We start from the raw sequence: 115,343 nt of genomic DNA on the forward strand, positions 1-115,343 counted from the left end.
TTCGTTACTCTGATTCATCTATTCACTTCCTTGTTTATTAATGGGGAATATGCTGATGATGAAAGCACACCATCCCAAACATATACTACCCAGCTTAAGTAGTTTTACTCACTATGTTGGTTCAAGATATACTTGTCTTATCGGCAGTCATTTTTTCTTGTTCAACCAAAGGGTGCTAGAGTTGAAGAACCATCTGCCAATTTGGTGGCTTTTTCTTCTTAAGCTAACGAAGCAGTTTAGTTGAACAATCGCCATTAGCTTTTATTCAACAATCGGGCCAGATTGTGGAGGAAGAGTTAGGGATATTATTGGTATTTCATTTAAGTTTGTTTTGGATTAATCGGAGTGAGCCATATCATAAATAGAGACGGTTTTTAAGTTAATGCCATCTTTTCTGTTGAAAAATCCTTGAAGAAGTACTTTTTTGTGATTTTAAAAGATAAATTTATAATTTATGACACAGTGTTGGAATCATTATTACGAAAAAATGGAGTAAACCAAATCAAAAATAAATTTAAACCGCACCTTTAGATGCGGTTTAAATTAACTATTTCCCTTAATGCTTAATTCATCTAGCTTTTTAAGTAATAGATTTATTTTTTTATAATGGATTTGGAGGAGTTTTAAGGGTTTTAGTCTTTTTTCGCTTCGATACTATTAAGCCGTTCACGAGCGGAATTTTGGCTTTTAGTAACCGGGATATGATTTAACGCTTTTCCAAGACCGTAAATTGGCATATTTCCATAAATTGATTCATAATTTCCGCTATTAATTTTATAAGTTTCATGATATATCCCCACTGCGTCGTTAGCGCCTACTTTTTTATTGAAGTTTTCCCATGCTTTCAAGTGTTTCTCATTTCTTGCATAAGAAAGAAGGTCTTCAGTTGAACGCCAATATTGAATCATGACCGTCGTTCTGAGGCCAAAATAGCTTTCCATCGATAAAAAGCCTAATGCATCTTTGTTCGTATACAGTTCTTTAATCATCCCCGGCATGGCGTTAAATACTGGAAGCCACTTATGCAGTGCTAAGCGCTTGTTTACCCTCATACCAATAATGAAGACGACGATGTCCTCTTGATTTTCAGTTGTGTAACGCCCAGTATAGATTTTTTTGACCATTTTTATTCCTCCTTTGAAATTTGTCCAAGAGTAAAGGTGCACCAGTCAATTGCAGCCTTTGTTACTCTTTTTCCATAATCTAATGTAAACAACCAATACAACGAATCCTCACCATTATCATTGTATTTGGAAATGGCCTGTGCAATACTTTCATACGTTTGGTAACGAGCATCTAATTTTTGCTTATAATTTTCGATGAGGAATACTGTGCTTTCCTTGGATTGATAGCGCCCAAAAAATAATTTAAGCAAAATTTCATTTCGTTCAATGGGAATTTGGTCAATTGGTCCTTCCAACCAGTTTTTTAACGTTTCGATTCCTTTTGAAGTGAGGAAATACTCATTTCGATCAGGCTTTCCTTTTTGTGAAGAAATATGGACTTCTGCTAATCCATCTTCGACAATTATTTTTAATGTCGGATATATTTGGCCATAACTAATTTTCCAAAAATGATTTAAGCTTCGATCGATTAGCTGCTTAATAGCATAACCAGACTTGCATTCCGTAGTTAAAATACCAAGAATGGCATATGTTGTATGAGTATAATTTTCCAAAGTAATCCATCCTAACTAAAAGATATATATCATTTAGATATATCGTACGAAATTTATTTGGGAAAAGATACTAAATTAATAAAAAAATTTGTAAGAAGACTTATTACCTAAAAAGTTTTTGGGATATTTCGGATATTAGATTGATAATGGACTGTCCCCGCAATACTGTGAAATTTTGTGGTGTTAGTGCGGCAAACAAAATGCCTTTAGTTCCCGTATAAGTTCTGTTTGTGAACTATTAAAAACCGCCGCTTAAATAGGTACGCTGAACCGTATCATAAATAATATTCAAAATTGTGTTATTCAACAATCGGGCGCATTTCTTGAGCAAGAAATGTGCCCTTATTCATGAATTTGGCCATATTGTGGAGCAATACCTTTAAAGAAAATTGATTGTAGGTTGAAATTTAGAAGGGATTGTGAAGAAATATACTGTGCGAAACGTTTCCTTATAAGTGCCAAAGCACGAAAAAGGAGGATTGCCGAAAGGCAATTACAACTGATTAATCGAAACTTGGAATGAAAGCCGTCATGTTGAGCTGAAACGAGTTATCTAATACTCCTACATGCACGGAATGGTAGTAGTCCAAACGTGTATGAAGCTAGGTGAAGTCGGCTGAAATGTACCTAAGTTCTTAAATAGAATATGGTTCATGATAGGTCGGGATGCTACAAAATATCTAAGGTGAGAATGTCCAGATGGACTGACGAACTTGCGAATGTACGGGTCTAGAATTTAATACGCTCGAAAGACGTATGCTGTAAATGCAGTGTCAAACACCGAAAAGTACGACTAGTATATAGGAACCTCGGAATATCTAACTAATGAGGATATAGAATTGACAGGCTTAAAGTAAGCACCTACGGATATATGTAAAGCTAGGTTAATCGGAACGTTGTAAGTAAGAAACATTCACTATTAAAAGACTACTATCTGGATGGTGTCTATAAGATAAATAAACATCGAAGTGACTTTATTCTTGCGAAAGTAGGGATATAGTACAAACGTGTAACGAACGTGGAGGGATGGTCCCAAGTCTTATTCTTTGAAGGCAAATCAATTTAATGAAACTCACAGGGTCGAGTAAGATGATGGGATTTTCCGCAAGGAAGGAGACACAATCCATCGGTGAGTACAGCTTTACGGCATGCAGAATATTACAGTATGCAAGACATATTTGATGACCTTTACGAGCGAAGTAAAAACAATGCTACAAAGGGTTTAAGGCTATATGAACATATCATATCGAAAGACAATATCTTATTAGCCTTTCGAAACATCAAAGCGAATACAGGTTCAAAAACAGCTGGAACTGGTGGCATCACGATTGATAAATATAAAATTGAAAACGTTGATGAATTTATTGAAGGAATTCGAAATGCATTAAAGAATTATAAACCTCAAACGGTACGAAGAGTTGAAATACCTAAACCGAATGGAAAGAAAAGACCATTAGGAATTCCAACTATGAGAGATAGATTAATACAACAGATGTTCAAACAAGTATTAGAACCAATTTGTGAAGCTAAGTTTTATCACCATTCATACGGTTTCAGACCAAATAGGTCAACCCATCATATAATGGCTAGATGTCAGTTCTTAGTCAATAATGTGAAGCTACATCATGTAGTAGACATTGATATAAAAGGTTTCTTTGACAATGTAAGCCATTCAAAATTAATTAAACAAATGTACAGTATAGGTATACGGGATAAAAGAGTATTAGCCATTGTTTCAAAAATGCTAAAGGCACCAATAAAAGGCATAGGTGTTCCAACTAAAGGAACTCCGCAAGGAGGTATCCTATCCCCCCTTCTATCGAACATTGTGTTAAATGATTTAGATTGGTGGATAGCTAACCAATGGGAATGCTTAAAACTAAAACATTCTTATACACCTAATAGTAAGATTAGAGCGTTAAAGAAAACGAATCTCAAACAAATGTATATCGTCAGATATGCGGATGACTTCAAGATTTTTACAAATTCTCATGAATCAGCTATTAGAATACATCACGCCACCAAAGAATATCTAAAAAATCAATTAAACCTTGATATATCTTCCGAGAAATCAGCGATTACTAATCTAAGAAAAAGAAAATCCGATTTTCTAGGTTTTTCTCTCAAAGCAGTATCCAAGCGTAATAAATACGTAGCCAATACACACATTTCAGATAAAAAGAAGAAAAGCATACTAGAAAAACCTAGATATTTAATTCGCGAAATTCAAAATAAGCCAACACCAATAACTGTTTTGGATTATAACGTTTATATTCTCGGAATTAAAAATTACTTTAAGATCGCAACTCATATCAATAAAGACTTTGGAAAAATAGCCTATCGTCTAATGAAAACTATGTATAATCGTCTAAAATCAATTGGGAAGTATGGAAAACCAATTAATCCATCGGAAACATACAAGAGACTTCATAAGAATAATTTCAAAACATATAAAATTGCTGGTTTATATTTATTTCTCTTAGGAGATACACAAACAAGTAATGCTATGAACTTCAGTCAAGATATATGTGACTATACAAAAGAAGGAAGGCTCAAACTTCATCAAAATCTCAGAGTGGACATTGCCATAGAAATAAACAAGATGTTACAAATACCTTACGGCAAAGACAACTTAGAATTTGCAGATAACAGAATCTCAAGGTACTCTATGCAATTAGGCAAATGTGCTGTAACAGGGGAATTTTTGACATCCGATAAGCTGCACTGTCATCATAAGTTGCCCCGACATATGGGTGGTACAGATGAATTTAGCAATCTTGTAATCGTACATGAAGATGTACATAGATTAATCTATGCTACAAATGAAAAGACGATTGAACGATATAGGAACATTCTTCAACTGGATGGAAAACAATTGAAGAAGCTAAACCAATTTCGTAAAGTTTGTAATTTAATTGCTTTAGTCTAAAAGATTAAGATGGAACGCCTAATGCGGTGAAAGTCGCACGTTGGGTGTGGAGCAGGGGAAAAGATGGAGATCACATCAAAGTCTTACCTATTGCTATTAAACTACCATGAAAATAAGTTTCTTCAAGAATAGAAAAATGACAATACTTAAGATGACCCTGCTCAATCGTTTAAAAAAAAGAGGAGAGAGTTAATTAATAAGTCTATGGAATAGGGTTGACTGGATTAAGGTCAGATCAGTATTGACACTTCCTACCCATTTTCATTCACTGTGGTGCAGCGCTGATTTTGTGCTGCAAGGATGGCTAACGGGTCCATTACTAGAACGACGGTAATGCTTCTTCTAATTGAAGTAACGGGATAGTTGATGAAGGTTTGGAAAACTTTGTGTGGTATAAAGAGACTAATTAAACTTGATAGTATGGTTTTTTCACGATAAAAAACAGCTCCGTTGAATCATTAACGAAACTGTTTTTTTATAAGGGATAGGGTCGGGAAAATGCGAATTTACAACAATAGGAAGAAGACCACTCACATTGTTTCAATTTCTTGAATATATATACTTTAAAGAAAAGGTGGGACAATAGTATGGACTTTATTGAAACTTTGGTTTTTGCAGCTCTGGTTAGGTCTGTAACCAACGATAAAATGACAAGATATCTTTTTATTTTATTAATAATTGTCCTGCGTATCATAAATTCAAGTGAGAATTTTATTGAAACAAATGAGCCAACTTCATAATGTCTTATAAGACTTTTATCAAACTGCTTAGCATTTTAAATCCGCAATTCCCTAACTCTTTTTCTAATAATAGAAAATTTTCTAGTAATAGTATGGGTACGGGTATGGGTGCGGATACCCTGGTGCACCAAAACCTAGACCTGGGTAAAAACCTAAACCTGAGCCTGGTCCGCCTAATCCAAGACCTGGAGCATATCCAACTCCTGAGCCTGGTCCCCCTAAACCAATGCCAGGATGAAAACCAGGTCCAATGCCTGGACCACCAAAACCAAGTCCTGGACCAAAACCAAGCCCTGAGCCTGGACCACCAAAACCAAGTCCTGGCGAAAAACCAAGCCCTGAGCCTGGTCCCCCTAAACCAATACCAGGGTGAATCCTTTCATCTGTTGAATGGGCAATATAATTTACATTATTATATGGAATCACTTTTATCCCCCTCATTTCATTATGCATTAGAGTATATTCTTTCTCTGAGGGAAGCTCTTGGGTGATTGACCTAAATAATAAATTATTTACCTGACATATGCGGATTAAATTAACATTAAATTTTTTATCCAACACCTTTCGGAAAGTCAATTCCTTATTATCAAGAAAAAGATTGTGAAAAAGTGCACTCAAACTAACGATGTGCTTTACTTGAACAACGGAAATGCTCCTTTCTTCTTCAAGTAAATGGCAGTTTTGCGCAACAATGTTGTCTTCAAAAAATTCAGATTTCAACTTGAACCTTACGTAATTTAATGATGTATAATGAACGTAACAGCAGGATGAAACGCGGGCCAACGGCCAAAAAAATCGAACAAAATAAATTCGAAATCGGAGGAGAAACGGACATGAGAAAACTCGTATTGTTCATGCATGTGTCGCTGGACGGGTATGCGTCGGATTCGAACGGAGGACTCGATTGGATTCCGTACAACGAGGAATTTGAGAAATACGCCGAGGAGGTCGTAGCCGAAGTCGGAGCTCCCGTTTATGGACGCACGACGTATCGCATGATGGAGAGCTACTGGCCCACGGTGCTGGACAATCCGAATGCGTCGAGGCACGATATGGAGCATGCCAAATGGCTGCAGGATGTTAAGAAGATCGTCATTTCCGGCACGATGGACAAGGTGGAATGGAACAATACGATGCTGATCAAGGACAATATCGCAGAGGAAATCAAGGTACTCAAAGAGCAGCCCGGCAAAAATCTCGTTATCTTCGGCAGCCCGGGAGCGGCGAAGACGCTGCTTAAGCTCGGCCTGATTGACGAATTCCTGCTTACAATTTGTCCGGTCGTCCTGGGCGGCGGAAAATCGGTATTCGACGGCGGCGGCGAGAAAATCAGGCTCAAGCTGCTATCCAGCCGAACGCTCAAGTCGGGCGTTATCGCGGCCCGCTATGAGTTGGAGAAATAGTCGTACAAGGTGTTCCGCTAACGAAGAACGATAGCTTAATAAACCGCCCTTTACGGGGCGGTTATAGTTTTGGCTGAAAATCAACATTGAGAATTAACATAGCCAAAAAAATAAAGTTTGAGGTGACTGTTCAATATGGGCAGTCGCGTTTTTTATTTTAACAGGATAGATTGTGAAGAATTACACTAAAAGTAAAGGGGGCGTTAATCGAAGAAGGCTTAACGCTTTTTTTGTTGAAGTTATTAAGATAACGGGCAGATTTGTTAAAGATTGAAATTAATTTTAAGTAGGAATTAGTAGAGATAATTAAAGGATTTTTCGAAACTAATATTGAAACATGTTTTTATGAACATTAATTTAATTTTCGACTACCAAGTAAAATAAAATGTTTCTCGTGAGAATATCATGACTTGAAAAGGAGGTTATAAAATGACAAATAAATTCTCGTCAATGAATTTTGAAATAATAACTGAACGGCTCTACTTGAGTATGTGGGAGGAATCAGATGCATCCTGGTATAGGGAACTTGTTGGGGAACGGGGCATTGCCAAGCCAACTCTTGTTGCTGCTCACAAAAAAGTTATCAGTTTTCGCGACAGAGCACTGGAAAGTGGTATAAGTCTACTCACGATCCGACGCAAAGATGAGGGAGATTTTATTGGATATTGCGGGTTAATTATCGGTCGTTCTACTCTAGAAGAGCCTGAAATCGCTTACGAACTGTTCCAAAGAGTCCACGGTAATGGCTATGCGACTGAAGCTGCATCGGCTATTATAGAAGCTGCGGTCGCAACTGGACGGCGACGTCTGTGGTCTACTGTGCGTTCTTGGAATAGTGCTTCCTTTCGAGTTCTTGAAAAGATTGGTTTCATTCGCCACCATAGTAAATGGGACGAGAATGGAGAACTTGTTTGGAACATGCGTGATTTTTAGATAAAAAAGGTTTGTTTTACAGATTTTCCGAACGAGAAAGCCCATGCAGGGCGTTAGCACGTCTTTAGACATGGGATGAGAGTGAGATCAAATGCGGAGTACCACTAGAAACCGCAAGGTTTGTGGTACTTCAAGCATTTGAAAATATCACTATCTTTATTTCCCTATAATTGTTTTAGAAATTTATAAAAATTGATACAATTAAGGTGATGGCGAATATATGTTCTTGTTTCGTATTCGCTGCTTGGAAATGTGTAGAGTACGATTAAGCGATACGTTGAAAATCAAAAAAGGCGTAACTAGAAAGGAGCTGAATCCTATGGCAAGAAAGAGTACACCAACTTATACAATTGAATTTCCGCTAAACATTCTCGTTTGGCAAAAACACCGATTAGAGAAGAAATTTAAGATTGCTCGTACAGTCTACAATTCTTGTCTAGGTGAAGCTCTCAAACGCCATAAACATGTAAAAGCTGATAAAGAATATCGCAGGCTGCTGAAAGAACCGAAGTCCAAAGGACGTGATCATCAACTTTCAGAGATACGTTTAGCCTGCGGCTTTTCTGAATATGGTTTGCACGATTTCGTGAAACAAGTTCAATATAAATTCAAGGAAAATATCGGCAGCTTTGAAGCACAAAAACTTGCGACAAGAGCGTTTCAATCAGTAGAGAAACTACATTTTGGCAAGGCTCGAAACGTCCACTTCAAAAAGTTAGATGATAATATTTCTGTTGAAAATAAATCAAACAAAACGGGCTTGAGATATGCAGACGGCAATATCCTATGGGGCGACAAGCCAACCAAGAAATGTCCAAACCCTAAGAATTGGTTGTGTATGCCGATTGAATCGAAAGCCAATGATGAATATTCTCACCTAGCCTTTATGGATAAGACAAAGTATGTGCGTATCTTGAAACGTGAAGTACGGGGGAAAGTTCGCTATTTTGTACAACTTATTCAAGAAGGTTATCCACCAACAAAACGTAATCGAAAAGTTGCGAATGATGAAATCAAACGTGTAGGGATTGACATTGGTTCCTCTACAATTGCATTTAGCAGCGAAAATACCGTTGAACTTCGTGAGCTTGCACCAGAATGCCATTTGGATCAAGCCGAATTAGGACGTATTCAACGTACAATGGATCGGTCGAAACGAGCGACTAATACGGACAACTTCAAGGAAGATGGCACGATTAAGAAGGGTCGCTTAGAATGGAAATACTCCAACCGATACAAGAAACTTCGTAAAATACGCAAAGAATGGTATCGGAAAATGGCTGTCCGGCGAAAAATATCGCATGAGAAGTTAGCGAATGATATTCTTGCACTAGGTTCTGATGTACGAGTAGAAACCATGAGGTTTCAGTCGCTTCAAAAGCGAACAAAGAAAACAACCCGCAACAAGAAGAATGGCAAGATTAACCGCAAGAAACGGTTTGGTAAATCAATCGCCAATCATGCCCCAGCCATGCTCCTCACAATTATTGACCGAAAACTAGGCTATCAAGGACGATCCATTAAGAAAATAGATACCTACGCTATAAAAGCGAGTCAATTTAATCATGTCACTGGCGAAGATAAGGGTATCGTTGAGAAGTGTACTAGGCAAGTTTGCCAATATACCCTAGAACCTCACTGCTTTAGCGGTGGGAGTTGTCAGGAATAAACACCATTCGACTATGAAGATTACATAGTTAGAATACTTAGTTCCAAAAGTGAAAGAAGACTGACTTCTTTACGTAATATCAGAAACGCTTGAATGAGTTAGCTTTTTTATTTTGAAAGAAATATGCACATAAATTAACAGATGCTGTCCTTAAATAATAAGGGTGGTCTTTTTTTGTACAAAAAGTTGCGTTCTTAAATAACGAGGAGATCTTTTTCTTATAATATAAACGGTCCAGCATTCCTGTAATAATTGAAGATGAATCTAAAGTTTGTGAACAAATGTACTTAAACTATTGGGTGCTTTAACATAGTAATCAATAAAATTAATATGCTATGCAAGTTTATATGCACAATTTGCATTTTTGGCTTTTTTTACATTCATAAAACATACTGCTATATACATCATTTTTTAATTGCCAAATACACCGAAAGGGACTCCAAGACAAGAACTTAAACGCTTATCTAGGAATACATATAAACAAAGATTAATGGCGCACCATTCGAAGGTTTTGTATCTGATACTGTATATAAAAAGCAGTTTAGTTTAATAAGGTACCTTCCGTCTGTTTAATTGAGTGCCATCTCATGTTATAATAAGTAACTTAGGATAATTTCTACTTTTACTTACAATTGAACGGATGCCAAGAAAAGCCTCCGCAAGCGATAAAATATGGAGGTGTAAGAGAATGAATAAACGATGGACGATTGGTAAAATTAATGAATTTGTTGAGAGCAATTCGGAAAGTAAGTTGCTAACGACGGAATATAACGGTTTTTCTCAAAAGTTACTATTTAAATGTGCATGTGGTAGCAACTTTGAAAAAACATTAACGAAATTTAAAAATAATAACCAACGTAAATGTGACGTGTGCCAACCGCCAAAAGCGACACGATAAAGTATAGGGAATAAACAAAGTGCCAATTTCTATTAAAGAGAAGTTGGCACTTTGTTTATTTTATGGGAGGATAAAAGTGGATTAAACTAAAGTGGAGGTTTAGTCGAATATTCTTTCTTAAACTAACTGGTGCGATGCTTCAATAACGAGGCATCGTTTATTCTAATTTAAGTAACGGACAGGTTTATTTAAACAACATTAGCGTTAAATAGAGGAGTTTTAGATTTCGTAAAGAAAGAGTAAATAATAATTAGTGAGGAGATGAAGAAAATTTGGAAGGAAGTAAACATATCATTAAGATAAAGCCTTGGGAAGATAATGACCTTGATTTACTTTTTCGTATAAATGCTCCAGAAATGATGCAACATCTTGGAGGTCCAGAGAGTAAAGAGCAGATTTTGAACCGACATAAACGTTATCTTGAGCTTGGTAATAGAGGACGTATGTACAGCATTGTATTGTTATCAGGATTAGAACCAGTAGGTTCTGTTGGTTACTGGCAAACTACTTGGAATATTGAAAGTGTATATGAAACTGGATGGAGCGTTCTACCCTCGTATCAAGGGAAAGGTATAGCTACAAAAGCAGTTAAGTTAGCAATAGAAGAAGCATCTAGTGATAACAAATATAGATACATTCACGCATTCCCATCGATTGATAATCCTGCTTCTAATGCAATTTGTCAAAAGCTTGATTTTCAGTGTATTTCCGAGTGCGAATTTGAATATCCCCCAGGAAGCTTTATGCAGTGCAATAATTGGCGTTATAACTTAATTGGACAATAGCTGATTTTTTTAGGTCATATTTTTTAAAAGGTTTGTGACGAAATGTACTTATGCTAACGGCGGCAAGAGTTAAAGAACCATCTGCCATTTTCGGAGACTTTTTCTTATTGTGCTATTGGGCAGATTTATTCAATAAGCAGTGCTTTTTTATTGAAGTAGGAACAGAAGAGTTAAATGAAAAAGAATATATTATTAATATGAGGAGATGATTTTTTGGTTCGTTTGTTGGAAAATATATTCCAATTATCAGCAATCATACTACTCCTATGTTCATTCTATTATTATCGACATTTTAAAAAAATTAAGAGAGAAAGAAGATTAACCTTATTTGAATTTTTAATTTATGTCATAACTCAAGTTGCACTTTACCTTTGTGCAGGTAGTTATTTACTTCTGTTTTTGGATAGGAATTTTGGATAGAAATAATTAAACAAACGGTTTGCTGCGGTGACCTTTTTTTTATTTCTCTAACCTGGCAGGTTGAAGAAGGATTTTTCCAATTTTTAACGAACTTCCTATAATAACCCTTATAAAGGATGGGTGGTATTTATAGGAGAGCAAATTAATTTTTATATTGATGTCCAAATTAAAAAAAGTATAATCGAGAAACTTCAGAACGCCGGTTGTGTTTTCGCAGAAGAAGAGGCTAATCTTCTTAAGTCTGAGGCGCGGACATTGGATGACCTCTTCACTTTGGTTAATCTTCGAATAACTGGTACCCCCCTTGAACATGTTCTTGGTTGGGCGGAGTTTTGCGGCATCAGGATAGCAGTAGACCCAGGGAGTTTTCGTCCCACGCCGCCGTACTGAGTTTCTCGTCCAAAAGGCTGTTGCCTTTTCTATTCCAGGAGCAAAAGTTGTTGACCTATGCTGTGGTACTGGAGCGGTGGGTGTCGCGATAGCCAAAGCTCTGGGGGGGATTGAGTTGTATGCAGTCGACATCGACCCAACTGCAGTGCACTGTGCCCGCCGCAATGTTACTAGCCAAAGTGGTTTCGTATATGAAGGAGACCTCTATGAACCACTACCAGCCAAGCTGCGTGGTAAAGTCGATATCCTAGTTGCAAACGCTCCTTACCTACCTACCAAGGCAAGCAAGCTGCTTCCTCAGGATGCACATCTACATGAACCGAAGGTGGCCCTTGACGGAGAGATGACGGACTTGATATTCAGCGAAGAGTGGCAGAAGAAGCATCTCTCTCGCTAACTTCGGGCGGGCATCTATTAGTAGAGACAAGCCAAATGCAGGCACATCAGACCTTTGAAATCTTTAGCCAATACGGACTAATACCTCAATTAGCACACAATGATGAGCTGGACGCTACGATCGTTATTGGAACCAAACCTACCCCTCTAGAGTAAATGCGGGAAGCTATTATTTTCGCAATAAACTTGATAATTGCTTGAATGAGGGCTAGTACTTAAATCTTTTCCTAACGCTTTTTGGATTGAAAAATAACATCCATACCTTTTAATGCTTTTTTCTGTTGTTTCTGTATCCATCATTACTTGGATATGGATAAATTACGCGAAGGAAGTAGCACAATTTCGGTATACAAATTATATGATGTTTGAGGAACTTTTTAAAAAAACAAGCAAAAGAATTAAAACGCGAGGAAATCGAAAATAGGTTAAATGCGATTATGAAAAAGTTTGAACCATAATTTTTGTTACTAAGAACTTATAGGTTCGGATCCCAGACACGCTAACGCTTTAGCTCACTGGGGGTCTGACCCTATTTACCATTTATTCCATCTAAAATAGCAAAAAAAATACTGCTATCCATTGGACAACAGTATTTTTAACAATTTACTTTATTTGATTTCTATGCCCAGCCTGGATTTCAAAGCAATAGTGATAGCCAGAAAACATGCTATATTCACCTGTTACGATACGAATTTTCCAATCCGGACTGATGTGTAATGAAGCATTTTCCGCTACTGCGACTAAGTTATTTAACATACTACTAGTTACAGTGAGCAAACGGATCTTGATAGAAAATTGTAACGTTTTATCTTCTTTTGTAGAAAACAACCAACTAGAACATTAATCATGCTAAAGTGAACAAAACATATCTGAGGAGGAGAGGTAATGCAGTATATTGATAGTTTCGGTTGGGGCCTAAATATAATTCTAATGATTTGTTTTGTTTTAGCATTATGGGCGCTAATGAGAAAACCGAAAGAAAACCGAAAGAACACAAAGAAGAATATGTGAAGTAATGTACTTAAACAAACGGGTGGCCAAGCAACGCTTAGAGGGCATAGCTATGTCTTTTTTGATATGGATTGCTTTGTTGAGGGAACTATCCATACAATATGACGTTCAACTTCCAAATTGTAATGCTTTGTATGCGATTATATTCGAGAATAAAAATGCAAAAGAAACATTAAAAGATTTATTTTTAAGACCCGTAAAATTTGAGTTTTAATGAAAGTAGCATCATAAGATATGGCATTTTTTTTATCAACCAAGGGTTCAGGCATTGAGTATGGAGTTGCTACGGCAGCTCTTTTTTATTTGTGAAAGCAAGATTGTGTTTAAACTTTGTTCAATAGTTCTTTTAAATTGACCAACTGTTTTGGGCTAAGTTCGCCCTGCACATAAGTACATTCCCATAAAATAGTGCATACGATAATTTATATAAATCTGTGAAGGGATTGAATAAGATGTACTATACCCCTTGGGTGTATCCATACCCATATCAACCTAATGTTCCAATGTATAATAATTATATAAGACAGCCTGATTACTGGAATATTTTTGATGACGCAAGAAATAAGGTAAAAGATTATGGGCGGAAACCATTTGTAGTCAATATTAATGAGGCTGCGAAGCATAACAATACCTATCGTACAGCTTTGTGGACAGGAAATCATTTGCAAGTTACATTGATGAGTCTTAATGTAGGTGAAGACATCGGTTTAGAAATTCATCCTAACGTTGACCAATTCTTACGGATTGAACAAGGTAAAGGGGTTGTGCAAATGGGCAAGAGAAAAGATCATTTAAACTTTGTTCAAAAAGTTTATGATGATTTTGCCATTATGATACCTGCTGGCACCTGGCATAATGTAACCAATACGGGCAATACCCATTTAAAACTTTATTCTATTTATGCTCCACCACAACATCCATCTGGTACGGTTCATTTAACTAAAGCACAGGCTATAGCGGCGGAATAATCGAATTCTACTACTCCTATGTTCATTCTATTATTATCGACATTTTAAAAAAATTAAGAGAGAACGAAAATTAACCTTATTTGAAGTTTTAATTTATGTCATAACTCAAGTTGCACTTTATCTTTGTGCAGGTAGTTATATACTTCTGTTTTTGTATAGAAATTATTAAACAAACCGTTGCTTATGTTCAACAAGAGGTGGCTGCCGCGACCTTTTTTTTATTTCTCTAACCTGGCAGGTTGAAGAAGGACTTTTCCAATTTTTAACGAACTTCCTATAATAACCGTTATAAGGAATGGGTGGTATTTATAGGAGAGCAAATTAATTTTGATATTGATGTCCAAATTAAAAAAAGTATAATCGAGAAACTTCAGAACGCCGGTTGTGTTTTCGCAGAAGAAGAGGCTAATCTTCTTATATCTGAGGCTCGGACATTGGATGACCTTTTCACTTTGGTTAATCTTCGAATAACTGGCAAACCCCTTGAACATGTTCTTGGTTGGGCGGAGTTCTGCGGCATCAGGATAGCAGTAGACCCAGGAGTTTTCGTCCCACGCCGCCGTACTGAGTTTCTGGTCCAAAAGGCTGCTGCCTTTTCTATTTCTGGAGCAATAATTGTTGACCTTTGCTGTGGTACTGGAGCGGTGGGTGTCGCGATAGCCAAAGCTCTGGGGGGGATTATTGAGTTGTATGCAGTCGACATCGACCCAACCGCAGTGCGTTGTGCCCGCCGCAATGTTACTAGCCAAGGTGGTCTCGTCTATGAAGGTGATCTTTATGAACCACTACCAGCCAAACTTCGTGGGAAAGTCAATGTCTTAGTAGCAAACGCACCTTACGTACCTACCAAGGCAATCAAGCTGCTTCCCCAGGACGCACGTCTACATGAACCGAAGGTGGCGCTTGACGGAGGAGATGACGGACTTGATATTCAGCGAAGAGTGGCAGAAGAAGCATCTCTCTGGCTGGATTCGGGCGGGCATCTATTAGTAGAGACAAGCCAAATGCAGGCACATCAGACCTTTGAAATCTTTAGCCAATACGGACTAATACCTCAGTTAGCACACAATGATGAGCTGGACGCTACGATCGTAATTGGAACCAAACCTACCCCTCTAGAATAATTGGGGAAGCTATTATTTTCCTTGCTTTAAAGAGGGGAGAACCACGACGTGCTACACTGAGGATCTGACTTTTATATTATGTTTATATAAAATTGATCGAATTAATGTGGGCTTATTGAACTTCTCTTAAGCCCTTTCCTTCATGAATCTCTCGAATTCCTTCCTCGCAAACCCCATAAGAACGCCAAGAACAAGTTTCGCAAACTACTTGAATATCGGAGGGAACGACATGCTTTCGAATACGGGACTCAATGTCGTCCCAAATCAGAATTTGGCCGATTCTAAGGTTCAATTTTTCTAAAATAACGGCATCTCGTTCATAGATCTGGTCGTTTTGGCAATGGTATTCGCCTGAGTTAGGGTACTTTTCGCACAACTCATCAGGTCCCTTTACGAGCTGAATCAGCGTTTTTGGGTTGTTTCTCAAGATTTGATGCAAGCGCGTCATATTTTCTACGTATTCTTGGGAATAGCCCATTCCCCGATAGCCTAGAAGGCAAAATAGATGATGTCCTCGCAGCTTATACATAAATTTCCCCCAGTGTGTTTACTCCCTTGGATTTAAAAGTAAACTTTAATTGTAAATTGGTTAACATCTTTATTAATTAACATAACATATGATTCTTTTTTTGGGGGAGCTTTTGACTCTAAGAGATACGAAATTTTTTTCGATTCTGAGGAAAGACATCAAAGACAAACCATTCCCTTCCAATGGGCGAATTTAGGAAAGAAACAATCATCAGGAAATAAGCATTAAAAAATACCCATTTATAGAAGGTTAAGATGAAATTTTGTTGAACTTGTAAAGAAGGAGAAAAATTTCATTTTTATGGGCGAGGTGTAAGGAATGGATGAGATCCAATATGCTTTTATAGATGAGGCTGGGGACTATCGTTTTGATTTTGAAACAGAGAATGTATCAAGCCACTTTATTATCGTTGCTATTCTTGTAAAAGAATCTAATAAAGTGTTGATTGAGACCGAAATGGAACAGATTAAACAAAGGTATTTTCAAGGCGACGTAATAAAATCCAACATATTCGACACGAACCCTACTCTAGGTATGCAAATTTTGCATGATGTAAGAGTGCTGCCATTTCGTGTCTATGCCTATGTCATCGATAAGAGAAAAAAACGTGAAGACAGTGGAATCCTATATAAAACGCCTTTTCTTAAGTTTTTAAATAGAGCGATCTATGATGACTTAAGCAGAACCTTCGAACAGCTTGATCTTGCAGCTGATGACCAGGAAACGAAATTATTTATATGCGAATTTAAAAATTATATCAGGACGAGAAGTATTCCCGACCTATTTAATTATTCCACATTTGGGTTCAATAATGGTCAGTCCGATCTGTTGCTTCAGTTGGCAAAGCTTATGACGGGGATCCTTGCAAAAGGATATGATAAAACACAGCTTTCTGACTATTACCGTTCCTTTTTCAACATCATAAAGAATAAATTCGCCGCCATTAATCTATTACCCCTAAATTATACAAACTTTCTTTTTGATTTTAAGTCAGAAAATCATCACTCAAAATATGACGAGGTTATTATCAAACAGGCAGTTAATCTAGCCTATAAATATATAGAAAAGCAGCGAAAGAGTGAGGAGGATGATGAAAAGCTCCGACTTGATTTTCTTAAGTTTCTGCTGTTTAATCTGAAGGAAAATCCTGATGAATATGTATATACAGAAGAAGTGTTAGATAACCTCAATGCCATCAGAGATGTAAAAATAAATCCTCATTATTTCCGCTCCAATATTGTTTCCAAGCTGCGTGATAGCGGTTTATTAATTGCCAGCAGCAAAAAGGGCTATAAATTACCGGTTTGCTTAAACGATTTATATGATTTTGTGAATCTATCGACTTTAACGATCCATCCCATGATCCAAAGAATATCCAAATGCAGAGATCAAATTCTCCTTGCAACAAATCATGAAGTAGATATTCTTGATCAAAAAGAATATGGATACTTGAAAAAAGTCATAGATATGGAGAAACTGGAGATATAAACAATCGTTATGGCTGCAATTAAAAATGGCGTATTTATGTTTTTTGAATATGAAGTTAAATATGATTGCATCTGTAAGTATTGCAGCAGCTGCTTTATCAGTAAGAAAAAATTATTAAAAGGAGTGATTAATTTTGGGTAGCACAATTCCGGAAATTACACTAAATGATGGGATTACAGTGCCGGTGATCGGTTTGGGTACATATAAACTAAAGGGAAATGAAGGTGTCAATTCTATTCTAAGTGCAATTGATATCGGCTATCGTCTTATCGATTCTGCATATAATTATGAAAATGAAGGAACGGTAGGGGAGGCCGTTAGACGAAGTTCTGTTCCAAGAGAAGATTTAAAAATTACATCCAAACTGCCAGGCCGCTATCAATCGTATGACCAAGCGGTTACGACCATTCAAGAATCATTATATAGAGCAAATCTAGAATATTATGATTTTTATTTGATACATTGGCCAAACCCTAAACAGGATACATATGTAGAAGCGTGGCAAGCATTAATTGACGCTAAAAAAGAGGGCCTTATCCGTTCCATCGGTGTTTGTAATTTCTTACCTGAGCATATAGAGCGCTTAGAAAACGAAACTGGGGTAAAACCCAGCATGAATCAAATCGAATTACACCCATTTTTCAATCAAGCACCACAAAGAAAATGGCATGAAGAGAATAACATACAGACTGAGTCTTGGAGTCCATTAGCGCGAGCAAGAGAGGTTTTACAAAATGACACGATTCAACAGATTGCCGAACAGCATAACAAGTCCATTTCACAAATCATTTTACGCTGGCATTATCAACTTGGGGCTATTTCTATTCCTAAATCTGCCTCTCCTGCACGACAACTCGAAAATATATCTATTTTTGACTTTTCCCTAGATGGAACAGAAATGAGCATGATTTCAGGATTAACTCGGGCGGATGGCAGAATTAACAATCAAGATCCTGCTGAATACGAAGAATTTTAAACCCATTGAGCATAGTAAAACTATAAAGCACATCACAAATATTAATAAGTGATGTGCTCTTTTAATATTATTCCATTATTCCTGTACTAAACGTACAAGCATATGAGACAGTTTGTGTTGTTCTTCCTCAGTCCCCACGTTCCAAAGCTCTTGTAACAACCGCTCTTCAGAATTTTTCGGTGACTGCTTATCGGCGAGATAATCGGCCACTTTTTGCGCCGAATTGGCTAATTGCTCCTCATCCAGCCCTAGTTTTTTACCTAAATCCACTTTTCCTCTCAAATATTCCCTGAAATCATCAAAACTTGTTAGGGAATCACCGTTTTTATAAATATGGTTTGCTATTTCTTGGTCATTCAATTGCTTATCCACGAATATCTCTCCTTTTATATTGTCCAACAGTGGTTTAATGTGTTTAAACTATATATTCCTTGTGTCCTACTAGATAAACATATTTTTGGCGCCAGCCAGTGTCCCTAAATGGGATAAGGAGCCTGTCCCTATGTCTTTCCCTTGGGGCAATGGGAGTTAAACGTGAAATTTTCAAATTAACTATTGAAATTATTTATCTATGTCGCAGTTATATTATACTAAGAAAAACTAGTTTTAAATTCAAGGAAGATTAACTGAAACCTAAATGAGGTGATGTTTATGTTATTTGAAAAAGAAGAAATCAAAGTGCGCCAATTGCAGCAAGAGGACAAGTATTTACTTGTTAAATGGCTTTCGAACCCTTCCGTTCTTGAATTTTATGAGGGGCGGGACAATCCGATTGATTTGGAAAAAGTAAATAAGAAGTTTTATAATCGGGAGAATGGAGTTTTTAGATATGTGGTCGAGTACGAAGGGATAAGTATCGGATACATACAGATTTATCATGTAAATGAGTCAACAAGTTCAATTGATGATTATGATGAGGAAGAAATAGTTTTTGGTATGGACCAGTTCATTGGCGAAACCGAATATTGGAACAGAGGAATTGGGACATTACTTGTAAAGTCGATGGTGGAGTATTTAATTGCGCAGAAACAAGCGACACGGGTGATTATGGACCCTCAACTAACAAATTTACGCGCATTATCATGTTACGAAAAGTGTGGTTTTAAGAAGATTCGATTACTCCCAAAACACGAATTCCACGAAGGAAAATATCGAGATTGTTGGTTAATTGAATATAAAAATTCTTCTTTATGAAACTATAATTACTTTTCTGGGAGAGTATTGGAAATGGTGAAAATTCGAAATGTAAAAATGGAAGATTTAGCTGAACTTATAGTCATAGAGCAGCTTTGCTTTACAAAAGAAGAGGCTGCGTCAAAGGAAGCGTTTGAAAAGCGGATTCAAGTCATTCCGGATAGTTTCTTTGTGGCTGAGGCAACGGGCGAGATTGTCGGTTTGGTTAATGGACCTGTCATTGAAAAAGCATATATTACCGATGACCTGTTTAGTGATTTAAAGGAAAATCCAGCATCTGGCGGTCATCAAAGTATTTTAGGATTAGCAGTGTCACCGCATTTTCAAAAACGTGGTGTGGCATCCGCGTTACTTTCACATATTGAAAAAGAAGCGAAGGCAAAGGGACGTGAAACGATTACACTAACTTGTAAGGCGGACTTAATTAAATTTTATGAAAATATTGGCTACCAAAACAGAGGTGTATCAACCTCTGTGCATGGTGGGGTCATTTGGTACAATATGATCAAGAGCTTGCAGGTATAAGGGGGAGATTCGATGATAGTGGAGGCCGTGATGCTTCAAGTTAAGCAAGGGATGGAAGAGGAATATGAGGATGCCTTTCGCCAGGCGTCAAAAATCATTTCTTCAATGGAAGGATACATATCCCACGAATTGCAGCGGTGTTTGGAAGTGAATGGGAAATATTTATTATTGGTGAAGTGGGAAACATTAGAAAATCATACAGTTGGTTTTAGACAATCCATTGAGTATCAAGAATGGAAAAAGCAATTACACCATTACTATGACCCATTTCCCACAGTTGAACATTTTGAGAAAGTTCATCTTTCATAAAGGATTTTATCGATTCGAACATGCGTTCTTCATATAATAGCTTTTTAAGGGAATCCTATTTTGGTTTCCATAAACCTGTAATTGCATTGTTAAAGATTCTTTGTTATAGTAAGAAAGAATTATTTTTGTTTATCGGTAGGATTATGAAGTGTTAAACTTTTTGTCTTGAAGATTTGAGCAAGGATAGTAACACAATGTGTGCAACGCACACGAGGAGGAAACAACAATGGAACAAGGTAAAGTGAAATGGTTTAATGCAGAAAAAGGATTCGGATTCATCGAACGCGAAGCAGGGGACGATGTATTCGTACACTTCTCAGCTATCCAAAGCGAAGGTTTCAAATCTTTAGACGAAGGTCAAGCAGTTACATTTGAAGTAGAACAAGGTCAACGTGGACCCCAAGCTACTAACGTTCGTAAAGCATAATATTAACCAATAGATAAAAAGACTCTCTTGCAGAGTCTTTTTTTTGTGGATATGGCCCGATAGGCATAAAAACACCCCACTCAGCAGATGAGCGGGGTGGTCATATGAAACGTAAAGCAAATGGTAGACAAAGTATAGCATAAATTCATAGGAATGACTAATCCTTTTTTATTTGGTAAATAAAGGGGAGAAGTTATTAAATTGGTTGTTAAACCTCTAGGGTAGAATCAAGACCATCGACACCTGTATATATGCAGCGATTAATTAGAAATAATGTGGCAGCAGCATTATTAATTAACCAACGAAAGCAGTTCCAGATGTAGTTAAAGAAAAGAAGGCAACATACCCTAGGACTGTAAAAAGTTGAATAATAATTCCAACAATACTACAAATTAAACCTGCGGTGGCTAATCCTCTACCATTTTCATTTGTTTTATTAATTTGTTTTACAGCTTTCCTTGAAAATACTATTCCAATTATCCCTAAGATTAAACCAATAATAGGTATTAATAATGATAGAATACCAACTGTTAAGGAAATTACTGAATTATTGTTTGTTTGACTTTTTTCAGACATTCTCTATCCTCCCCCTTATGATAATTTTACCATTATTTTTTTATCTTAGATAACAAACGAAATAACAATTGCAATAAGTGAGAAACCAAAACTTATTTTGATGCTAGTCCAGTAAATTTTATAGAGCTTATTATACTCCTCTGTGTAGTCCGCATATGCCGCATTGACCATTTTATCAACTACTGTTTCAGTTTCATCAACACTTTTCTCATCACTTTCATTAATAAACTGCTCAAGTTTGGGAAAAAGAACTTTGTTTATCTTTCGAGAATTCAAATATTGCCAGATACCTAGATAGAGTCCAAATCCCAAATTCCATGCAAATAACAAACTGATTAAAGCACCAACAAAATCTGATGCCAGTTTTCGTCCGAAATCGATAACTGCGCCATTAATTGTCATGAAGATGAAGGCAGTTACAATTAAAACGATTACCGTAGTTAATGGCTTAATTCGATAGGGTTTTTTTATCTCTTCCAAAACTTCTTTTTTGCTTTTCATTCCTTTGCCCCCTCAATAGGATTATCCCACCCAATGGTAATCATGACAAGGGAAGACGAACCTGGTCCCAATAGTTAGAAAAGAAAAAAATGATTCAATTATTTTAAACTAAGTGGGACAAGGAGCCCTATGTCTTCAACTCGGGCGGATGGCAGAATTAACAATTAAGATCCTTCTTCATACTAAAAATTTAAATCCCATTCAGATAGTAAAACTTTAAAGCCCATCACTAATATAAATAAGTGATGGGCTTTTTTAATACTATTCCATTATTCCTGTACTAAACGTACAAGCATATGTGCAAGTTTGTGTTGTTCATCTTCCTTACCTACATTTCAAATATTCCCTGAAATCATCAAAACTTGCTAGGGAATCTCCGTTTTTATAAATATGGTTTGCTATTTCTTGGTCATTCCATGAATACCACTCCTTTTTTGGTTGTAAATTGGTATAATGTGTCTTAATCATAAAATCCGAAAGATGATGGTGTTTATACTTTATTTGTCTTACCTGAAACTAATTTGAAAATGAACACCACGAGAGCCACCACTAATAGAATGTGAATAAGTCCTCCCGCAATATGGAATACAAGCCCAAGGATCCAAAATAATAGTAATAAACCAATAATTGTCCACATCATCATAACTCCTTCTTTCTAGGAAAAATATTTTTCTCTATGTGTTATACCCACTTTTAACAACTGTATATTAATTTTAATAACTTCCTTTTTTTTATTTAGCTGTTTGATAATCGTTTGTATTTTCAACTGGAGTTGTTAGCCCTAAAAAACGGTGACTGAAATTAGTCAGTCTCTGTTTTCTTATTATCTTGTTTATCATTTAAATAGCTGTCTCTCTTTTTATAGGGAATATCTCCAATTTTGGATTCAATTCCTTGTCTATCTAGCAGTTCTTTGTCTTCTTTCATCTTTCTGGACATCACAACGTTTTTTTTCTGACCAGTGATGTCTGTGGCAGAATAAGTTTCATAATCCTCAGCGTAAGATTCTTCATTTTTACCCTTGTTATACAGATCATTATAGCTTTTATAATCCCCAACGAGGTCGGCAGGAGTTTCCGAGGTTCCATACCTGGCCACTTCCTCAAAACTATCTTGAGTATCGACAACACCTTGTTCCGGATCATGCCTGAAGGAGTTAACCTTGGGTGGCTCTAGGATGTCTTCCTCAACTGGGCGATAATCGCCGCCTGATGTTTTTAGAGTGTGCTTTACACAATATAAGGTTGATGGAAGAGCTTCCAACCGCTCGAAAGGAATTTCTTCCCCGCAAACCTGGCACTTTCCATAGGTGCCTTTTTCAATGGCCTCCAATGCAGTATTTATTTTTTCAAGCTCTTTATCCTGGTGGTCCTCTAATGCAAAGTCACGTTCACGCTCAAATAATTCAGTACCCAGGTCAGCAGGATGATTGTCATAAGCCGATAATTCTCCGACTGTTTCCTGCATGCTTACATCCATATTCCTGTATTGACTGGTAGAATTTATTTGGTCTATAATTGCCTGTTTCTCTTCCTCAAGCCTCTTTTTTAATGTATCAAGTTGGTTTGTAGACAACATGATTATTCACTTCCCCTCATAATTGCTAGTAATCACTTAAAATAATACCCTTTCTGTGCATGATAAAAACCTGACACTATGATGCTTCAAGGGTCAGTTCCACTCGAACATAACAAGGTCTTTAACTTCTACATTAGGAGTTTTTTTATGTTTTATAGAACCTTTTTATTATATTTTTGGATTATTTATCAATGTTGCCCGAGGTTAGCAGGTCTACCCTTTTTTGATATTGACAAATATTCCGAAAAATGATAACGTAAGAAGTCCTGCCAATCAAACGTTGGCACTAAGGGGACTGTGAAAAGTTCATTCTTCTTTGAAAAGGATGGGTAATATGAACAAAGAGCAATTAATGGAAAGTGCACGTAAGATGAAGGAAAGAGCCTATGCACCTTATTCCAATTTTCCGGTTGGAGTAGCATTATTATTAAAAGATGGTACTGTTATTAATGGAGTAAACGTGGAAAATGTTTCATTTGGTGCAACAAATTGTGCTGAGAGAACAGCTATTTTCACTGCAATAGCAAATGGTTACAAAAAAGGTGATTTCCAGGCAATTGCTGTAGCAGGTGATACGGTAGATTTTCTTCCACCTTGTAGTATTTGCAGACAAGTTTTAGCAGAATTCTGTTCACCAGAAATGCCGGTTTATTTAACAAATGAGAAAAAAGATATATTAGAATTGACCTTAATTGAATTATTACCTTATGCATTCACAGATTTAGATATCTAAATTTAATACTTATTCAATTTATATAAAAGGGATATAGTTGAATAAGTAGCAAAAATAAATAAGAAAAAAAGCTCAGTTCGATATCATACCGGACTGAGCTTTTTGCAGCTGTCTTAGACTGGGTAGGAATTTGCCATAATGAAAGAGAATAATTGAAAATTAATCGACTGTTTTTGAAACAGATATAAAGATAACAACTTTTACAACTTGTGACGAGGTTTTCGGGGGAAGTTTTGGTAAAATGAAGGATGAAATAAAGGTACCCTGAAAGGACACTGCACATGACATTTTTAGAAAAGGTTAAACCCCACTTAATTAGCGATGATATTTTAATTCAAGAAACTGTTCTTCATGCACTACATGATTATCCTAATGTTCCTGAGGAATGGACAGTAGCGTTATTGAAGGAAGCTTTTAAACATAAAGAGAAGCAATCTTCCATTTTAATTTATGTGGAAAAACAAACCATCAATGAAGAAGCAGTACAGATTTTACTTGAAAATATACCTAAGATGGATCAGTCTGAGAACCATTTAGCGTTAAATTTATTTGCTTATTTGGAACCAGAGCTTGCTCTAAAATATAAGGAGCCATTGATAAGATATATTAACGATGATTCATGGGCGTTATACGAGTTAATCCAAAATGGGACTGAAGAAGAAGTTCACAAGGAATTTGCCAAAACGATCAATAGCCTTGACCGAGCAGATTCTTATCAGCACGACATATTCTTTAAAGCAAAAAAACTAGCGAAATGTTTGGTGCAAAACAATTGGATCACAGCAGAGGAAATTACTTTTGACATTGAGAATGAATTAAAGGAACAATGTTTTTCCTTTAGCGGCATCTTGTCAGTTTATATGATTGGATTATTAAAATTGTCGCAGTTTATCCCTATGCTGGCAAGCTTGTTAGTACGGGATGATGATATCTTATTAGAAGAGGCTGCTTTGGCGTTAATTAGTTTTCAAAATGATGATGTTGTAAAAGAAGTTGCACCTTATTTAAAGAAATCGGATTCGATTATTTTTGCCACTTCTGTTGTCGAAAATATCAAAACGGACCTTGCTGTAAAGGTTTTAAGAGAGGCTTACAGGGCTGCAAAAGAATTAGAGGATCAAGATTTACTGATCGAAGCACTCTGTCATCAGCTATCAAAATCGGCATTGCCGGAAATCTCTGCACATATGAATAACGAGTATTTATCAGGCATGGTTGATGTTGAACAGGTGGTCTATAGTTACTATTCCATACTTGACGAGCAACACCCTGAATTAGAGGAATGGAAGCATGCAGCATTTGAAAGTGAAATGGATTACAGGAACGCGGAGGGGCAATCGAATGTGCTGCAAAGTGTACCTGTTCGAAATGAAAATAATGTTGGTAGAAATGACCCATGTCCTTGCGGTAGTGGTAAGAAGTATAAAAAATGCTGCGGGAAATGATAAATAATACACTTTTGAGTTAATGGCCCAGTAGGCGCATTATTTAATTAGGTAATTATAAATGAATAGAAAAAATAACTCAGCACACCTGAGTTATTTTTTCTATCATTGATAGTTGCTGCGACTCTTGGAAGTGTTATAAGGGAAAATAACTACATCAAAAAAGTAATAAACCGCGTTGACAATATACCCTATATGGTATATTATGAACTTGTAAGTTGCTTCTTGCTAAAGAGTTGAATAGGGAAGAACATATCAAATGTTATTATTTATTATGGATAGTTAGTTTTTCAAAAAATATTCTAAGAAAAAAAGGTTATCGTTAAAGGGGGGAATGAAATTGGAATATAATGATCTAATGAAAAATAGAGTAAAGCGTATTGAGGGGCAACTTAGAGGTATTTTAAGAATGATGGAAGAAAATAAAGACTGTAAGGAAGTCATTACACAGTTGTCTGCAACGAGAACTGCAATTGATCGAACGATAGGGGTTGTGGTTAGTTCGAATTTAGTTGAATGCGTTCGAAATGCTGAAGAAACTGGAGAACGAAGTACAGAAGAATTGGTTAAAGAAGCAGTAAACTTACTTGTTAAGAGTCGATAAAAAAGGGTTGACACCCTCTTTTATTTAAATTAATATATACCCGCTGGGGTAATGGTGAATATGCAAGGGTAGCTGTATACCTTGCAGATGTAGAAGAAGGTCAAGTGAAATTATTTATCTAAAAAAACAAGGCAAGACAAACTAATTTTTTTTACAAATTAACATACCCGCATGGGTAAATGGAGGCGTTTTTAATGAACTTTATAAAAACAGATTTATTAGTCGATGCAAAAGAATTAGCGTGCCCAATGCCAATCGTGAGAACAAAAAAAGCAATGAATGAAATCGGATCAGGGCAGGTATTAGAGGTACAAGCAACGGATAAGGGCTCAAAAGCAGATATCCAAGCATGGGCGAAAAGTTCTGGTCATCAGTATCTTGGTACGCTTGAAGAAGGGGAGTTGCTTAAGCATTACTTACGTAAATCTTCAAATGATGAAACAATTGAAAGAAAACATCCGCAGGTTATAAGTAACGAAGAACTTGAGAAAAAAATAAATGCAAGAGAAAACATTGTTGTACTAGATGTAAGAGAATCAGCCGAATATGCATTTAATCATATTCCAAATGCAATTTCGATTCCATTAGGTGAATTGGAAGAGCGTGTAATTGAATTAGATAAAGATGACGAAATTTATGTGGTATGTCGAACAGGCAGCCGTAGTGATCTCGCAGCTCAAAAATTAGCTGAAAAGGGCTTTATTAAAGTAAATAATGTTGTACCGGGTATGAGTGTTTGGTCAGGTAAAACTTCCACTTTAAATAAGTAAGGAGAAAATAGATTGTTGGATATGATCCGAAACATCGTTTTAATAAAGAATTATTTTTTTAAACTTAAATATACCATAGGGGGTAAATAGAATGACTGTAAAAGCAATGCATTCAAAAGATGTGACAAGAAAAGTATTTCATAAAGAAGAGTTATTTATATTAGATGTTCGTAATGAAGGCGACTTTCAAGATTGGAGGATCGAAGGAGAGAATTTTGAGTATCTGAATATACCATACTTTGAATTACTTGATGGTGTTGAAGAAATTTTAGGAAAGATTCCTTCAGAAAAAGAAGTATTAGTTGTTTGTGCGAAAGAAGGTTCTTCTATTATGGTAGCGGAAATGCTTTCTGAACAAGGTCTAAATGTTTCTTATTTAGAAGGTGGTATGAAGGCTTGGAGTGAGCACTTAGAGCCAGTGAAAATTGGCGATTTAAGAGGCGAAGGTGAAATTTATCAGTTTGTCCGAATTGGAAAAGGTTGTTTATCCTATATGATTGTGTCAAATGGAGAAGCAGCAATTATTGATGCAACTCGTATGACAAATACCTATCTAAACTTTGCAAAAGAGATTGGTGCGAAGATTACTCATGTATTTGATACTCACCTTCACGCTGATCATATTTCAGGTGGCAGGGAGATTACAGCTAGTACAGGGGCAACATATTGGTTACCTCCAAAAGATGCAACAGAGGTAACGTTTGATTATAGTCCACTAGAAGGTGGCATTACAGTAAAAATTGGAAATACTGCAATTGATATTCATGCATTATATTCACCAGGTCATACAATTGGCTCAACCTCATTTGTTGTGGACTCATCTTATTTGCTGTCAGGGGATATTCTTTTTATTGATTCAATTGGAAGACCAGATTTAGCAGGAATGGCTGAAGATTGGGTAGCAGATTTAAGAGAGAGTCTATATTCACGTTATAGAGGACTTTCAGAGGAATTAATTGTTTTACCAGCTCATTTTATGATCATTGATGAGTTGAATGATGATGGAAGTGTAGCAAAAGAATTAGGTACTTTATTTGCAGAAAATCATGGTTTAAATATCGAGGACGAAAATGAATTTAGAAAGATGGTAACAGAAAATCTACCACCACAACCAAATGCATATCAAGAAATTCGTGAAACAAATATGGGGAAAATCACTCCAGATGAAGAAAAACGACGTGAAATGGAAATCGGACCAAACCGTTGTGCGATTCGTTAATCTAAAATTAAAAAAATTAGGAGGCAACAAGGTATGGAAGCAACAAAAGTATTAGACGCAAAAGGGTTAGCATGCCCAATGCCAATCGTAAAGACAAAAAAGGCAATAAATGCTTTAGCATCAGGAGAAATTCTAGAAATCCATGTAACAGATAAGGGAGCAAAAAATGATCTTCATGCTTGGTCGAAATCTGGTGGTCATGAGGTAATTAAGCAAGAAGAAGATAGTGATGTACTAAAATTTTGGATAAAAAAGGGCTGAAAATAAAGGGAACCTAAAAAAGGTTCCCTTTCCTAAACTGGAGGTAATAAACATGGAATTAGGGTTTATAGTTACAATATTTTTAATCGGATTTATAGGTTCATATATTTCAGGAATGCTTGGAATTGGCGGTTCTATCATAAAATATCCAATGTTACTATATATTCCGCCATTATTTGGTTTAGCAGCATTTAGTGCACACGAAGTTTCTGGAATCAGTGCTGTCCAAGTGTTTTTTGCTACAATAGGTGGAGTTTGGGCGTATCGAAAGGGTGGGTACTTAAATAAAACGTTAATCATCTACATGGGTGCAAGCATATTAATAGGTAGTTTTATTGGTGGATATGGATCGAAATTAATGTCTGAAGGAGGCATTAATCTAATTTATGGAATTTTAGCCTTAATTGCTGCTGTTATGATGTTTATCCCTAAAAAAGGGATCGATGACATTCCACTAAATCAGGTGAAATTTAACAAGTGGCTCGCAGCTATTCTAGCATTAATCGTTGGTGTAGGTGCAGGGATTGTAGGAGCAGCAGGAGCCTTTTTATTAGTACCAATTATGTTAGTTGTACTTAAAATACCAACACGGATGACGATTGCTTCATCCCTAGCTATCACTTTTATTTCTTCGATTGGAGCAACTGTAGGGAAAATTACAACAGGACAAGTTGATTACGGTCCAGCAGCAATTATGGTTATTGCGAGTTTGATTGCATCTCCACTTGGTGCGATGGCTGGGAAAAAGATGAATACAAAAATTTTACAAGTTATTCTGGCTTTATTAATTTTTGCAACAGCTTTGAAAATTTGGCTTGATATCATATAGAAATAGTATTATACATCAGGTATAGCTTATTTTAGAGCCACTACTTGAGAAGGTCATTGAAAAACACGGGAACCCTTAAGTTGTTGCAGTTGAGACTGGATTCAATTAAAGTGTTAGAAAATTTCAAAAACACACTTGACACGTCGGAAAAGTCAGAATAAAATAATGATAAATTAAAAGATTTACAAAACGTTTGACACAATTAAAAATAGAAAGCTGATTGGAAAACCAAAGGCTTATACTCATTTACTGGGTATAAGTCTTTTTTAATGAGAAGGGAGAGTCATCTTCATGATGTTACCGATTAGTAAAGGGAGTCCTCATTGTTACAAATCATCAGGTATTTTTTACTTGTAAATCCAAGTAAACTTATAAGAAATAAAGAGATTAAAGGAGGTTAAGCAAATGGCATTTGTGGATCAAGCAAAAGCAAATTTTATTCTTTCTACATTAAAAAATATCGAATATGGCACAGTCATTATAACTGTTCATGATGGTGCCATTACCCAAATTGATAAAACAGAGAAAACACGTTTTACATCAAAAAATTCATCGGACAAAAACAAAAAGTGATGATGGATGCTGCCGAACAGACCACTGAAGGCTGCTTATTTTTAGAAAGTGTGTAAGAAATTTGTTGTCTGCACAAACCACGGACCAATTTCTTTATGCATTAATCTATAGAATAGGCAGTCATTTTTATTAGATAAAGGAGGAATTAACTTGTTGATAAATAAACATATCGCTTTTAAATTCACACCGTTTCTCATTATTCTTGCCCTGTTTCTAGCAGGATGCGGCTCTGAGGCAAGCAGTAATCAAGGGACTAAAAAAACGAGTGCAGCGAAAGAGGAAACAGCCAAAAAGAAAGACCCCGTTCAATTATTAAATGTATCGTATGATCCGACCCGTGAGCTTTATGAAGAGTTTAACAAGGAATTCGCGAAGGATTGGGAACAAAAAACGGGACAACAGGTTACCATCCAGCAGTCACATGGTGGATCAGGTAAACAGGGACGCGCTGTTATCGATGGGCTAGAAGCAGACGTCGTCACGCTTGCGCTAGCCTATGATATCGATGAAATTGCCGAAAAGGGTGACTTGCTTTCGAAGGATTGGCAAAAGAAGTTAGAGGATAACTCTACACCTTATACATCCACCATTGTCTTTCTTGTGAGAAAAGGAAATCCAAAGGGGATTAAGGATTGGGATGATCTAACGAAAAAAGGGGTATCGATCATCACTCCTAACCCGAAGACATCTGGCGGGGCGCGGTGGAATTATTTAGCAGTCTGGGCCTATGCGAAGGAACAATATAACGGTGATGAAGCGAAAATAAAAGATTTTGTCGGTAAACTATATAAAAATGTGGAAGTGTTAGATTCCGGTGCACGCGGGGCAACGACAACATTTGTTGAGCGGGGAATTGGCGATGTCCTGTTGGCTTGGGAGAACGAGGCCTTCCTAACGCTTAATGAATTAGGCAAGGATAAGTTTGAAATTGTCGTTCCTTCCATCAGTATTCTTGCGGAACCTCCTGTTGCGGTGGTCGATAAAATAGTCGACAAAAAAGGAACACGAGAGGTAGCTGAGGCCTATTTGAAATTTTTATACACAGAAAAAGGACAGGAGATTGTCGTGAAAAATTATTATCGTCCGCGCAATCAAGAAATACTCGCTAAATATGCTGATGTTTTTCCAAAAATCAATTTAGTAACAATTGATGATGACTATGGCGGTTGGAAAAAGGCGCAGGAAAAGCACTTTAATGATGGAGGAACATTTGATCAAATATATCAGCCGAAGTAAGTATAATTTAGGGTGCTCCGAGTAGGAGCATCCCTTGTATCTTTAGCGGAAGGGGTCAACCTCATGGCTCGTTTACAAACAATAAAAAGAAATAGTGTGCTCCCTGGATTTGGCCTTTCACTAGGGTTTACGATGTTTTACATTAGCATGCTTGTCATTTTACCAATATCGATGATTTTTATTAACTCCATGGCCGCACCATGGTCAAAAGTATGGCAGACCATTACTGAGCCTAGGGTGGTTGCATCCTATCAGCTTAGCATTGGGGCTTCATTGTTGGCGGCAGTGATTAATGTTGTTTTCGGGGTGTTAATCGCCTGGGTGTTGGTTCGCTATCAATTTCCTGGCAGAAAAATTATCGATGGTCTCGTCGATTTACCCTTCGCTCTGCCGACAGCGATTGCCGGTATTGCCTTAACAACGTTGTATACGGAAAATGGCTGGATCGGACAATTCTTGGGATTCAAAGTGGCTTTCACACCGCTGGGCATTACTCTCGCTTTGACCTTTATCGGGTTACCGTTTGTTGTTCGAACTGTTCAGCCTGTGTTGCAAAACCTTGAGAAAGAAATCGAAGAAGCTTCTGCAAGTTTGGGAGCCAATCGGCTGCAAACCTTTATGAAAGTGATTTTTCCTGAGTTGCTCCCAGCAGCGCTGACAGGTTTCGCACTAGCATTTGCGCGCGCCTTGGGTGAGTATGGATCAGTCGTCTTTATTGCCGGAAATATGCCGATGAAGACAGAAATTACCCCGCTATTAATTATGACGAAGCTAGAACAATATGATTATGCGGGTGCCACCGCGCTTGCAGCAGTTATGCTCATCTTTTCTTTTATTCTATTATTCGTGATTAATGTATTGCAATGGTGGACAAATCGGAAATTTATTTAACAAAAGGCTGGGTTAAAAGTGAATGTTGATCTCCGTTCCAGGCGCTTCGCTTTCCGCGGGGCGGGCGGTGAGCCTCCTCGGCGCTAAAGCGTCTGCGGGGTCTCACCTGTCCCGCTGCTCCCGCAGAAGTCTCGCGCCTTCCACTCCAATCAACATTGTGCTCAATATCAACAATGTACTTTAACACAGCCTAACAAAAAGGAGGTATCACGATGGCCGGACAGGTTTCTTTGCAATATTCGAAAACACCGCTGCAGAATTCTATAAATGATGCCGAACCTCGGTGGGTTCGCTGGATACTTATTTCAGCTGCATTAGGTTTCTTATGTTTATTTTTGGTGCTGCCACTTGCAGCCATTTTTATTAAAGCTTTTGAAAAAGGCAGTGATGTTTTCTTGGCTGCAATTAGCAGCCCTGACGCTTTATCGGCGATTAAATTAACGTTTTTAATTGCATTGATTACGGTACCTCTGAATGCCATCTTTGGGGTGGCAGCGGCATGGGCTGTGACCAAGTTTAATTTTAAAGGGAAAAGTCTCCTGATCACGATAATTGATCTTCCTTTTGCCATTTCACCTGTCATTGCCGGCTTGGTGTTTGTCCTCTTATTTAGTGCACACGGCTTGTTTGGCCAGTGGCTGATGAATCATAATATCAAAATTCTCTTCGCGGTGCCGGGGATCACACTAGCCACATTATTGGTAACATTACCGTTTGTCGCCAGGGAACTCATTCCTTTAATGCAAACCCAAGGAACGGCCGATGAGGAAGCATCCTTAACCTTAGGGGCGAGCGGATGGAAGACCTTCTGGCTAGTAACATTGCCGAATATCAAATGGGGCTTGCTGTATGGCGTAATTTTGTGTACGGCTCGAGCGATTGGAGAATTTGGTGCGGTATCGGTCGTTTCCGGTCATATACGGGGGATGACGAATACAATGCCGCTCCATATAGAAATTTTATACAATGAATATCAGTTTTCTGCAGCTTTTGCGGTTGCTTCCTTAATGTCGTTGTTTGCCATCCTCACATTAGTGGTGAAAAATGTGATTGAATGGAAGGCAAATAAATTATTCATTCCAGAAAAAGGAGAATCCTAGGATGAGCATTCAAATACAAAACATTTCTAAATCGTTTGGATCCTTTAACGCCCTGGAAAATATAAATATAGATATTCAAACAGGTGAACTAATTGCACTCCTTGGCCCATCCGGATCAGGGAAAACTTCCTTGCTGCGAATAATTGCCGGTTTAGAAAACGCCAATCAAGGAACGATACTATTTGGAAACGAAGATATGACCCATATCAGTACAAAAGAGCGGAAAGTAGGATTTGTTTTTCAACATTATGCGCTGTTTCGTCATATGACGGTATTTGAAAATATCGCCTATGGATTAAAGGTGCGTTCAAGAAAAATTCGCCCCTCCAAACAGGAGATAAAGGAGAAAGTATATGAGTTACTCGGGCTCGTGAAACTAGAAGCCTTTGCTGATCGCTATCCAGCCCATTTATCAGGAGGACAGCGGCAGCGTGTTGCATTGGCAAGGGCATTGGCTGTTGAGCCCAAGGTCCTTTTGTTGGATGAACCCTTTGGGGCACTTGATGCAAAAGTGCGGAAGGATCTCCGCAGATGGTTAAGGAAGCTTCATGACAATTACCAAATTACGAGTATTTTTGTGACACATGATCAGGAGGAGGCCCTCGATGTTGCCGACAGGATTGTCGTCATGAATGAAGGGAGGATTGAGCAGATTGGGACTCCGGACGAAGTCTATGAACACCCGAATAACCCATTTGTCTACGACTTTTTAGGAAATGTTAATTTGTTTAAAGGGCGCCTGGATAAAGGTAAGCTTCGGCATGGTAGTTATGAAGTGGATGCCCCGCCCGAGTTTGCTGGAAAAATAAATACGGAAGCAGTAGGCTATGTCCGGCCGCATGATATTCATATCGAACGTGATGCAAGCAATGATTCAGTCACTGCTAAAATCAGCTACATCCATTTAGTGGGTGCCGTTGTTCAAGTTGAACTGGTTCGACAAGATAATGGTGAGTTCGTCGAAGCGGAAATACCGAAGGATTACTATCGCAGCCTGGAGCTGAAAACAGGTGAAGAAGTATTCATCAAACCAAAACAACTGAAGGTATTTATACCCGAGGATTATTCGATTTAAGATCATTAAAGCGTCTGGAAACCCCTGGAATGTTGTTATATCAACTTTTTCGGGGGTTTTTGAATGTAAAGAATAAGATAGAAAAAAGGACCTATAGAACCATCCCTATGGCTATCTGTATAATTGTAACTATCTTAATATAACATCAAGGGAGAAGAAATTATGAATTACATCAATAACCAGCTTTTAAAATTTGAAATAGATCCCACCTTTGCTGGGTATCTTTCTATTATTATTATGATTCTTTTTATAGCGGTCATCTGTATTGTAGCGAATTTTATCACGAAAAAAGTAGTGATCAGGGTTATTACCCATATTGTAAAAAATAACAAATTCACATGGGATACAGTGCTTTTGGAAAGAAGGGTATTTCATAAGCTATCACATTTTGTTCCTGCAATTATTATTTATTATTTTGCATCAACCTTTCCAAGCTATCAGAAATTGATAGAAAAGAGTGCCATTGCCTATTTAATCATAATGGGATTAATGGTGATGAACAGCTTATTAAATGCAATTAATGATATTTATCAAACCTATGATATATCTAAGGTTAAGCCAATAAAAGGGTATATCCAGGTAATAAATATTATTGTCATTACACTTGGAGTAATATTGGTGATTGCGAACCTGGTTGGAAAGAGTCCACTTGTTTTTCTAAGCGGGATTGGTGCTCTCTCTGCCGTACTTATGTTGGTTTTCAAAGATTCATTGTTAGGACTTGTTGCAGGGATTCAATTGGCTTCCAATGACATGGTTCGGGTTGGTGACTGGATTGAAATGCCGAAATACGGGGCAAATGGAGATATAATTGATATTTCTTTAAATACAGTAAAGGTACAAAATTTTGACAAAACGATTACAATGATTCCAAGCTATGTGATGATATCCGATTCCTTTATAAATTGGAGAGGCATGCAAACCTCTGGAGGGCGACGGATCAAGCGATCATTATTTATAGATATAAATAGTATTTCATTTTGTACCGAGGAGATGATTAAGAAATTTAGCACAATCGACATTCTCTCGGACCATATTATCGAGAGGGAACGTGAAATTGCAGAGTACAATACGAAGAACGATATTAACCGAAGCAATCCAGTGAATGGAAGGGCACTTACTAATATTGGTGTATTTAGGGCGTATATCAGCAATTACATTCAACATCATCCAGGAATCAATCAAGAAATGAGCTTAATGGTTAGACAGTTAGAACCAACAGAACACGGGCTGCCACTAGAAATATATGCATTTTCAAATGATATCAGATGGGCAGTATACGAATCAGTACAAGCGGATATCTTTGACCATCTTTTCGCCGTAGCACAGGAGTTTGGAATTCGTTTATTCCAGAATCCATCCGGGCATGATTTGAAAATGATCGTGGATGAACCAAAAAGGGAAGTCATGAAATATAGGGACTAACCCTCAGGAGGGACCCTTTTATTGCTGGACTGGACATGCTGCTGCATGTTCGGTCTTTTTTACTTTATGAATTTCCTAATTCTATTTGTTTCTTCCACTCAAAGACCGATTGACGTTTTGGTCATGTCAGATTCGCCATCACTCATCATATCTCTAAAAGACAAAAAGGATGAAAAATCTTGAAAACCTCATAATAATGGAAAAAGGAAACCGGGTGTGAGCATTTGAAAAACGAAGAGATTGTGGTTGAGGAATTAAATACATTATTAAGAGGTACATATATGGGGATTCATGCCTTTGAACATCATATTCAAAAACTGGATGATCCACAATTAAAGCAGATGTTTCAATCCATGCAGCAAGAGGCTAAACAGAATGCACAGAAGCTCTCCGAAAGGATTCAAAATTTAAAAGGTGTTCCCTGTGATAGCGAAGGGGTTTCAGGCAAGATGCATAGCTTTATGCATAAGGTTAAGCTTCCCGACGATACAACAGAAATAATGAAGGATGCATTAAAAGGACTGGATCAATACGGTGTTGAATATTCAGAGGAACTTGTAAGAGGAGACCTCGATCCGGAAAGTAAAAAATAGTCGAAGACAGGTGAAGAAGTATTCATCAAACCAAAACAGTTGAAGGTATATATACCCGAGGATTATTCAATTTAAAAACCGGTTATGCAATTAGGTGGCATACGTGACCGGTATGGTGATTGAATGAAGAAAACGGTCATATAATCCACCTGTTAAAACCTTTTATTGCAAAAGTATCAATTTTTTTCCTTTCTGAACAAAACTACAGCTATTAACACGCTTTTATTGGTCTGGAATTTTGTATAAAATAGTTTTAAAATGCCAAAGCTGATTCCTGAATGATGCCGGAATCAGCTTTTTTGCATAACAATATAAATTTCCGTGGAAAAACATAGAAGAAAAAGATTCTCCGTTTCACTTGATAATTTATCGATGAACTACATCTTCGTCACGTAAATCCCTATACTCGCCAAGTTCCAATGTTACTTCAAGCACAAGCATGCCCATCGAAATCAATTACAAGTTTCATAGTAAATTATTAAATTTTCAAAAATTTTTAAAATAAGTTATCTGAAAGTATTGACTATTCTATTAACAGAAAATATAATAAACTCAGAAATGTTCAAAGTAAACATTATGGTTTAAATTTTGTTCATTTCGAATATTTAAATTTGAATTTCATATAATTTAAGAAAGTTGGAATTTACATTTTTATTTAAGGAGTACAGATGGAACAGATAAAACTAAAAAATGTCGATGAAACGGTTAGTAGGATGGCTCTTGGAACGATGTACTTTCATACTCTCGTAGAATCTAAGAAATCCAAAGAGATTTTGGATTTCTACGTTGATCAGGGTGGGAACTTTATTGATACAGCAAATATGTACGTTTCTTGGATTAAAGGATTCGAAGGCGGAGAATCGGAGAGATTAATCGGGGAATGGATGGCTGATCGAAAAATAAGAGACCAGATGTTTCTATCAACGAAGGTAGGATTACCTATGAAAGATGTACCTGCTGGTTTGAAAAAGGATCTTATTATTCGAGAGTGCGAGAATAGTTTAAGAAGGCTAAAAGTGGATACGATTGACTTATATTTTGCCCACCGAGAGGACAACGAGACCGATTTAGAAGAAACGCTGGAGGCTTTTGATATATTGCAACGCCAAGGGAAAATTAAATATATCGGGGTAAGTAATCATAGGAGTTTTCGAGTTGCAGAGGCAAATACGATTAGTCATCTAAAAGGGTATCCGCGTTTTACTTTTGCCCAATATAGGTATAGCTATTTAAGGCCAAAACCAGGAACGCCTTTTGAAAGTTTAGATGATACAAGAATGCATGCAACAGAGGATTTACTTGACTATATCAACCAGAATGATATGAACTTTATGTGTTATCAGACGCTTTTGAGTGGGGCGTATTCCAATGGTGATCGATCATTCCCTCCCGAGTACATAGGGCCTGATTCTGATGAAAGGTTAAAGGTATTAAGGGAAGTAACAGAAGAAACAGGCGCTACTATTAACCAAGTCGTATTAGCCTGGAGCATGCAGAACAAAATGAAAGCGGTGCCATTAATCTCAGGAAGTTCCATCCAACAAATAAAGGAAAATATTGAAGCGTGCCAGATTGAACTTTCACCCGAGCAAATTCAACGTTTAAACCTTGCTGGGAATTAAAAGGAGGATAAAAGATGCCTGCAGATCTTAGTTTACTAAAAAAATTAAATGATATTTGTCTATTTGTTCCAAACGTAGAGGAAGCTGTTCAATTTTATACAGATAAAATGGGTTTTGAGTTGGTTAGGAGACAACCGGGCTATGTTCAATTTGATTTTCAAGGAACAAGTCTTACCCTATGGCAGGAAGACGGTGTGTATCGTGCCATTCAAAAAGAATATCTGGGCGGCGAGGGAAACCACTTCATGTTAGCGATTAAAGTCCCATCATTAGAAGATGTCGATCAGTTGTATGAGGAATTAGTGAATAGAGGGGTCGAATGCATTTCCCCGCCTGAAACCTACCAATGGGGTTCAAGGGCAGTATATTTTAGAGATTTAAATAAGAATATATGGGAAATCTTTGCCTGGGAAGAAGGTAACGGACCAGGGCTATTATAAGGTTCGATACTTGATAGAGGGATGAAATACGAGATTGCTAGAATTCATTTTTTAAAATAAAAATCAGGGAGGATGGAGAAAGATGGAGAAGGTCATTAAAGCAAGCAGACCGACGGAAGGGGAAGCATTATATCATATCCGTTTAAAAGAAGGGGATGTTCCGGGATATGTGTTACTGCCAGGTGCTCCGGAAAGAACAGTAAAGATTGCTGAAAATTGGGATCAGTATGAGGAAGTAGCGCATTACAGGGAGTATAAAACAGTAAGAGGTTTCTATAAGGATAGCCCAATTGCGGCCACTTCCACAGGTATTGGATGTCCAAGTGCTGAAATCGCGATTCATGAACTTAACGAAATCGGTGTTCATACTGCGATAAGAGTGGGTACCACTGGATGTATTGTGCCCGAATTTGACCTTGGTGACCTCATTATTCCCGTGGCTGCGATCAGAAAGGACGGGGCATCCCAATGGTATGTAGAGCCGGAATTTCCTGCCTTCGCAAATACAGATGTCGTATCGGCGCTTGCTGAAGCATGTGAACGACTAGGGTATCGGTATGGCTATGGTTTGGTTTACACCGTTGGCTCTTTCTATATCGGTCAAGGAAGACCCCTTTCAGAGGGCGGATATTGGCCTTCTTTTGCAGACAAAATTATCCCTGATTTACAGCAAGCAAAAGTAACGAACATTGACATGGATACGGCGGGTCAATATATCGTCGGTTACCTTCATGGAATGAGAATGGGCGCTATCTTATCGGTTATTTCCAATCGTGTATTAGATAAATGGGGTGATAACGGCGGAGAAGAAAAAGCATGCAGAGCAGCATCTGAAGCCATCAAAATATTAATGGAAAGAGATGCACAACAAACGAAAAGAATTCGATAAAGGGAGAATTTACATGATACAGGAAAAAAACCTGATTGATGGGGAATGGAGAAACTCTGCCGATGGTGCGGTCTTTGACGTCACTAGTCCTGCAACTGGAGAAACAATAGCAACGGTTCCCCGTTCTTCGCGAGACGATGTCGAGGAAGCGGTATTAGCTGCTGACCGCTCTTTTAAAGAGTGGTCCAGTCTGAATCCTTTTAAAAGAGGAGAATTTCTAAGAAGAGCAAGTGAAAATGTACAGCATGAGGCAAAGAAGATCGCCGAGCTTATGACGAGAGAAATGGGCAAGCCTTTTAAAGAAGCACTGGGAGAAGTGGAAAAAGGGGCACAGATCCTTCGATATTATGCGGAGGAAGGAGAGCGAGTGTACGGTCGAATTATTCCTAATCCAGAAGCAGGGTTTGAAAGCCGCGTCGTCTATCAACCTGTTGGTGTTACTGTAGCAATTTCGCCCTGGAACTATCCCATCGAATTGCTGGCATGGAAGGTAGGGGCTGCGTTGGCATCAGGTTGTACCATTGTCTGCAAGCTGCCTTCGGAAACCCCACTTTCACCGATTGCCTTTATAAAATGTATTCAAGAGGCTGGAGTGTACCCGGGAGTCGTGAATACGCTGACAGGTTCCGGGGCAGATATTGGCACCCTGTTGGTAAGACATCCATTAGCCAAAAAAGTTGCCTTTACCGGCTCAACAGAAGTAGGAAAGACGGTGTTAATGGAATCGGCTAAAACGTTAAAGAAGGTATCTCTGGAACTGGGTGGAAGTTTGCCGATGATTATTTGTGAAGATGCGGATCTTGACGCTGCGGTCAAAGGGGCTGTTAGGAGATCTTTCAGGAACATGGGGCAAATTTGTATTGCGATCAACCGCATTTATGTTGATCAGAAAATTTATTCCCGATTTGTTGAGAAGTTCACAGCGGAAACAGATAAGCTTAAAATTGCTAATGGTCTGACAGAGGATTGTGATCTTGGACCAATGTGTACAATAAAGGGTGTAAACAAAACCATGGAACACATTGAGGATGCTGTACTAAAAGGGGCCAAGGTCACCACAGGTGGAAAGCGGCCGGATGGACCGAAATTCGTAAAAGGGAATTATTTTCTCCCTACAATAATAGCGGATGCCAACCACGATATGTTGATTATGCAGGAGGAAACATTTGGTCCGGCAGTTGGGGTCATGCCATTTGATACCATTGAAGAGGCAATCAATTTAGCGAATGATTCACAATACGGCCTTGCTGCTATCGTTTATACCAACCATTTGGGACTTTCGGAACGTTTATCAAGAGAAATTCATGCAGGAAATGTAGCGATCAATAATGTGAATGCCGGTGTATTAAATGCCCCATATGGCGGCTGGAATGACAGCGGAATCGGGCACGAACATGGACCTGAGGGTCTTTATGAATATTTAAAAATTAAACATGTAAGGCATTGCTATTCCTTGTAGGCATTTAAAAATTTTAAAAAGGTAATGAAAAGCTATGAATAAAAAGAAGGTTCGGCAAAACGAAATTATCTCTAAACTAAAAATTAAAGATGTATTAAGTGTAGAAGAAATCGCTGCGACGTTTAATATTACGGAGGCTACGGTGAGACGGGATCTAGAGGAATTGGAACAAGAAGGACACATCGTTCGAATCCATGGCGGCGCACGTATCTCCCAGGAAGATCCTTCCTTAATTAAGACATTTAAAGAACGTACCCACAACATGATCAAGGAAAAGGAACGAATTGCCGATAAGGTTGCGGCGTTAATTCCGGATCACTCGATTATTACACTCGATAATGGCACTACGGCTTGGCTGGTAGCCAAGCGCCTGAAACAGAAAAAAGATCTGACCATTGTGACCAATTCACTATTAATTCTTGACGAACTCATTGATACGGAAGGAATTCATTTGTTGATGGCAGGGGGGACCTTTCGTAAGAGAAACTATGACTTTATCGGAGAAAAGGCTGTCCATTTTCTAAGTGATATTTATTCCGATATAGCTGTCTTAACCTGTGATTCCTTTCGACCTGGATTAGGCTTTTATAAGCTTAGTGAGGCTAGTGCCGAAATTGCAAAAGCAGCCGTCCATTCTAGCAAAAAAGTGATTGTGCTCGCCGATCACACAAAATTAAACGCTACCGGCTCTCATCGGTACTTAATTCCTGAAAAGGTAGACTCGCTTTTTACCGATTGTAATATGGCCCAGTCTGACAAAAATCTCTTACAGAGTGAATGTTATAAAACTATTTATTGTTGAGAACTTGGAGGGGTTTCATGAAAAAATGGAAGGTATTGATTACAGATTATGAATTTGATGATTTAGCGATCGAGGAAAACGTTCTTTCTAAACTTAGTCATGTTGAGTTTATTAAAGGTCAATGCCGCTCTGAGGATGAGGTGATCCGATTAGCAGCAGATGTCGATGGGATTATCAATCAATATGCACCCATCGGAGAAAATGTCATTCAAAAGCTTCAACGCTGTAAAGTAATTTCGCGCTATGGAGTCGGGGTAGATACCATCGATCTCCGTGCAGCAACTGAAAAGGGAATACGCATCACAAATGTCCCCGATTACGGAGTAGAAGAGGTATCTAACCATGCATTAGCTTTGCTATTAAGTTGGAGCAGAAAAATTGTTCAACTCCATAACCATATTAGACGGGGAAACTGGGATTTTAAATTAGGGATGCCAATCCAGCGCTATTCTTGTCAAACCCTTGGTGTTCTCGGCTTTGGCCGGATTCCGCGAAGCCTTGTAAAAAAGGCAAGAGCATTTGGATTCAACATTGTCGTCTATGATCCCTTCGTTCAAGACGAAGTGATTCGGGCGGAGGGGGCCCGCCCGGAAACATTGGAGGGAGTTCTTCAACAATCAGATTTTATTTCGGTTCATATCCCTCTAACGGACGAAACCAAACATTTACTTAATCGAGATACATTTAAAATGATGAAAAGGAATGCTGTGATTATTAACACGGCAAGAGGTGCCATCATCCATGAACAGGATCTTCTCGAAGCCTTATCGGCGGGTGAAATTGCCGGCGCTGCATTAGACGTCCTTGAGACAGAACCTATCGATCAAAATCATCCATTGTTATCATTAGATAATGTCATCCTCACCCCGCACAGTGCGTGGTATTCAGAAGAAGCCATGGTCGAGCTGCGGACGAAAACAGCTCAAAACATAGTGGATGTATTAGAAGGAAAACTGCCATCCTACTTAGTCAATCATGTAGTGGTGGAACTAGCCTAAATCATCCTGTTTATTTTTCAAAGGCTATCATCAATCAAAATAACATAGATAGGTGAGTGAAAATGAAAAATTATGATGGATATCTGATCGATTTAGATGGAACCGTTTACCGGGGAAAAGAAGGAATTTCCGAAGCCATCGATTTTATTAATGACCTAAAAGACAAAAATCGCAAATGCTTGTTTTTAACCAATAACTCTTCCAAGCGCACGGAGGAAATTGCCAGCAAGTTGCAAAAACTGGGCGTTTTTGTTTCAAGTGAAGAAGTCTTTACATCAGGTATTGCCACTGCCGCCTTTATCGCTGATTCATTTCCCAATGCAAGGGTTATGGTTATTGGGGAGGATGGGCTATACCGAGCCATCGAAGAGCAGGGTTTTTTGATTACTTCTAAAGAGCCAGATGTCGTGGTCATGGGGATTGATCGTCATATTACGTACGATAAATTAGCAAAAGCGAGTTTAGCCATTCAAAACGGAGCCCAATTTATTTCGACGAACTCGGACCTCGTTGTTCCTACCGATAGGGGTTTGCTGCCCGCTAATGGCTCCTTAACAGCGGTTTTGACGAAGTCTACTGGAGTGAAACCTATTTTCATCGGTAAGCCGGAGCAAACCATGATTGAACAGGCATTAAAACGTCTTGGAACAGACAAAGAAAAGACGTTAATTATCGGGGATAACTATGAAACGGATATTTTAACAGGCATTCGTGCAGGAATAGATAGCCTCCTGGTGCTAACTGGAGTGACTGGGAAGACGGAACTTAAAGACCTACCTATCTTGCCAACGTATACTTTAGATTCGCTAGAGCAATGGAAGGTATCGTAAGACCATAATAAATTTAATTGTAAAGGATGATAACGATGAACCTGATTCGGTATAAAAAAGCAGAGAAAGCGCAAATGGCAGTGATGACAGAGGATTTAGCGATTTATGATCTTTCATTTTCGGATTTTCAGGAAATAGACGCAAGGGCATCAGCAAGAGAAATGTCAATTCATTCCTTTATTAAGGAACAAATACAGGATCAATTACCTATCAATAAGAAAATTTCAGATCTAGAGCTGCTCATACCCATTGAGACGGAAGAAGTGTGGGCGGCTGGCGTGACCTATCAAAAAAGTCGCATGGCAAGAAACTATGAATCTAGTCATCAAGAGTTGAATAATGAAACCTGTTACGACAAAGTCTATCATGCCGAGCGGCCGGAAATTTTCCTCAAATCCACGAGAAAGCGTACGCTGGGACCTAATCAACAGTTGTACCTGCGAAACGATTCCAATTGGCAGGTGCCGGAGCCGGAACTGGGGCTTGTTATCAATCATCAGGCAAAAATTGTAGGCTATATTATTGGAAATGATCTAAGCTGCCGAGATATTGAAGGAGAAAATCCACTTTATCTACCACAGGCAAAAGTTTGGAAAGGCTCCTGTTCGATTGGTCCTTCCATCCGTTTAGTTGAAACCGTCGAAAACCCTTATGATTTAACCATTACCTGCCGGATTTACCGAAAGAATGAACTTGTCTTTAACCAATCCTCAAGTACTTCACAGTTAAAAAGAAAATTTGATGAATTAGTTTCTTATTTAGTAAAGAACAATGAACTATTCGATGGGGTTGTCCTATTATCAGGTACCGCCATCGTCCCTCCAGATGATTTTACACTCCAAGATGATGATCACATTGAGATTGAAATTCCTGAGATCGGAACACTAACCAATGCGGTAAAGATGATGGTTGAGCAAGCCGCTCATTGTTAATGAAAAGCAACGAATAACAGATTTTTTAGGTTTATTCTAAGTTTTAAAGAAGGTGAAAAGATGGGATTCGATTTGGTAGTGAGTGAAGGGATTATCGTGACCATGACCCCTGGGTCCAAACCTTTTATTGGCTCGCTTGGAATTACCAATGGAAAAATAGAGTTCATTAAAGAAGGGAGAATTCACCCTTCAGAAGGAAAAGAATGTTTGGATGCCAGGGGGAAGATTATTTCTCCCGGTCTGATCAATGGTCATTGTCATGGGGATATGACGGTTGTAAGAGGCTTAGCCGATCATCTAACACTAAAAGAGCAAAATGAAAAATTTGCTCCTTATCATTTTTTATATGACCTACTGAGTAATCAAGACCGGTATTATTCCAGACAGCTTACGTATATTGAAGCCTTAAGGTCTGGCACCACTTTTATCACGGAAAACATGTATTGGAGTCTGGGGCTTGACTCAATAAAAGCTATGGCGGAAACGGGAATAAGGGGGGCTTTGGTGGAAGATGTACGGTCAGACTTTACCAATCCTCATTCTCTTGTCTCTTTGGAATATTTGATGAATTTTAAAGAAAAATGTGAACAGAAAGACATCATTCCGATTCTTGGGAGTGTTTCAGAGGAAGATTTTGATGAAAATCTAATGGACCAAATCTTTAGGATGGCTGAGGCAAGCAATTTACTGGTCACGCAGCACCTTGCCGAGACTACCTGGAGAGTGAATATGTGTAAAGAGCGTTTTGGAAAAACGCCTGTTCAATTCCTTTCAGACAACCGTCTTCTTTCCCAAAATTTAATCGGCTCTCATTCTATTTATATTGATGAAGAAGAGATTAAATCTATGGCAGCGTCCGGTACAAAGGTCATCAATACCCCCGTATGTGAAATGAAAATTGCAGATGGGGTGGCCCCAATCCCTGAATTTTTACGAGAAGGGGTGATTACCGGACTAGGAACCGATGGGGCCCTATGGAATAACTCCAACGATATGTTTCGAGAAATCAAAGGTCTGATTTTATTGCAAACCATTAGCAAAGGAATTCGAAGCCTGCATGCTAAACAGGCATTAGAGATGGCAACGATTGACGGCGCAAAGATATTTGGAGTGGAGGATCGGATTGGATCACTGGCCATTGGAAAAGAAGCAGACTTTGTTGTCATTGATGCTTCTGCTCCCCACTTACGTCCATTAAGAATCGGGCCGCATGAAAATGTCTTCTCGACACTTGCGTATAATGTCACAGGCAGCGATGTGGAATCCGTCTATATTAGCGGCAATCCCGTCGTATACCATAAACAATTGCTCACATTGGATGAGAACGAAATTATACAGGAAGTGCAGGCGGCTAGTGAACGGGTGGTGAAAGAAATCCCAGAGGAAGCTTTTATCATGGAAACGACTAAAATCTATTAAAACAAATAGGAGGACCGTATGAAAAAAATAGGAATTAAGCATGATTTTAGTGTGTTAGCGATTACCCTTATTCCAATTGGTATCGCCCTAAATGTCACCATCGGGCAAATTGTGAGTATTTTAAAGCTTCCTTTATTCCTCGATACTGCTGGCACGATCGTCGTAGGGATGATTGCCGGTCCATGGGTCGGTTTAATCACTGGAGGACTTAGTAATTTAGTGAGAGGGATTGTCGATCCTGTTTTAATTGCTTTTGCCCCAGTCAGTATGGCAATGGGATTGCTTGCAGGTTTACTTTCATATAAAGGGATGGTGAATAATTTACTAAAAGCAATCATAGCTGGTGTGATGGCTGGAATTATATCGGTAGTAATTGCCACCCCGATAACGGTTATGGTTTTTGGCGGGATTTCTGGTACTGGGTCGGATGTGATTACCGCCTTCTTCCTGGCAGCGGGCTTCGATATGTGGCAGGCGGTTACGGTTCAGAAAATCATTATTGAAAGTATTGATCGAATCCTCTGTTTCTTTATTGCCTATTGGATAGTTAAAAAAATGTCAGCTAGATATTTAGTCAAACACAATTATGGTGCCTCCTATATCAAGAATTAAATGGAAGGGTGGGTGTTTATGGATTCAATCCGTAAATTAATTCTAGGCTTATATCCGACGACGAAATTAATCCTCTTTTGTTTTATTGTGTTATCCATGTTACTGGTCCAAAATTTAATTTTCTCCTATTTACTTGTACCATTATGCCTTGCGATTGCGATGCTTGGCGGCAAGGGGAAACCGTTTCTTAATCTTTTTATGAAAGCGCTCTTACCGATAGCGTTAATGATTTTCCTGCTGCAAATCTTTTTTTATCCTGGTGCAACAATTCTCTGGAGCTGGGGAATTTTCTCTATTACACAGGAAGGGATTATGTTCAGCCTGACTCTTATATCAAGATTGCTTACGATTGGAGCAGCGTTTTTACTCTTTTTCCAAATTACATCCATCAAAGACTTTATTTACTCCCTAGAAAAGCGTGGATTGCCACCAAAAGCGGCTTACGTTATTTTCTCTACCTTTCAAATCATTCCAGAAATAAAGAATATATCTAGTACGATTATGGATGCACAAAGGGCCAGAGGGGTAGAGACTGAGGGGAATATCCTTGTCAGAGCCAAGGCGTTTTTCCCAACTCTTGCCCCATTATTTCTAACATCTATTTCAAGTACAGAAGAGAGAGCTATGGCCCTGGAAGCACGTGCTTTTACTGTAAAAGGAAGCAAAACCAGACTCTATCAATTAGAAAAAACGGCCATGGATCTGTTTGTTCGAATCGTCTTATTGCTCTTGCTACTCATGATTATAGGCTGGAGGTATTTCCTATGAGCTATATTTCAATAAAAGATTTGTCCTATCAATACCCGATAGGAAAGAAACAGGCCTTAAAAACAATTAATCTAGAAATTGAAAAGGGAAAGCTTTATACCATTATAGGAGAAAATGGCAGTGGAAAAACCACTTTCTGTCATATTTTAAGAGGATTTATTCCCTATTTTCATAAGGGGGAATTGAAAGGGACCGTTTCGATTGATGGCAAGGACCTCTTTGACTATGAAATTGAAGAATTGGCCATAAAAGTTGGCTATGTCTTTCAAAATCCGTTTACCCAAATTAGCGGGATTAAAGACACGGTTTTTGAAGAAATCGCTTACGGATTAGAAAACCTTGGAGTGGAACGTGAAGAAATTACTGCCAGGGTCAATGAGGTCATGGACCTGCTCGGTATTCAATATTTAAGAGAAAAGCATCCTATTCATCTGTCAGGAGGACAGAAACAAAGGGTGGTATTTGCTTCAATAATTGTCATGGAGCCAGACATTCTAGTCATTGATGAACCGACTTCACAGCTGGATCCGCATGGAACAGAAGAAATCTTTAAAATCATCAACATTATGAAGCAAAAAGGTAAAACGATTATTTTAGTTGAACATAAAATGGAGCTGATTGCTGAATTTTCGGACTTCGTTATGGTTTTACAGGATGGAAATCTAGTAATGCAAGGCAAAACGGAAGAAATCCTAACTGATGAGCGTTTACTTTCTTATGTAGGTGCCCTGCCGCAATATGCTTTATTAGGGTTAGAAATGATTAAACATAATCTTTCCATAAAAAAGATACCAATAACAGAGAGACAATCGGAAGAAATCATAAATAATTGGCTTCGACAAAAGAACTTAGTTAGCTAGCGTTTTTAGTTCGAGAGCCGCTGAAATTTCTTTACGAATGGAGGGAATGACTTGAGTTATTTGACTTTAGAAGACGTTTCTTATTGCTATCCTGATGGCTTTAAAGCCATTGAAAATATCTCGATGAAATTTGACCTTGGCGAATCCGTTGCCATCATCGGACAAAACGGGGCGGGGAAAACAACTACAGTGAAATTAATGAATGGGCTTATAAAACCAACAGCAGGAAATGTGACTGTTGATGGCTGGAATACGAAAGAATTTACTACTGCTCAGTTATCCAAGAAGGTTGGCTATGTTTACCAAAATCCGGATGATCAGATTTTTCATAACAAGGTTTACAGTGAAATCGAATTCGGACCTAAAAAAATTGGGCTGTCCAAAAATAGGATCAAAGAAAATATTCTATCCGCCGCTGAGCTGACAGGAATTGAACCATATCTTGATGAACATCCCTATGACCTGCCCTATTCCTTAAGAAAGTTTATAACGATTGCTTCCGTTATTGCGATGAATCCAAAACTTATAATATTAGATGAGCCGACAGCGGGCCAAGATGGTAATTCGCTGAAGAGACTTTCCCATATCATCCATTCCCTCACACGGCAAGGAAAAACAGTGATTACGATTACTCACGATATGGAATTTGTAGCAGAAAATTTCAATCGGGTGATTGTGATGGCAAACAAAAGGAAAATTGCCGATTCCAATAAGAGAGAGATCTTTTGGAATTTAGATGTTCTAGAAGCGGGAAAAGTAAAGCAGCCTCATTTGAGCCAACTTAGCAGAAAATTAAACCTGCAAGATAAAATCATTCATATTGATGAAATGATACTATCGTTAAAAAAATAACGAATAAGCAGACGGATTGTGAGGTTTGCGGATTTGTTTAGAAATGAAAGGCGGAGATTGAATGCAAACGGTATTAAAAGAAAAAACCTTTAAAAATTATATTAATAACGAATGGGTAGAATCTACTTCCTATGAGGTAATTAGAAGTATTAGCCCTATGAATAAGGAAGAAATAGTTGGGTATGTCCAAAAGTCTTCCCGTGAAGATTTAGAAAAGGGAGTTCAAGCTGCATATAAAGCCAAAAAGAGCTGGAGGAAAATGGGTCAGGCCAAAAGAGGCGAGCTTCTATTTAGAGCAGCTGATATTTTAGAAGAGAATCTAGAAGATATTGCAGAAACGATGACTAGGGAAATGGGCAAAACGCTTCCTGAAGCAAAAGGGGAAACCGCAAGAGGTGTGGCGATTCTTCGGTATTATGCAGGGGAAGGGATGCGCAGCGACGGGGATGTAATCCCATCTTCCGACCAAGCAGCACTTTTGTTTACAAGACGGACACCTGTAGGGGTTGTAGGCGTTATCACACCATGGAATTTTCCTGTTGCGATCCCAATTTGGAAGATTGCACCTGCCCTTGTTTATGGAAATACGGTTGTATTTAAACCGGCAACAGAGGCAGCTGTGACGGCTGCGAAAGTGATAGAATGTTTCGCTGAAGCTGGATTCCCAGAAGGGGTAATAAACTTTATAACAGGTTCTGGTGCTGTCATTGGCCAAGGGATAATTGATCATCCGTTATTAAATGCCATCACATTTACTGGTTCTGAATCAGTAGGGGAAGTAGTAGCAAGGTCTGCATCGGCAAGAGGAATCAAGTATCAATTGGAAATGGGAGGAAAAAATCCGGTCATTGTGACTAAAGATGCTGACTTACATGCAGCTGTTGATGCGGTTATTAATGGGGCTTTTCGTTCCACTGGACAGAAATGTACTGCTACAAGTCGTGTGATTGTAGAATCCCCTATCTTTGATGAGTTTAGAGATAAGCTTGTTGAGGCAACTAGACGAATTAAAGTTGGAAACGGATTAGAAGAAGGAATTTGGATGGGACCATGTGCTAGTGAAAGTCAATTAAATACAGTTAGAAATTATATAGAAATAGGCAAAAGTGAAGGTGCTAAGCTTCTAATAGGTGGTGAGTTGTTAGAGGCAAAGAAATATGAAAAAGGCTTTTATATTACGCCCGCCATATTTGAAAATGTAAAATCAAATATGAGGATTGCACAGGAAGAAATTTTTGGACCAGTAATAGTCCTTATCAAATCAGAAGATTTAGAGGAAGCGATTGAAATAGCGAATTATACAAAATATGGATTAAGTGCATCTATTTTTACAACTAAAATTAGTAGCTTGCTTGAGTTTATTGATGAAATTGATGCTGGTCTCGTTCGTATAAATGCAGAAAGTGCTGGCGTAGAACTGCAAGCACCATTTGGAGGTATGAAAGCATCTAGTGTAGGTTCCAGAGAACAAGGTGAAGCGGCAAAGGAATTTTATACATCCATTAAGACCATCTTTATTAAGGGATAATGGAGCTCGGTTACCAATACGAAACATTCACAAATGTTGTTTTTTCAATGTTTGTGAGTGTTTTTTTGTTTGGGAAAAGAGTACATCATACTATTTTTTTATAACTAGCCAGGGGAGTGAGGGTGCTAAGGAATTAAATTTTCATCAAATATTAACATATATTGCCGTCGTTTGGATCAGTCGCCATGGTTAAGAAAAAACAATGGAGAAAAGTGAACAAATGAAAAAGAATGTAAAAAAAGGGAACAAGGTCAATTAAGAAACCTGTTGCCCTTTTTCATTTTACACGAACATTTTGTTATAAATGTCACGCAAGCCCGGTAGGTCTTAACATTTTTTTCATGCTGTTGTTAGGTCAGTTCCAATTCGACCATTTCGATATTTTGGTGCTGTTTGTATTCATCATAGACATCCATTGCCGCCTGCACACTTTCACCCTTATTTACGTTAAAACCTTTTCTAATTAGTGTTGCCTCCAAGGCGGCAAGAACATGGAGAATATTTTTCTTTCGACTACTATATCCCATTGTCCCTATCCTCCAGATCTTTCCATGAAGCGGCCCAAATGAACTAGCAATTTCTATTTCAAAATCTTCTAGCAGCATCGAGCGTACTTCATCACTATCAATCCCATTAGGAACCTCAATGCAGGTAACGACTGGAAGCTTATGCTTTTCATCACCAAATAATTGTAACCCCATAGCTTTAATACCCGCCACTAATGCTCTTTCGTTTAACTTATGACGCGCAAATCTATTTTCAAGACCTTCCTCTAGAACAATACGAAGCCCTTCTCTTAATGCATATTGCATACTAGTCGCTTCTGTATGATGATTGAGGCGTACTGGGCTCCAATAATCTTGGAGTTGCGCTAAGTCAAAATAATTGCTGATAATTCGATCGTTTGAAGGCTCACTTTGAAAGGACCTTAAACCTAGTTCAATACTTTTCCTTTTCAATAGGATTTCTTCAATTCGATGGTTATAAGTAATCGGAGCCAATCCGGACGGAATTGAAAGACATTTTTGCGTTCCACCAATAACAGCATCGAGTTTAAGTTCATCAACCTTAAGATCGACCCCTCCTAAAGATGCTACAGCATCGACGACTAAGTGAACATCTGCATTCCGACAAGCTTCGCCAATCTCCTTTAGTGGCTGTATACAGCCAGTGGATGTTTCAGCATGGACGATGGCGACAATTTTAGGAGAAACTTCATGAATCTTATTAATAATTACTTCCGGATCAAAGACCTCTCCCCATGGAGCTTCCATTGTAATAACTTCTGCACCATAGCGTTGGCAGATTTCAGTTAACAGGTATCCAAACCGACCGAAAATTGGGACTAATACGCGGTCCCCAGGTGAAATGATACTGCAAAGGACAGCTTCGATACCAGATCTGGAAGTCCCGTCAATCGGATATGCCCATTGGTTTTCCGTTTGAAAAAGAGAACGGAGCATCTCCATTGTTTCATTCATTATATTTGTAAATGCTGGGTCAAATTGACCTAATATGGGAGTCGCCATCGCTCTTAAAACACGGGGATCTACTTCTACTGGTCCAGGTGTCATAATTGTTCTATGAGGAACATTTAAATCTTTGTACTTGGTCATAAAATAAAGCCTCCTGATGTGAAAATATAAGTGAAAATTATTTAAAAAAATGAAAGCGTTCCCTATTCATCGACACTTTTTCAAAATAATAATAGAATTTTAACAAGATAAAGCACTTAAATCAACAAGATTCCAAATATTTAAAATGGAAATCATTTTACACATCCGACCGATTTTAAAGCAGAATGTGGTTTTTTATTTGCCGGGGGACAGTCATCGGTCTTCTTTTTTGAAAATTTCCAACCAATAAAAAATACCTTGCCAATTTTAAAGGGTTTTACTTTCACATTTAGAATATATACCTATAACATAGAAGGAGTGTGATTGGGATGTCTCACGTTAAAGATGTACTGGCAGATCAATTGTTAGCAAATGCAAATGACCTTAGCTGGTACGTTCCGTTTTCGGAATCAGTTGCCAACTTATCTGAGGAAGAAGCATTTTGGAAATCTAATGATGAAAGCAATAGTATTGCAGAAATTGTACAACATCTCCTTTACTGGAATGAAACTTGGCAAAAAAGATACAAAAAATCTCATGTGAATGCTGTTGCGCCCATTAGTGACAATAATGAAAGCTTTATTATTCCGGAAAATAAAACGTTTGTAGACTTAAAAAAGTGCCTCTTAGCGGTCCTGCTTCAATGGCAAGACCTACTGACTGAAGAAAAGGTAGAAAATGATGTGAATGGTTTCCCTGAGACCGCAAAGTGGTGGGCAGTTCTAGGAAATTTGTCCACGCATAACGCCTACCACATTGGACAAATCGTTTACATTCGGAAACTACAAAAAAGCTGGAAAACTAATATTAAAGGGGATTAAATGAGGCAAATTACATTTCTTTGTTAGTAGAGAACCGTCTATTGCTGGACAGGACATGTGGCTGCATGTTCGGTCTTTTTTATTTTATGAAATACTTAGTTTTAATATAGAATGTATGTTCTTGTTTCGAGGATAATGTTATAATAATTTTAAAAGTTGCAAGAAGTCTACTTGATAGTGGTATGTCGCTGTATGTAGTAGCCAAGCCGAGGAATTAGAACGATTGCTTAAAAGATCATTCCCATTCCAACAAATATTAAAGAACCACTTTCTTTTATTTTGACTCCTTTAACACCTAACACAAAACTTGTTATCCAAGTAGCGAGACCTGTGAATAAATAAGGATTGAAAACTCCATTACTTCCTTGAGAACTCATGTAAAATAGTAAAGTACCTACTATGGCTAAAATAGAAGATAACAATCCATATTTACCCTTCAAGGTATCATCATCCCTACCTGTTAAAATATTTAATAATTCAGAATATAATCAATTAATTTATAAAGTATAACATAAATCCCTTACTCGCAAAAACAACAAAGTTTGCGAAAAAGCCTTCAAATAATTCTTTTTCAGTTGTTGACATCTGATACTAGTCCCAAAGTAATGCAAAACATTTTTTATTTATACGAGGCTGAACATAAATGGATAAAAAATCCTGTTTTTACTTAAGAAATAAAGAAATTATTCACCAATTCAGATATCTATGTTATTATTTAGACAATTCTAAATATTGGAAAGGAGGGCTGAACATCTTGCACCGAGAGTTACATACCTGAAAAGTTAAATATGGATAGAAAAGGAGCATTTTAATGAAAAAATTGTTTACCTTCTTTACCGCTTTTTTCTTGTTAACTTTTTCTCTGAGTCCAGCCGCCGCGGAGGGTGGAAATGATAACTCAAGACATAAGGTATTAAAAAATCTCGTCAAGAATCAAAATTATAAGGCACGAATGCTGTGGTATGATTTGTCAGCCAACATTGAATATCTAAATACAAAAGAAAAGGTGAAAGATATTGTCGGCAAAACGGCCAAAGCAAATATTGACACTATCATTTTGGATATAAAAAATTCTACAGGATTTGTTGCCTACAAAAGTAATCTGGCGCCTCATGCAAGTACTTCAAAGAAAATAGCCAAATTTCAAGGATATCCAAAAGACTATGACCTCCTGCAAACTGTAATTGATGAGGCCCATAAGCATGGCATCAAGGTTCATGCTGCGATTAACGTTTTCTCTGAAGGGAGTACCTCCGACCAGGAAGGACCGGCATATGAACATCCTGAATGGCAATCCGTTATTTATGAAGGTTCAAGAATCGCAACTGCGGCCAATCGAAGTACGTTAAAAATTGACGGATCCAATGTTCTTCGCCAAACGGACTATCTCGTTGTGTACACACCAGACAAAAACAAAGTCTCTCCCGCCAATCGTTGGGGTGCAGAAGTACAGGTTGTAAATAACATCGTGACTCAGGTTTCGGACCGGAATACTTTCGATGGACCACCTGTGGAGGTTCCTGAAAACGGTTATGTACTTTCCGGACATGGAAATGCCCGTACATGGCTTCTTAATAATGTGAAAGTCGGCGACACGATTGACATTTCCCAAACAGAAACTAAACTGGTCCCAGCTTCAAAGGCTTCCGGCGGCGCCACATTCGTCAATCCAATCCGTGATGATGTTCAAGCCTATGAATTAGGGATCATTGAAGAATTAACAAGAAACTATGACGTGGATGGAATTGTATTAGACCGTGCAAGATATAATAGCATTTACGCAGATTTCAGTGATTTTAGCCGTCAAGAGTTTGAAAAGTATATCGGCCAAAAAGTTGCCAATTTCCCGAAGGATATTTTTGAAATCCAATTTGATAATAGCGGGCAAAAAATTGTTCAAGGCCCATTGTATCAAAAATGGATTGAGTGGAGAGCGGGGAACATCCAGTCCTTCTTTAAGAAAGCGGAAAAGCTGATTCATGATATTGATGAGGATGTATATTTCAGCACATATGTTGGCGCTTGGTATCAAGATTATTACAGTGAAGGTGTAAACTGGGCGAGCCGGACACATAAGCCGGCATACGACTGGACCAGCCCGGATTATCACAAAACCGGCTATGCAGAAACATTAGACTTTATCATGACCGGAACGTATTTTGTGGATGTAACAAAGGAAGAAGCAATCGCAAACGGAAGACCGGCGGAACATAGCGTTGAAGGGTCAGCCGAAGTTGCTATGGACGTGATTAACGAGTCAACGTTTGTATACGGCAGTTTGTATTTAAACCAGTACATCAATAATCCCGAGCAGTTCCGCAAAGCGTTGAGGAAGGATATTGAAAAAACTCACGGGGTGATGCTGTTTGACCTGGTTTACCTTGAGTGGTTCGATTGGTGGCACATTGTTGAGGAGGAGTTTGCAAAACCATCAAAAGCACCTCATCATAATCCAGGCTTCTTAAAAATGATTCGCAGTGATAAATAAAATGGCTTGGGGCAGGTTTATTTAAACCTGTCCCTTTATTGAATTGGACGTAAGACTCATTTTTTAAATGAGAGGATGATTTTAAATGAAAATACAAATTCTCGGTACATCAGCTGCAGAAGGGTTCCCAGGTATTTTTTGCAATTGCGGTCATTGTAAAAAAGCCAGAGCATTGGGCGGCAAAAATATAAGGACACGTTCTTCCGCCATTATTGATGATACGATTAAAATTGATTTCCCACCTGATACCTACCATCATGTTCTCACACATCATTTGGATTTATCATTAGTTGAACACTTATTATTTACACACACCCATATGGATCATTTTAATCCCAAGGATCTTGGCATGAGAACGCCCGGATTTGCCCATGAGTTCTCCTATCCGCTCGAAATATACGGCCATGACGCAGCTATTTTTAAATGCAAAGAGGTCCTGCTCCACGACGCGCAGTACTTTTCTTACACGCTGATGCAGCCATTTGTAACCTATCAAGTTGGCTCAGCCCGTGTTACACCGTTGCTTGCAGACCATAACCCGTATGAAACATGTCTGTTGTTTTTTATTGAAAAGGATGGAAAAACGGTCTTTTATGGCCACGACACCGGCTGGTTTCCGGATGCCACCTGGGAGTGGCTGATGAACAAAAAGATTGATGCAGCCATTCTGGATTGCACGAACGGGCTATTGCCGGAACGGCGCAACCACCTAAACATTGAGGCAGTACAGGAAATTCAAACTGTTTTTAATGAAAACAACATCATTGATGAAAACAGCCAAATCATCGTGACTCATTTTTCCCATAATATCGGGCTGATGCATAAAGATTTGGAGGAAATCTTTGCCCCTGATGGAATTCGAGTTGCATATGATGGAATCGTCATATCTGTCTGAGGCATCGGTTAAGGTGCTTGGTAAAGAATAAAACGGGAGGCAATCAAAATTGTATTCGATCGAAACGTTAATAAAAACAATCGAAACCTATAAACCGGAATTGACAAAAGAGGATGATTTCGATTCTTTTTGGAAAACAACACAGGAGGAATCTGCTCAAGTTCCGCTGCAGCCGATTCTCACTGAGATGGACTACCCAATTGATCAAGTAATTATTCAATCCGATAAGTCAATAATCGTTTATCCGTTTTCCGGTCATGATGCGCCGGGAATTATTTCACATGTAGATGGGACTATTTTGTATATTAAAGAGAATCTATAAAAACTTGTTAAATATTCTAAAAATTAGCGCAACTGTATTGACAAGGTAATTTTTCTTAAATAGAATTAATTATGAAGAATATTTCCTTCATTTTCCTTTAAAATTGGAGCAAATATTCAATTGGAGAAGAGGAATCATTCTATTTTTCTATTAAGGGGGAAGAAGAACTTGAAGAAAATGAAAAGGCTTACAGTACTATTGCTTGTCTTTGCTCTTTTCCTGGCGACTGCATGCTCTAAAAAAGAAAGTGCAGGCGGCGACGGAGAAGGGACGAAGAAAAAAGATGTTGAGATTAAGTTTTGGACGATTTCTCTAAGCCCTACATTTGACGATTACATCAATGGCCTTATTGATCAATTTGAAAAGGAAAATCAAGGTGTAAAGGTTGTTTGGGAGGATATTCCCTTTGACACAGTTGAACAAAAAACACTGACTGCAGCAGCATCCGGAAAACTCGCGGATGTCATGAACTTGAATACGGATTACTTGAAAAAACTTGCGGCTGTCGGAGCAGTAATGGATTTAACAGAAAAGACTGCCGATGTGAAAAATGATTATTTTGAAGGTGTTTGGGACGCTGGAAATTTAGGAGTTAAATCCTATGCCCTTCCATGGTATGTCACGACAGGGGGCATGCTTTACAACAAAGAACTGTTGGAAAAAGCAGGCTTTGATCACCCGCCAGCAACGGAAAAAGAAGCGTGGGAAATGACAGAAGTTCTCTATGAAAAATTAGGTGTGTATGGCAGTGTTCCGGACGAAATTCATAAATACCTGCCGCAAAATGGTGTAGAAATCGTTTCAAAAGACCTGAAGAGCGCTGCCATCAATACTCCGGAAGCACTGCAGATCTTTAAGGAATTTAAGGAGAGATTTAATAAAGGATTAATTCCGAAGGAACTCCTATTGGGACAAGCAAAAACAAATGAATGGTATGCCCAGGAAAAAGTTGCGTGGTGGTTAACCGGGCCTCAGCTCTTCCGCCAAGTAAAGGACTTGTCCCCAGAGGTGTATGAAAAGTCAGACGCAGCTCCGGCTATGGTTGGATCGTCAGGATTCTTGCATATGGCGATTATGAATATTGCCGTATCTGCAAAGACAAAGGCTCCCGAAGAGGCTGTAAAATTTGCTAAATTCGTTACAAATGCAGAAAGTCAATTAGCATTCTCCAAAATTGTTGCCATTATGCCTTCTGTCAAAGAAGCTGCAGCGGATGAATTCTTTACTCAAGGTGAAAATTCGGATGATCCGGCGGAAAAAGGGAAATTTTATGCAGCTAAACAATTGGAGGTTGGAAGAAATATTTTCCCTCCGGTTGAGAATATTTCAGAGATTAACAAGGTAGTAAATGAAGAATTTCAAAAAGTTTTACTAGAAAATAAAGATCCGCAAAAAGCATTGGATGATGCGGAAAAACGAATAAATGACCTCTTGAAAAAATAAGAAAGCTGCATTTCAAAAAGAACAATATCCAAGGATTGGAAAATCATTTCTCTTTGGCATTCACCTAGTGCTTAGTCATAGTGAATGCCTCATTTTTCTTGTTGTTAAGGAATTATATAATTGTAACCTGTGTATAACTTGGGAATCGTTGTCTGAATCCGGCTCCACAAGAAATACTTCGACAGCATAGGCATCGCCCTCCTAAAAGCATTAGCTTTTAGGAGGGGCGCCCAGCCCCTCTATGGTCTACAGCCAAGCCGTCATGAAGGTTAAAAAGCAACCTTCATGACGGCTCGTCTTATACTTGTCGGGGCTGACCGAGGCGCTTGCGCCTTTTGTTCTAACAGCTTTAGTGAATTAGTAGGAGTGGTTGTATGTATAAAGCAAAACACGCATGGTTCTTTTTACTGCCGGCGGGAATATTGTTAACAACGTTTACTTTGCTCCCGGCTCTTGCAGCACTTGGAATCAGCTTCACAAATTATAATGTATTCCAGCCGCTCGAGTGGGTGGGGCTGAACAACTTTATAAGAGCATTCAAAGATGAGGAGTTTTGGAATGCCCTACGGAATACCTTTTATTTTTGGATTTTAGTTACACCTGCACTAGTCGTATTACCCGTATTTCTGGCAATCCTGGTGAATCAAAAATTAACGGCTATTAAATTATACCGACTGGTTTACTATTTCCCCGCACTTGTCTCCGTTGTCATAACGGCTATTCTATGGAACTGGTTGTTTGCGAGTGATGGAATCTTTAATTATCTACTAAGTTTAGTGGGAATCAATCCGGTTGATTGGCTGACAAGTCGGAAATTTGTCATGCCGAGTCTGGCTATGGTGACCATTTGGCAAGGGCTCGGATATTATATGTTATTTTATTTGGCTGGATTACAGTCTGTTCCAACCGATTTATATGAAGCGGCGGAATTGGATGGTGCGAATTTTTGGCAGAAACATATCCATATTACATTTCCAATGCTTAAGCCAATTATCTTCTTTACTGCTGTTATTTCCACGATGTCGGCTTTTAAAGAGTTTACGTTAATGCTGACGATGACGGACGGCGGACCAATTGGGGCTTCAAAGACCGTTGTATTTATTGTATTTGAAAAGGCATTTAGGCAGTTGGAAATGGGATACGCAAGTGCCATCTCATTTATTTTATTTATTATTATATTGATTTTAACCTTGTTAAATAAACGAACCTTAGATCAAGAGTCCTAAAAGGAGGCAGTTCCATGCAACCTGCACAAACCAGCATAAAATCAGTCCCTAAAATTGATCAGAATAAACAAATACGCCATCTGCCGAATAAACGCAAAGCAGGCCGCTTGATTATTTCCTATTTCTTTTTGACCTTGGTAGCAGTTGTCATGATTGTTCCATTTTTGTGGTCATTTTCTACTGCTTTAAAAGGGAAAAATGAAGCAATCTTTTCATTTCCCCCAAAATTTATTCCCGAAAACATTACCCTTGAAAACTTTATTACTGTATGGAACACCCTGCCGATTCCGCTTTATTTATGGAATAGTATTATATTAGCTTTTTGGGGAGTCATTTTACCTTTATTGTTTTGCTCATTGGCAGCTTTTCCGTTGGCGCGGATGAATTTTAAGGGGAAAAATACGGTCTTTCTAATCATCCTTGCGACCATGATGATTCCCGGCGAGGTTACCATGATACCGATCTATTTAATTTTAGAGAAATTAAGTCTGATCGATTCATTTGCAGGGGTTATTCTTCCAGGGGCAGTATCGGCTTTTGGCATCTTTTTAATGAGGCAGGCTTTTATAGGGATACCGAAGGAAATTGATGAGTCAGCCATTATTGATGGCGCCAAACCTTGGCAAATCTGGTGGTATATCTTGATTCCAATGGTAAAGCCCATGCTTTCCACTTTAGCCATCTTAAGTTTCATAGGTTCCTGGAATAACTTCTTATGGCCGCTGCTTGTACTCCAGGATCCTAACTCTTATCCATTGACAGTGGGACTATATGATTTAAAAGGAACGTTTGTCACAGATACCAGATTAGTATCTGCAGGGGCTGTGATTGCCTTAATTCCTATTTTAATAGTGTTTATGGCGTTCCAAAATTATTTTATAAAGGGAGCATACAGCAGCGCGGTAAAAGGATAAATTTCCTTTCTAAAAGGAATCGGATTTTGACCGAAAAGAGGGAGAGACAATGGAAAAACATGAGTTTTTGAACAAAATTAAAGGACGATTAATCGTGTCATGCCAAGCGCTGGAGGATGAACCCCTGCATGGATCTGAAATTATGGCGAAAATGGGCCTTGCGGCAAAAATGGGAGGTGCCGCTGCCATCCGTGCAAATGGCAAAGAGGATATCATAGCTATCCGCAAAGCCACTGGCCTGCCCACAATCGGAATCATTAAAAGGGACTATCATGACAGCGACGTTTTTATAACTCCATCATTAAGGGAGGTAGTGGAATTAATCGAATCAGGCGCGGAGGTCATTACCCTTGATGCAACTGAGAGACCGCGGCCAAAGGGGGTTAAGTTCAGCGAATTGGTTTCTTATATTAGGCAAAACAGCAACAGCCTTATTATGGCAGATGTATCAACGGTCAAAGAAGGAATAGAGGCAGTGGATCAAGGGTGTGACCTGATTTCTACGACACTTTCCGGCTATACCCCTTACAGTCCTCAATTAACCGGACCGGATTTTTCATTAATTAAGGAGTTATCCTCCTTTGTTAATGTTCCTGTGATCGCCGAAGGAAGAATATCAACGCCTGATGAAGCAATTGAAGCGTTTAGAAACGGAGCGTATTCAGTTGTGGTGGGAACGGCCATCACCAGACCGCAAGAGATCACCAAACGTTTTGTTGAGGAACTTAAAAAAGAAGAATATCGATAATAGTCCTATAAGGATAAAAATCTGCATAAAGGAATCGGATGGAGGTGAACCAATAGCATGGAATACTCAATAGGCATTGATATAGGCGGGTCCAAGATTGCCGCAGGTATTATCGATCGAAATGGGGAACCCGCAACGAAAAAGGTATTTTCAACTCCGCAGGGAACGAGAGATTCGATATTGCTATTATTGGAAAATATTATTTTTTCATTAACGGAAACGGCAAACTTTGAAAATAAGCAGCTGATCGGCATCGGGATTGGGACTGCGGGACAAATTGATTTTTACAATGGTAAGGTACTATCCGGGACCCCGAACATCAGGGATTGGAATGATGTAGCGATTAAAGATATTTTATCTGAGAAAACAAATTTGCCCATTTTTTTAGATAACGATGTGAACGTTATTGCCCTTGCGGAGCAGCAGCTTGGCGCTGGGAAAAATATTGATGATTTAATCTGCCTGGCCTTGGGTACAGGTGTTGGCGGCGGCGTCATTTCCGGCGGGAATATGATGCGCGGGGCATGGGGCGGCGGTACGGAGCTTGGACATATTGTGGTGGATATGAATGGTCCGGCCTGCAATTGCGGCTTTAATGGCTGCCTTGAAACTTATGCGTCAGGAACCGGTATTGCAAGAATGATGAGGGAAAAAATTCTTGCCAATCATCGTGCTGAGTATAACGGCTTAGCCTATTTCAAACACCATCCTAATGAAATAACGAGTAAGCATGTATTCAATTTTATGCTGGCTGGAAATGAGGATGCGGCTGAGGTCGTAGACCAGGCTATTCGTGCCCTTTCTTACGCGATTGTTAGCTTGATACATACATTCAATCCATCAATTGTACTGCTGGCTGGCGGTGTATTACAGGATGGAGAATGGTTTATTGAGAAAGTACGTTCAAAAGTAGCGTCTCTTGGAATTCAATCTCTTGTGAAGCCTGTAGAAATAAGGGCAGCACAACTTGGAGTGGATGCAGGGCTTATAGGTGCGGCTATGCAGTCATGGGTATACCGAAATAACCAAAAATTTTCATTTGACCGATCCTAATGAGCAAACAAACTTGAGTGCTGAAAATAATGGTGCCATTCATTCAAAAACTTGGAGGTTTTGAAAATGAAGAAATTGAAAATTGGTGTTATTGGGGGTGGGAGTATCTCGGATCTCCATTTAGACTCCTACTCGAAAAATAAACAGGCTGAAATCATTGCCATATGTGATTTGAATATCGAACGGACAAAACAGAAGGCTGAAAAATATGGCGCAAAATATGTTTACAGCAGCTACAAAGAACTTTTAGAGAATCCCGAAGTGAATGCGGTCAGTATTTGCACATGGAATAATAGTCATGCGGAAATCAGTATTGCCGCTCTTAAAGCGGGAAAGAATGTGCTGGTTGAGAAACCGCTTTGTACGACAATGGAAGATGCCCTGCTTGTGGAACAAACGGTAAAGGAAACGGGGAAACTCCTGCAGGTTGGGTTTGTCAGAAGATACGGTAGCAACACAAATATTCTTAAACAGTTTATCGATCATGATGAACTGGGTGAAATTTATTATGCGAAAGCCTCGTGCCTACGCCGATTGGGCAATCCCGGCGGCTGGTTCTCTGATAAGGAGCGCTCAGGAGGTGGCCCGCTGATTGATTTAGGTGTTCATGTCATTGATCTATGCTGGTATTTAATGGGGCGCCCCAAGGTTAAGTCAGTCAGCGGAAATACTTACTATAAATTAGGAAATCGATCAAATGTGGAGAATCTCTCTTATTATAAGACAGCAGATTTTGATGCATCCAAAAATACAGTTGAAGACCTTGCCAATGCTTTGATTCGGTTTGAAAATGGAGCTTCTTTAATGGTTGATGTCAGTTTTACGCTTCATACGAAGAACGATGAAATATCGGTAAAGCTATATGGTGAAAAGGGCGGGGCGGAAATTGAACCCGAGTTGCTGATTGTTTCGGAAAAGTATGATACGATTTTGAATTTAACTCCACAAGTTGATAGTCTTACATTTGATTTTGTGAAAGGATTTCAGTCAGAGATTGATCATTTTGTAGAATGCTGTTTAACGGGAGGAGAAACATTAAGTCCTGTGGAAGATGGAGTGGAAATCATGAAAATTCTTTGTGGAATTTACGAATCTAGTCAAAAAGGGGTGGAAATCAAATTTTAAATAGTTATACTATTTACGAAATTAAATATTTAATTCCAGGAAGGATAGGGAAAGAAATGAGTACCACTTCGTCCAGCCCAATGATTCTGATTTCAAGTATTTACAAGTCCCTTACCAAGGCAGAACAAAAAGTTGCCGATTTTGTTATGGCTGACACAAAGGAAGCAGTTTATTCATCTGTAACCGATCTGGCAGAAAAGGCGGGTGTCGGTGAAACGACAGTCATCCGTTTTTGCCGCAAGCTCGGATACCGAGGTTATCAAGAATTCAAACTAGCAGTTGCACAAAATCTCGTAAGTCCTGATGTACAAGTCCATGGGGAAATTGAGGAATATGACAACCTGGAAGTAGTGTCTAAAAAGATTACGAACCAGAATACACACGCACTTGAAAATACACTTAATTTGCTGCAATCCCAAGTATTGGAAAAAGCTGTAAATGCTATCATTACTGCAAAACGGCTGTATTTCTTTGGGGTTGGGTCATCCGGTATAACTGCTTTAGATGCAAAGTACCGATTTATGCGTTTTGGTTTTAACGTGGAACATTCCTCCGATTCACATATCATGGCGATGAATGCAGCTCTTGTTGGAGAATGGGATGTTGTTTTTGGAATTTCAACTTCCGGCAGTACAAAGGATGTTGTCGATGCTATTCGGATTGCAAAAGAAAATAATGCCTTTGTTATTTGCATTACGAATCACGCAAAATCTCCGATAACACAATATGCGGATGTCATCTTACTGGCTGCTTCAAAAGAAACGCCGCTCCAAGGAGGGGCATTTGCTTCAAAAATTGCACAGCTTCATTTGTTGGATATTTTAACAACAGCTGTTGCTCTAAGACAGAAAGAGAACATTTTTCATTCTATTGAAAAGACTGCTAAAGCAGTTTTGGATAAGATGTATTAACCCCGTTCAAGAGGTGTTTGAGGATGCTTCGTTTAATAGGTGATTTTCCTTTAGAAAAATTAAAAACATATAAACCAACATTAACTGCCCAAGCTGATTTTGATTCATTCTGGGAAGAGATGAATTGCTTTATCCCGCAAACGATAGAGTCAGATATCACTTGGATTGATTATCCTGCAGCTTCGCTCAGGGTTGCCGATGTTTCTATTAAGTCTTGGGACGGTACTCCGATAAGGGCTTGGCTGATGATTCCAACCAATGGCGGGGGCCCTTTTCCTGCTCTGCTCCATTTTCATGGATATACTGGAAGCAGGGGACAAATCGGTGAATTCTTGAAATGGGCATTGCAAGGAATTGCGGTGGTCAGCTTTGAGGTGCGCGGGCAGGGCTTCACCCCCGATAATGCAAGATATCCGAATGGAAATCAGACTCCCGGCTGGATGACGCTGGGTATAGAGGAAAAAGAAAAATATTATTATGCAAATGTTTATCGGGATGTCCTGGCCTGTGTGGATTGGGCCTTTCAATTGGATGGCATTGATCCCGAAAGAGTTGGTGTCTACGGAGAGTCGCAAGGAGGAGCCTTAACCCTTATTGCGGCGGCGCTGCGCAGCAACTTATGTTTGGCAATGCCGGACTATCCTTTTATGTCCGATATCAGAAGGGCAGTTCAAGTGGCAGGAAGCGGCCCCTATCTTGAACTATTAAACTATGTAAAATTCCGCGATCCGCGGATGGAAAACTATGAACAGCTAATGACGAAACTTTCTTACTTTGATGTGATGAATTTCAGTTCAAGAATTAAGATACCAACATTAATGTCCATTGGATTGGAGGACATCGTAACACCTCCTTCTACGGTTTTTGCTGCCTACAACCATTTGGCAAACAAGGAAATAGAATTAAAGACTTATCCGGGAAACGGCCATGAGCCAAATCCGTTTAACGAGGAAGAAAGAATAAAATTTGTAGCAGAGTACTTGCTAAAATAGCGGTCTGAAGAGAATAAAAAATGAGGGGTGTTTACATGAAAACGAGCGTTAGTATGTACAGTTTACATAAATATACGGCTGCCGGGAAAATGTCTATTTTGGAGTTTATTGATTATGCCGCCTCCATTGGGGTTGAAGGTGTAGAATTATTGGATATCTATTGGACAAATGAAGAAGTTGAAATCCCCCTAGTATTATCATTGCTAAAAGAAAAGAATCTTCAGGTAAGTGCTTATGACATAACCAATAATTTTGTTAATGCAAGTAAAGAAGAAAGAGACCTTGAGGCAGCTAGGGTTCGAAAAAGTATTGATATCGCCAAGAAGCTGAATACAACAATGGTTCGTATTTTTAGCGGAGATGTTCAAGAAGGTGTTTCTTTCGAGCAAGGCAAACAATGGATTATCGAAGGCTTGAAAGAGAGTGCGAAATATGCTGAAGAGAATGGTGTCATATTAGGCATCGAAAATCACGGTTACTTTGCCGGCCACAGCGCACAGGTTGCGGAATTAATTGAAGCAGTTGATTCTCCTAATGTACAGAGCACGTTGGATACAGGGAACTTTCTGTTAGTTGATGAAGATCCAAAGGCAGCGGTCACTGCTCTGAGGCACTATGCCGTCCACGTGCATTTTAAGGATTTTGTGGCAGTGGACAATGATTACGATGGTCCCGCATTTAAGTCGATATCCGGAAATAAGTTTGTCGGAACAGCTGCTGGGGAAGGAAGCATCGACCTTAAACATGTCATTTCTGAACTTAATAGTGTTCATTATAAAGGGTGGTTGTCTGTAGAATTTGAAGGGGCTGGCGATGCCAAGATTGGAACGGAAAAATCCGTCGAAAACTTAAAAAACATTGTAAGAGCCGCCATATAGGTATCACTAACAATAGATAAAGACACCGCAAGAGAACTTGTGGTGTCTTGTTACATACAAGGATGGAGGTGTGGCAGATGTTTTCTCCGGAAGGAAAAGTATTCAAGGTACTGGAGTTAATCGGGAATTATTGTTATTTAAACATATTATGGCTGGTTTCATCCCTTCCACTTTTTACGATCTTTGCGTCAACAGCAGCCATGGCTGCTGTTGTTAAAGCGTGGTCAAATCGAGATGAACCGCCCATTACGAAAACCTTCTTTTCCAATTTTAAAAAATATTTTTTCAAAAGCAGTTTGATTGGAGTCTTACAAACAATTGTTGCCATTATATTGATTGGGGATTATTTCGTCGTTTGGAATATGGAAGGTGCAATAAAGTACGGGCTCTTCCCGATCTTTGTGCTATTGGGACTTATGTTTATATTCGTATCCTCCTATATTTACCCGCTGCTAATTGACCTTGACCTGCCAGTTATTCAAACTATTCGAAAAGCTGTTTATTTATCTGTCACAAGACCAACAACACCGACGATCACACTGATGTTCACCTGTTTCATCATTTTTATTTGCACTTTTGTCAAGTTTCTGCCGTTTCTATGCGCATTTAGCATTGTAAGCTTCGTAAACTATCAATTGGCAATGCGGACAATCCGTAAAGCCTATCAAATTGCCATATAAGATTGGAATATTTTAAAAGGGGCTGAGCTTATGAAAGTTGTCTACTTACCGCTTGATGAACGGCCATGTAATCTGAAATATCCACAGCAATTAGCCGCAATGACAGATCTTGAACTCCATGTCCCGGGAATGAAGTTGTTAGGGGCAAAGAAAAAGCCCGCAAATGTAGAGGGAATCCAAAACTGGTTGATGCATGAGGCAAAAGATGCCAACTATTTGATTCTCTCACTTGATATGCTGGTTTATGGAGGAATAATCCCTTCCAGGCTCCATTATTTAACGAAAGAAGAATGTATAAAAAGACTGGATGTCATAAAGGTATTAAAAAGACAAAACCAAGAGCTTAAAATCTATGCCTTTAATCTCATTATGCGGGTGCCAGGCTATAACAGCAGTGATGAAGAGCCGGATTATTATGAGTTTTATGGTGAGAGAATCTCCAACTATGGGAAGCTGATGGATAAAAAATCCCGCGGGGAATTAACAGATTCCGATGCTCATCTACTTCAGCTCCTTACCGAGGAAATTCCGCAGGATGTTATTGATGATTTTATAGGAAGACGGAAGGTAAACGCGTTTACTAATGAGTATGCAATTGATTTGGCTGATCAAGGGTTGATTGATTTTCTCATTATCCCGCTTGACGATAATGCCGAATACGGGTTTAGCTCACAGGAACAAAGCAACCTTTTGTGCAAGGTGGAAAAAATGAATCTTTGGGACCAGGCAGCAATTTATCCAGGTGCTGACGAAATTGGCTGCACCCTGTTGGCAAAAGTTTTCTGCGATGCCCGCCAATATACACCAGCCCTGTTTTTAAGATATTCTTCAACGAAAGGCCCTTTTATCATTCCAAAATATGAAGATCGCAGTTTACAAGAAAGCATAAAATCTCATATCACGGCAATGGGTGGTGTGATCGCCGATCAATCCGCTGATGCTGATGCCATTTTATTTACGCATTCGCCGGCTATCAGCCAATCAGGAGTTGCGGAACCATTTTTGGCATTTGGTGAAAGGCACCGATCGTATTTTTCCGAAATTAATTACAGAGAGTTTGTTCAGGCACTGAAGTATTACTTAGGTAATAATAAAGTGGTGGGGTTAGCGGATGTGGCAACCTGTAATGGAAGCGACCAAACATTAATGTTTATGCTGAAGAAACAAGGGTTGCTTGAGAAACTGGATGCCTATGCAGGATGGAATACATCAGGAAATACATTGGGAACGGTCATTGCCCATACTATTATTGAATCCTATTATAATCAGCGCTCAGAAGAAAACAGGCAGAGAAGGCGGAAAAGCCGGGAATTTTATTATTCAAGGCTCGTAGAAGATTGGGGGTATCAGACCATTGCCAGAAAAGCCGTGGCAAACAATGATGTTCCTCGTTTTGGAGGAACCTATTTTGATATATCGAGCCATCTTGAGGAAATTCAAGGAATTATCGCAAAATACTTGGAAGCATTTATCGAGGAAAATCTTGCGGGTTTAAAAGAAGGAAAAATTGAGCTTACACATGTTTATTCACCTTGGAAGCGGATGTTTGAGGTTGGTTTTGTTCTGAACTTTGCGTTTATTAAAGAATAGGAGGCATGTGCTGCAACAGCTTAATTGAAGCGAATGCAGGAAACAAAGCAGGGAGTGAACATGATGAATCGGGAAATGAATGCAGACATCATCATTATTGGCGGCGGGATTGGAGGATGCACGGCCGCTCTTGCTGCTGCAAAGATGGGGAAAAAGGTAATCATGACAGAGGAAACGGATTGGATCGGCGGACAGCTGACGAGTCAGGCCGTTCCACCGGATGAGCATCGTTGGATTGAAAAATTTGGCGCGACAAGGACCTATCGTGAATTTAGGGAACGTGTTCGCGATTATTACAGGCGGCACTACCCGTTAACAGAAGAAGCAAGAAAAAATATATTTTTAAATCCTGGCAATGCCTGGGTGAGCAGGATTGCCCATGAGCCCAGGGTTTCATTAGCAGTATTAAATGATCTGCTGGCACCCTATATCAGCAGTGGCAAGATTACAATTATGCTAAACTATAAAGTTCTATCTGCTGAAACTGAGCAAGATCGTGTCAAATCCGTTACTGTTAAGAATTTGCAGACATTTGAGCAGATTACCTTAACTGGTGTCTACTTTATCGATGCAACTGAATGCGGGGATGTTCTTCCACTTACGGGTACTGAATATGTAACAGGTGCTGAGTCCATATCGGAGACCGATGAGCCGCATGCCATTGATGGGGTGGCAATTCCACAGGATATGCAATCGATTACCCATTGTTTTATTGTTGATTATCTAGAAGACAGGGATTTCACGATTGAAAAACCTGAACAGTACGATTTCTGGCGGGAATATCAAGCAGATTTTATGAGTGATAAGCTGTTGAGTTGGTATGGTGTGGATGGGGTAACGGGTAAAACGAAAAAATTCGGGATGTTCCCCGGCGAAAATATTTCATTATGGGATTATCGCAGAATTATCGACCCATCCCTTTTTCAACCACATACTTATGAAGGGGAAATCTCCATTATCAATTGGCCGCAAAACGATTATTGGCTCGGGTCAATCATTGATGTAAATGATGAAGAAAAAGAAAAACATTTAAAAGGTGCAAAACAATTAAGTCTTTCGTTTCTGTATTGGCTGCAGACAGAAGCACCAAGACCGGATCGCGGTTGCGGGTATCGGGGGCTGCGCTTAAGAAAAGATTTGACTGGCACCGAGGACGGATTGGCCAAGTATCCTTATATCCGCGAATCTCGAAGGATAAAAGCTGAGTTCACCGTTGTGGAACAGCATGTCAGCGCCGAACTGCGCGGACGCAATGGAATTGCCCGATTTGAAGATTCAGTGGGAGTTGGCTGTTACTCGATTGATTTGCACCCAACTATTGTAACTAATACAACCTGTTATGTCCCTAGCTATCCGTTTCAAATTCCACTGGGCAGCCTGCTGCCAATAAGGATGAAAAATCTTCTTCCAGCATGTAAAAATATTGGGACAACCCATATTACAAACGGGTGCTACCGCTTGCATCCTGTTGAATGGAATATCGGTGAATCTGTTGGATATTTAGTGAGCTATTCCTTAGAAAAAGGAGTGTTCCCACGGGAGGTAAGAAATAAACCGGTCTTATTGGAAGATTTTCAACGTTTACTCGTAAATGAAGGTGTTGAATTGGATTGGCCGCGAATTGATGGAGCTTTAACAGAGTAGTTATGTAGAGGAAGGGGGTACATCGATATGGTGTAGTTGTACCGTTTGCTACCGGCTGCGACATCCAAAATACATCAGATTACCGTACGGAATTAGGACTGGCGTCCAATCTGTTAATATAGCTACAGAATGGACACTTATTTCATAGTTTATACAAAAGCATCATCTCTGAAATTTTTCTCATAGATTTTATTGTGTGCAAATTTACTTCCTTACATTTTCATTGTCGATAGTGGGTTTTCTCGATTTTTTTGTATAAAATAGAATAGAAAATAAAAATAGAAAAGGTGATAACATGAGCCAACTATCCGAGCTTTTATCCAGTAATTATGATAAAAATGTCGAGGAACTAAAAGAATTGCTTCGTATTCCAAGTATTAGCTCTTTATCTGAACATAAAGAGGACATTCAACATGCAGCGTCATGGATTTCCAACAAATTAAAAAGCATTGGAATGGAACATGTTGAAATCATCCAGACAAAAGGTCACCCTATTATATATGCCGACTGGATTCATCAGGAAAATGCTCCAACAGTCCTAGTGTACGGCCATTATGACGTACAGCCGGTTGACCCGATTGGTTTATGGGAAACTCCTCCGTTTGAACCAACGATCCGTGATGAAAAGATTTTTGCCAGAGGGGCAACAGATGACAAAGGACAGATGTTCCTCCATATCAAAGCAGTGGAAACTTTAATGGAAATGGATGGAAAGCTACCTGTAAACATTAAATTTTGTATTGAAGGGGAAGAAGAGATTGGCAGTCCCAATCTTCTGCACTTTTTATCCGAAAATAAAGAAAAACTATCCTGTGATGTGGTCCTTATTTCTGATACTGATATGTGGGACAAAGGAGTCCCAGCCATCACTTGTTCTTTAAGGGGGCTATGCGCATTGGAGGTTTCCCTTAAAACGGCTAATTCTGATTTGCATTCGGGCATGTTCGGAGGGGGAGTCCAGAACGCCAACCAGTTATTGATACAGCTGCTTTCTACCCTTCATGATGCAAACGGAAAAGTAAATGTTGATCATTTTTATGATGATGTCGTAGAACTGACAGAATTTGAAAAGGAACAGATGGCTGCATTGGGGTTTGATGAAGAAAAGCTAAAACAATCGTTAGGGTTAACGGATTTGACTGGAGGAGAACAAAATTATCCTTACCGCGAGAGAATCAGTTCCCGGCCGACATTAGAAATGAATGGCCTATGGGGCGGATTTCAGGGGGAAGGAACAAAAACCGTCATCCCTAACGAGGCACATGCCAAAATAACCTGCCGTCTAGTCAATAATCAAAATCCCGAAAAGATTCAGGAATTGATTGTAAAGCATTTGGAAGAACATGCACCAAAAGGATGCTCGGTAAAAGTGTCTCTTGGTAATGCGGGAAATCCACTTTTAATCCCGATTGACAGTCCGATGATTCAAAAAGCTGCCGAAGCTTATGAAAACGTGTATGGGAAATCACCTGTTTACAAAAGAGAAGGCGGCTCCATTCCGATTGTTTTGGATTTCAGCCAATCACTAAATGTTCCCGTTGTCTTAATGGGATTTGGTCTACCAGGGGAAAATCTTCATGCTCCGAATGAACATTTTCATTTGGAAAACTTTGATAAAGGAATCTTAACGATTTGCTCCTTTTTAGAACTGGTTCAAAAATAAAATAGTGCCTGTCACCGTCCGATAATTTTCGAATTAAATTCGACAAATTCCGGGTGGTGACAGGCTCTTTTTTTGCAATAAAACACTCCATAAGTAGCTATTAAATCAAATTTTCAATTGTTAAACTATTAATAACATCATGGGCTGGCTTAAATTTCTTTCTGCAAGTGGACATAAGAAATAGCTAAAGTTTGATTCTGATTCTAGTTCTTTAAAAACTATTTATCCCTAAAGAGGTGAGGTTATGATGAACCAGATGGAATTATTGGCTAAAGAACGGGAGAACTTAATCGCGGCCTATTTGGAAAACAGCAATAACCGCAGCTACTATGACGAACAAAAGGATTTGGAAATTCAACAAACATACTATAAAAATACTACATTTGACAAAAACAGTATTCATCATTTAGTAGAAAGAACCCACCAAAATAAGCTAAATTACGCTCCTCATCGTTATGTTTATCCGTGGGTTGATCTTCAGGAGAATGGGAAACTAAAAAGTATCTATTCCGGGAAAGGAATGGATCCGGTTGTTGCCATTGAGGAGGACATTCGTATTCTTGAACATATAGCAAGCGGGAACATCACAAGTTTATCTGATGAAATGACTTTAAATTGCGAACATGTGGTACCTCAATCATGGTTTAAGAAGCAAGAACCAATGAGAGGAGATTTGCATCATTTATTTTCCTGTGAACCCACATGTAACAGCCGACGTGGAAACAATCCTTATGATGATTTTCCTGAATATGTTCCGGAAAAACTTACTTTAGGAATTAAGGAAGGCTGTGGAAAGTCAGATGAAGGAAAGTTTGAACCAGAGTACGGAAAGGGAATTGTAGCAAGGGCCACATTATTTTTTTTAACCCGGTATCAAGGGATCATCAATAAAGATTATGTGAACCTCCGAGTTTTACTGAATTGGCATAAGCAATTTCCAGTTTCTCTATATGAAAAGCATAGGAACCTGGCCATCTTTGAACTGCAAGGAAACCGGAATCCGTTTATTGACTTTCCTGAAATGGCAGAGAGATTGATGAGCGAATAGGCAGTTTTTCAAAGAAAAATAGAATTTTCCACAATCCGCTTGCAAAAAACGGCGATAGGGTTCGGGGCATTGTAGAAGACGAAATGTTTACCCCCACTTTTCTCATATAGTTTCAGACTTTTGGATGAGAAAGATCAAACTTATGAAGGATTCCTGCATTCCATCAATAATATTATATTGTAGATAACTAGTTTTTTTACGAAGGCTATTCAGCCGTTTTAGAAGTGCCATTGAATATCATTTTCCGGGAGAGTGATACCATTGTCAGAACTGATTTATGCCGGATCATTAAAGACACTAGAAGATGAAGGTGCAAAGGTAATAAAAGCTGGAAGTCATGCAATTGCCGTATTCGTTCACGAAAAAAAAGTCTATGCGGTGGATAATCGTTGCCCGCATATGGGCTTTCCCCTCAATACAGGAAGCTTATGTGATGGAATTTTAACGTGTCACTGGCATCATGCACGCGGTGAAAAACTATTTGAAGATGAATGATTTTAAAAAAGTGAAACGGTATGTGCATCCCGCTTGATCAATTTCAAGCGGGATTGTCTTTTTAATAATGGGTGCTTAATATTTATGGCCCTATTCCCCGTCGTCCAAACAAAACGGAAAAAATTTGGGTGACACCTGGAGTTGGGTCAGCAGGACTATGACGAAAGATCTGTTTTGTTCAAAATTTTCGTTTTTCGAAATAAAAGGACAAAATAAGCCTATTTTCGTCAAAAATAGAAAAGTCTCGCCAAGAGGAATCGACATCTTTTCTATCAACCTCCTAATAGAATGGTAGTTGTATTGCAAAATAATAGAGGAGTGATGGAAGTGAAGAAGAAGAAGTTAATAACAGGACTGGGGATTGTGGCACTTTGTGCAAGCCTGGCGACACCGGCGCTGGCTACCAACTCTTCCAATGGCAATCTCACAAATCCTAACCAAGAGTATTCAATTAAAGGCTTTACCGATTATGCGGAAATGGTCAAGCGGCTGAAGCAAATTGAAAATAACAGCCAGGGCCGGGTTGCTTTGAAGGTGGTCGGCCAATCCAATCGCGGAAGGGATATTTACCAAGCCCGGGTTGGGAATGGCAAAAAAGTCGTCCTCATTGAAAGTGAGATTCACGGGAATGAAAAAACAGGGACAGAGGCCATCCTGAGCTTGCTTCAGTTTGTCGGTTCCAGCAATTCTCCGGAGGCCAAAAAAATTCGTGATGAAATGACAATCGTTGCACTGCCAAAAATGAATCCCGATGCATCGGAATTGGACCGCCGCGGCAATTCTATGACATGGGCGGAAGTTGTCGCCAAGTTCCCGCAGCTTGAAGGGACAAGGACAGCATGGAATTATTATACTGGTGTTATGCAACAAAGAGACTATACCCAGAATCCAGGGTTTGATGTAAACCGCGACTTTAATCCTGACTTAAATTATGTTCCAAAGGCTGCGGATTTTCCTGGAAATTCAGCTGGTTCGGGCTGGTACATAACACCGGAGTCGCAAACGGTCCGGGATGTTTATAAGGCCTTACAAAAAGAATTTGGCAAAGTCGATGTGTTTATTGATCTGCATCATCAGGGCCAATACTATGTAGAGGGTACCGATGATCTTGTAACAATGTCCATTTCTGCCAAGTTTGTCTCTGACCCGAGATTGCCGGGGGCGAAATTTGCCGAGTATGCTAAAAACTATAACTTGGAATTCTCGAAGCAAATCAATATGGCCGCCTATAATGCTCTGCAATCCATTGGTGAAAGTTCACCATTCAACAACATCACGCTGTATGACCAAACCATCAATCTCCCTGGGACGGCTCTGGGAAGCTTTGCTTTAAATGGAAGCGGTACTATTCTCTTTGAGGTAAGAGGCCAATCACACACACTGGGGCAAAAGAAACGAGGACAACTCGTCAAGACAGTCGAAACCGGACTGTACGGCATTCTTAATGGCGTCGCCGACGGATCTATTTATCAGCTCAATCCAGCCGACTACGACAAAATCCCAAAAACCTCATCCAGACCGTCACTCTAAGAAGCTGCAGGTTGTTTCTTTAACATAAATTAACAAAGAAAAAAAGCATCGGAATTGATCTGAACCCAAAAAGTTAGACATGAATTATTATGCTGCTGAAAGGGCATGAGTACGGTAATGAACCGGGCTCATGCCTTTTAATTTTAAAATAGTGCTTGTCACCACCCGATAATTGTCGATTTAAATTCGACAAATTCCGAGTAGTGGCAGTTTTATGGAATAAAACACTCCGTAAGTAGCTATTAAATCAAATTTTCAATTGTTAAACTATTAATAACATCATGGGCTGGCTTCAAATCCTAACTTCTGGGTCAGCCCCCAGTGTGCTAAAGTGTTAGCGCGTCGGAGGACTGTCCCTTTTTTCATTTTTTATGATTGTTTATGATAGCGGAGCGTTTTTTTAACTTGTTTATAGATTTCTCCTATATCCGTTTTAGTCAAGCTTTAAGTACTTATTTAGGAACCTGAGTACACGGCGTGTATACTCACTTTTATGCAAACGATACGAATGAATGTGTTCACAATCTTTCGTCAGCCACAATTCTTTATGGTTGTTAGATGAGATCGATTGAAATAATTTTTCGCTCTCGGCATAAGGAATAGCTTTATCTGTCTTACTATGGATGATGAAGAAGGATTTTCCTTTCGTGTTTTTCACATGATTGATGGGTGAAACTTCAGTGGGATCAATTTTGAGGAGCTTGCGCATGGAATGATAAACAATCGGTGTAAATGGTCGTTTTGGCAGCTTGGTCCAATGCGAAAGATTTTCTTTTAGAAAAGGTTCTAAATCACAAAAGGGACTATCGGCAATGATAACGGAAACAGCAGGGTGTTCGCATCCAGCTATAAGCGCAGTAGCAGCTCCCATACTCCAGCCAAGGAGAGCAACTTTATCCTGATGTTTTTCCTGAATCGCATAATCAATCGCTGAATACAAATCGTGTCTTTCAAAATATCCGATCCCCGTGGTTTTTCCCTTCGATTTCCCTGCATTGCGAAAATCAAACATCAGTACATTATAGCCCTGTTCTGATAGAACTTTAACGAGTCGCAGTCCTTCAATCCTTTCCATGGCACGTTCATTCATGTAACCGTGCGCTGTGATGACCGTTTTCTTGCTGTTCTTTGAAGCGGCTGGAATCCACCAGCCAGACAGCTTGACTTGATCTTTTCGGCTGAAAAATTCAATCTCTTCGAATGCAAGACCATATTCCCCTGGATTTTTTGTCGTCTTTGCCGGGAATGGATGAGTTAAATACAAACCGATCCCTATTGGGGCAAGAAAAAATAAAGCGGGTGCTGCCAAAAGCGGTTTCCACAGGGACTTCCCTGATTTACTGGTTTCTCCATTCTTTTCCTCACTCAACATGTACTCCTCCTTTCATTTGATGTCATCGGTACATTATCATATGTAAGTCAATACAAAAACGGAAAATTCTAGAGTCCCATTTTTTAAAAAAGTTTTATTAAAAGCGGACTCAGTAAGGGGAACAGAAATTTTGGTTGATTTAATGGATGATAGTGCCCTAAAGATATTATGAATAAATAACCATATTAACCAGAAAATAAATTTGTATGTCATTGGCTGGGCCTCATGTATGTAAGAATTACGAAGAACATCAAAAGTGAAAAATGAGGGTTATTGATGAAAAAATTTTTTGTGGCTATTGGTTGTTTGGTAATAGTATCGTCAAGCGGTGTGATAAACGGCAAGGCAACCACAACTAATTCCCAAACACTTGTGGTTGGGGATAAAAAAGCAGGCGTCTATCTTTACGCAACTCCAAACCCAAAAGAAGAACGATTTACTGATTTTCGGGTCAAGATTGGTAATGAAATAGTGGAAACAGAGGGATGGGCCGTTTCAATGAGTGAAACACGCCTGCCTGAATTGCATGTCATTGATTTAAACGGTGATGGCAAAAAAGAGATCGTAGTCATTTTCATAGTAGGTTACGGAACATGGGTAGTTAAGAAGGAAGCGCACATACTCCAGCAGGTAGAAACGCCAGATGGGCTAGCTTATGAGGAAATGGACATCGACAATCCCGTCCATACCATTGAACGAGATTTTATGATTACTGCAACGGATAAAACGATCCAGGTAAAAGGACGAGGTCATACATGGAGGGCAGCCAATCAATGCGGAAAAACCTATTATCGTCACCGCTTTCCGCTCTATCAGTCTGTAAATTGGAAAGTGGAGGGCAACACCCTTCTTGCTGATGTCGGTTTGACCATAACATACAACTGCGTACCAGCTGGATTTATCCTAAAATACAAACAAAAAGGCGAGATCTACATTGCTAAACAAATAAAGGTGAATTTGTAGATGAAAAAGGAGCAAGCACCAGCCAGTATTGAAAAAGTTAAAGGGCTAAAGTCTATTCGATATTTCCAGTAACATATGTTGGGTACCTTTCTATAAAAGTAAAATGCACCTCTCTTTAAGAAGGAAGGTGCTTTTTACTTTTGTAATAGTATTTATCGGTAAGGTTTAATGCTCTATAGAGCTCTATTTTGAGTTTCAAAGATGTTTTCGTGTGTATTTAATTTTTTTCTCATAGGGAAGTAATATAATCCAGCAGGGACAACTAATCCAATAACCCATGCAATATCGGCTCCATTAAATGCTTTTGCCACTGGTCCTACGTAGAATGATGTGTTAATAAAAGGGATTTCTACCAGGATGGAGACAAGAAAAGCGATACAAGTGATCCAATTTATTTTTCCATACTGGCCATTTAGATCAAAAATATCCTTAACATTATAACGACCATGGCGCAGTAAATAATAGTCAACAAGATTAATTGATGTCCATGGAATTAGAAAATAACTGATGAAAAAGATAAAGTTTAAGAAAAATGAAAGGAAATTACTTTGACCTAACAAGCATAGTATCGTCCCGATTACCGTTACACCAAAAATCATTCCGATGCGGACTTTTGCGGTCACTTTCAACTTCATGAATGGTTCAATTGTAGTAATCGTCGACATAAACGCTCCATACAAATTAAAAACATTAATAGCAAGCTGTCCAAAAATAATAATCAAATACATGATAATCGCAAATCCACCGAACAGATGAGCTAAATTACCTCCGGAGTGCTCAAGAAAATTTGGAATGGCAATTGTTAAGGCTGCACCTAATGCCATCATCCAGATCGTACCGATAGCAGTACCAAAATAACTATACCAAAATGTTTGCGCGGTTGGTGTCGTAACTGGAAGGTAGCGAGAATAGTCTGCAACATAGGGAGCATATGCTAATTGCCATGTCGCAACCATACTAACTGCTAATAAAAACACAGGCAGCTGAACTGACCCCATTTCTAAACTTCCTGCAGGAAATGGTAATTGCACAATAATCACGGTTGCCACTAAATAGACAAGCAAAGAGGTCCAAGACAATAACTTCTGCATTTTATGAATTAAGTTATATCCAAAAATTGTAACAATAAAGCACATAATATTGAGGATTAAGATGCTCCATGTTTGATCCATCGATGTTAAACTGCTTAACGTTTGGGCCGCAAGTAATCCACTGCTTGCAAAAAAGCCTAAATAAACAAACATAACGAGAAACAAGGGAAATATGGCACCAATGATTCCGAATTGTGCCCGGCTCTGAATCATTTGGGGGATTCCAAGTTGAGGACCTTGAGCAGAGTGAGAAGCCATAAAAATTGCCCCAAGGAGTGTCCCCACGATAATTGCGATGAGGCTCCAGAATAAATTAAGGCCTAATGCAATGGGTAATGCCCCTGTCACAAGTGTTGTGATATGCATATTGGCACCAAACCAAATTGGAAATAAATCGCGAGCTTTCCCATGCCTCTCTTCTGCCGGAATGTACTCAATACTGCGAGATTCAACTTTCATTTATACGCCCCCTTTTAAATTATATCTTGCATTCACCATGTACCATGCAAGTTGCTGTACAACAAAACTATAATTGTAAGCGGAATCATATGTCAATATATTCTGATAATTTTTTTAAATAAAAAATTTTAACTACATTTTTTTGCGATGCAATAGAGGAGAATTTATTTAACGAAAATAATTGTATTCACTATTTATAATTTTCTTAACTTTCTGTTGACGCTCGAAATTTAATCAACTATAATTCGATCTATAAACCTTGTATGGTACATGGTACGAACGAAAGGAGGAAGATGATCATATCTAGCATCTTGACTTTAGGCATTACGGCTCAAGTTACAAACGCCATTCGCGAAGCAATCGTGACGGCAAAATATGAACCAGGTCAAAAATTATCGGAAACGGTTTTATCAGAGTATTTCAAAGTAAGCAGGACACCTATTCGAGAGGCACTAAAACAACTAGAAAGAGAAGGATTAGTCGAAATCATACCAAGGGTAGGGACTTGTGTTTCAAAACCAACGGAAACTGAACTAAATGAGTTATTTACTTTAAAGGAAGTTTTGGAAGGGCTTGCAGCCGGATTGTTTGCGGAAAATGGAAAGGCTGAAGAAATCCAAAAAGTTCAGCAGGCAGTAACTGACATGGAGAGGGCTTTACAAACTTCCGATAATAAATTGTATGTAGAAGCAAATAGTGTTTTTCATGAAACGATTCTGGAAGGAGCCGCCAATTCTAAACTAAGCTTTACGTTAAATATGCTCCTTAACCAAATTCCTTATAACCGATATGTTTTTATTACGATTGAAGATCCTATTCGCCGCGAAAAATCACTACATGAACATCAGACAATCTTGTCAGCAATTATAAAGGGTGACAGTGAAGAAGCGGAGAAAGCCATGCGTGACCACGTAAGAGCAAGTGGAAAGCAGCTAAAAATGGATATAGAGAAGAAACTGAGACAATTTAAGGAGGAATAAGTAATATGAAATTTGGAATTTTCGCAAACCTAGCTGGCCCAGGGAGACAAGAGGAATACGATCAAGTACTTGATGAAGCACGCGAGCAGGCCGTCTATTGTGATGAAAATGGCTATGATTCGATTTGGTACACCGAGCACCATTTTGGCCATGAAGGGAATGAATTAATCTCTAACCCAATCTTAATGGGCGCAGATATTGCGGCGCGGACAAAAAATATCCGCATCGGGCAGGCAGCCAATGTTATCACGTTCTGGCATCCGCTCAGGCTCGCTGAAGATATCGCCATGCTTGATCAACTAAGCAAAGGCCGGGTAGAAGTCGGGTTAGCCCGCGGGTTATACGGCAGGGAAGCGGCCAACTTAAATACCTTGGCCGATCCGACGAACCAGGAACAAAACCGGGCGGTATTCGAAGAAACGGTAGAAATTTTACGAAAAGGGTGGTCAAACCGCTTCTTTTCCCACGAAGGCGACATTTATCAGTTCCCGCCGAAGGGATTGAAATGGAGCCATCCGATGAGCCCAGCCTCTCCTGACTTCATGGATATGGAAAATGGCGAGATTAATAAGATCTCGATTATGCCGGGTACGTATCAAAAACCATACCCTCCGCTATGGCAAGTAATTGATTCCCCACGTTCCATCGAGTGGGCAGCGGAAAATGATGTTAAAGGTATGTTCTGGATGCCGACCGTGAAAGAATTGAAGGGGCGTTTTGAGCTGTACCGTGAAAAAGCATCGAAGGCGCGCGGCTATGAACTTGAGCTGGGAGACGGCATTGCATTAGTAAGAGATGTATATGTTGCTGAAACAATGGAACAAGCCCGTCAAGATGCGGCAGAGGCTGTATTGAATAACTATCGCTGGATCTGTCATTGGCGAGGCCTTGGCAACCTAATGGATCCGGGCGAACAAGTAAAACCTGGGCAAGAGTTGAACTATGAATTCTTACATCCTCGGAATCTATTATTTGGTACTCCGGACTATGTGGCGGAGAAAATCCAAGAACTAAAAGATGAGCTTAATTTACAAGAATTATTGCTTTGGGTGAACCACAATTCTCTGCCTCATGACAAGATGATGAAGAGTTTGAAACTATTTACGGAAGAAGTTTTGCCAAGATTTACAAATGTGAAAGTGGGGGCAATGTAAATGTTAGAAATTCGTAAAGTATATACAGCGGTAGAAGAGACTCGGATTGAAGGCGGGAAAGAATTAGAGACACCTATTCGCATGATTACAACTATGCTTGTTATGAAAAACCCGTGGGCAGGCAGAGGATTTGTAGAGGATTTAATGCCGGAAATCAATGAATATGCACCGCAAATTGGTGAGGTATTAGTCAACGAGCTATTTAAACATATCGGTTCACCAGATGATGTGGAAGCATTCGGAAAAGCCGCTGTTGTCGGCGTTGATGGCGAGATTGAACATGCTTCTGCGTTTATCCATACATTAAAATTCGGTAATAAATTCAGGGATGCGGTTCAAGGAAAAAGCATCTTAAGCTTTACGAATAAGCGCGGCGGTGCCGGAACAGCGGTCGTGATTCCAATGGTTCATAAGAACGACGAATCACAGCGCTCCCACTTTCTTACATTCGAAGCATCGATTCCAGATGCACCGCGAGCAGATGAAATTGTAGTAGCGATCGGTGCAGCGACAGGCGGGCGTCCGCATCCACGAACAGGAAATCGTCATCAAGATATGGTAGAGATGGGGCTTGTTTAATGTCACTCGCAACGTATGATCAAGGATCCATTTATTATGAAGAAACAGGAAATGGGGAGCCATTAATTCTGATTCATGGTGTGGGCTTGGATCATCACATGTGGGAAAAACAAGTGAAGGGACTATCAAAACAGTATCGGGTTATTTGCTACGATACTCTCGGGCACGGGGGTTCTGACCATCCCCCTGGTCCTTATTCGCTTTCCCACTATGTCGCGCAATTAGCCGGGCTGCTGCTGCATTTACAAATCGACACATGCCATCTCATCGGATTTTCGATGGGCGGAATGGTGGCGCAGGCCTTTGCACTTGAATTTCCTGAAAAGATCAAAACCCTTACCATTCTGAATGCGGTTGCCAATCGAGCAGCAGAACAGAGAAAAGCGATTCTGTTGCGAGTAGAAGAGGTCAAACAATCAGGGGCCGGGTCCACCATTGAACCAGCCATCCAGCGTTGGTTTAATCCTGACTTTCTTGCAGCCAATGAATCATTCGTCAATGGAATACGTAAACGGCTTCAAACGAACAACCCTCACTCCTATTTGGCTGCCTATACTCTTTTTGCTACAGCCGACCAGGAGTTGTGGCCAAAGCTTTCAACTATTAAACTACCAACATTGATTATCACAGGGGAACAAGATGTTGGGTCAACTCCGGAAATGTCTAAGTGCATGCATCAGCAAATCGAACAATCAGAACTACTAATTTTTCCAAACATGAAACACATGTTACCGGCTGAGGACGCTAATTCTTTAAACCAAGAAATCGATCGGTTTATCAAAAAGAATGCAGTGCCGGCGGTGAGGTAAAGGGGAGTACGTGCATGTCAGAATTGAAAAAATACAAGATGTATATAAATGGGGAATGGATTGAATCAACGGACGGCGAATATTTTCCGAGCTATAACCCCGCTACAGGCGAGCCTTGGTGCTATGTCGCAAAAGGAACGGCGGAAGATGTGGACCGTGCCGTTCAAGCAGCTCATCACGCCTTTTTGCATACCAGCTGGGCAAACATGACGTTCACCGAAAGAGGGCGCCTTGTCAGACGATTAGGCGAGTTAATTTCAGAGCGCGTCGATGAACTGGCGAAATTCGAAACACTTGATAACGGAAAATTGATCCGTGAAATGAGAGGCCAGCTCTCTTATCTGCCGGAATTCTTCTATTATTATGCAGGCCTTGCGGATAAAATCCACGGGAAGACTTTGCCGATTGATAAAAAGGATATGTTTGTCTTTACATCGAGAGAGCCGCTTGGGGTGGTGGCAGCCATCACACCATGGAATTCTCCGCTATATTTAACGACATTGAAGCTGGCGCCGGCGCTCGTGGCAGGTAACACAATCGTTATCAAACCATCCGAAGTTACTTCGGCGTCGTTGCTTGAATTGATGAAGCTTGTAGATGAAGTAGGATTCCCGCCGGGCGTCATCAATGTTGTAACTGGCTTTGGAATGCCAGTCGGTGACACATTAACGAAGCATCCACTTGTTAGACGTATTGCCTTTACTGGCGGACCGGATTCAGCCCGTCATGTGGTGCGGAATTCTGGGGAAAATTTTGCTCAGGTGTCATTGGAACTTGGCGGAAAATCACCAAACATCGTCTTTGAAGATGCGAATCCCGATAATGCGGCAATGGGCATCATCGCCGGTATCTTTGGTGCATCAGGTCAAAGCTGTGTCGCAGGTTCGCGGGCATTTTTACACGTGGATATCTATGACAAGGTCATGCAAAAACTGGTCGACCGTGTCTCGCAAATTAAAATTGGCGATCCGTTGGAAAATGATACGGAGATGGGCCCACTCGCTACCCAGGCGCAATTAGAACGGGTAAAACAATACGTCGCTCTCGGGCATGAAGAGGGCGGAAAGGCTGTTTTCGGCGGTAAAGTTCCAGAACATTTAGAAAAGGGCTGGTACTATGAACCGACTATTTTTGAACATACCGACCATTCAGCGCGAATCACGAAGGAAGAAATCTTTGGTCCGGTGTTAAGTGTCATTCCATTTAAGGACGAAAAAGAAGTCATTCAACTTGCCAATAGTACCAACTATGGATTGGCAGCGGGCATTTGGGTAAGTGATGTCGCGAAAGCGCACCGCGTCGCAAAGGCCGTCAATGCCGGCATCGTTTGGGTCAACACCTATCGCAGCATCTCCCCAATCGCGCCAATCGGCGGTTCGGGCTTGAGCGGCTACGGCCGAGAAGGCGGATACGAAGCAATCCATGAATATACACAAAGTAAAGTTGTATGGGTGAATACATCATCGGAACCAATTCCGGATCCGTTTATTATGAGATAAACAGCGGAGGCGCTATCCGCTGATTACCAAACAGGAGGGGATAAAAAATGAAATTATTAGCGATTTCCGGTACGATTACTGGTTCGAAAACAAAAGTAGTGGTCCAAAAAGTGGCCGACGAGGTCAAGAAGAACCATCCAGAAATCGAAGTCGAAGTACTGGATTTAAAAGAATATGATCTTCAATTCTGCGATGGACGCGATCCTTCCACCTATACAGGGGACACGAAAAAAGTCATCGACATCGTTTCATCGGCTGATTTTTACATTATCGGCACGCCTATTTTTCAAGGGTCGATAACAGGCGCTTTGAAAAACTTATTTGATTTAATCCCTCCTAAGGAATTTAGAAATAAAGTGATGGGCTTTGTTGCAACAGGCGGCACCTATCAACATTACTTGGTCATTGAAAACCAGCTGAAACCAATCGCAAGCTATTTCCGTGCCTTTGTTGCACCAGCATCTGTGTATGCGACGAATGACCATTTCAATGCAAAAAATGAGATTGCCGATGCTGATGTGTTAAGCCGCATCTCCCAGTTGAGCAATGAGATTGTTCACATGCAAAAAGGTCTGAAACAAGAACTCCAAGTTCAAGCATAAAGTGGAGGTGTTCGAGATGCACGGTATTTCAATAGTAGAAAAAAGTGATTCCACACCGAAAACAAGTATCAGCGGAAAAGTCATCCATGGAAATCAAATTGGACGCACCATTGGTTTCCCCACGGCGAACCTGCTATTGCATGAGGAAGTTTTTTTACAAAAAGGGGTTTACGGCGTCCATGTGACCTATCAAAACCAGCTCTATTACGGCTTAATGAATGTAGGCGTCAGACCGACTGTCAATAAAGAAGAAATAATCATTCATTATGAAGTTCATATCTTTGACTTTGATCAGATGATTTACGATGAGGAATTGGACGTAGAGGTTTGTCATTTTGTCAGAGAAGAACAGCTGTTTAGTTCCATGAAGCATCTTGTTTTACAAATCAGGAAGGATGTAGAGACCGTCCAGCGCGTGTTTCACCTCGAGCAGCCTGCCATTTTAAAAAGAGAGTTTAAGCCCAGTTCCGAAGAGTATATCCATTTAACGGACCTGGCGTTTATTCAGCTGTGTGAGGGCAAGCACGGCATTAATCGCGGCGTCTATAACACGATTGATAATTGGATTTATAACCAAGGAATTAAAAACATATTAGAACGCAGAAGACTTTTATTAGCCTTTCTAGAGTCAATAAGGGATCACGAGAATTCCCGGAAAAAATTCGGGCCAGGCGGCCTAAGACCAAAGCTGGAGGAATTTTTTTTCGGAAAAGTTGAGGAAAAGACGGCCTCTAACCTTTAGTTAAAGACGGAAGGATTTGTATACGGATGTCATATGTCGAAAAAATTACAAAAAAGAATTTGCTTATTAATGGCGAGTGGATAGAAGCAAAGGCGTATAAGCCATTATACTCTCCTTATTCTGGTGACGTCCTTGCCGAAATTCCTGATGCAACGGAACAAGAGACGGCCTTGGCCATTGAAGCGGCTGATCGTGCCAAAAGAGTAATGGCCAAATTACCTGCCTATAAACGGGCGGAAATTCTCGAGAATTTGGTGCAATTATTGAAGGAACGGGCAGACGAAGCAGCAGAAATTATTGCTTTAGAGGCGTCTAAACCGATTACAGCGGCAAAGGGCGAAGTGGCGAGAACAATTGAAACGTATAAATTTGCCGCAGAAGAGGCGAAACGAATCCACGGAGACACCTTGCCATTAGATGCCGCAAGCGGTGGAGTCAATCGGCTGGCCTATACCGTACGCGAACCGCTTGGCGTGATTGGGGCGATTACCCCATTCAATTTTCCGATGAATCTAGTGGCACATAAAGTCGGCCCGGCGATTGCCAGTGGAAATACGATTGTTTTAAAACCAGCATCGCAAACCCCATTATCCGCCTTCTTTATTGCTGAACTCCTTCAAGAAGCGGGATTGCCGACAGGTGCGCTCAATGTCGTTACAGGTAGCGGCCGTGTGGTGGGAGAAAAGATCGTGAATGACGACAGAGTCAGCATGATTACATTTACCGGAAGTCCGGCGGTAGGGATTGCCATCCGCAACAAAGCGGGACTAAAGCGGGCAACATTGGAATTGGGATCAAACGCGGCGGTTATTATTGATCAGGGTGTGGACCTTGATAAGATAATCCCGCGTTGTGTAGAAGGTGCATTCTCCTTCCAAGGTCAGGTGTGCATTTCCTTACAACGGGTTTACATTCACGAGTCCTTATATGAAGAATTTATTGAAAAATTTGTTCCAGCAGTGCAGAAGTTAAAAAGTGGCGATCCGCTTGATCCTGAAACGAATGTATCTGCCTTAATTACGCCTGGTGATGTCGAACGGTCGTTAGAGTGGATTCATGAAGCTGCCAGCTCCGGGGCTACGATTGCAACAGGCGGCAAAGCCGAAGGGAATATTCTTCTGCCAACCGTCCTTGTTGATGCGGCCGCGGATATGAAAGTATCGTGCCAAGAGGTGTTTGCTCCTATTGCGATAGTCGATAAAGTAACTTCTGTTGAAGAAGCTATCCAAAAGGTCAATGATTCCCGTTACGGTCTGCAAGCAGGAATCTATACAAATGATATTCATACCGCATTGAACGCCATCGATGACCTGCATGTTGGCGGTGTCATGGTCAATGATATTCCGACGTTCCGCGTTGACAATATGCCATATGGCGGTGTAAAAGAAAGCGGAAATGGCCGCGAAGGCATCAAATACGCTGTTAAAGAAATGACCGAATTAAAACTTGTCGTTTGGAATCGGAATTAGGTGATAGCTGATGGCCTATTTCGCAGCAATTCTACACATGATTGATACTGAAAAAAATAAAGAAGTACTTCCCCGTCATATTCAGTATTTAGATGAACTGGATGTGCAAGGGAAAATTTTTGCAAGAGGCCCTTTTTTAGACGAATCTGGCGGGCTAGTGGTATATGTGGCTGATTCATTTGAAGAGGCTCACGCCTTAGCTGTTAAAGACCCTCATGTAGTCGAAGGATCCCGGAAGTTAGAACTAAAGCAATGGAAGATTCTTGTAAAAAGTTAGCGGGCTCTAAACCACTATCCTATCTTGCATGGTACATGGTAGTGGTTCGGATTTTTCAAAAGGAGTGAAGAGAATGGATTTGAAACAAACAGCCCTGTTGTTGATTGATCTCCAGAAGGAAAGTGGTACATCGGATGTTGTGGGGATGCGTGAAGTGGTTCAAAACGCCGAGCTTCTCATCCGCACCTGCCGTGAAAAGGGAATCCCGATTATTTATACGCGCCATATTGGCAGGGCAGATGGGATTGGGCTTGCGAATAAAGAACCGGTTAATGAACTGGGTGCACCGCTCTATTATCATGCCGAAACGGAAAACGTTGAAATTATCGACGAACTAAGACCCGGGAAAACCGACATCGTGGTGGATAAACACCGCTACAGCGGTTTTTACGAATCCAGCCTTGAGTTAATGCTGAAAAGTTTAAATGTGAAACATTTGATTGTTGGCGGCGTTCTGACTGATTGCTGTGTATTAGCCACCGTTTTAGATGCATATTATCGCGATTATCAAGTGAATCTTGTCAAAGATATGTGTGGAACCACAACCGAAGGTGCTCACATGGCTTCTATATTAATGATGGCTAACTGGATATATGATCTAAAAGTTTATGACGCCAAGCAAATGACGAAGAGAATAATCGGAGAAGACTATCACGTTTGGGAATCTTCTGGGCCGGACGAACTGCAATTCTCACCAGAAGATGTGCGTGGGATTTTTGCCAAGCTATCACATAAAGTAGGGATCTAGATTTTTTGCTGAAAAAATCAAATGGGGGAATGTATGTGAAGGTTGAAACGCGGAGTATTGAATATGTTCCAGAGAATGAAAGACACGGGAAGGCGAGAGATTTATTTCCAATCTGGTTTGGGGCGAATATGAATATTACAACCCTTGTGTCTGGGGCATTGCCAATTATGTTGGGACTTAACCTCTTCTGGAGTATCGTTGCGATTATTATCGGCGCCCTTATTGGTGCTATTTTCATGGCATCCCATTCTGTGCAGGGACCAAGGCTGGGAATCCCGCAAATGATTCAGAGCAGGGCGCAATTTGGAGTAATTGGGGCGATTATTCCTTTATTTCTCGTCATGTTTATCTACCTTGGCTTCTTTGCAAGCAATACTTTGCTGGCTGCCCAAACGATTGGCGATATTCTTCCGATTGGACAAACGTGGAACATTATCTTTATTGGGGCGATCTGTTTTGTTGTCGCTTTATATGGATACGACTTAATCCATAAAGTACAAAAGTGGTTCTCAGCGGCTTCATTGGTGCTATTTTTAATCATGACGGTTATCGTATTTCTATTACCAGTACCTGCCGAGCAATGGGTGCCTTCTGAATTTAACTTATCGGCGTTCCTGCTCTCCGTCAGTATCGCTGTAACGTGGCAATTATCGTATGCCCCCTATGTGGCCGACTATTCCCGCTATCTTCCTACCAATACACCACCAAAACAAACCTTTTGGTATAGCTATTCGGGCACAGTGATTGGCGCGGTATGGATGATGGCTTTAGGAGCTGTCTTAACTATTGCAATCCCCAATTTCGCTGACAATACCGGTGGAAATTTAGCCAGTCTATTTGGAAGCTTTGCAATTATCATGTTTGTCTTGATTATCTTTGGCCAGTTGGCAATCAACGTGTTTAACCTGTACGGCGCATTTATGTCTTCCATTACAACTATTGAACCGTTTTTTAAATTCAGAGTTACGCCAAAGGTTCGCTTTGCCTTTCTGCTTGTGATCACAATAGTTGCCACAGGGTTATGTATCCTTGGACAAGGGAATTTCTTAGACTTTTTCTTAACCTTTATATTCTTTATGAGCTATTTCTTAATCCCATGGACATCTATTAACCTAGTGGATTATTATGTCTTGCGTTCAGGCGAATACAGCGTCAAAGACATCTTTGACCTTAACGGCAAATATGGTAAGGTCAACTGGATCGCATCGTTTGCATTTGTTGCATCCATCGTTGCTGAAATCCCATTTGTAAACGCTTCATTTTATGTGGGCCCGATTGCCATTCTGCTTGATGGGGCAGACTTAGCCTGGGCTGTAGGGCTTTTCTTACCGGCTGCTCTTTATTACTTCCCCATGAAGCGTAAGTTGACTCGTTCCGATGCATCTCTGGAAGCAAATGTATTAGGGGGAATGAACGAGGTGGAAGAAGTTTAAAAAGAAAGAGTGCCAGGCACCAGCCAGTAATCTGGAAGGTGCCTGGCACTTTTTCTTGGTCGAAGGATCAAAGGAGTTAGAATTGAAGGAATGGAAGATTCTGCTGAAGGAATAATGGGGAATAAAAAACTCACTTTCCTTCCCCGTGGGCTAACCGACTACTTCACTCAAAAAAGCCTATAAAATCAACCAAATTGCAAAAAACGCCTTCAAAAATGATTTTTGAAGGCGTTTTTTGACGTTTTGCTCTAAAAATCCCCTCCAAAAATGAAAAATGGAGATTCGCTTTACCCGGCCATGCTCGCTATCGTAGAGGTACAGAGACGCGGGCTTTCAAAGGAGAAGGGGATGAATAGTGTCATAAAATATTCAGATTCAATTGAAAAACATATGACCATTTTCTTTATTTAACTATAAATAAGTAATGAAGGATTTTAATTAAAAGAAAGGCAGTGGTTGAAGATGGCAAAGTTTAGAATGGTACGTACAGATTTTTGGAAAAATCCGATTGTTTCAGAAGAGATGACCCCGGAGGATAAGTATTTTTACCTATATTTGCTTACAAATCCGCAAACTACTCAAATTGGAATCTACAAAATTACCAAAAAACAAATGGCTTTTGATTTGGGCTATTCGATTGAGAGTGTTCATTCGTTAATGGAACGATTTATCTCGCATCACAAGTTAATCCGTTACAATCCGGAAACGAGAGAGCTGGCGATGAAAAACTGGGGGAAGTACAACCTCGATAGAGGCGGGAAACCAATGCTGGATTGTATTTTTTCCGAGTTAAAAGATGTCGAGGATCTCTCACTTATTCTATATGTTTCCGAAGCGATTCAAAAACAGGAAATTCGCAGTCTATTTGAATCGTTTTGTCAACAAGAAGAAATGATTTACGGCAACGAAGTGAGTGGCCGTGAAGAAAAAAATACATATCGAGAACCTGAATGTGGAGAGCTTGACGACACGTTGACGCATCGTGATACGAAAGGGTGGCAAGAAGAAGAAAATAAAAATAAAAAAGAAAATAAAATACAACAACAAGAACAAAAAGCTTTCCATCCAATTAGTGATAGCGATCAAGATATCGAGAATCCATTACTGAAAAATCAAAAAGATGTGAAAGAAATTGTTGAGTTTTGGGACAACAATGGATTTGGTTTTTCGAACGTGAATGCTAAACAACAGTTATTATCTTGGTTGGATGATTCTAGCTTTTTACAGCCGAAAGACGTGATATTAAAAGCGATGAAAATTGCCTGCGCAAATAACAAGCGAAGGCTGAGTTATGTGGTTGGGATTCTGAAAAACTGGGTTAATGACTCCTTACTGACCGTAGAAGAAATCGATTCCTTTTATGAGAGTCAAAATTGCGCACCGAAGCATAGGCAATCAACCGAACCGTTTAAAGCGGGAAGAGATATTCCAAGTGGATTTGAACTCGACCTTACGGCAGGTGAAGAGGATTGAGTATTGCGGAAAAAGCGTTTTTAGGAAGCTTGATGAAGGCGGAGTACTTACTCAAGGACACAGTGGTTAAACCTGAGCAACTGGAAAGCACTCGGCATAAAGAAGTCATGAGAAGAATGGTGGAGTTAACACGAGCGGGCAAGAATATCGATTTGATCACATTGTCAACCCTATCCGACCTCGAGTCATTAGGGGGAATGTCGTACCTTGCTGAACTGTTATCGTTTGCGGATCCTGAGAAGTTTGACGGAATGGAGAAGCTCATTCTTGATCTGTGGAAGGAACGGGAAAAGAGAAATATCTTAACAGTTGCAGCCATGAATGATTGGGAAATTGCCAAAGTCATTGCCGAATTGGATAAAATAAACCAAATGAAGATGGATGATCACACGCCATTACAACAGGCGTTGGCAGATATCTATGAGGCACCCTGGGAAGATCAAATACGCCAGAAATTTGCAACAACAGGTATCAAAAAGCTCGATGATATGACGGGTGGCTTTCAGGGCGGAGAAGTGACGATTCTAGCGGCAAGACCATCGATGGGAAAAACCGACGTGATGCTTCATTTTGCCAAAATGTCAGGTTGGGCAGGGTTTCTGCCACTTGTGTTTTCCTTAGAAATGCCTGAAAAGTTGATTACTTCACGATTAATGGCTTCAACCGGGGGATTTAACCGCGCCAAAATGCGGGATCCAAAACGAATGCTAACTCAAAATCAAAAGAATAAATGGTCGGATGTGATTGGTGACCTTAGTGAAACCCATATGCAAATTTTTGATGGGGCCGGACAAACGATTGCCGAAATGAGAGCGAAAACGCGAAAAATGATGAGCCAATTTCCATACAAGAAGCCGATTATTTTTATCGATTACTTAACACTGATCCGTTCAGGCGAATTTTATGGGGGAAATTCCCATTTGCAAGTAACGGAAATATCCAGATCACTCAAAACGATGGCGAAGGATTTTGATTGCCCCGTCATTTGTTTGGCGCAGCTCAATCGATCGGTGGAATCACGTGCCAATAAACGACCAATGATGTCTGATATTCGGGAATCGGGAAGTGTTGAACAGGATGCCGATGTCATTTTGTTCTTGTATCGTGAAGCTTATTATGACAAGGAATCTGAAGACCATTCCCTTGAAATCATTGTCTCGAAAAACCGAAATGGTCCAGTTGGAACCATCGCAGTGAATTACAACGAGCATACAGGGTTGATTGAGGATAAAAAGGAACAGAACCTTGCACAAGTATAACCTTCAATTGGCACTTTAAGAACGAAGTCCACGGATGATAAAAAAATCTAATATCGAGGTGTTATCAAATGTTAGTGGAAGATGTTTACCGGGATAGTTTAAAATATGAAGAATCTGCATTGGCACATTACCTCTACTATCTATTAGCAGAAAAGAAAATTTCATTAGATGACGACATATCTAAAATAGACTTAAACCAAGTAGATCATCAGAAAGTTGCAAAAATGATTCAAACCAATGTGTTAGGATTTCAAAAGATTTACATCTACTCATTGAAGATGGACCAGAAGAATTTTGTCTTTATCTTTGCTGGCAGTGAGCATGAGGCAATACAATTCTATATCAAAACATTTCAGCAAGTCCCACTGAACTGTCACGAATATTCGCTAGATTACCAGCTCTCTAGAGGGAATGATGTGATTTCGTTCCGGGACATGAGGAAGGAATTCACTACTATTCCAGCAATAGCTGGGTATTTTAAGAGGGAGAGATGACACTCCACAGGCATAAATGCGGTGGCTCTAGCGCCTATCGGGTCAGACTCCCATAGTACTCGATGGATGTGAAGAAAAAAGTTGAAATAATAAAAACGAAGTGCCAGGAATCAGTGGGTTTGGAAGATGCTGTTTTATGGATATATACAAAATACAATATGAGCTTTCAGTAAAAAGAGCATATTTCCAAAAATGAAGGAGACATTAAAGGAGACCAAATATCCCAAAATAGATCAAAAAATATAGAAAAAACTGACCCAATAGAGTCGTCATTCAACGATCTTTTGAGTCAGTTTTTTTATGATTCATTTTGCTTATTGACCAGAATTGCTATCTTCTTCAGTTTGTGACCCATCATTTTGGGTGCTGTCGTCTGTTTCTTCTGTGTTGGGATCATCTGTTTTTGAAGCATTTGAACACGCAGTTGCAGCTCCGAGTAACATGAATGCGGACATCAAAGCAAATAACCATTTTTTGAAAGACTTCATTTTTATTCCTCCTTGAATGTTGCATTTTGTAGTACAGTCTCATCATACAGGCTATCAAGGATAAAAGAAGGCAATTATCCATTTCTTAACACAACTTAAAGTTATCGAAATATTCCTTTAATAGTTCATATTCAAAATTTACATATATTTCATGATAACTACTTCTTTATACCTTTGACACGTTGCCACGCCTATTTAATGGTTGTCATTTTCATTATTTGTAGTGCAGACGTTTTAACAAACAAAAGAGCAGTTACTTATTATTTGCCTTGGATTTTTCCTTGGGTTTATTTTGCTCTTCAATTATTATGAATTGAATATCATCACTTATTTTCTTCTCATGCTGGTTCTTCAATGTGAGTGCTGCCGCCTTCCCGTCACTGGGCGATCCATCCGAAAAATCCATAGGAAATAGCGAGAAAAACATCATATAAAATGAAAAATAGACAAACTGATACCAAAAAACTGAATTATCTAGAATTCCTTGAGAAATGAGGGTATTTACCAGAAATTACCTACCAGATTGAATAAAGACCCGCCAAGGAAAATTAAAGTGTTCGTAACACGGGTATCATGCCTTAACGATTTATACGCACAAGCTCCATTCCAAAAGTAGTATCTTCTTACTTCAATATTCCAAAAGGAAAATAGCCTTTTCCCGCTTCCGATTGTAATTTTTTTCTCGGATCCCCCGAAAAGCGTAACGAAAAAAATATGTCCGCTTAAATGGATAAGAGTAACAATAGGCAGGATCAAGAAAAAAGAGATTAGAAATTTTATAATGTCAGCCAATCCAAACATGCAATCCCCCTAAAAATGTAGAATAGGTCAACTCGTTCGAGTGTGTAAAGCTTCATAAATTATGTACCCTGTAGACAAAGAACCTAACTGAAAAAAAATGACAGTATAAGAGGAAAGCTAGATACATAGATATTTCTTATCCTTCAAGCCAGATGAAAACCTCTGCCTGATGTATTAGCGGGACAAGTGGTAGCCAACGTTAAGACAAAAGGTTTTTAAAGTATACTTAGTCGAAACCCCTAACTTTAGTTAAGATTTACTAACGGGATTGAGAAGAGGTAAATCAGGATGATGATAGATAAAGACGACGAGTTTTTGGTAGCGATATCACCAGTCCATCTCATTGACAAATCACTCATAAGTTACGGATCAAGCATTAAAGGGGCACTCTATAGCTCCACTCAGCTGCTTGGTGAAAATCGTCGTATTTATCCAAATTAAATAGATGCTTCATTAGACATCTGGCTGTTTCCAACAAAGTCATACAAGAATGAAACTTGCATCTGGTTTGCACTTAATCATGTGAAGGGGTCACAACAACTTGGGCTTAAATTTACAAAAGTATTCCTAAGTTATGGACATACGACTGAAATTATCATGAGGGAATCAGCATTTCGGGAAAAACGCCTAAATGCAGAAATATAAAAAGAAAAGATCACAACCAACACTAAAAACTCAATGAGCTTTGAGGTCGAACCTAAGATTGGGTTTATAATTACGGAGGAAAAAGGCAGGTATAAATGTAGAGCTAGAAAAAAAGAGAAGGTTTAAATGAATTGTCAGACGAGAAGGGAATTGGCTAAAGGGAAATAAACTTTCCATTTAAAGAAAACTGATAAATCTTGTTCTAGGGTCAGACTCCTTGCCGGGAGTCTGACCCTATCAATAAAAGATTGGATAGGCAATTTTTTGAATTTAAAGGGTTAGTTCCGGACTTTAATCTTATCAATCCAGATTAATAATTTACTGCGACTTTTTTCATACCAATCATTTGTTAAGAGGTACTTTTGACCATTAATATAATAAACATGACTATAATATCTTCCATTTCCTTTGACAAGTCTTTGTTCTATTAGAGATTGCTCGTCATTATATCTTTTAAGCATTGGAAATCTTAGACCTAAAATTTCTTTAGAATATTTACTATCGCATAAATTATGAACAATTTCCTCTGTTAGTAAACCATTATCTATGAATTTTTTAAATTCTACACGGATTAATTTTCCGATTTTTGTGGTTGAATTATTTTTACTATCATTATCAACCTTCCGCTCAGTATTTATTGACGGTTCTTTAAGTAAAGATGGTTGGCACATTTGATCGCTTTGCATGAGAAGCTTAGAGGGATCAATAGTTGCCTTTGTTAACTCTTCTACTGGTTCAAAGACAAACTCTTTAAAATTATCATTTGTAATGAGTTCGAAAGTAAAATCATATCCCATTGATTCAAAAATATTAGTTAATCCTTTTAAAGCATTAACTATAGCTTCATATAAATTTTTATGTATTTTGGGTTCTGCAAATATGATCTTGGCATTGGAAGTATTGAAATATCCAATGGTTATTAATGCTGTTCTTATCATCTTTTTGATAATTTCTTCTAAGGGACCCAAAGCACTTCCAGAATCGAATGCACTCTTATCAACGGTTATTGAAACTCCATACATATTGGAAACATTTGAGTTTATTTTTAAACCAAGGACATCTATATTTCCCTGCTGTAAAAATAGGAGAGGGGTACTAGCATTTTCATAAAAATTCAAATTATAATTTTTCAAGAAGAACTTTCCTGTAATTTCCATCAACTTTATTATATTGTCCACACTTTGTAATTCCCAGGAATTAATTGCCGCATTCCAATTTGTTTGTGTGATTTGACAATTTTCAATATGTTTTAACCAAGAAACCATTAATGATTCAGTACTAGTCATCTCAATCCCTCATCTCCAAATAACTTATATTATTAATTTACCATATTATATAGTTTTTTCATTAGATGAGTTACCAAAGAACTAGAAACTGTACAGATTTAATATATTATTATGCATTATTTTGGTAAAATAAGATTATTAAGAAAACTTGAAGGTAGTGGGTATTTTTGCTACAACAGTTGGTAATTGGATATTTAAGTACATTGAAAGAAATACATACGTTAGGTAATGGTTCAATAAATAAAATAATTTCAGTTGGCAAAGATGGGTTCTACGTTGAAACCGAATCATCAAAAGCTAAATTTCAGGAAGGTGAGAAAAAGCACCCTTATGAATTGCTTCCTGAATCTTATCTTTTTGAGGTTTGGAAACTATTAAGTGAATTGAGAAAGATTCATCCTGCTGATCTAAAAATATCTAGGGGGCGTTCATCATTCTTGCTAGCGTTGTATTCAAAATTGCCCTTTGTTCAGGTGACGATCAAGGCTGGGAAATCAGCTATTGAATTGAAAGAGTACTATGTTAGTGAATTACCTGAATCAAATATACCTAACGTACTAGATTTCCTAGAAGAAGTAGCGCAAGGAAAGATACATCCGCAATCGTTAACACGACAAATCGAGGATAAAAACTTACAACGGGTGAAATCTAGTCAAAGACAAGGTTTGCGTCTCCTTGGATTTATAGATGACAGTTTCACTGTAAACACATGGTTCATCGATAAATACTGTCAATCTGAGGTTAAAAAGATCCTGCTAAAGAACCAAATGATGAAGCTTCCCTATTTCTCAATGGTTCAAACGCTTCTTTCAGCTCCTATTTCCTTAAACATGATTGAGAAAACAAAGGCCATCAATGAGCTAGGGCTGCTTGTTGTTCGCAATCCAATCGGGGGCAATTTAATGAAGGAATCCGTTGGAGAGAAGCTTTCAAGAAATACTATTTCGTGGCTGAAATATGTCAATACTCCCGATGGAGAGGTAAGGTCAAATTCGATTTCAATGGAAAAAGGAGTGATGGAAATGAAAATGATGAATAAGGATAGACCTGGAATATGTTACAGCAATATCAGTTTAATAAAAAAGGCTCTATTACAGAACACAGAAAATGTTTTGCCCTATCCTGAAGTCTTGCTTTATGTGAAAAAGAACTGGATGGACCTGAGCTCTACTTCTGATGAAATAAAAGAAATAGTAGATTTGGCACTTAATGCACCAAAATCGTATTTCTATGAAGTTGAAGACGGCTTATGGGGGATTAAAGATAAAACTGATGACAGGCTTAATCACATATATCAATATATGAACCCTCGAAAAATACCATTAAAAATATCAGACATGAAATATAGACTAAAAGTTTATGAGTCTGATGATATTGTGCGTCAAATGTTGTTAAGTGATATTAGATTTTCTCAAATTGAAAACACTCTTTACTGGGTACTATCCGAATGGGTCATTATAAATAACCTTGTCTATGATTATATTTTAAATAATGAACTTGTCGGTATTGAGAGGGAAACGGTGATGGAGAGGGTTGTCCACCTGAATAAACTGGACAAAGGAAAGGTAATTTTTCTTCCCCAATTTGATGACCGTTTTTCTGTTTACGGAAATAGGATTGAAATAAAACTAAAAGTGGAAATAAATCAGAATAATAAAGAAAATCAGGAATTGGAAATTCCTGTCGAAATAAATGAAGAGATTGGCAGATTAAGTTATAAGATTATTAATTATATAAAAGAAAGTCAGAAAGAAGTTACCACTAATCAGATTCTTTTACATGTTTTTTGTGTTACTCAGAACGAACTTTCTTTCTCCATTTATAGTGAAGCTATGAAAGATCTATTAGAAGTTATACCAGAAATAAAACAAATAGAAGACCATAAATGGAAGTATAGTGAAGAAGTTTCTGATTTACATTTAGAAAAAGAAAACAACGAAAATGTGTATTATGCAGTAAGGAACTCTTTACCAACGATCGAAAATGTTAAAGAATTAACGACATTCGCTAAACAATCTTCTAACCAAATATATAATTTAGCGGTTAGTCGTAATGAAGTACAAACTGATGGCAGAATGTACGCATACCACACCGTTTCCTACTTTGACCGGGTTAAGGGTTATTTTAATATCCCTAAGGTGCTTACAGAAATGTCCGTTTTATTTAGGCAAAATAACCATGGGAAAGTAATGATTCAGCACGACGATTTCCGTTACGAATGGTTTTGGGAAATGAAAGAAGATAAGTATTTCTTCTTTGGCGATGGCGTTATGGACTTTTTTGCTGACTATCTGATTGAGCCAGGTCATAAATTACGATTTGAAATCGATAAGCAGATTCTGTTTTTAATACGTGTCCATATTGTAGGATTTGATGAACGTTATGCTTTTGAGCAACAGAGATATTTAGATATCGGCCGGCTGGTGGAAGAAAGCAAATCCATAAACAAGTCAATTTTTAGTCTTATGTGTGAGACATTGGCCATTCATCCTTCAGGTATGCACTGGTCTGTATTACAAGATAAAATCTCTGAAAAGCGCTCTACTACCAAAAATACGATAACGAACCTGCTCAGCAGAAATGAATGTTTCGAGCAAGTTCAAGGTAAAAAGGGTTACTGGAGATTAAATATTAGTAAGTTATCAAGATATTATATTAATGATGAAAATCAAGAAATGATAGAACCAGTTGAATTAGGAATAGAGCTTGGATCAGTTGAAAAAGGCCTGAATGAAAGCTTGAAAATCGAGCCAAAAGAAGAACCGTGTGATAGTAATGATCAAGAAAAGGAAGCAGAACAGGAAAATATGATTGAATTAACTGACTTGCAACAACTAGATACACAAATATTAATACAACAAATTGAGAGCACCCTTCTAGAAGTGTCTCAAGAAGAAGTAAAATTTAAAGAGAGCATTTCTAAAAAGGTTCAGGAAAGCTTTGATCAAGGGAACATCACAGCTATAGAGGAGTTATACAAAAGGGTTGAGCCAAACATCATCTTCTTTAATAAAGTAAGAGAAGTAGTCAATCAACAGGAGAGGAAGAGTGAAGAATGAACCAAGAATCATCCTCCAATCAAGATTTTCAATGGAATGAAACCGTTCACAGGTACAAAGTAAAGTTAAGAAATTATCTAGAAGTATTGAACACCAAACAAAGTGATTGTGAATATGAACTTCATCAGTTAGTAACCAATATATCGATTAAATTTTCGGAACGTAAACATCGTACGCTGGAGCTGATGGAGGAGCAGGAAAAGATTAAACAGTTAAAAGATAATTTAGAAACAATCTTATTGGATAAAGGTGATACAGTATGACTGTACTAACGAGAAGGAACTTTCAAACTTCGGAAATAAAGAAAATGGTAAACCCAAATCCAACCATTCTTCGACAGTTAGAAGAATTGGAAATACTATTATCTGATTTAAATCTTTATGATGAAGTAAAAGAACTATTCGGCAGCCCTTATTGTCAGCTGGTTTACAAAAAAGATGGAGAAGAAATTTTTGTGATCGGTCTCAATAAATCAAACAGCTATTTCAAGCTTTCTGGTTACAAATGGGACCCTACGCCTTTTTTGAAGCTTCCGATCCAAAAGGAGTTTTCAATTGAAAAGACACTTTCTTGGAAACTATCGGATTTAGAGATGGTTGAGCCTTCAAAGTTAGAAAATGCTGTTAAAGAGTCGATTAATAACTCGAAGGATCTTGTACAGTTAATGAGATATATATTGGTTGTTATCAGTGCATATGTAAGCAAAGCTTCATTTTTAAATGAAGATGCCAATAAACTGAAATCCCTCGTGCTGGAACATTTTTGGAAAGGTGAAATAAACGTCATTTCGGAACTCTCTGAACAAAGCAAGCTATCAAAGAGGGATCATTTTAATGCTTTTATAATAAAGTGGCAGGAACAGTTACAGTATAAATGCACCATAGATACTCATTATTTTTCAAATGAGATGGATATAGACCGTTTACAATTAATGAATCTAATCAAAACCATTCAAGTTTATTTTAATCAGTCCGTGAATAAATATATACATTCAATAAAAAACTTGTGGTTTGATGCGGACCTGATTCAAGATGAAGAGAAGTTCTATGAAAAGGTTAAGGAAATTAGGTCAAAGATTCTTATTGCTCAAGAATACCTTAATGACATGGAAGTTCTTTTAAATGAAGAAGAGTCAGAGCGCGAGCGGCAGGTAGAAGGCAGTCGGTCAGCTGAAAGTCAAAATGATTCTGAGCCGAATACTCTTTCACAGTTTTTGTATGAACAAGCAGGCAATTCAACTCCGTTTTTAAATAAAGAGGATATATTTACGGGTAATCCTACTTTAGTTATAAATGAAGATATCCTTGATAAGCTGGCAGGCTCCATATCAAATGGGAACAAAAATAAGAAAGAATATAGTAATCTAATAAGAATTATTTTTAATAAAAGTCTTACAAAAGGCTTTACAGTACGAGAAATTGTCCGGACCTTTTTCATAAGCAAATATGATAACGAGAGTGAACGAAAAGACTTCGAGCAGCGATATGATGTGAAACGACTCTTCGTAAAATCGGTGCTGGAAAATGTCTTTGAAATATTAATGGACAAGCTGAAGGAATTAAATATTATTAAAGAAGAACTTTCCGTGATACAGTCAAAGCAGCAGAAAAAAATGAGCTTTAACCTTAACTTTCAGATCTATGATAAATATTAATCCTTTTTTTATAACATATTTTAAAGGAGCAGGCCATGAAACCAGGACCAAAGTCTGTTTATCATTTTCTACTAACAAAAGAAGAGAAAAAAGCTCCTGTAGCAGAAATTATTGAAAAACTGCCTATGCTTTATGTAAAAATAGATCAGCTTCAACGATGGCCAAAACAACTATGTTTGAGCATCAAGTAAAAAGAATTTAAGGTATGTCTTTAAAGATAGGTCTTTTTGCTGAAAAGTCTAATTTATTGTACCCAATTGGGATTGATAATTTAAAGAGTTTAATCGGTTTATACTCAACAAACATTTATAGAGAAATTTTTTAAAAAATGTTATAATATATATTCTATAAGTTTGTAGGAGAGAAGTCCTTATGATAGTAGTAGATTTATTTTCAGGTGCAGGTGGCTTAAGTGAGGGCTTTCACCAAGAAGGCTATAAAATTGTAGCTCAAGTTGAGAAAGAGAAATGGGCTTGTGAGACGTTGAAAACAAGAATGTCTTATCATTTCTTAAAAAATAATAATGACCTTGATCTATATGGAACATACTTACGATCGGTTAAAGACTATAAACATCTTGAACAATCAAGAGAAGTTATTTTTAAGAAATATCCGCATCTAAAAGAAAGATTTGGGTATGAAATATTAAATAAAAAATTTGGCAATCCACAAAATGATGAAAACGCCACATCATTAAAGGATATTCAAAAAATGATTGAGAATGCTCTTATTTATAATGGGGAGAATTCAGTAGATTTAATTATTGGTGGTCCACCATGCCAAGCATATTCGTTAGTAGGAAGAGGGAGAATGAAAGAGAGTGCTGAAAAAGATTCTCGCAATTATCTATTCTATTATTACTTAAACTTAGTAAAGGAATACAAACCAAAAGCATTTATTTTTGAAAATGTCCCTGGTATTTTAACGGCAAAAAAAGGAAAAGTGTTTGAAAAGATAAAGGAAGAGTTTGAGAATATTGGATATAAAATTGTTTCTGGTGAAACCGAAATAGACAAAGAAAACGTACTTGATTTTGCTGATTTTGGAACACCACAAAAAAGAAAACGAGTTATATTATTTGGATATAAGAATAACTTTAACTTAGTATATCCAGACTTTGGTAAGCATAAGTATGAGTGGGATCATCAATTAGTAACGAAAAATGTTATTAGTGACCTAAGAAATTTACAACCTGGTGAGGGAGACGATCACTTACTTGTTGACTATATCGAAAAGGACCAAAGTGAATTAAAGAGTTATCAAATGTTCATGAGAAAAAATAGCTTTGGTATTACTAATCATAAGTCCAGAACTATCCAACCAAGAGATAGAAAAATATATGAGCTTTCTATTAAATTAGCTCTAAACGGAGAACAATTAAAATATTCTGATCTACCACATGAGTTAAAGACGCATAAAAATGAAACTGCATTTTTAGATCGTTTTAAAGTACATGCGTGGGACAAGTTACCACATACTGTTGTCGCACATATTTCAAAAGACGGACACTATAATATACATCCTGATATTGAGCAAAGCCGATCTCTCACAGTTAGAGAAGCTGCCCGAATACAAAGTTTTCCTGATAACTATTATTTTGAAGGTCCTCGAACAGCACAATTTGTACAAGTGGGGAATGCTGTACCACCAATAATGTCTTCTGTAATAGCAAAATCATTAAAAGATATATTGTAAAAAACCAGAGTCGTTTGATTCTGGTTTTTAGCTTAGCTTGTACTTCACCATTGCTTCATTTTGTATCAATGATCGAAATTGTCTCCACATTATTTGGGATAGTTCATGATTCTCAACCAGTACTCCTGTCTCAATATTTTTTCGGAAACCGTGAAATGTGAAATTGGCAGAAGTAATTAACGTTTTTCGTTGATCAACCATTATCAATTTTGAATGTAAACTAGCCCATTCATTCTCATTTCCTTTCCAAGAATAAAGACTTGGTTTGAAAAGATCGTTGGGCCAAAGATTTAAAATACGATCTAAATTTTGTTCGTTTTTGTGGTAAATAATTTCAATTCGACAACCACGCCGTGCTGCTGCAATAACTTCATCAAAAATAACCTTAAGATATTCCGATTCCAAAGAGAATGTATAACCTACTATTAATATCTCATATTGTGCTGTTTGAAATAAACGTTGAACAGTTTCATATGTTCGGTGAACGATAGGACTCTCGTCAAAACTAGGACCAGTCCAGACGGGTAATACAACAGGTTCCGTTTTCTTTCTTCTTTTGAACATACCGATAGCTACTTTTGCTGAAAGTGCTAAATTAATGGCTGTAATAGATTGGCTTCTTGCAACATTCAGGATATCAAAACACAAATAAGCTAAATCATATGGATAGTCAAGCTGGTGAACAAGTAATTGGATATTATCAATTACTTGTTCACCATAGGATTCCAAAATGCTAATAAAATCTTCTATAGTACCTGTGTTTTTAGACATGAATGCGTCTACAAAACTAACGATTTTGACATCTAAATTAGACATTAAAGAATTCTCTCTTCAGTTCAGACACAGTTGAAACAAGTGTTGATCTGTCTAAATATCGATTTGATTTTTCACAAGATGTTTCTGAAATAAGAAGGCAACTATGACAAGCAGCGCCGTTGATGTCCTGTAATTGGTTTGGATCATGTTCCGAGCAAAGAGGGTCACCAGAGCAATATCCTGCAGCAGCAAGAGATCTAGCCAAAATGGATTCAAATTTTGTTGTTCCACCTAGTTCAACTAAACCTCCAAGACTTCCCTCTGAATCGACTGTTGAAGTATAAATTAAAATCCCAGCCATCCCTTTTTCTGCATTAGAATAAATTCTCTCTTTCAATGCAGAAGAAGAGTAGCCTGAATGAAGGCAAAGTTCTCTAATTAGGGCATGAGAAAGCGAGTGCAATAAAACATATCGTAATCCAGGAAATGGAGGTATTTCTTCTTCTGGTACTCTCCGATCCAAGAAAGATCTAATATGTGCTTGTTCGAGATTCTGTTCATATTTCTCATTTTTGCTAACCCATTTTTTAAGAGCAGCTTCATTAAGTGAAAGAAATATCCCTTCACCATAAGATTCGACTCCTGGTAACCAATCCAATTTTGTGTCACTTAATGGTGCAAGTTGAGAGGTCTCAGATGGTTCATCTTCACCATTTTCCCTAGATAATAGAGAAGTTGCATCAGGAAGAGGATTGATCCTTGTAAATCCTTTTAATACCATTACCTCTTTTAACCGTTTAACTCTAATAAGCTTAGAAAGTAATTGGTCAAATCGTGGGGGAGTAGATTGTATTTCAACTTCAAAATCAGGTTCACTAAAATCATTTACACCTGAAGTAATCGCGTCCCATTCAGGTGAAAGTAAGTCCTCATCAGTTGAATTATTATTTTTTATTCTCTGCGCTATATTCCAAAGGATCTCAGAATCATGATCTTTAAGATTAACATTCATTCCTGCAAAGAGAGTGAACATATCTTTATTATTCATTAATTTCTCATTGTTAATATCTATTTCTCTAAGAACTAATGCTTCTAGTACTTGAGAGGGGTTTGATCTACTTGGAATAACTATTGAACTATCAAGTATTGAAAAGTATAAATTTGAAGCGCCTCTAAGTAATAATTTAGTATCCTCATCACAAGGCTCATCATCCTTATTTTTTAAACCTAGCCAAGGTCGTCTACCTTTACATTTTCCAAGAAGTTTTTCATTTTTAAATGCATCTCCCATAGTACGTTCAATCTCACAAGTTTCACAGCTAACAACTAAATCAGAAATAGAACCACTTTTCCCGCGATCCTCTAAATATAGTTTACATTTTTTATAGTTAAACTCTTTTTTATGAGATGAATGTAGAAAAAATCCCCAAGGAAAGTCATCAATATGGCCATTTTTACAGGCTGTCAAGAATCTAACAGGGTGAACTTTGATCTTTTTACATGATTCATCTTGCCCTCTTTTTTGGTAATTCTGACAGTAGAGTACACCATCATCATCCGTAAAATCCAAGCTCCGACCAAGTTTTCGGCAATTTGGACAAACATAAAACTCTGGAAAAGGATAAGCAGGAAGTGTACCGATGCCATCACTTTCACTTGGCATCGGGATTGATTTAATTTTGTTAATTCTCAACTTCTTTTTTAAACGAGGTTCATCAATATCTTGGGAATAGCGTAACATCACATTCCGATCCCATTTATCGATTCCACCCATAATAACTGAAAAGTCAGGGAGATCGACAATGGCACCAGGTCCAAAGGTTGTAATAACTTGGCTTGGTCTGACTGTTCCTACTTGCTTATACATAGTTAATCTCTCCTTATATAAATGCCAGCAGCGGCTTCAACATCTCTCATTGAGTTAGGAATTTTAAATTTCCCTGATTCTTTTTGACCGAGTGGATAAAGAAGATTGTTCACATCGTCTTTTTTTCTACCATTATATTGCAATTTACTTTGTTCGATTGCTTCTTCCCACTTGTCAAAAAGCTTTTTTAAATCAGCAATTACATCAATATCAGCCCCGTCCATTTTACGAACCCGTTCCAAAAGGATATCTTGGAGGTCTTCTCTCAAATTAGAGACCTCATTATACATGCCAGGAGCAGAGTTTGGTGTTAAATCAGAAAAGCCTAATCTGGCCATTGATATCATGGCACCAGCAAGGCCTCTGTCTCTGGCACGTGAAGCAAATGGTGTTACACTAATTGGCTCTACATATCGATAAAGAGCAGCATGATAACCATAGAATTCTTCATAGTGTGAAATATCTCGTGGCCGTATCCAATTATAGACTGTCAAAACTAATCCGGGATGTGAACGCCCAACACGGCTTGTTGATTGAATGAATTCAGCTGTCGTTTTAGGTTGTCCCGTGACTACCATCAAGCCTAGTCTTGATACATCTACACCAACAGATATCATATTACTTGCTAGGAGAACATCGACAGGTTTTGTTGATCCTTTTTTATAGAACGGTTGCTCTAATTTCTTTAAAATCTTAGGAATCTCGGAAGAATCAATTCGACTAGTTAATTCTGGAACATCCCTATCGTAATCACGTTTCTTGTACGTGAATTTTGGATCTTCAGCTTCTTTACTAATATTCTCAAGTGTTTTCATACGGCTAGGAACGTCATCTTCGATTAAACGGACAGCACCTCCAAGCTCTCTAAGGGAGTTGTAATATCCAACTAAAGTTTGGTAAGGATCAAGTGATATAGCAGTATATTTATCTTCCATGGTTGTTGTACTAGCAAGTAGGTTTGCATAGGTTCTAAGCACAGCAGTCTTCATACTTCGGCCTGGAGCAAAAATTCCAACATAAATACGACCTGGATGTTCCTTAAGATTTCGCTGTTTTGCAAAGAACGAGTCCTTATGTGAAAGACCAGGGCTTGGGAAGATCTTCGCCTTGCGTGAAAATAAGCCTTTAATTTGTTGATCTGCATTTCGTATGGTTGCGGTTGAGGCAACAATCTTAGGCCCGATTTTTTTTTCATTGATATTAACTGAAGATAAATAATCAATTGCTGTTTCATAAAGGCCTACCATAGTTCCTAATGGACCAGAAATAAGGTGTAATTCATCTTGGATAATGAGATCAGGTGGATGAATTTGTTCCGTATTAGAAATAACTAAATTTCCAGAGACAGCCTTAACATTATCATTTTCTTCCTTACTTGAACCGTATGATATAAACCCCCAATTCGGAACTTCTCCTTTTACCTTACCAAATAGGTTCTGTGTTTCTGGTTTCCATGGCATGCGAGCAAATTTATCAACTGTTCCGATAATCATATCTGGTAACAATCGATATATTTCTTCATCAGTAAGTACGACAGGTATTCCTTCAAGAGAATTAGACATGTTGAATTCACAAGATTTATCTGGGCATGAGATAAATAAACGTCGCTTAACACTATTTGGTTTATATGCTTTTCTAAAGATGCTAGGATTATCTTCATCAACTAAAGTATGACCACACCATGGACATGTCACTAATTGAACAGGCGACCCTTTTGATGGATTTACGGGATTCTTCTTCCTTAGGGCATCGATTGTATCTGCTGCATCAGTATATTTGTTAGGGACACTTTTCTCACCTACCCACAATCCAATCCTAAATGGGGTATTTCCTAAAAGAGCTGTGTCTTTTTTGCGTAAAAATTCACATGCACAAATCATAGCTGCTGCACGTTGGAATTGTTGAATAGTAAGAAGTCGTAATGTATATCGCATGATGACTGATACTCCAACATCAGTTCTTAGTCCTTGGACTTTCTTCATTCGCCGTAATCCTAATGTGAAAGCAGCTAGTCCTAAATAAGCTTCTGTTTTACCACCGCCTGTTGGAAACCATAACAAATCCGCAATATCTCTATCTGATGATTCTGGATTAATCGTGCCCTCAATATTTTGCAAAACAAATGCAATCTGGAATGGGCGCCATTCTGTTTTAATATTATCGGGAGATACTCCTTCAATGGCTGATACAGTTTGGATTCGTTGCTTTGCCATAACTGAATTCATAAAAATAAAAGATTTAAAAGCCGTTTTATCATCACATATTATTTCCAAACCTTTAATAATTCGGGAATATGCTTCAGTACATCTTGCCATATGTTTTTCAGCGGTTTGTTTGTATCTTTCCTCGAAGTTAGGATGACTAATTTCTATTTTACGCTCGTTAATCCATTTAAGATATTCATTACATAATGGAAGAAGGGCTCCTTTTATAGCTTTACCCGAAGTCATTTTTGCAAGTTTTCCCATATCTAGTGTACCGCCTTTGTCCCAATCTGGTGGTATTACCATGGGAATCTCGTAGTATGGAATAACTTTTGTATATAATTTTCCAGCTCTTGTGGTATCTTTACTCACTTGATCCCAGTTAACAGATATACTGTGTCCAACTGCAAACACTGATTCAGTCCTATAAAGTAAATCATTTGATTCAGTATCAGAATCACGATATTCTTCAATCCCAGCAGAAAATGCATTTCTCTCTATGAATGGTTTCTCACCGTCTATTGCCTCAACTATTATTTCGGGTTGGAATACACATTTATGGTCAATTTCATGGTCATCAGGATGCTGTACATCACGGTTGACTAAAAATATACTCACAGCAATTTTTTCTCCATATGGTCTTGCAAGCCATTGGAGAAAAGCTTTTGGAGTTTTCGGTATTTGTTGTTTTGAGCTTTTTCCAAGGTTTTTTGAGAAGTTGATTTCATATTTTTCTAATGTGAAAGATTTTCGTTTCCAATCTCCTTTCTCATCACCAAGGTCCTCGTACATCCCTAGATTAACAGTAACATTTACATTAGGCTTATGACGGTCTATTAAGAAAGATAAACCAATAGCAGAAGGATTCATTGCTTTTGATAAGGGAGCAAGTGTTTCGATCTCCTCACGGTTCGTATCTCTGCCCTCTGAGGTATTGTTTTCATTTTCTTCATTAGCCAGATGTGAATTAATAGGCCAAAGAATGCCCGTTAAATATCTTTGAAGGGGTTTTTGTTTGATAATTTCTTCGGGGTATTCTGGTCCAACTAGTTCAGTAGTCAAACGTTCAAGTAGTTCTTTTCGTACATCAACCTTATCATTAATCATATTGTCGCCCCTTATTAAATTATTACCTATAATAATATCGTAAATTATTAATAAATTGAACTGAAGTATAAAAAATTTGTAATTAATATGGTAAAATAGTTGTACTATAGATTAGTATATAAGGGTGATTGACATAGACAACATCATGAAAAGTCTTAATGAAGAACAAAAAAAAGCTGTAGAGTCAGAATATAAATTTTTACAGGTAGCAGCCGGACCAGGGACTGGTAAGACGTCAACAATAGCTGCAAGAATTTTAAATTTGCAATTTTCTTATGGATTGCAAAAAAACGAAATATTAGCAATCTCCTTTTCTAAATCGGCAAAACAACAATTAATACGTAAAATGCAAGCGTATACAGAAAAGCTTGGATTTGGAAGCGTAATAGAAGTGTTGACGTTTCATAGTTTAGCTCATCGAATTATTCGATACGGTGTACACCACGGGGAATCAAAATTTAAAAAAGGGTTTCAAACTGTTGATACAATGAGTATTTTTCAAAATACCCCATATTTAATTAAAGATTTATGTAGAAAGTATAGGGATAGAGATTTAGTAGGGAAAGCTCTGGCAAAAGCACTAAACATTGTTAGACAAGGGGATCATGTGGATCATACTGTTTATCAGACTTGGATGGAACTAAGAACAAATAAGTTATTTAAAATTGATATAGATGCTTCAGAAAGAGTTATTATTAGTGCCGAAGATTTAATTGAATGTTGGAAACGGTTTGATCGGTTAGAGAAAGAAAAAAATTTGACAGATTTTCAAGGATTAATTAGTGAGTCTATTCAACTATTAAAGAAGCGTTCAGACACCTATGAGATGGTAACTAATGGATTGAGACATATTCTAGTTGATGAATACCAAGATACCTCACTTTCACAAGAGGATCTACTTTTTTCTCTAGCCGGTGATACGAAGGATATTACAGTTGTTGGAGATAAAAACCAGACTATTTATACATTTAATGGATCCAATGAAACTAATCTTGATCGTTTTATTGATCGTTGCAAAAATTTTGAACTTGGAAGCTCAGAAACGATCCAATTAAATAAAAACTATCGATCAACACCTGAAATCATTCAGTTATCGAACTACTTTATTGGAAACGAAGTTATTAAAGCAACTAAGGGGAAATCTTTAGTTAACCCTGTCATTGTTAATGCTCATTCTACTAGACTGGCTAGTTCATATATTGCATCGGAAATACAACTTTTGTGTCGTAAAGAACAATATGAGTATAAGGACGTTTGTATTTTATTTAGAAAAAATTCAGAACATGCTCCACAAGCGGATGACGTAATCAGTGCACTTGAGGAATATGATATACCATACCAATATGTTTTTGTCAAAGTAGAACAAAAATTTGATTTAGAGTCAAGTATCCAAGAGCTTAGCGATAATTATCCCGGGCTTCCACTAGATGAGATTTTATCAATGGTCCAAGCAAAAGGTGATGCCCATACTGATTTGGTAGAATATCTAAAAAACGGAGTTGAGCAAGGTGTTGATGATATTGAGGAGTTGTTAGATTTACTGTTTGAGATAAAAGATGTTTCAGCAGATTATTCAGAAAACAAAGTCACAATTCAGTCAGTTCATTCCTCCAAAGGGCAAGAGTATCCGATTGTATTTATAGTTTATTTAGGTGATCAACATTTTCCACATGGTAGTCATCCAAATATAGAAGAGGAGAAAAGGCTTCTATACGTAGGAATAACAAGATCGATGGAAAAGCTCTATATTCTTGGTCGACATGGTATTCATTTTAATGACTTTTTGGGGAAATGTAGAAATAAAGATACGGAGTATTTAGTTTATAATAGTGATAAAAAAGAAGTATTAGGATCAGAACTTTCTCAAAATGAAGTTATACTTATAAGAGAGACTGATAAGGCATTAAAAAAACAAGATGCAATTCAAAAGAAAAAACTAGAAGATATGATGGCCGATTGGTAGGGGGAAATTAAGTGAACCGTGATAAAGTAATTTTGACAGAAAAACAAGAACAGTGTGTTAGATTTAAACCAGAGGGTTCCTTATTGGTTAGAGGAATACCGGGTAGCGGAAAATCAACAATTCTTCTTGCTAGAGCTCAGTATTTAAGAAAAAATCATCCTAATGAATCGTTAGTAATTCTAACGTTTAGCCGGCCTTTAACAAACTATGTGAAACAGCTCTCTCTCAAAACTGGAGAGGAAGAAATTGAAGCTAAAACTTTTCATCAATGGGCCCAAACTCTTATAAAGGAAACCGATTATCCACATACTCGGTTAAAACTAGGTGCCGATCGAGAGGAAGTTGTTAGATTTGCAATAAATATTATAAAAAAAAATAGTGCAAATGCATTGTTTCCAAATATGAATGTGAAAAAGAATGAACAAGTTGCTCTTGTAAAGTTTCTTTCTGATGAAATTGAATGGATTAAAGGAAGCGATATAAAAAGTAGAACTGAATACATGGACATTAAGCGGTCTGGTCGAGGGACAAAAGTTCGTGTGACGAAACAACATCGAGACACAATATATGATGTATTAGAGAAATACAATGAGTTATTGAAAAATCATCGACTTCATCAGGGGATCGATAGTGAAGATTTAGCTAGAATTATTATTGAAAAAATTGATCAAATACCTCAAAGTGTATTAACTGATCATATACTAGTTGATGAGGCACAGGATTTACATTCGATTCAATTACGGTCTATTAATATAGTAGCTCAAAAAAGTTTAACAATTGGTGCGGATAAAGGTCAGCAAATTTTTCGACGTACCTTTACTTGGAAAAAAGCTGGGATTGAAGTTCTTGGAAATCGGAGTAGGTTTTTGGATGAAACATTTCGTTCTACTAAACAGATTGTGAGATTAGCTAATAATTTTCAAGAGAATGATCATCTTTTTACTATAGATGAAGAATACATTAAAGCGAAAGAGCCAGAAATAGAAGGGAAAATCCCTGAATTATTTCTTTGTGATAATAAGACTGAGGAAACTGAGTATATCCTATATCATATCAAAAACCTACGTGCTTCTTTTCCAGAAGATACAATTGGTGTTATTATCAATTTTAATTGGGAAATCGATAGTTTTAAAACAAAAATTACAGATGAAGGGATACCAGTTTTTAATTTACGGGATGGCGAATCCGATATGATTGCTCCAGGTGTGAAATTAATTACATATCAATCCTCTAAGGGACTTGAGTTTGATCACGTAATTGTAACTGGTCTAAAGGAAGGAAAAATTCCATATAAGAATATTCCTCCAGGTGAAGATGAAGAAGAGTTTCTTTCAAGAGAACGAAAAAAATTCTACGTTGCAATGACACGTGCCAAAAAGACACTATTAATGACAGCATCAAAGCCCTATTCACCATTTATTTTTGATTTGGATACCAATTTATATAAGATTGTTAGAAAATAAAAGTAAAAGTAGGACGTTCTTTAGTTTGTTACTTAAAACGTCCTTTATTCAGTATCAATCAACGATATAATTCAATTATAGGTGGAATTATTGTTCATGTATATTTAGATAGGACATACTGTCCTGGTTTCACCCCAGTTTACACTTGATGTTAATGCCTATCAATTGAAGAGAACCTTAGATACTTAATTCAAATAATGGAAGATTTGATTTATTCAACAAGCAATATGGACAGTTTGTAGAATTGAGAGAATGAAAAATTACTATTAAAACTGGTCTTTTAATATTTTTTAGGGATTACTATATGAACTTGCGATAAAAAAGAATAGAGTAAGTAAATAAATCTTCTACATAAAGGCAAATATCGGTTCCGATAATAGTTTTTATTTGGGAAATTTTAAAATTTATAAATATTTAACATTACATTCGGCTACCACTGGAGTGATATATGGAGGAATACACAAAAAGGAGTTTTAATTATTAACAGTCGTACTTAGTTTTATTTTACAAGGCTTGCTTTAACCGAAAATGCACTCGATCCTAGACCACAATATAATCAGTAGGGACTCCGAATGGAAAGATATACACATGGACATACAGTAGTTGCTGCTAACTGGGCGTTGGGGGGAAATCTCTGTTTTTGCCAATGCCTTAGCCAATAAGGGCTATTATACAATAGACCTTTGGAAAACCACTTCGAATAATTATTTAGATTTACACGGCTTCAATGTGTTCATCAGAGGAGGAGCAAATATTCCTTACAAGGCATCCGAGCATGCTACGGATGATCCAATAAGTACATAATGGAAGGAGTAGCTTATTTATTGTTATCATTATTATGCAGAACGCAACAAAATCGTTTGGACTCTATGGAGGTCTATATTGGCTAACGTGCGGTGCCTATTCCAATCATATTAAAGGGAATACAGAGGAGGCATCTTCTCAAGCCATCCATACTGTTACGGGCTGCTATAATTCAATCTTTCTCTGATAATTTTTTTTGCAAGGACCGAGGACAGCTATCTTTACACATTTACAGAATGCAGTTCTTCCATTGATGGTGAAGTTTTGAGAAAAAGATTAATAAGGTGTTAGACAATAATATTTTTGCAAATAGAACTATCCATTAGTAATAAAGAAGATGGCTTTTTAGCTTTTAGAAGTTTTACGGTGGAGAGCGATATAGCGAAAGCTAGTACGATTCGATCGGGGAATTTTATGAGTATAAATTCCCAGCAATATCTTATACTAAGAGGATTTTTAAAACATAAAATTTATTCTCATTGTAAAGTTTTTACTATAATATTAAGATATTAATATGCATTGTTGCGGAAAAACTGAGCTTTTTATCCTTTTTCCTGCTTGAAAATTCTATTTATTTTGAAAATTCGACAAAATATTCAGTAGGGGGTTCTATAATGTCAGGGGATCTTTACTTTAAACCTAAAGCAAGACTTATGAGTCAATTAGGAGATCAATTAATTAAAAATGAGAGCATTGCACTACTTGAGTTGGTGAAAAATGCTTATGATGCTGATGCTCGTACAGTAGAAGTGACTATGAATAATATTGATCAGCCGGAAATCGGTATTATAATAATTGAAGATTCTGGAGAAGGAATGGATTACTCGACAATTAAAAATGTATGGATGGAGTTGGGCACAGATAACAAGAAAAAGAAACTTGAAAAAATGATTAGTGAAAATAAAAGAAGTCCATTGGGTAGATTGCCAATGGGAGAAAAAGGCATTGGTAGGTTTGGAGTACATAAGCTTGGTCAAAAGATACATTTAATAAGTAGAAGAGAGAATTGTAATGAAGTGGTAGTAGACATAGACTGGTTAAAGTTTGACAACTATGACTATCTAGGAGACGTCCCAATAAATATTATAGAACGTATTCCGGAATATTTCGTTGGTGACAAGACTGGCACACGTATAGTTATAACAAATTTAAAATCACAATGGTCACGAGGAAAATTGAGAGAAGTTTATCGATCATTAAATACTTTAAATTCTCCGTTCGAAAGTCTGACTTCATTTGAGATTAAGTTTAATACTAATCATCAAGAGTGGTTAAAAGGATTACTTAAACACGAGGAGATTGCCAATTATGCATTGTTCGAAGCAAATATTAAACTTTCAAAAAGCCAAATTTTACGATATGACTATAGCTTTAATCCCTGGGATTCACTAACAAAACTTGATAATCGAGAAAGCCTCCGAGAAAATATTGAAATGGTGATAGGAGAGGGCCGAGGGAGAAATAAGAAACTAATACCAATCGATTTATCACAACACAATATTGGAGATGTAACTATTAAATTATTGATTTTTGATTTAGATAGTAAAGTATTATCATATGGTGTACCTGATAGAAAGGGTTTAAGAGAATATTTAAAAACTAACGGTGGTATTTTTGTATACAGAGACGGTATAAGGATCTATGAATATGGAGAAAAAGGAAATGATTGGTTAGGGTTGGAAGCAAAAAGGATTAATGCTCCAAGCATATCGTTGAGCAGCAGTATTGTGATTGGAGCGGTATACTTGGATAGAAAAACAAGTTCAGGCTTAGAAGAAAAAACAAATCGAGAAGGGTTTGTTGAAAATCAAGCATTTGAAACATTTAGAAATGCCATTGTTTTTGCTATTGAAAAAATTGAGAGAGAAAGAGCTATTGATAAGGAATTACTCAGGAAATTTTATGGGCATACCAATAAATCTGAGCCAGTAATGGCTGGAATCGAAGATATTAAAAAGAAAATTAGTAAGAAGATAACTGATGATGATCTTCAAAAAGAGTTATATAAATGCTTGGATAATATTGAAAATGATTATAAATATATAAGTGATGTCTATATTAGAAGTGCTACTTCAGGATTAAGTTTAAGTATTGTTGTACATGAATTGCAGAAAATAATAAGTGAATTAGAGCATGCAATAAAGCAAGAAGTAGCCTCTACTCATATTAAAGCGCTAATAAATGACTTAGCAAAAGTTACAGATGGATACGCATCAATAATTAGAAATCAAAAGAAAACCATTGGTGACTTAAAGGATGTATTACGTAATGCACTTTTTAATGTCAAATATAGACTCAGGGTTCATAAAATTGACATAATTGATGATTTTTCTAACTATCAAGGTAATACAAATGTTAAGTGTGTTGAGAATCTAATTCTTGGGACTTTAATGAATCTAATTGACAACTCAATATGGTGGACTGAGTATACAAAAATACCCCAAAAAAAGATTTATTTAGGTATATCTGATGATGCTTTAGAGGGGTATAAGTCAATAGTATTAGCTGATAATGGAAAGGGTTTCACCATACCAACAGAACAAGTAATTAAACCATTTATATCTGATAGACCAGGTGGAATGGGTTTGGGATTGCACTTGGCTAATGAGGTAATGAATTCACACGGTGGAAAATTAATTTTTCCGGACAATGGAGACTTGGAATTGCCTACTGAATTTCAAAATGGTGCGTTAGTAGTTCTTGCATTTAAGGAGGCAATTCAATAATGATTTTACCTAAAAATGGAAGCGTGGTTATTGTGGATGATATGTATAAGGAAGCTCTTCCACTAATCCAAGTACTTTCACAAAATGCTGTACCTGTGTATTATTTTGATGGGAAAAAGAATATGCCCAGTGAACCATTGAAAAATATTAGATTGTTGTTTTTAGACATGAGATATGCTGACGGGGTTGCAAATACTAAAGATACAATTAGTACTTTAATGTCAATAATTGAGTGTATCGTTCACAAGGATAACGGTCCTTATATTATTTTAGTGTGGAGTAAACATGATGGAGAAGATCTAGAGGTATTTAAAGAAGCAGTAAAGAACGATGATGGAATTATCGTTAAACCCCTTACTATTCTTAACTTAGAGAAAAAAGAATGTTTTGAAACTGTCCATAATGTAAATGAAAAAGTCCAAGAATTTTTGGAAGCATTAGATGAAATTGCAGTAACAAACGAAACCGTTGCTAGTAAACTAGAACAATCTACACTAAGGGACTTAAAAAGTTATGCAAGGGAAAGTAATAAAATTCTAAAAAAAGATGGACTTAATATTATACTAAACAAAATTAAAATAGAATTAGATACCTTAGGTTGCTTTAATTTGTTTTTTTTATGGGAGAACATTGTGAATGATGCGTCTGCTGGGATTATTAATAGTATATCTGGAAATTTTCAAATAGAAGAGAATTGGAATGATAATATCAATTCGATACTATATAAAATGGCTGAAGCCAATGCAGGTGCCCCAAACTTAATAGACCAAAAGGGAGAGTTAATTAATGAACTTGTAGTTAAAAATGTGTTATACAGCTTCAATGACATTCTACCAGATGAGATAGGTAATATTTTAAATGGATCTATGTATAACGTTGAAAATATTATAATTAAACAAGAAAAGACGCTATCTCAAATTAAAGAGGGTGGCCTTTTACATCATTTGGAGAAAGATAATAATAAATATGCATATTTCCAGGATGGACAGTTAAAAAAACAATTCAAATCAATATACGACCTTTTTAATAAAGAGCACGATGACAAAGACAGTTGTGTGAATTTAGGCAAAATACATATTGATAGAATTGCATTCATAAATAGTAAACTACTATTACAAACAGTTCTAT

General features: G+C 38.3%; 106 protein-coding genes and 2 pseudogenes (1 of these 108 running past the window's edge). 90 read left to right on the forward strand and 18 right to left on the reverse strand.

The features are described 5' to 3' along the window. Nucleotides 1–632: 632 nt before the first annotated feature. A complete protein-coding gene (locus tag ACFVSW_RS09680; protein ID WP_387315154.1) occupies nucleotides 633–1,124 on the reverse strand; it encodes a DUF4188 domain-containing protein in 492 nt (163 codons plus the stop codon). A gap of 2 nt (nucleotides 1,125–1,126) precedes the next feature. Continuing rightward, nucleotides 1,127–1,678: a PadR family transcriptional regulator gene (locus ACFVSW_RS09685; RefSeq protein WP_387315156.1), complete on the reverse strand. Its 552-nt coding sequence runs from the start codon at nucleotides 1,676–1,678 to the stop codon at nucleotides 1,127–1,129. A 1,129-nt stretch (nucleotides 1,679–2,807) separates the two neighbouring features. Between ACFVSW_RS09685 and ltrA the strand changes: the two genes are divergently transcribed. After that, nucleotides 2,808–4,607, forward strand: coding sequence for a group II intron reverse transcriptase/maturase (ltrA, locus tag ACFVSW_RS09690; protein WP_387315159.1), 1,800 nt, complete (start codon nucleotides 2,808–2,810; stop codon nucleotides 4,605–4,607). A 587-nt stretch (nucleotides 4,608–5,194) separates the two neighbouring features. After that, nucleotides 5,195–5,347 (forward strand): hypothetical protein, encoded by a 153-nt coding sequence (locus tag ACFVSW_RS09695; RefSeq protein ID WP_387315161.1) that lies wholly within the window; start codon nucleotides 5,195–5,197, stop codon nucleotides 5,345–5,347. A gap of 81 nt (nucleotides 5,348–5,428) precedes the next feature. Here the strand turns inward: ACFVSW_RS09695 and ACFVSW_RS09700 are convergent, their stop codons facing one another. Continuing rightward, on the reverse strand, nucleotides 5,429–5,773 hold the full coding sequence (locus ACFVSW_RS09700; protein WP_387315163.1) for a hypothetical protein: 345 nt from the start codon (nucleotides 5,771–5,773) through the stop codon (nucleotides 5,429–5,431). A gap of 407 nt (nucleotides 5,774–6,180) precedes the next feature. On the opposite strand from ACFVSW_RS09700, the gene ACFVSW_RS09705 reads away from it, so the two are divergent. From ACFVSW_RS09705 to ACFVSW_RS09740, 8 genes and pseudogenes are all read left to right on the forward strand, one after another. Next, entirely contained in the window at nucleotides 6,181–6,750 is a 570-nt protein-coding gene (locus ACFVSW_RS09705; RefSeq protein ID WP_387315165.1) for a dihydrofolate reductase family protein, read from the forward strand. Between the two features lie 429 nt (nucleotides 6,751–7,179). Continuing rightward, nucleotides 7,180–7,683: a GNAT family N-acetyltransferase gene (locus ACFVSW_RS09710; protein ID WP_387315168.1), complete on the forward strand. Its 504-nt coding sequence runs from the start codon at nucleotides 7,180–7,182 to the stop codon at nucleotides 7,681–7,683. 319 nt (nucleotides 7,684–8,002) lie between these two features. After that, nucleotides 8,003–9,352: an RNA-guided endonuclease TnpB family protein gene (locus ACFVSW_RS09715; RefSeq protein WP_387315170.1), complete on the forward strand. Its 1,350-nt coding sequence runs from the start codon at nucleotides 8,003–8,005 to the stop codon at nucleotides 9,350–9,352. Nucleotides 9,353–10,040: 688 nt separating this feature from the next. Continuing rightward, entirely contained in the window at nucleotides 10,041–10,250 is a 210-nt protein-coding gene (locus ACFVSW_RS09720; RefSeq protein WP_387315173.1) for a hypothetical protein, read from the forward strand. A gap of 272 nt (nucleotides 10,251–10,522) precedes the next feature. Further along, nucleotides 10,523–11,035 (forward strand): GNAT family N-acetyltransferase, encoded by a 513-nt coding sequence (locus ACFVSW_RS09725; RefSeq protein WP_387315175.1) that lies wholly within the window; start codon nucleotides 10,523–10,525, stop codon nucleotides 11,033–11,035. Between the two features lie 585 nt (nucleotides 11,036–11,620). Then, nucleotides 11,621–12,397 (forward strand): annotated as a pseudogene (locus ACFVSW_RS09730) (putative protein N(5)-glutamine methyltransferase). A gap of 1,307 nt (nucleotides 12,398–13,704) precedes the next feature. Then, nucleotides 13,705–14,220, forward strand: coding sequence for a cupin domain-containing protein (locus ACFVSW_RS09735; protein WP_387315178.1), 516 nt, complete (start codon nucleotides 13,705–13,707; stop codon nucleotides 14,218–14,220). 332 nt (nucleotides 14,221–14,552) lie between these two features. Next, on the forward strand, nucleotides 14,553–15,344 hold the full coding sequence (locus ACFVSW_RS09740) for a putative protein N(5)-glutamine methyltransferase (RefSeq protein ID WP_387315567.1): 792 nt from the start codon (nucleotides 14,553–14,555) through the stop codon (nucleotides 15,342–15,344). A gap of 112 nt (nucleotides 15,345–15,456) precedes the next feature. Here ACFVSW_RS09740 and ACFVSW_RS09745 read toward each other — a convergent pair whose 3' ends face one another. Beyond that, entirely contained in the window at nucleotides 15,457–15,873 is a 417-nt protein-coding gene (locus ACFVSW_RS09745; RefSeq protein ID WP_387315180.1) for a DUF1284 domain-containing protein, read from the reverse strand. A gap of 318 nt (nucleotides 15,874–16,191) precedes the next feature. On the opposite strand from ACFVSW_RS09745, the gene ACFVSW_RS09750 reads away from it, so the two are divergent. Then, nucleotides 16,192–17,361, forward strand: a complete 1,170-nt coding sequence (locus ACFVSW_RS09750) for a hypothetical protein (protein ID WP_387315183.1) — start codon at nucleotides 16,192–16,194, stop codon at nucleotides 17,359–17,361. 133 nt (nucleotides 17,362–17,494) lie between these two features. Beyond that, nucleotides 17,495–18,337 (forward strand): aldo/keto reductase, encoded by an 843-nt coding sequence (locus ACFVSW_RS09755; protein ID WP_387315186.1) that lies wholly within the window; start codon nucleotides 17,495–17,497, stop codon nucleotides 18,335–18,337. Nucleotides 18,338–18,412: 75 nt separating this feature from the next. Here ACFVSW_RS09755 and ACFVSW_RS09760 read toward each other — a convergent pair whose 3' ends face one another. After that, nucleotides 18,413–18,709: a DUF3243 domain-containing protein gene (locus ACFVSW_RS09760; protein WP_387315189.1), complete on the reverse strand. Its 297-nt coding sequence runs from the start codon at nucleotides 18,707–18,709 to the stop codon at nucleotides 18,413–18,415. A gap of 279 nt (nucleotides 18,710–18,988) precedes the next feature. On the opposite strand from ACFVSW_RS09760, the gene ACFVSW_RS09765 reads away from it, so the two are divergent. From ACFVSW_RS09765 to ACFVSW_RS09780, 4 genes are all read left to right on the forward strand, one after another. Next, the gene (locus ACFVSW_RS09765; protein ID WP_387315192.1) at nucleotides 18,989–19,531 is read left to right on the forward strand and encodes a GNAT family N-acetyltransferase; all 543 of its coding nucleotides are present in this window, start codon (nucleotides 18,989–18,991) and stop codon (nucleotides 19,529–19,531) included. Nucleotides 19,532–19,564: 33 nt separating this feature from the next. Continuing rightward, nucleotides 19,565–20,056: a GNAT family N-acetyltransferase gene (locus ACFVSW_RS09770; RefSeq protein WP_387315195.1), complete on the forward strand. Its 492-nt coding sequence runs from the start codon at nucleotides 19,565–19,567 to the stop codon at nucleotides 20,054–20,056. A gap of 12 nt (nucleotides 20,057–20,068) precedes the next feature. Then, nucleotides 20,069–20,365: an antibiotic biosynthesis monooxygenase family protein gene (locus tag ACFVSW_RS09775; RefSeq protein WP_387315197.1), complete on the forward strand. Its 297-nt coding sequence runs from the start codon at nucleotides 20,069–20,071 to the stop codon at nucleotides 20,363–20,365. Nucleotides 20,366–20,591: 226 nt separating this feature from the next. Then, nucleotides 20,592–20,792: a cold-shock protein gene (locus ACFVSW_RS09780; RefSeq protein ID WP_007083691.1), complete on the forward strand. Its 201-nt coding sequence runs from the start codon at nucleotides 20,592–20,594 to the stop codon at nucleotides 20,790–20,792. 294 nt (nucleotides 20,793–21,086) lie between these two features. Here the strand turns inward: ACFVSW_RS09780 and ACFVSW_RS09785 are convergent, their stop codons facing one another. The 4 genes from ACFVSW_RS09785 to ACFVSW_RS09800 all read right to left on the reverse strand — a co-directional run bounded on the left by ACFVSW_RS09785 (nucleotide 21,087) and on the right by ACFVSW_RS09800 (nucleotide 23,447). Next, nucleotides 21,087–21,368, reverse strand: coding sequence for a DUF4190 domain-containing protein (locus tag ACFVSW_RS09785; protein WP_387315201.1), 282 nt, complete (start codon nucleotides 21,366–21,368; stop codon nucleotides 21,087–21,089). 45 nt (nucleotides 21,369–21,413) lie between these two features. After that, nucleotides 21,414–21,869, reverse strand: a complete 456-nt coding sequence (locus ACFVSW_RS09790) for a hypothetical protein (protein WP_387315203.1) — start codon at nucleotides 21,867–21,869, stop codon at nucleotides 21,414–21,416. A 490-nt stretch (nucleotides 21,870–22,359) separates the two neighbouring features. Beyond that, nucleotides 22,360–22,509: a lmo0937 family membrane protein gene (locus ACFVSW_RS09795; protein WP_387315206.1), complete on the reverse strand. Its 150-nt coding sequence runs from the start codon at nucleotides 22,507–22,509 to the stop codon at nucleotides 22,360–22,362. Between the two features lie 161 nt (nucleotides 22,510–22,670). Continuing rightward, nucleotides 22,671–23,447, reverse strand: a complete 777-nt coding sequence (locus ACFVSW_RS09800; RefSeq protein WP_387315208.1) for a TraR/DksA C4-type zinc finger protein — start codon at nucleotides 23,445–23,447, stop codon at nucleotides 22,671–22,673. A gap of 334 nt (nucleotides 23,448–23,781) precedes the next feature. On the opposite strand from ACFVSW_RS09800, the gene ACFVSW_RS09805 reads away from it, so the two are divergent. The 28 genes from ACFVSW_RS09805 (at nucleotide 23,782) to gucD (ending at nucleotide 50,212) form a co-directional block, all read left to right on the forward strand. Further along, entirely contained in the window at nucleotides 23,782–24,180 is a 399-nt protein-coding gene (locus ACFVSW_RS09805) for a cytidine deaminase (protein WP_387315211.1), read from the forward strand. A 281-nt stretch (nucleotides 24,181–24,461) separates the two neighbouring features. Beyond that, the gene (locus ACFVSW_RS09810; protein WP_387315214.1) at nucleotides 24,462–25,625 is read left to right on the forward strand and encodes a YecA family protein; all 1,164 of its coding nucleotides are present in this window, start codon (nucleotides 24,462–24,464) and stop codon (nucleotides 25,623–25,625) included. Between the two features lie 340 nt (nucleotides 25,626–25,965). Continuing rightward, the gene (locus ACFVSW_RS09815) at nucleotides 25,966–26,229 is read left to right on the forward strand and encodes a metal-sensitive transcriptional regulator (RefSeq protein ID WP_387315216.1); all 264 of its coding nucleotides are present in this window, start codon (nucleotides 25,966–25,968) and stop codon (nucleotides 26,227–26,229) included. 194 nt (nucleotides 26,230–26,423) lie between these two features. After that, on the forward strand, nucleotides 26,424–26,999 hold the full coding sequence (locus ACFVSW_RS09820) for a sulfurtransferase TusA family protein (protein WP_387315219.1): 576 nt from the start codon (nucleotides 26,424–26,426) through the stop codon (nucleotides 26,997–26,999). 91 nt (nucleotides 27,000–27,090) lie between these two features. Then, the gene (locus ACFVSW_RS09825) at nucleotides 27,091–28,218 is read left to right on the forward strand and encodes an MBL fold metallo-hydrolase (RefSeq protein ID WP_387315222.1); all 1,128 of its coding nucleotides are present in this window, start codon (nucleotides 27,091–27,093) and stop codon (nucleotides 28,216–28,218) included. A gap of 33 nt (nucleotides 28,219–28,251) precedes the next feature. Further along, nucleotides 28,252–28,479, forward strand: coding sequence for a sulfurtransferase TusA family protein (locus ACFVSW_RS09830; RefSeq protein WP_387315225.1), 228 nt, complete (start codon nucleotides 28,252–28,254; stop codon nucleotides 28,477–28,479). A gap of 52 nt (nucleotides 28,480–28,531) precedes the next feature. Further along, complete coding sequence (locus ACFVSW_RS09835; RefSeq protein ID WP_387315228.1) at nucleotides 28,532–29,308, forward strand: sulfite exporter TauE/SafE family protein; 777 nt, start codon at nucleotides 28,532–28,534, stop codon at nucleotides 29,306–29,308. 405 nt (nucleotides 29,309–29,713) lie between these two features. Beyond that, nucleotides 29,714–29,881: a YezD family protein gene (locus ACFVSW_RS09840; RefSeq protein WP_387315231.1), complete on the forward strand. Its 168-nt coding sequence runs from the start codon at nucleotides 29,714–29,716 to the stop codon at nucleotides 29,879–29,881. A 150-nt stretch (nucleotides 29,882–30,031) separates the two neighbouring features. Beyond that, the gene (locus ACFVSW_RS09845; protein WP_387315234.1) at nucleotides 30,032–31,117 is read left to right on the forward strand and encodes a sulfate ABC transporter substrate-binding protein; all 1,086 of its coding nucleotides are present in this window, start codon (nucleotides 30,032–30,034) and stop codon (nucleotides 31,115–31,117) included. A 63-nt stretch (nucleotides 31,118–31,180) separates the two neighbouring features. Beyond that, on the forward strand, nucleotides 31,181–32,008 hold the full coding sequence (gene cysT / locus ACFVSW_RS09850; RefSeq protein WP_387315236.1) for a sulfate ABC transporter permease subunit CysT: 828 nt from the start codon (nucleotides 31,181–31,183) through the stop codon (nucleotides 32,006–32,008). 212 nt (nucleotides 32,009–32,220) lie between these two features. Further along, nucleotides 32,221–33,108 carry a sulfate ABC transporter permease subunit CysW gene (gene cysW / locus ACFVSW_RS09855; protein ID WP_387315239.1) on the forward strand — a complete coding sequence of 296 codons (888 nt, stop codon included), beginning with the start codon at nucleotides 32,221–32,223 and terminating at the stop codon, nucleotides 33,106–33,108. Nucleotide 33,109: 1 nt separating this feature from the next. Next, nucleotides 33,110–34,183, forward strand: a complete 1,074-nt coding sequence (locus ACFVSW_RS09860) for a sulfate/molybdate ABC transporter ATP-binding protein (protein ID WP_387315241.1) — start codon at nucleotides 33,110–33,112, stop codon at nucleotides 34,181–34,183. Between the two features lie 162 nt (nucleotides 34,184–34,345). Beyond that, nucleotides 34,346–35,608, forward strand: a complete 1,263-nt coding sequence (locus ACFVSW_RS09865) for a mechanosensitive ion channel family protein (RefSeq protein ID WP_387315244.1) — start codon at nucleotides 34,346–34,348, stop codon at nucleotides 35,606–35,608. Between the two features lie 224 nt (nucleotides 35,609–35,832). Then, nucleotides 35,833–36,201, forward strand: a complete 369-nt coding sequence (locus ACFVSW_RS09870; protein ID WP_387315247.1) for a DUF2383 domain-containing protein — start codon at nucleotides 35,833–35,835, stop codon at nucleotides 36,199–36,201. Between the two features lie 668 nt (nucleotides 36,202–36,869). Then, the gene (locus tag ACFVSW_RS09875; protein ID WP_387315249.1) at nucleotides 36,870–37,823 is read left to right on the forward strand and encodes an aldo/keto reductase; all 954 of its coding nucleotides are present in this window, start codon (nucleotides 36,870–36,872) and stop codon (nucleotides 37,821–37,823) included. A 14-nt stretch (nucleotides 37,824–37,837) separates the two neighbouring features. Then, entirely contained in the window at nucleotides 37,838–38,263 is a 426-nt protein-coding gene (locus ACFVSW_RS09880; RefSeq protein ID WP_387315251.1) for a VOC family protein, read from the forward strand. A gap of 82 nt (nucleotides 38,264–38,345) precedes the next feature. Then, on the forward strand, nucleotides 38,346–39,152 hold the full coding sequence (locus ACFVSW_RS09885; RefSeq protein ID WP_387315253.1) for a nucleoside phosphorylase: 807 nt from the start codon (nucleotides 38,346–38,348) through the stop codon (nucleotides 39,150–39,152). Between the two features lie 13 nt (nucleotides 39,153–39,165). After that, nucleotides 39,166–40,611: an NAD-dependent succinate-semialdehyde dehydrogenase gene (locus tag ACFVSW_RS09890; RefSeq protein WP_387315255.1), complete on the forward strand. Its 1,446-nt coding sequence runs from the start codon at nucleotides 39,166–39,168 to the stop codon at nucleotides 40,609–40,611. A 34-nt stretch (nucleotides 40,612–40,645) separates the two neighbouring features. Next, nucleotides 40,646–41,413 (forward strand): DeoR/GlpR family DNA-binding transcription regulator, encoded by a 768-nt coding sequence (locus ACFVSW_RS09895; protein ID WP_387315257.1) that lies wholly within the window; start codon nucleotides 40,646–40,648, stop codon nucleotides 41,411–41,413. Nucleotides 41,414–41,430: 17 nt separating this feature from the next. After that, nucleotides 41,431–42,411 (forward strand): C-terminal binding protein, encoded by a 981-nt coding sequence (locus ACFVSW_RS09900; RefSeq protein ID WP_387315259.1) that lies wholly within the window; start codon nucleotides 41,431–41,433, stop codon nucleotides 42,409–42,411. Between the two features lie 62 nt (nucleotides 42,412–42,473). Then, a complete protein-coding gene (locus ACFVSW_RS09905; protein ID WP_387315261.1) occupies nucleotides 42,474–43,241 on the forward strand; it encodes a TIGR01457 family HAD-type hydrolase in 768 nt (255 codons plus the stop codon). 35 nt (nucleotides 43,242–43,276) lie between these two features. Next, entirely contained in the window at nucleotides 43,277–44,173 is an 897-nt protein-coding gene (locus ACFVSW_RS09910) for a fumarylacetoacetate hydrolase family protein (RefSeq protein WP_387315263.1), read from the forward strand. Nucleotides 44,174–44,233: 60 nt separating this feature from the next. Continuing rightward, nucleotides 44,234–45,592 carry an amidohydrolase family protein gene (locus ACFVSW_RS09915; protein WP_387315265.1) on the forward strand — a complete coding sequence of 453 codons (1,359 nt, stop codon included), beginning with the start codon at nucleotides 44,234–44,236 and terminating at the stop codon, nucleotides 45,590–45,592. Nucleotides 45,593–45,610: 18 nt separating this feature from the next. Next, entirely contained in the window at nucleotides 45,611–46,204 is a 594-nt protein-coding gene (locus tag ACFVSW_RS09920; protein ID WP_387315267.1) for an ECF transporter S component, read from the forward strand. 18 nt (nucleotides 46,205–46,222) lie between these two features. Then, nucleotides 46,223–46,972: an energy-coupling factor transporter transmembrane component T gene (locus tag ACFVSW_RS09925; RefSeq protein ID WP_387315269.1), complete on the forward strand. Its 750-nt coding sequence runs from the start codon at nucleotides 46,223–46,225 to the stop codon at nucleotides 46,970–46,972. After that, nucleotides 46,969–47,832, forward strand: a complete 864-nt coding sequence (locus ACFVSW_RS09930; protein WP_387315271.1) for an energy-coupling factor ABC transporter ATP-binding protein — start codon at nucleotides 46,969–46,971, stop codon at nucleotides 47,830–47,832. The genes ACFVSW_RS09925 and ACFVSW_RS09930 overlap by 4 nt, the downstream gene beginning before the upstream one ends. A 51-nt stretch (nucleotides 47,833–47,883) precedes the next feature. Next, a complete protein-coding gene (locus ACFVSW_RS09935) occupies nucleotides 47,884–48,684 on the forward strand; it encodes an energy-coupling factor ABC transporter ATP-binding protein (RefSeq protein WP_387315273.1) in 801 nt (266 codons plus the stop codon). Nucleotides 48,685–48,745: 61 nt separating this feature from the next. After that, a complete protein-coding gene (gucD, locus tag ACFVSW_RS09940) occupies nucleotides 48,746–50,212 on the forward strand; it encodes an alpha-ketoglutaric semialdehyde dehydrogenase GucD (RefSeq protein ID WP_387315275.1) in 1,467 nt (488 codons plus the stop codon). A 350-nt stretch (nucleotides 50,213–50,562) separates the two neighbouring features. On the opposite strand, the gene ACFVSW_RS09945 is transcribed toward gucD, so the two are convergent. Next, nucleotides 50,563–51,828: a pyridoxal-phosphate-dependent aminotransferase family protein gene (locus ACFVSW_RS09945; protein ID WP_387315278.1), complete on the reverse strand. Its 1,266-nt coding sequence runs from the start codon at nucleotides 51,826–51,828 to the stop codon at nucleotides 50,563–50,565. Between the two features lie 329 nt (nucleotides 51,829–52,157). On the opposite strand from ACFVSW_RS09945, the gene ACFVSW_RS09950 reads away from it, so the two are divergent. After that, nucleotides 52,158–52,649 carry a DinB family protein gene (locus tag ACFVSW_RS09950; protein ID WP_387315279.1) on the forward strand — a complete coding sequence of 164 codons (492 nt, stop codon included), beginning with the start codon at nucleotides 52,158–52,160 and terminating at the stop codon, nucleotides 52,647–52,649. Nucleotides 52,650–52,876: 227 nt separating this feature from the next. On the opposite strand, the gene ACFVSW_RS09955 is transcribed toward ACFVSW_RS09950, so the two are convergent. Beyond that, entirely contained in the window at nucleotides 52,877–53,089 is a 213-nt protein-coding gene (locus tag ACFVSW_RS09955; RefSeq protein ID WP_387315282.1) for a hypothetical protein, read from the reverse strand. A 371-nt stretch (nucleotides 53,090–53,460) separates the two neighbouring features. Between ACFVSW_RS09955 and ACFVSW_RS09960 the strand changes: the two genes are divergently transcribed. The 19 genes and pseudogenes from ACFVSW_RS09960 to ACFVSW_RS10050 all read left to right on the forward strand — a co-directional run bounded on the left by ACFVSW_RS09960 (nucleotide 53,461) and on the right by ACFVSW_RS10050 (nucleotide 74,294). Next, on the forward strand, nucleotides 53,461–55,137 hold the full coding sequence (locus ACFVSW_RS09960) for an alpha amylase family protein (RefSeq protein ID WP_387315284.1): 1,677 nt from the start codon (nucleotides 53,461–53,463) through the stop codon (nucleotides 55,135–55,137). Between the two features lie 85 nt (nucleotides 55,138–55,222). After that, complete coding sequence (locus ACFVSW_RS09965) at nucleotides 55,223–56,032, forward strand: MBL fold metallo-hydrolase (protein WP_387315287.1); 810 nt, start codon at nucleotides 55,223–55,225, stop codon at nucleotides 56,030–56,032. Between the two features lie 49 nt (nucleotides 56,033–56,081). Then, entirely contained in the window at nucleotides 56,082–56,354 is a 273-nt protein-coding gene (locus tag ACFVSW_RS09970; protein ID WP_387315289.1) for an acetylxylan esterase, read from the forward strand. 177 nt (nucleotides 56,355–56,531) lie between these two features. Beyond that, complete coding sequence (locus tag ACFVSW_RS09975; RefSeq protein WP_387315569.1) at nucleotides 56,532–57,797, forward strand: ABC transporter substrate-binding protein; 1,266 nt, start codon at nucleotides 56,532–56,534, stop codon at nucleotides 57,795–57,797. Nucleotides 57,798–58,171: 374 nt separating this feature from the next. Then, a complete protein-coding gene (locus tag ACFVSW_RS09980) occupies nucleotides 58,172–59,023 on the forward strand; it encodes a carbohydrate ABC transporter permease (protein WP_387315291.1) in 852 nt (283 codons plus the stop codon). A gap of 14 nt (nucleotides 59,024–59,037) precedes the next feature. Continuing rightward, a complete protein-coding gene (locus tag ACFVSW_RS09985; protein ID WP_387315293.1) occupies nucleotides 59,038–59,937 on the forward strand; it encodes a carbohydrate ABC transporter permease in 900 nt (299 codons plus the stop codon). A 49-nt stretch (nucleotides 59,938–59,986) separates the two neighbouring features. After that, nucleotides 59,987–60,685, forward strand: coding sequence for an N-acetylmannosamine-6-phosphate 2-epimerase (locus tag ACFVSW_RS09990; RefSeq protein ID WP_387315295.1), 699 nt, complete (start codon nucleotides 59,987–59,989; stop codon nucleotides 60,683–60,685). Nucleotides 60,686–60,742: 57 nt separating this feature from the next. Further along, nucleotides 60,743–61,738 carry an ROK family protein gene (locus tag ACFVSW_RS09995; protein WP_387315297.1) on the forward strand — a complete coding sequence of 332 codons (996 nt, stop codon included), beginning with the start codon at nucleotides 60,743–60,745 and terminating at the stop codon, nucleotides 61,736–61,738. 66 nt (nucleotides 61,739–61,804) lie between these two features. After that, nucleotides 61,805–62,863, forward strand: coding sequence for a Gfo/Idh/MocA family protein (locus ACFVSW_RS10000; RefSeq protein ID WP_387315300.1), 1,059 nt, complete (start codon nucleotides 61,805–61,807; stop codon nucleotides 62,861–62,863). Between the two features lie 56 nt (nucleotides 62,864–62,919). Next, entirely contained in the window at nucleotides 62,920–63,774 is an 855-nt protein-coding gene (locus ACFVSW_RS10005; protein ID WP_387315303.1) for a MurR/RpiR family transcriptional regulator, read from the forward strand. A gap of 23 nt (nucleotides 63,775–63,797) precedes the next feature. Next, complete coding sequence (locus ACFVSW_RS10010) at nucleotides 63,798–64,766, forward strand: acetylxylan esterase (RefSeq protein ID WP_387315304.1); 969 nt, start codon at nucleotides 63,798–63,800, stop codon at nucleotides 64,764–64,766. A gap of 35 nt (nucleotides 64,767–64,801) precedes the next feature. Continuing rightward, a complete protein-coding gene (locus ACFVSW_RS10015) occupies nucleotides 64,802–65,644 on the forward strand; it encodes a sugar phosphate isomerase/epimerase family protein (RefSeq protein ID WP_387315306.1) in 843 nt (280 codons plus the stop codon). 77 nt (nucleotides 65,645–65,721) lie between these two features. Then, a complete protein-coding gene (locus ACFVSW_RS10020; protein WP_387315308.1) occupies nucleotides 65,722–66,324 on the forward strand; it encodes a YesL family protein in 603 nt (200 codons plus the stop codon). Between the two features lie 30 nt (nucleotides 66,325–66,354). Continuing rightward, nucleotides 66,355–67,914: a DUF4127 family protein gene (locus tag ACFVSW_RS10025; RefSeq protein WP_387315309.1), complete on the forward strand. Its 1,560-nt coding sequence runs from the start codon at nucleotides 66,355–66,357 to the stop codon at nucleotides 67,912–67,914. Nucleotides 67,915–67,977: 63 nt separating this feature from the next. Beyond that, nucleotides 67,978–69,558 carry an FAD-dependent oxidoreductase gene (locus tag ACFVSW_RS10030; RefSeq protein WP_387315311.1) on the forward strand — a complete coding sequence of 527 codons (1,581 nt, stop codon included), beginning with the start codon at nucleotides 67,978–67,980 and terminating at the stop codon, nucleotides 69,556–69,558. A 295-nt stretch (nucleotides 69,559–69,853) separates the two neighbouring features. After that, nucleotides 69,854–71,221: a dipeptidase gene (locus ACFVSW_RS10035; protein ID WP_387315313.1), complete on the forward strand. Its 1,368-nt coding sequence runs from the start codon at nucleotides 69,854–69,856 to the stop codon at nucleotides 71,219–71,221. Between the two features lie 244 nt (nucleotides 71,222–71,465). After that, complete coding sequence (locus ACFVSW_RS10040; protein ID WP_387315315.1) at nucleotides 71,466–72,269, forward strand: endonuclease I family protein; 804 nt, start codon at nucleotides 71,466–71,468, stop codon at nucleotides 72,267–72,269. Between the two features lie 261 nt (nucleotides 72,270–72,530). After that, nucleotides 72,531–72,737: pseudogene (locus ACFVSW_RS10045) on the forward strand (Rieske (2Fe-2S) protein); the annotation flags it as partial. A gap of 348 nt (nucleotides 72,738–73,085) precedes the next feature. Beyond that, entirely contained in the window at nucleotides 73,086–74,294 is a 1,209-nt protein-coding gene (locus ACFVSW_RS10050) for a M14 family zinc carboxypeptidase (protein ID WP_387315571.1), read from the forward strand. Between the two features lie 433 nt (nucleotides 74,295–74,727). Here the strand turns inward: ACFVSW_RS10050 and ACFVSW_RS10055 are convergent, their stop codons facing one another. Continuing rightward, nucleotides 74,728–75,663, reverse strand: coding sequence for an alpha/beta hydrolase (locus ACFVSW_RS10055; protein ID WP_387315317.1), 936 nt, complete (start codon nucleotides 75,661–75,663; stop codon nucleotides 74,728–74,730). Between the two features lie 279 nt (nucleotides 75,664–75,942). On the opposite strand from ACFVSW_RS10055, the gene ACFVSW_RS10060 reads away from it, so the two are divergent. Next, the gene (locus ACFVSW_RS10060; RefSeq protein ID WP_387315319.1) at nucleotides 75,943–76,629 is read left to right on the forward strand and encodes a hypothetical protein; all 687 of its coding nucleotides are present in this window, start codon (nucleotides 75,943–75,945) and stop codon (nucleotides 76,627–76,629) included. Between the two features lie 173 nt (nucleotides 76,630–76,802). On the opposite strand, the gene ACFVSW_RS10065 is transcribed toward ACFVSW_RS10060, so the two are convergent. Continuing rightward, entirely contained in the window at nucleotides 76,803–78,179 is a 1,377-nt protein-coding gene (locus ACFVSW_RS10065; protein WP_387315321.1) for a purine-cytosine permease family protein, read from the reverse strand. A 293-nt stretch (nucleotides 78,180–78,472) separates the two neighbouring features. On the opposite strand from ACFVSW_RS10065, the gene ACFVSW_RS10070 reads away from it, so the two are divergent. The 14 genes from ACFVSW_RS10070 to ACFVSW_RS10135 all read left to right on the forward strand — a co-directional run bounded on the left by ACFVSW_RS10070 (nucleotide 78,473) and on the right by ACFVSW_RS10135 (nucleotide 91,697). Then, the gene (locus ACFVSW_RS10070) at nucleotides 78,473–79,159 is read left to right on the forward strand and encodes a GntR family transcriptional regulator (RefSeq protein WP_387315323.1); all 687 of its coding nucleotides are present in this window, start codon (nucleotides 78,473–78,475) and stop codon (nucleotides 79,157–79,159) included. 5 nt (nucleotides 79,160–79,164) lie between these two features. After that, complete coding sequence (locus ACFVSW_RS10075) at nucleotides 79,165–80,313, forward strand: LLM class flavin-dependent oxidoreductase (RefSeq protein WP_387315325.1); 1,149 nt, start codon at nucleotides 79,165–79,167, stop codon at nucleotides 80,311–80,313. Then, complete coding sequence (locus tag ACFVSW_RS10080) at nucleotides 80,314–80,892, forward strand: amino acid synthesis family protein (protein ID WP_387315327.1); 579 nt, start codon at nucleotides 80,314–80,316, stop codon at nucleotides 80,890–80,892. Continuing rightward, nucleotides 80,892–81,701: an alpha/beta fold hydrolase gene (locus tag ACFVSW_RS10085; protein ID WP_387315329.1), complete on the forward strand. Its 810-nt coding sequence runs from the start codon at nucleotides 80,892–80,894 to the stop codon at nucleotides 81,699–81,701. Before ACFVSW_RS10080 ends, ACFVSW_RS10085 begins: the two co-directional genes overlap by 1 nt. A 14-nt stretch (nucleotides 81,702–81,715) precedes the next feature. Then, a complete protein-coding gene (locus ACFVSW_RS10090) occupies nucleotides 81,716–83,200 on the forward strand; it encodes an aldehyde dehydrogenase (RefSeq protein ID WP_387315332.1) in 1,485 nt (494 codons plus the stop codon). 47 nt (nucleotides 83,201–83,247) lie between these two features. Beyond that, nucleotides 83,248–83,802: an NADPH-dependent FMN reductase gene (locus ACFVSW_RS10095; RefSeq protein ID WP_387315334.1), complete on the forward strand. Its 555-nt coding sequence runs from the start codon at nucleotides 83,248–83,250 to the stop codon at nucleotides 83,800–83,802. Nucleotides 83,803–83,818: 16 nt separating this feature from the next. Next, nucleotides 83,819–84,544 (forward strand): riboflavin kinase, encoded by a 726-nt coding sequence (locus ACFVSW_RS10100; protein WP_387315336.1) that lies wholly within the window; start codon nucleotides 83,819–83,821, stop codon nucleotides 84,542–84,544. A gap of 26 nt (nucleotides 84,545–84,570) precedes the next feature. Then, nucleotides 84,571–86,013 carry an aldehyde dehydrogenase family protein gene (locus ACFVSW_RS10105; protein WP_387315338.1) on the forward strand — a complete coding sequence of 481 codons (1,443 nt, stop codon included), beginning with the start codon at nucleotides 84,571–84,573 and terminating at the stop codon, nucleotides 86,011–86,013. Between the two features lie 10 nt (nucleotides 86,014–86,023). After that, on the forward strand, nucleotides 86,024–86,290 hold the full coding sequence (locus ACFVSW_RS10110) for a YciI family protein (protein WP_387315339.1): 267 nt from the start codon (nucleotides 86,024–86,026) through the stop codon (nucleotides 86,288–86,290). A gap of 73 nt (nucleotides 86,291–86,363) precedes the next feature. After that, nucleotides 86,364–87,038, forward strand: a complete 675-nt coding sequence (locus tag ACFVSW_RS10115) for a cysteine hydrolase family protein (protein WP_387315574.1) — start codon at nucleotides 86,364–86,366, stop codon at nucleotides 87,036–87,038. A gap of 35 nt (nucleotides 87,039–87,073) precedes the next feature. Continuing rightward, entirely contained in the window at nucleotides 87,074–88,471 is a 1,398-nt protein-coding gene (locus tag ACFVSW_RS10120; protein ID WP_387315341.1) for a purine-cytosine permease family protein, read from the forward strand. A gap of 462 nt (nucleotides 88,472–88,933) precedes the next feature. After that, nucleotides 88,934–89,944 carry a DnaD domain protein gene (locus tag ACFVSW_RS10125; protein ID WP_387315343.1) on the forward strand — a complete coding sequence of 337 codons (1,011 nt, stop codon included), beginning with the start codon at nucleotides 88,934–88,936 and terminating at the stop codon, nucleotides 89,942–89,944. Next, complete coding sequence (locus ACFVSW_RS10130; RefSeq protein WP_387315345.1) at nucleotides 89,941–91,203, forward strand: replicative DNA helicase; 1,263 nt, start codon at nucleotides 89,941–89,943, stop codon at nucleotides 91,201–91,203. Before ACFVSW_RS10125 ends, ACFVSW_RS10130 begins: the two co-directional genes overlap by 4 nt. A gap of 68 nt (nucleotides 91,204–91,271) precedes the next feature. After that, complete coding sequence (locus ACFVSW_RS10135; RefSeq protein WP_387315347.1) at nucleotides 91,272–91,697, forward strand: hypothetical protein; 426 nt, start codon at nucleotides 91,272–91,274, stop codon at nucleotides 91,695–91,697. Nucleotides 91,698–92,011: 314 nt separating this feature from the next. Here ACFVSW_RS10135 and ACFVSW_RS10140 read toward each other — a convergent pair whose 3' ends face one another. Further along, entirely contained in the window at nucleotides 92,012–92,185 is a 174-nt protein-coding gene (locus ACFVSW_RS10140; RefSeq protein ID WP_387315349.1) for a hypothetical protein, read from the reverse strand. A gap of 1,242 nt (nucleotides 92,186–93,427) precedes the next feature. Between ACFVSW_RS10140 and ACFVSW_RS10145 the strand changes: the two genes are divergently transcribed. Next, entirely contained in the window at nucleotides 93,428–93,631 is a 204-nt protein-coding gene (locus tag ACFVSW_RS10145) for a competence protein ComK (RefSeq protein ID WP_387315576.1), read from the forward strand. Between the two features lie 278 nt (nucleotides 93,632–93,909). Here ACFVSW_RS10145 and ACFVSW_RS10150 read toward each other — a convergent pair whose 3' ends face one another. Further along, nucleotides 93,910–94,917 carry a hypothetical protein gene (locus ACFVSW_RS10150; RefSeq protein ID WP_387315351.1) on the reverse strand — a complete coding sequence of 336 codons (1,008 nt, stop codon included), beginning with the start codon at nucleotides 94,915–94,917 and terminating at the stop codon, nucleotides 93,910–93,912. Between the two features lie 167 nt (nucleotides 94,918–95,084). Here ACFVSW_RS10150 and ACFVSW_RS10155 point away from each other — a divergent pair, with 167 nt between their 5' ends. The 5 genes from ACFVSW_RS10155 (at nucleotide 95,085) to ACFVSW_RS10175 (ending at nucleotide 101,325) form a co-directional block, all read left to right on the forward strand. After that, nucleotides 95,085–97,976, forward strand: coding sequence for a hypothetical protein (locus ACFVSW_RS10155; protein ID WP_387315353.1), 2,892 nt, complete (start codon nucleotides 95,085–95,087; stop codon nucleotides 97,974–97,976). Next, nucleotides 97,973–98,239 (forward strand): hypothetical protein, encoded by a 267-nt coding sequence (locus ACFVSW_RS10160; protein WP_387315355.1) that lies wholly within the window; start codon nucleotides 97,973–97,975, stop codon nucleotides 98,237–98,239. The genes ACFVSW_RS10155 and ACFVSW_RS10160 overlap by 4 nt, the downstream gene beginning before the upstream one ends. Further along, a complete protein-coding gene (locus tag ACFVSW_RS10165; protein ID WP_387315357.1) occupies nucleotides 98,236–99,630 on the forward strand; it encodes a hypothetical protein in 1,395 nt (464 codons plus the stop codon). The genes ACFVSW_RS10160 and ACFVSW_RS10165 overlap by 4 nt, the downstream gene beginning before the upstream one ends. 35 nt (nucleotides 99,631–99,665) lie before the next feature. Beyond that, nucleotides 99,666–99,821: a hypothetical protein gene (locus ACFVSW_RS10170; protein ID WP_387315359.1), complete on the forward strand. Its 156-nt coding sequence runs from the start codon at nucleotides 99,666–99,668 to the stop codon at nucleotides 99,819–99,821. Between the two features lie 181 nt (nucleotides 99,822–100,002). After that, on the forward strand, nucleotides 100,003–101,325 hold the full coding sequence (locus ACFVSW_RS10175) for a DNA cytosine methyltransferase (RefSeq protein ID WP_387315361.1): 1,323 nt from the start codon (nucleotides 100,003–100,005) through the stop codon (nucleotides 101,323–101,325). A gap of 27 nt (nucleotides 101,326–101,352) precedes the next feature. Here the strand turns inward: ACFVSW_RS10175 and ACFVSW_RS10180 are convergent, their stop codons facing one another. From ACFVSW_RS10180 to drmA, 3 genes are read right to left on the reverse strand one after another with little or no spacing between them, the layout of a single operon-like run. After that, the gene (locus ACFVSW_RS10180; protein ID WP_387315364.1) at nucleotides 101,353–102,141 is read right to left on the reverse strand and encodes a phospholipase D-like domain-containing protein; all 789 of its coding nucleotides are present in this window, start codon (nucleotides 102,139–102,141) and stop codon (nucleotides 101,353–101,355) included. Then, nucleotides 102,134–103,948, reverse strand: coding sequence for a DrmB family protein (gene drmB / locus ACFVSW_RS10185; RefSeq protein WP_387315367.1), 1,815 nt, complete (start codon nucleotides 103,946–103,948; stop codon nucleotides 102,134–102,136). Before drmB ends, ACFVSW_RS10180 begins: the two co-directional genes overlap by 8 nt. A gap of 2 nt (nucleotides 103,949–103,950) precedes the next feature. Next, nucleotides 103,951–107,259, reverse strand: coding sequence for a DISARM system helicase DrmA (gene drmA / locus ACFVSW_RS10190; RefSeq protein WP_387315369.1), 3,309 nt, complete (start codon nucleotides 107,257–107,259; stop codon nucleotides 103,951–103,953). Nucleotides 107,260–107,404: 145 nt separating this feature from the next. Between drmA and ACFVSW_RS10195 the strand changes: the two genes are divergently transcribed. From ACFVSW_RS10195 to ACFVSW_RS10215, 5 genes are all read left to right on the forward strand, one after another. Then, nucleotides 107,405–109,222, forward strand: coding sequence for an ATP-dependent helicase (locus ACFVSW_RS10195; RefSeq protein WP_387315371.1), 1,818 nt, complete (start codon nucleotides 107,405–107,407; stop codon nucleotides 109,220–109,222). An 11-nt stretch (nucleotides 109,223–109,233) separates the two neighbouring features. Beyond that, nucleotides 109,234–110,685, forward strand: a complete 1,452-nt coding sequence (locus ACFVSW_RS10200; RefSeq protein ID WP_387315373.1) for a 3'-5' exonuclease — start codon at nucleotides 109,234–109,236, stop codon at nucleotides 110,683–110,685. Between the two features lie 603 nt (nucleotides 110,686–111,288). Continuing rightward, the gene (locus ACFVSW_RS10205; protein WP_387315376.1) at nucleotides 111,289–111,489 is read left to right on the forward strand and encodes a hypothetical protein; all 201 of its coding nucleotides are present in this window, start codon (nucleotides 111,289–111,291) and stop codon (nucleotides 111,487–111,489) included. A gap of 614 nt (nucleotides 111,490–112,103) precedes the next feature. Next, entirely contained in the window at nucleotides 112,104–114,215 is a 2,112-nt protein-coding gene (locus ACFVSW_RS10210; protein WP_387315377.1) for an ATP-binding protein, read from the forward strand. Beyond that, nucleotides 114,215–115,343: the 5' portion of a hypothetical protein gene (locus tag ACFVSW_RS10215; protein WP_387315380.1), read on the forward strand. 467 nt of this gene lie beyond the right edge of the window; the window shows 1,129 of its 1,596 coding nt (coding positions 1–1,129); it begins with the start codon at nucleotides 114,215–114,217; its stop codon lies beyond the right edge, outside the window. The genes ACFVSW_RS10210 and ACFVSW_RS10215 overlap by 1 nt, the downstream gene beginning before the upstream one ends.

Origin of the sequence: Neobacillus sp. NPDC058068, from assembly GCF_042885335.1 — a bacterium.
In the GTDB taxonomy this organism is placed as follows: Bacteria; Bacillota; Bacilli; order Bacillales; family Cytobacillaceae; genus Neobacillus.

Bases quoted from the DNA above. Each gene is read 5' to 3' on its own strand.
- ACFVSW_RS09680 (WP_387315154.1), bottom strand. From the start codon at position 1,124: ATGGTCAAAAAAATCTATACTGGGCGTTACACAACTGAAAATCAAGAG.
- ACFVSW_RS09695 (WP_387315161.1), top strand. From the start codon at position 5,195: ATGGACTTTATTGAAACTTTGGTTTTTGCAGCTCTGGTTAGGTCTGTA.
- ACFVSW_RS09705 (WP_387315165.1), top strand. From the start codon at position 6,181: ATGAGAAAACTCGTATTGTTCATGCATGTGTCGCTGGACGGGTATGCG.
- ACFVSW_RS09710 (WP_387315168.1), top strand. From the start codon at position 7,180: ATGACAAATAAATTCTCGTCAATGAATTTTGAAATAATAACTGAACGG.
- ACFVSW_RS09715 (WP_387315170.1), top strand. From the start codon at position 8,003: ATGGCAAGAAAGAGTACACCAACTTATACAATTGAATTTCCGCTAAAC.
- ACFVSW_RS09720 (WP_387315173.1), top strand. From the start codon at position 10,041: ATGAATAAACGATGGACGATTGGTAAAATTAATGAATTTGTTGAGAGC.
- ACFVSW_RS09735 (WP_387315178.1), top strand. From the start codon at position 13,705: ATGTACTATACCCCTTGGGTGTATCCATACCCATATCAACCTAATGTT.
- ACFVSW_RS09745 (WP_387315180.1), bottom strand. From the start codon at position 15,873: ATGTATAAGCTGCGAGGACATCATCTATTTTGCCTTCTAGGCTATCGG.
- ACFVSW_RS09750 (WP_387315183.1), top strand. From the start codon at position 16,192: ATGGATGAGATCCAATATGCTTTTATAGATGAGGCTGGGGACTATCGT.
- ACFVSW_RS09765 (WP_387315192.1), top strand. From the start codon at position 18,989: ATGTTATTTGAAAAAGAAGAAATCAAAGTGCGCCAATTGCAGCAAGAG.
- ACFVSW_RS09770 (WP_387315195.1), top strand. From the start codon at position 19,565: ATGGTGAAAATTCGAAATGTAAAAATGGAAGATTTAGCTGAACTTATA.
- ACFVSW_RS09775 (WP_387315197.1), top strand. From the start codon at position 20,069: ATGATAGTGGAGGCCGTGATGCTTCAAGTTAAGCAAGGGATGGAAGAG.
- ACFVSW_RS09780 (WP_007083691.1), top strand. From the start codon at position 20,592: ATGGAACAAGGTAAAGTGAAATGGTTTAATGCAGAAAAAGGATTCGGA.
- ACFVSW_RS09785 (WP_387315201.1), bottom strand. From the start codon at position 21,368: ATGTCTGAAAAAAGTCAAACAAACAATAATTCAGTAATTTCCTTAACA.
- ACFVSW_RS09790 (WP_387315203.1), bottom strand. From the start codon at position 21,869: ATGAAAAGCAAAAAAGAAGTTTTGGAAGAGATAAAAAAACCCTATCGA.
- ACFVSW_RS09795 (WP_387315206.1), bottom strand. From the start codon at position 22,509: ATGATGTGGACAATTATTGGTTTATTACTATTATTTTGGATCCTTGGG.
- ACFVSW_RS09800 (WP_387315208.1), bottom strand. From the start codon at position 23,447: ATGTTGTCTACAAACCAACTTGATACATTAAAAAAGAGGCTTGAGGAA.
- ACFVSW_RS09805 (WP_387315211.1), top strand. From the start codon at position 23,782: ATGAACAAAGAGCAATTAATGGAAAGTGCACGTAAGATGAAGGAAAGA.
- ACFVSW_RS09810 (WP_387315214.1), top strand. From the start codon at position 24,462: ATGACATTTTTAGAAAAGGTTAAACCCCACTTAATTAGCGATGATATT.
- ACFVSW_RS09820 (WP_387315219.1), top strand. From the start codon at position 26,424: ATGAACTTTATAAAAACAGATTTATTAGTCGATGCAAAAGAATTAGCG.
- ACFVSW_RS09825 (WP_387315222.1), top strand. From the start codon at position 27,091: ATGACTGTAAAAGCAATGCATTCAAAAGATGTGACAAGAAAAGTATTT.
- ACFVSW_RS09830 (WP_387315225.1), top strand. From the start codon at position 28,252: ATGGAAGCAACAAAAGTATTAGACGCAAAAGGGTTAGCATGCCCAATG.
- ACFVSW_RS09835 (WP_387315228.1), top strand. From the start codon at position 28,532: ATGGAATTAGGGTTTATAGTTACAATATTTTTAATCGGATTTATAGGT.
- ACFVSW_RS09840 (WP_387315231.1), top strand. From the start codon at position 29,714: ATGGCATTTGTGGATCAAGCAAAAGCAAATTTTATTCTTTCTACATTA.
- cysT (WP_387315236.1), top strand. From the start codon at position 31,181: ATGGCTCGTTTACAAACAATAAAAAGAAATAGTGTGCTCCCTGGATTT.
- cysW (WP_387315239.1), top strand. From the start codon at position 32,221: ATGGCCGGACAGGTTTCTTTGCAATATTCGAAAACACCGCTGCAGAAT.
- ACFVSW_RS09860 (WP_387315241.1), top strand. From the start codon at position 33,110: ATGAGCATTCAAATACAAAACATTTCTAAATCGTTTGGATCCTTTAAC.
- ACFVSW_RS09865 (WP_387315244.1), top strand. From the start codon at position 34,346: ATGAATTACATCAATAACCAGCTTTTAAAATTTGAAATAGATCCCACC.
- ACFVSW_RS09875 (WP_387315249.1), top strand. From the start codon at position 36,870: ATGGAACAGATAAAACTAAAAAATGTCGATGAAACGGTTAGTAGGATG.
- ACFVSW_RS09880 (WP_387315251.1), top strand. From the start codon at position 37,838: ATGCCTGCAGATCTTAGTTTACTAAAAAAATTAAATGATATTTGTCTA.
- ACFVSW_RS09885 (WP_387315253.1), top strand. From the start codon at position 38,346: ATGGAGAAGGTCATTAAAGCAAGCAGACCGACGGAAGGGGAAGCATTA.
- ACFVSW_RS09890 (WP_387315255.1), top strand. From the start codon at position 39,166: ATGATACAGGAAAAAAACCTGATTGATGGGGAATGGAGAAACTCTGCC.
- ACFVSW_RS09895 (WP_387315257.1), top strand. From the start codon at position 40,646: ATGAATAAAAAGAAGGTTCGGCAAAACGAAATTATCTCTAAACTAAAA.
- ACFVSW_RS09900 (WP_387315259.1), top strand. From the start codon at position 41,431: ATGAAAAAATGGAAGGTATTGATTACAGATTATGAATTTGATGATTTA.
- ACFVSW_RS09905 (WP_387315261.1), top strand. From the start codon at position 42,474: ATGAAAAATTATGATGGATATCTGATCGATTTAGATGGAACCGTTTAC.
- ACFVSW_RS09910 (WP_387315263.1), top strand. From the start codon at position 43,277: ATGAACCTGATTCGGTATAAAAAAGCAGAGAAAGCGCAAATGGCAGTG.
- ACFVSW_RS09915 (WP_387315265.1), top strand. From the start codon at position 44,234: ATGGGATTCGATTTGGTAGTGAGTGAAGGGATTATCGTGACCATGACC.
- ACFVSW_RS09920 (WP_387315267.1), top strand. From the start codon at position 45,611: ATGAAAAAAATAGGAATTAAGCATGATTTTAGTGTGTTAGCGATTACC.
- ACFVSW_RS09925 (WP_387315269.1), top strand. From the start codon at position 46,223: ATGGATTCAATCCGTAAATTAATTCTAGGCTTATATCCGACGACGAAA.
- ACFVSW_RS09930 (WP_387315271.1), top strand. From the start codon at position 46,969: ATGAGCTATATTTCAATAAAAGATTTGTCCTATCAATACCCGATAGGA.
- gucD (WP_387315275.1), top strand. From the start codon at position 48,746: ATGCAAACGGTATTAAAAGAAAAAACCTTTAAAAATTATATTAATAAC.
- ACFVSW_RS09945 (WP_387315278.1), bottom strand. From the start codon at position 51,828: ATGACCAAGTACAAAGATTTAAATGTTCCTCATAGAACAATTATGACA.
- ACFVSW_RS09950 (WP_387315279.1), top strand. From the start codon at position 52,158: ATGTCTCACGTTAAAGATGTACTGGCAGATCAATTGTTAGCAAATGCA.
- ACFVSW_RS09960 (WP_387315284.1), top strand. From the start codon at position 53,461: ATGAAAAAATTGTTTACCTTCTTTACCGCTTTTTTCTTGTTAACTTTT.
- ACFVSW_RS09965 (WP_387315287.1), top strand. From the start codon at position 55,223: ATGAAAATACAAATTCTCGGTACATCAGCTGCAGAAGGGTTCCCAGGT.
- ACFVSW_RS09975 (WP_387315569.1), top strand. From the start codon at position 56,532: ATGAAAAGGCTTACAGTACTATTGCTTGTCTTTGCTCTTTTCCTGGCG.
- ACFVSW_RS09980 (WP_387315291.1), top strand. From the start codon at position 58,172: ATGTATAAAGCAAAACACGCATGGTTCTTTTTACTGCCGGCGGGAATA.
- ACFVSW_RS09985 (WP_387315293.1), top strand. From the start codon at position 59,038: ATGCAACCTGCACAAACCAGCATAAAATCAGTCCCTAAAATTGATCAG.
- ACFVSW_RS09990 (WP_387315295.1), top strand. From the start codon at position 59,987: ATGGAAAAACATGAGTTTTTGAACAAAATTAAAGGACGATTAATCGTG.
- ACFVSW_RS09995 (WP_387315297.1), top strand. From the start codon at position 60,743: ATGGAATACTCAATAGGCATTGATATAGGCGGGTCCAAGATTGCCGCA.
- ACFVSW_RS10000 (WP_387315300.1), top strand. From the start codon at position 61,805: ATGAAGAAATTGAAAATTGGTGTTATTGGGGGTGGGAGTATCTCGGAT.
- ACFVSW_RS10005 (WP_387315303.1), top strand. From the start codon at position 62,920: ATGAGTACCACTTCGTCCAGCCCAATGATTCTGATTTCAAGTATTTAC.
- ACFVSW_RS10010 (WP_387315304.1), top strand. From the start codon at position 63,798: ATGCTTCGTTTAATAGGTGATTTTCCTTTAGAAAAATTAAAAACATAT.
- ACFVSW_RS10015 (WP_387315306.1), top strand. From the start codon at position 64,802: ATGAAAACGAGCGTTAGTATGTACAGTTTACATAAATATACGGCTGCC.
- ACFVSW_RS10020 (WP_387315308.1), top strand. From the start codon at position 65,722: ATGTTTTCTCCGGAAGGAAAAGTATTCAAGGTACTGGAGTTAATCGGG.
- ACFVSW_RS10025 (WP_387315309.1), top strand. From the start codon at position 66,355: ATGAAAGTTGTCTACTTACCGCTTGATGAACGGCCATGTAATCTGAAA.
- ACFVSW_RS10030 (WP_387315311.1), top strand. From the start codon at position 67,978: ATGAATCGGGAAATGAATGCAGACATCATCATTATTGGCGGCGGGATT.
- ACFVSW_RS10035 (WP_387315313.1), top strand. From the start codon at position 69,854: ATGAGCCAACTATCCGAGCTTTTATCCAGTAATTATGATAAAAATGTC.
- ACFVSW_RS10040 (WP_387315315.1), top strand. From the start codon at position 71,466: ATGATGAACCAGATGGAATTATTGGCTAAAGAACGGGAGAACTTAATC.
- ACFVSW_RS10050 (WP_387315571.1), top strand. From the start codon at position 73,086: ATGGAAGTGAAGAAGAAGAAGTTAATAACAGGACTGGGGATTGTGGCA.
- ACFVSW_RS10060 (WP_387315319.1), top strand. From the start codon at position 75,943: ATGAAAAAATTTTTTGTGGCTATTGGTTGTTTGGTAATAGTATCGTCA.
- ACFVSW_RS10065 (WP_387315321.1), bottom strand. From the start codon at position 78,179: ATGAAAGTTGAATCTCGCAGTATTGAGTACATTCCGGCAGAAGAGAGG.
- ACFVSW_RS10070 (WP_387315323.1), top strand. From the start codon at position 78,473: ATGATCATATCTAGCATCTTGACTTTAGGCATTACGGCTCAAGTTACA.
- ACFVSW_RS10075 (WP_387315325.1), top strand. From the start codon at position 79,165: ATGAAATTTGGAATTTTCGCAAACCTAGCTGGCCCAGGGAGACAAGAG.
- ACFVSW_RS10080 (WP_387315327.1), top strand. From the start codon at position 80,314: ATGTTAGAAATTCGTAAAGTATATACAGCGGTAGAAGAGACTCGGATT.
- ACFVSW_RS10085 (WP_387315329.1), top strand. From the start codon at position 80,892: ATGTCACTCGCAACGTATGATCAAGGATCCATTTATTATGAAGAAACA.
- ACFVSW_RS10090 (WP_387315332.1), top strand. From the start codon at position 81,716: ATGTCAGAATTGAAAAAATACAAGATGTATATAAATGGGGAATGGATT.
- ACFVSW_RS10095 (WP_387315334.1), top strand. From the start codon at position 83,248: ATGAAATTATTAGCGATTTCCGGTACGATTACTGGTTCGAAAACAAAA.
- ACFVSW_RS10100 (WP_387315336.1), top strand. From the start codon at position 83,819: ATGCACGGTATTTCAATAGTAGAAAAAAGTGATTCCACACCGAAAACA.
- ACFVSW_RS10105 (WP_387315338.1), top strand. From the start codon at position 84,571: ATGTCATATGTCGAAAAAATTACAAAAAAGAATTTGCTTATTAATGGC.
- ACFVSW_RS10110 (WP_387315339.1), top strand. From the start codon at position 86,024: ATGGCCTATTTCGCAGCAATTCTACACATGATTGATACTGAAAAAAAT.
- ACFVSW_RS10115 (WP_387315574.1), top strand. From the start codon at position 86,364: ATGGATTTGAAACAAACAGCCCTGTTGTTGATTGATCTCCAGAAGGAA.
- ACFVSW_RS10125 (WP_387315343.1), top strand. From the start codon at position 88,934: ATGGCAAAGTTTAGAATGGTACGTACAGATTTTTGGAAAAATCCGATT.
- ACFVSW_RS10135 (WP_387315347.1), top strand. From the start codon at position 91,272: ATGTTAGTGGAAGATGTTTACCGGGATAGTTTAAAATATGAAGAATCT.
- ACFVSW_RS10140 (WP_387315349.1), bottom strand. From the start codon at position 92,185: ATGAAGTCTTTCAAAAAATGGTTATTTGCTTTGATGTCCGCATTCATG.
- ACFVSW_RS10150 (WP_387315351.1), bottom strand. From the start codon at position 94,917: ATGACTAGTACTGAATCATTAATGGTTTCTTGGTTAAAACATATTGAA.
- ACFVSW_RS10160 (WP_387315355.1), top strand. From the start codon at position 97,973: ATGAACCAAGAATCATCCTCCAATCAAGATTTTCAATGGAATGAAACC.
- ACFVSW_RS10165 (WP_387315357.1), top strand. From the start codon at position 98,236: ATGACTGTACTAACGAGAAGGAACTTTCAAACTTCGGAAATAAAGAAA.
- ACFVSW_RS10170 (WP_387315359.1), top strand. From the start codon at position 99,666: ATGAAACCAGGACCAAAGTCTGTTTATCATTTTCTACTAACAAAAGAA.
- ACFVSW_RS10175 (WP_387315361.1), top strand. From the start codon at position 100,003: ATGATAGTAGTAGATTTATTTTCAGGTGCAGGTGGCTTAAGTGAGGGC.
- ACFVSW_RS10180 (WP_387315364.1), bottom strand. From the start codon at position 102,141: ATGTCTAATTTAGATGTCAAAATCGTTAGTTTTGTAGACGCATTCATG.
- drmB (WP_387315367.1), bottom strand. From the start codon at position 103,948: ATGTATAAGCAAGTAGGAACAGTCAGACCAAGCCAAGTTATTACAACC.
- drmA (WP_387315369.1), bottom strand. From the start codon at position 107,259: ATGATTAATGATAAGGTTGATGTACGAAAAGAACTACTTGAACGTTTG.
- ACFVSW_RS10195 (WP_387315371.1), top strand. From the start codon at position 107,405: ATGAAAAGTCTTAATGAAGAACAAAAAAAAGCTGTAGAGTCAGAATAT.
- ACFVSW_RS10210 (WP_387315377.1), top strand. From the start codon at position 112,104: ATGTCAGGGGATCTTTACTTTAAACCTAAAGCAAGACTTATGAGTCAA.